The following is a 112,194-nucleotide window of genomic DNA, read 5'->3' on the forward strand; positions in this document are numbered from 1 at the left end:
TGTTACCCTAACCCCCTGACAGACAAGGGCTTAGTCTTGTTTATCTGCCTGTTTTCCCTGATTTGGGACTGCAAAGGTAGCCATTGCCCCACAGCTTGTCAAGACCATATGCCAAAATAATTTTCAGATTGCTTACCAACTTTGGTTAACTACCTGAAAACGGCGCATTTAGCCTCTAAACATTTTTTGAAAAATTTTTACTCTTTATTTATGACAATATACTTTGTCATGCAGTAGACCTCTGGGTTGGCCTTAATATGGAATTTAACGGGCTCTATGAATTATATTGCATCTTTCTTTTAACAAAGATTTTTGCGCTAACCTATACAATGAAAATACTACATACCGCAGACTGGCACTTAGGGAAACGGCTTCAGGATTTCCAGCGGCTTCAGGAGCAACGTGATGTGTTGGCGGAAATTGTGCAGGTTGCCGACCGTGAAGATGTGGATTTAGTACTTATTGCCGGCGATTTATTTGATACGTTCAACCCCGACCCAAAAGCCGAAGACTTATTATATAGTACGCTTAAAGAATTAACGGCGGGTGGTCGCAGGCTGGTAGTGGCCATTGCCGGGAACCATGATAATCCTGACCGGATTGAAGCCCAGGACCATTTTGGACGTGAATGCGGGATTATCTTCGCGGGCTTTCCAAAAACAGAAGTACGGGCCTACGAACTTAGCTGCGAAGCGAAACTGCTTCAGTCGGCACCGGGCTTTATAGAGGTAAAACTACCCCGACAGGATGCGCCTGTACGGCTTATTCTGACCCCTTACGCCAATGAGGTTCGGATGCAGTCTTATTTCGGGATGACCAGCCTTGATGATGAACTGCGGCAAAGTTTGCGGGGGCATTGGGCAACGCAGGCCGATACTTACATGAACAGACAGGGCATCAATCTGCTTATGGCGCATTTGTTCATGATGAAACGGGGTGGTGAACAACCTGAAGAATCGGACGATGAGCGAAGCATTTTGCAGGTTGGTGGCGCATCGGTGATGTATACGGACATGGTTCCGCCACAAGTCCAGTACGCAGCTTTGGGGCACTTGCACCGCTATCAGGAACTGGCTGGAGGCCCTTGCCCAGTCGTGTATAGCAGTAGTCCGCTGGCGTATAGTTTTGCCGAAGCTGACCAGCAGAAGTATGTTATGCTGGTTGAGATTGAACCAGAACAGATAGCGAAGGTTACGCCAATTCCGTTAAAAACGGGTAAGCGGCTGTTACGCCCGCGTTTCAAGCGCGTGGACGAAGCCGTTGACTGGCTCACGCAAAACCCGAACTGTTATGCCGAAATCACCCTGCAAACGACAACCTATCTGACCAGCGACGAACGTCGGCAACTCCAGCAGGCGCATGAGTCGCTGGTGACAATTATCCCTGATGTGCGGGATGTTGATGAACCCGAACACGAGATCGCTCCCGCCATCGACCTTACACAGAGTATGGAGACCCTATTTGTAAATTATTTTAAGAGTGAGAACAAAGGGCAGGCACCTGACGAGCGGCTCCAGCTCTTGTTCAGAGAAATTTTAGCGATTGAACCCGAATGATACCCATTAAATTAGCGATACAAGGGCTTTATTCGTACCAGGACTTACAGGAAATTGATTTCCAGCGGCTAATCGGGTCGAGTGTATTTGGCATTTTTGGCAAGGTAGGTAGTGGCAAAACGTCTTTGCTGGAAGCGATTAGCTTCGCCTTGTATGGCGAAACGGAGCGATTGCACAGCCGCGATAATCGCCTGTACAACATGATGAATTTGAAATCGAAGTATCTGAAAATCGACTTCGAGTTCCGGGCCGGTGCCGACCAGCAACTCTACAAGTTTATTTATGAAGCCAAACGACACCCAAAGAAGCATCACGAGATAGGACCTGGTGAACGACGGACGTTTATTTGGCAGGAGAATGACTGGCATCCGATTGGCAACGAGAAAGAAGATGTTTCGATATTATCAAAGCAGATAATAGGACTGGATTATTCTAATTTTAAACGGACGATTATTATCCCGCAGAACCAGTTTCGGGAATTTCTGGAACTCAGCCCAACCGACCGGACTAAGATGATGAATCAGTTGTTTAAACTGGAACAGTATGACCTGGCGGGATATGTAAAGAAACTGAGCAAGATTAATGACGACCAATTGGCTGAACTTCGCGGACTACTGGCTCCGTTGGAAGCCGTTACGCCTGAAGCGATTGAGCAGGCCGAAACAGAAATTGAAACCCTCAAGGTATACATCCGGGAAAAAGATACACTGATTGAGCAGTTTGAGCCGCAGGAAAGGCGCTTGATTTATAGTCAGAAAAAAGCTGAAACCTTACTCGAAACCCGTCAGGAACTGGCAAAATGGCTTACCAGGGAGGCTCACTATCAACAAATTGAGCAGACTGTCAGGCATTATGAGCAGTGCCAGTTGGTGTTTCAGTCGGACTTTGAAAACCTTGGCAAACGTCAAACAAAACAGGAGGCACTCTCCAGAAATGAGCAGGAAGTTCAGTACCAACTCGATAGCGTAATTCAGCAGTTACCTGCCATACAGGCGGCATACGACGCAGCCAAAACCGCTTATGAGAATCGCGAGCAAATACAGAAGCAGATTGATGAGCTGCGCGATGTCGAAATAATTCGGGGTAGTCAGGATACACTGGCGCGGTTGAATCAACAGCAACGCGCAACAAATACAGCGCTGGATCGACAGAAAGAACACATCAGCAAGCGTAAACTCAACATTAACCAATACCAGCTAACCATTGACAGGCTGGTTGGAGAGGAATCGGATCTGGAACGACTATACAAAGTTCAGAACTGGTTTACCGCCTACACACCTCTCAAAAAACAGGCTGACAGCCTACAGGACCAGATTGCGAAATACGATGCGAAGGTTGAGCAGCTAAAGCATCAGAAAGGTGATGCGTTAACAGACTTTCCGGCGGTGTGGGCTGCGTATACGCTCAAAACGTTGCCTGCCCACATCGACCAGGAACTTGCCCAGTTGAAAGCATCTCAGCAAACGTGCGAAACGACGTATCAGCAAACATTGCTTAAACACGAGTTACAGCGGTATGCCGAATCCCTGACCGAGGGCGTAGCCTGCCCGTTATGTGGCTCCGAACATCATCCAGTCGTGCATAACGATATCGATGCGGCAAAGGCAGCCCTGCAACAGAGTGAGAATGCGGTAAACGCAATCAGGCAGCAAATTGAGGAAACAACAACCCTACGGCTGACCATAAACAGTTTGGAGACTGAACTTCGGGCAGCTCTGGAAAATGGAAAGCGGCTCATCGATGAGCGTGCTGTGGTGGTCAGGCAATTGATTGACCACGAGGATGCGTTTATCTGGCCCGAATTTACGAAGGAGCAGGAAGACGCAGTGGCTGGAGCCATTCAGCGCGAGAATTCCTACAAAAAACAACTTTCGGAGGCTCAGGAAGCCGTTCGGGAGTTACTCAGGCAACTTGAAGCCGATGAAACTGAACTGAGTCGTCTACGCGAACAGGCTGCTAAAGCCGACACTGATGTTGCGGGCATCAGCGGGCAGATTCAGTCGTTGACCGAATCGCTGACGTTTTATACGCTGCCTGAAATTAGCCAGTTGGATTTAAAACAGATTGATAACCTGCGGACTTCCCTGGCCGACCGGCATAGGCAAACCAAAACCAATTTCGACCAGGCCGACAAACGTCGGAACGACCTCGAAAAAGAGCAGGTTGGTTTACAGGAACAGGTGCAGCAGTTGATTAAACAACAAACGGAAGTGGTAGCAGAAATAGTTGATTTAGAAAAGGTTATCACGAAGAACCTCACGAAGAAAGGGCTAATGCGCGGGCAGGTTGAGCAAATTCTGGGAAGTAATCTGGACGTTGACGCCGAAAAACAACGCATCAGTGAATACCACGAAAAGCGGCTTGGCCTGACCAACCAATTGCTTGACTTAGAAAAAGAACTCGCCGAAAATCCTTTTGACCCGGTTGCGCTGGATACCGTACAAAATCAACTCAGGACCCTGCGCGACCAGAAAGATGACCTGAACAAAGCCTTTGGCCAGTGTACCAATATTCTGGCAACCCTGAAACGCCAATGGACCGAAAAGCAGGCCCACCAGCAACGACACGACGACCTCGACCTGCGTCGTCAGGATTTGAAGAAAATGGATGAGTTGTTTCGGGCGCAGGGTTTTGTCAATTACGTCTCGTCTGTCTACCTGAAAAACCTTTGCGAATCGGCCAACGATCGGTTTTTTAAACTGACTAACAATCAGTTGAAACTGGAATTAGATGAGAAAAACAATTTTCAGGTGCGCGATTTCATTAACGGTGGCGAGGTTCGGTCGGTGAAAACGCTGTCGGGTGGGCAAACCTTTCAGGCCGCTTTGTCGCTTGCTCTGGCCTTGTCCGATAATATTCAACACCTGACCAAAGCCAAACAAAACCTGTTTTTCTTAGACGAAGGCTTCGGCACGCTGGATAAAGATTCCCTGCAAACGGTCTTCAAAACCCTGAAAGCCCTCCGTTCCGAAAACCGCGTGGTGGGTGTTATTTCGCACGTTGAGGAATTGCAGCAGGAAGTGGACACCTACATCCGGGCCGAAGCATCGGAAAACGGGAGCCGGATTGTACGAAGCTGGGATGAATAGGTTGCTGATACGTTTATTAACAAATCTTGAAGGGGTAACAGGAACGGTGTCGCTCCGTTACTTTTACCGGCAATTAATCGAATCCTTTCTCATGAAAAACGCTGGTACGTTCATACTTCTCGGAGCCGTAATGCTTGCCGGATGCCGCTCGCCCAAGTCGACTGTTACCGCTTCGCAGCAACAAATACCTTCGGCTCAACAGAATCCTGTTACGAAAATTGCCTTCGGGTCGTGCAGTGACCAGAAACGCCCTAAGCCTCTGTGGGATGACATTGTTGCTCAGAAACCCGATGTCTGGATTTGGTTAGGCGATAATATTTACGGCGACTCTGAAAATATGGACACACTACGTGACAAATATACCCGGCAAAAAGAGGAGCCTGTTTACCAGCAGTTACGGCAATCGACCGCTATCATTGGCGTATGGGACGACCACGATTATGGGGTCAACGATGGCGGAAAAGAATACCCCCGCCGGAAAGAAAGCCAGCAACTGATGCTCGACTTTCTGGACGTTCCCGCCAACAGCCCGTTACGTCAACAGGAAGGCGCCTATTCTGCACGTACCTACGGACCCAAGGGGCAGCGTGTGAAAGTGATTTTACTGGATGGTCGTTATTTCCGCGACCCGTTGAAGAAAGAAGGCAAAGCGAATGTACCCGACCCAACGGGCGATATTCTCGGTGCAGCACAGTGGCAATGGCTGGAACAACAACTGACGAATTCCGACGCCGACGTACACATTATTGGCAGTGGGATTCAGGTGTTACCCGAAGAACATGTGTATGAGAAATGGGCCAATTTTCCGACTGCACGCCAGCGTTTACTGGATTTATTAGGCAAAACGAAGCCCAAAGGCGCATTGCTTCTTAGTGGCGACCGGCACATTGCCGAGGTCTCCAAAGTGAGTGTGCCGGGGCTGGGTTATGATTTGTTCGACATCACCAGTAGCGGCCTCACACACGTTTCGGAACCACACGAGGAGCCCAACCGCCACCGCGTTGGCGAGATGGTGGCGAAACTGAACTATGGCCTGATTACCATTGACTGGAACAGTAAACCGCTAACCGCCACCATCCACATCAACGGTGATAATCGGGCGACGTATCTCACGCAGAAGATTAAGTTTTAAAACCCCCAACCCCCAAAGGGGGCTTTAAAACGGATTGGTTAAGCCCCTTTTGGGGGTTGGGGGGCTATCAGTTCCATTACTTCTTCCGAAATTCCGGTCATGGAAAAACCGCCGTCGTGGAAGAGGTTTTGCATTGTGACCATGCGGGTCAGGTCGGAGAAAAGTGTGACGACATAATCGGCGCACTGGTCGGCGTTGGCATTGCCGAGGGGGGCCGTTTTGTCGGCGAAATCATAAAACTTATCAAAGCCGCCAATGCCTCCGCCAGCTGTAGTGGGCGTCGGCGACTGCGAAACGGTGTTCACACGTACATGCCGGTATTTGCCGTATCGGTAGCCGAAACTCCGGGCAATGGATTCCAGAATGGCTTTGGCATCGGCCATATCCGTGTAGAACGGGAATGTTCGCTGAGCAGCCATATACGTTAAGGCAACGATTGACCCCCATTCGCTGATGGCATCGAGTTTATAGGCTGTTTGCATCATTTTATGGAACGAGAGCGCCGAAATATCAATGCTCTGCCTGAACCACTCGTAGTTCAGGTCGGTATAGGCTTTGCCTTTGCGGATGTTCGGACTCATGCCGATGCTGTGCAGCACGAAGTCAACTTTGCCACCAAGCACCTCCTGCGATTTGGTGAACAGATTTTCGAGGTCTTCAACAGAGGTGGCATCGGCCGGAATAATTTCGGCATTGCACTGCTCGGCAAGTTCTCTGATAGCGCCCATTCGCATAGCAATGGGGGCGTTGGTGAGCGTAAAGATTGCCCCTTCTTCTTTCGCTTTCAGCGCAACTTTCCAGGCGATTGATTTTTCATCTAAGGCACCCGAAATGATGCCGCGTTTTCCGTTTAGTAATCCGTAGGCCATATATTTAATAGATAGTTGGTAATGAACAGTGGATAATGAACGACAAGTAAACCTTTATTTATTAGCCATTATACATTGTTCATTAATTAATCAAAGTTAGGTTATTTTTTGATCGGTTCACCGGTGCGACGGAGGGCAACTCCCGACGTCGGCGCTGGAGCAGGCGGTAATTTCAGTACGTTTGTCAAAAAGGTTTCGGTAGCCTGATATACGCCGTTTAAGTCGTTCGAGGTGAAGTGCGAGGCAATCACATGTTCGCCCGCCTTTGGGAAGGCCCGTTTCTGTTTTTTGTCGGCGGGTGTGCCTAACGCATCAAACATGGCCAGCATGGCTGGCACCGACACCACGTTGTCCTGATGCTCCTCATCTTTATAGTAGTAGCCCATAAAGACCGGTTGCTTCACGTTTTGAAACTGTTCGGGCGTCATAAACTCATCGAGCATGGTTTGCAGCGTAATCAGCCCATTGGTATGGTATTGCGGTAGCCAGTATTTGGCGCGGCCTCCTTTATAATTTGCATTGACAACGTGTTCGCCTTTGAAAACCTGGTCGAGAATTTGTTTGCCCCAGGGTTTTGTAGCCAGTTTTAAGGCCGGGTTCGCCGTCGCAATACAGGGAGAATAAAGCACAAGTCCTTCAATTTCAGGATGATGCTGAGCCAGATACAGCGTCAGCATCCCTCCTGCCGATGTGCCCATGACAATCACCTTGTCGCCCAGTGCTTTGCCAACGGCCAACGCCCGTTCGGCTGACCCGGCATAATTTGATGGGGTCAATTTGTTGAATACATCGGGGGAGTTCAGGCCGTGTTCAGCCGTGCGGGCCAGGTATAGATTACACCCGAAGTGTTTAGCTATCTGCTTATGAATTGGGTCGCCTTCGGCCCAGCTTGCCGAAAAACCGGGAATATAAACGATGCTGAAGGGCGTTTTGACTTTACGCAAACTGTCGGCCCAAACAATTCGGGCCTCATTATCGGGCCGCAAATCAAGTTCCCGTTCCGCGTCGGCAATGCTTTGTTCCAGCCTTACCAGGTCGGGATCGAGCGCGATGGGTTCGTTTTTGATGGCATCCGGGTGAGCCGACGGCCCAAGCAGATAGCCCACCAGCATAACGGCCAGAAACAGGCCGGAGATCGTGAAAATTCGTTTCATACGTATTCTTTAATGTCCATTCTAATTCGCCAGTCTTTCGGCAAATAGTTATTTAGCCGATTGCCAAGGCCTTTTACCCAACCCAGATTGAGCCCTTTATATTGCGCCAACAACCAGCCTTTTGCGGGTTCGTCGAGCACTATATTTTCTTTCTTAAAATACCGCAGCGCATTTTCCTTACTTAGGGCAAGGGCAGGCAGATGTTGATTGACAGCAGTGCTTAGGGCCAGCGCGTGCGACGGAATAAAATCCTGCCCTTTAAACTGGCCAATCTCCACACCAAAGCCTTTGTTCCGCAACGCGCTGTCCAAAAATAAAAACGTTTTCTCTAACTTCTTCGGCAACGCCATCACATCGCCATTCGGTTTCTCCCAGAACGAGAAATCAGCCGGATGCTGCAGCCATGTTGCCGCCGAAGCCGTTTCGCGGGGGCGCAATGCCCGGATGCTGCGGAACGTGCGGGCGTCTAATTTCACAGCCGCGGTAAACGCTGTTTTCTGAAAAACGCTGATGAAGAATCCTTCGCCCCGAACCTGGTGCGGATAGCACTGGTAGCCAACGGCATCGCTCACCTTTTTTTCAACGACCTGCCAGTCAGCTGGCAAATCTAACGAACGATTACGGAAACCGTTTTCGAGTAGGTAACGAACGTTGTCTGTGTTTTCAGCATCATTATAGGTACAGGTGCTGTAAATAAGAATACCTCCTTCATCGAGCAGCGGAGTGGCTGCGGCCAGAATCCGTTTCTGCCGGGCCGAACAAAGCTCTACAGTGGCCTCCGACCACTCCTGGATAGCATCGGGGTCTTTCCGAAAAAGCCCTTCCCCTGAACAGGGCGCATCGACCACTACGACGTCGAAAAAGCCCGCCAGGTTACTCATTTCCTCCGGGTCGTGGTGGCTGACAACAACGTTCGGGTAGCCCCACTTATCCACGTTCTCGCGCAGCACCGAAACCCGGCTTCGAATCACCTCGTTGCAAACCAGCAAACTATCGGGCGACAAAGCCGATGCCAGCAAGGTGGTTTTTCCGCCCGGAGCCGCACATAAATCCAATACCCTGAGTGGGCGTCCCAAATTAACGGTTTGCCTTAGAGCCTCCGCCAGCAGCATCGAGGAAGCTTCCTGAACATAATACGCCCCGGCCTGAAACATTGGGTCGAGGGTGAAGCTGGGGCGCTGGGGCAGGTAAAATCCCTCGGCGCACCAGAGAACCGGCTCTAAACCGGACGTGTCATAACCATTTTTTCGTGGATTTAACCGAATACTCACAGGGGTAGGCTGCGTCAGGGCGGCCTGAAAATAGGGAAACGCTGCACCCAATTGCTGTTGCATCCGGGTCTGAAAGGCTGGTGGCAATTCAGCCGACTGTAATCCAGCCGGAAGTGGGTCATGGGTATTCATCAGGCAAAAATACAGAACTGTCGCACGGTTTTCATTAAACTTGCAGCATGACAGCCACACAAGACCGTTTCAGTCGAATCAGGACCTTTATTTTTGATATTGATGGGGTTTTGACTGATGGCCATGTTCACCTGCTGGCGTCGGGCGAACGCTTCCGAACGGTCCACATTCGTGACACCTACGCCATTGAGCAAGCCCTGAACGCTGGATTTCAGGTAGCTATTTTGTCATCGTCCAATGCCGAGGGGGTTCAGAGCTGGTTGGCCAGTATACCTGTTAAAGACATTTTTATGGGCAGCCCGACCGATCAGAAGGTCAATGCCTTCCTCGGCTACATTGCCCGCGACGCCCTGAATGAATCCGAGATTCTGTACATGGGCGACGATTTACCTGACCTGTCTATTCTAAGCAGACAGTTGGTTTTCAGCACGTGTCCGGCTGATGCCGTTAGCGAAATTCAGGCTGTTTGCGAGTACATCTCCCCGCAACCGGGCGGTTCTGGGGCAGTTCGGGATGTAATTGAGCAAGTCCTGAAAGCGCAGGGCAAGTGGTAACTAATTAATGGCTAATGTAGACTGATTAATGCACAAGGACAAGGAGAGCGTTCGCACCAGTAGTCAGTTTACATTAGCCATTGTATATTTTTCAAAATGAACGAATTAGCCGAACGTGACCAGGCCGTTATCTGGCATCCGTTCACACAGATGCAAACCGCCCCTTTACCCTTGCCTATTGTGCGGGGCGAAGGCTCGGTACTGTATGGAGCCGATGGTCGCGCCTATTTAGATATGATTTCGTCGTGGTGGGTAAACCTCCACGGACACGCTCATCCGCACATTGCCCGGCGCGTTTCGGAGCAATTACAAACCCTCGAACACGTCATTTTTGCGGGATTTACGCACCAGCCCGCTGTTGAACTGGCCGAGCGATTGCTAACCATTCTGCCCGACACGCAGGCAAAAGTTTTTTATTCGGATAATGGCTCCACCGCCGTTGAAGTAGCCCTGAAAATGGCGTTTCAATACTGGCATAACCTCGCCAGGCCACGCCGGAAAGTGGTGGCGTTTGAGAATGCCTATCATGGCGATACCTTCGGAGCGATGGCCGTTAGCGGGCGCAGTGCATTTACGGCCCCGTTCTCTCCCTTTTTGTTCGAGGTGGACTACCTGCCGGTGCCTATAGCCGGTCAGGAAGCCGACGTACTGCAACGGGCTGAAGCCTTGTTTACCGACGAAGTCGCTGCGTTTATTGCCGAACCATTAGTGCAGGGTGCGGGCGGCATGGTCATGTACGAACCCGATGTTCTGGACAAACTATTTCGGCTGGCCCGGCGCAACGATTCGCTCATTATTGCCGACGAAGTGATGACGGGCTTTGGCCGAACCGGGCGGCTGTTTGCCACCGACTATTTAGCCGAAAAACCCGACTTGATGTGTTTGTCGAAAGGCCTGACCGGCGGCACAATGGCATTGGGCGTAACGGCTTGTACGCAGAACATTTATGACGCTTTTCTGGCTGACGATAAATTCAAGACGCTCTTTCACGGGCACTCATTCACGGCAAATCCGCTTGCCTGTTCAGCCGCTCTCGCCAGTATGGACCTGCTGCTGCTGCCCGACACACAGGCTGACATTCAGCGTATTGCCGAACAGCACGCGGCTTTTGCCGTTCAATTATCCGTTCATTCAGCCGTTAAAAACGTTCGGCAGCGTGGCACGTTGCTGGCCTTCGATTTGCAGGGGGGGGAGCAGACCTCTTATTTTAATACCATTCGCGATACGGCATATTCGTTTCTTTTAGAACGCGGTGTGCTAATGCGTCCGCTGGGCAATGTACTGTACCTTATGCCGCCTTACTGCACAACAACTGATCAGTTAGATTTTGCCTATAAACAAGTACTGGCCTTATTAGACACAATATGATGGCCCGCACCTTGACATTTTAATTTTATTAGCCCACTTTTGTTGAGTCAACTAAGCGGGAGTAGCTCAGTTGGTAGAGCGGCAGCTTCCCAAGCTGCAGGCCGTGGGTTCGAGACCCATTTCCCGCTCCTTCTGTATCCGCTGTAAATCAGCCGTTTACCTGAAAAGGTAGGCGGCTTTTTTGTTGATTAGAATTAGGTGGTTTGCACTATGGTTTGCAGTTAATGTTTATCGCTTAACTTATCCTCAATATGCTAATTCAAGTGTAGGTCTTACGCCTGTTTAGCTGGTTTTCACATAGCAGACGCTATTGCTCCTCGTAAAAATTAACTCCAGCCCATGACACCCTATGCACCATTGGACTATGAATTCCTACAGGGGCGGTGTGCTCAACGAAAGGATCAGGACTGTTTCTCAGTCAAGAGCAGGAGTCTAAGCTTAGTTAACCTTATAAAACTTCGTCCCGAATAGAAAAATCACTACGTAGCAGATAATGGGCAGGTAGTAGGCTGCCGCCACATCCTTATTGGCAATTAGCCCCATCAATGGGGGGAATATGGCCCCGCCAACAACGCCCATGACGATGAACGACGATGCCTGCTGCGTATGTGGGCCTAAGCCCTTTAGACCCAGACTGAAAATGGTGGGAAACATTATACTAAAAAAGAAATTGAGCATTAATAAGGCAATGAATGACGGCCAGCCCCAGCTTTGAGCAATAAGCAAACACATGGTGATACTTCCCATCGCAAACCCAGCCAGCAGTTTGTTTGGTGCAATGAACTTCATGAGGTACGTACCGGCAAAGCGGCCAACCATCATCATAACCATACTCAGGGCAAAATAATACGATGCTTTCTCAGCCGCAAACCCCATCTTTTCGATGCCATAGTTGATAAAAAACGCCCATGTACCTCCCTGTGCCGCCACATTGAAAAACTGAGCAACAACCGCCCAGATGAAATGTGTTTGCTGAAAAAGGCTTTTGGGTGCTTTTAACTCTGCCGGTTGGGTGGGCACGGCATAGGCGTTAGCCTCCGTATCGACAGTATGAGCATCCTGAACGGGGGGCACCTTCACGAATGCAAAAGCAATGGCAATGGCCAGAATAACCGAACCAATAATTTGATACAGGAGCTTCACAGACGCTAAATCGTTGGAGTGTTCCTGTCCGGCACGCAGAATGAAATAGCCACCAATGAGTGGCCCAACAACGGCCCCAAGACCATTGAATGATTGCGCGAAGTTGATACGCTGGTCACTGGTGCGCTGGTCGCCCAGGCTGGCCACAAATGGGTGGGCTACGGCTTCGAGTGTGGCCAGCCCGCAGGCCAGAATGAACAGCGCAATCCGGAAAAAGCTAAATGACCCGGCATTGGCAGCGGGCACAAACAGAAAGGCGCCACAGGCATACAGCCCTAACCCCAGCAAGACGCCGTTTTTGTAGCCGAACCGTTTCATAAACAGGCCCGCCGGAATACCCATCACGGCGTAGGCACCGAATATGGAAAATTGCACTAAGCCCGACTCCGCTTTCGAAACGTGCAGCACGTTTTGAAAATGCCGGTTGAGAACGTCGCCCATCGTGATGGCAATGCCCCATAGCATGAACAGCGACGTGACAAACACCAGCGTGACGATGTATTTCTTTTGAGTAAACGGGGTTGATGTAGCGGGGCTGGGGGCGGGAACTGCCTGCATATAAATTCCTGATTAGGGCTAACTTAAGTACTGACTCGTAGGGATTATGAGCGAGAAAGTCTGATTATCCGGCAGCATACCCGGATCGATAAAACTATTTTTTTCGCTGCCCGCCCTGAACGGGTTCTTCCCCGGATAGCGGTTTATCACCTGAAGTTGGGTTCGTATGCCCTGGCGGGTAATTTACCTATTTGCTATAAACTACGCTGAACAATTGACGTGAACGTTCGCTTTTGCTATACGATCAGTACATATTTAACCAAGTTATTAACCAATAGCCAGGATAGATAGTAGTTATACCAGAATAGGTTCCCATTCAATAAGTTAATACAGGGATACTCGTTCCATAGACTGATTTTTGCAATGAGTCTATCACAAAATCGTTTTATTAATTATCCAACTCAATCAATAACTATAATGACACTTACTTTTGCTCAATACCAAACACTTGTTATTACCCATACATGTGCAACGTTTGATCAATTAACGGCTAAAACAGAGTTTGACGCGCTAATGGTCAGCTATGTAATCGCTGTATTACTGGATAATAGCCTGATAACAGCCACTACGAAGGGGGTTGATAAAACAATATGTTATCAATTAACCGAGACCGGGGTAACGTGTGTGGCTGAATACGAACGACAGAACCCCACATTAATTATTTCCCGAACACCTGGTATCAATTAATTGCCGCAAAAAGAATACAGCAGGTAAAATAACTTATTCGCTATAAAACCAGATAGATAGTAACCCCGTATATACCGGCAAATCGTAATAGCAATGCGATACATTGCCCTTTTTACGCTCTTTTCTCTTCCGGTAGCAAAAGGATTTAACTCCGTTGACGAAGCTCAAAATTGCTTACTGGAAGCTCAGCAGGATATGGATTCATCTCCGCTTGGGCTTTATGATACCTTAATGAATAAAGTAGTTTTGTATCAGCCTGAGAGTACTGCCCAACTGGAGGCTGACGAAGAATTGATTATCCGTATAGCCAGAGACCATGCCGAACGTGTAGTTTGACATGGTTTCAATGACGTTGCATCTGACGACTACATAACCCTGCATACCACTTTTTTCAGGGTACCAATCAGCGGGGCACAGTCGCTTCAACCTCTTCCTTTTGTTGCTGACGAACTTGCTGACCAATGGGCACATACTCTACCTCGCAGGGATATCCAAACAGACAGTTCGCCTTAATCTGTTCGGCTACTCGATCAGGCACCATCGTCTCCCACCCATCTTCGCCCTGCTGGATCATTTCCAGGACATGATCAGTGGAAATATGCAGATTCTGCTCGTTGAAGTCCGTGATATCTTCGATTTTATCGTTTCGTACCAGATACTGGAACAACGGCTCTAAGGTGGGGGGCAGTTTAAACTCATTGCAGGTATAAATAGCGCCTTCTTTCAGGGTAGGATACACAAATAGCTTTACCTTCCGGCTGAATAGGGTCGCGAATGACTCCAGAATGCCACCGGGCAAAAATTCATAGTGGCCTTCTTCAAAAATGTATTCCAGATTGGGAATGCCCACAATAAGGCCAATTTTGAGTCTGGTCAGGCGGGCCAGATACGCGACGAGTTTGTAATATTCGAGGTAGTTGGAAATCATCACTGTCTGGCCCATCGAACACAGAATATCCACCCGGTCCAGAAAGTCTTTTTCATCGATTCCCTGTTCGTTGGCTTTCAGGTTATGGAGCGTCAACTCGGCCATCGACACCACCCGATTCTGCTCGACATCGGGTTCTTCCATAAACTGTTTGAGGCCATTCTGAATCATGTCCATCTGGACATTCGTGACGGGACGCAACCGGCCGCGCATCACCAGAATGTGCTTTTTATAAAGAGCTTCCGACGGTTGGAGCACCTGCCCATCAGCCCCGAACAGAGCGGCATCGGTAAACCCATTTTTCACTAAGTGCAGGCTCATCAGGCGGTTATCGACCTCGGCGAAGTCCGGCCCGTTGAACCGAATCATGTCGATCTGAATTCGATCGGGAGACAGGTCGTCCATCAGCGACAGGACCAAGGTTTCGGGCGATTTAGCGTAGTAATAGCCGCCATAGATCAGGTTTACCCCAATGACCCCCAGTGCCTGCTGCTGCAAAATGTTCTCATTATCCAGCATCCGAACATGGATGATTACATCGTTATAACCGGCCTGCGGATTTAGCTGGAACCGGCAGCCGATCCAGCCGTGAGCATCATTATTTTTCTGGTAATTGAGCGCAACAACCGTGTTGGCAAAAGCAAAAAACGTCGTGTCAGGCCCTCTTTTTTCAGATAAACGCTTCTCCAGCAGGCTGTATTCTTTACTCAACATCTTCACTAACCGGGACTCAACCACATATCGCCCGCTTTCTTCAACGCCATAGATCGAGTCGCTGAACGTCATGTCATAGGCCGACATGGTTTTGGCTATTGTTCCCGACGAACCGCCAGCCTTAAAAAACATGGCCGCCGTTTCCTGACCCGCTCCAATTTCGGCAAAGGAGCCATAAATACGGCGGTCAAGATTGATACGTAATGCTTTCTGCTTTGTACCTATATTTTTTTCGTACATAGTGATGGCTGCTTGCTGCTGCTAAAGTTATACCATAAAACGACAAAAGCAGCCTGCTAAGCTGCTTTTGTATTAAAATAATACAAGCTTAATGCACTGATTCGGGCCACTTATCGGTGAAGAACATATTGCTGCCACCGGCCTTACGGGCAATCGATGAACCAACTTCGTAGGTTGGGCTGCCAGGGCGGGCGGCCAGCCGCGCCGAACCGGTAATGCGGGCAATGGCGGCATTAAATAATGATTCATTTACATCGCCTAATTGCCTCCAGACCTCGTTACTATATTCTTTAACCTCAACGGCAGGCTTGAATCCTGTCGAATAGTCAGATTGACTAAGTGAGTTAAGTGACTTGGTAACAATGGGTTGCATACCCCATTTGATGCGCCCCGTATTATCCGAGATGGTGATTGACCCAACGTTTTTACCATACGATGTCGTGCCAATGGTCGTTACCTCCATAAACGGCTTTAATCCGTTGATGACCAGTTCACTGGCCGAGGCCGTGCCATTCGTTGTCAGCACGGTCAGTGTTCGCAGGTTGGCACCAACATTACTGGCCTTCGGCAGGAAATAGCCATTGAAAAAATCCCTGCCATATTTCTGCTCATACTGGGGTGTTAGCACGTTATTGTATTCCTTCCGGTAAAACACCTTCGACGCATCGCCCCCTTTAACAACCAGACTGGCTAAGTTCTGAGCCGCCGTCACGTAGCCGCCCGGATTGTAGCGAAAATCGAGTACCAGATCCGTTACGCCTTTGGCTTTAAATTTGGCAAATACATTATCGACCTGATTGTCATACGTGTGATCGCTGGGGCCGGTTGGGCCGGTTACAAACTGATTGTAAACGAAGTAGCCAACGGTCCGGCCTTTAATGGTATAGACAGAATCCAGAAAAATTGGATTGGCCTGGTACACAACCGCCGTTGTTTGCCTGGTAGTGGTGGTGTTAACAATAGCATTCGTGGCGTCTACTTTCGCCAGTGTATACGTTTTTGTGTCGCCCGAACCATTCACCAACTCCTGATAATTGGTTGTTGTCAACGTCTGGCCATTAACCTGGTAGAATAGATCACCCCGCATCAGGCCTGCTTTGGCGGCTGGTGAATGCTTCTGTACATAAAGTACTTTGCCAATTACGTCGCTACTGCCAGCGGTACGCAGGTACAGCTTAAATTCAAGGCCATCCGTTCTGGTTTCGCCATTCAGTGAGGCTTTCAACTCGTCAGCACTTTCCTGAATCCACGAAAAGCGGTCGCCGTTCGGGTTGGCAGCCGCGTTGTAGGTGTTCAGAATCGATTTGAAGAAATTCCCCGGTGTCAGGGTTATATCAGGATTGGCCGGTAACTTGTCATTCCAGTAATATACCTCCTTCATATTCGCCAGAATCCAGTTGTTTACCTCCGTGTCGGTAACCGGACCGACAGCAGTAACGGGCGACGTTGTCGCGGGTACTATGTCGGTCGTTTTTCGACAGGAAGCGAACAGGAATGTGCCGGAAACAGCTAAAAGCAAGGCTAATGGCCAGCTACTCAATAATCTCATAAATAGTTGTTGATGAATAATTTCTATACTTAATAGAACACAATTAGTAACGTATTAATTTATTAAACGGTGATAATTCGGCTGTTTTTTAGTTTTTCAGCTAAATGCGTCTTCAATGTGCTTCACCCGGAGTTCAGTTCCGGCCAGCGTAATGGCAATAATATCAAACCGAATATCGTGCAACCAGTCGTTTGTGAAAATGTATTGTTCAGCCGCCTTCATCACCAGTTTAGCCTTTGTGTAGGAAACAAATTCTTCAGGATTGCCAAAAGCCAGGTTCGTGCGGGTCTTCACCTCCACAAAGACTAATAACTTCCCTTTTTTGGCAATGAGGTCGATTTCGGCATGTTGATACCGGTAATTTTGGGACATAATTTCGTACCCCTTCTCGCGCAGGTAACGCACGGCTTCGGCTTCGCCCTGTTTGCCGGTTTCGTTGTGTTGGGCCATTCGGTAAGGCGTTTTACAAATTGGGAATCGAACGAAATCTACCTTGCTGCCTGTTATCCGGGTAACGGAAAGCGGCTTTCTTACAGGTTCGTTCGCCCGTAAAGCAATGAATAGTCCTGTTAATAAACAAGTTGAGGTTCGGGAGTTAGGGTTGATTGCGTATCAGGAAGCCTGGGATGAGCAGGAACGCCTGTTTGCCTCAATTGTCAATCAAAAATTAGCAAACCGAACGTGCGATGCCAGCGCACACCAGTTTACCCCCAATTATTTGTTGTTTTGCGAGCACCCGCCGGTCTATACGCTCGGTACCAGTGGTCATCCCGAAAATCTGCTGATTGACGAAGCCCGCTTAGCAACCGAACTTGGCGCAACGTTTTTTAAAATTCGGCGTGGGGGCGACATTACGTTTCACGGCCCCGGTCAATTGGTTGGTTACCCAATTCTTGACCTGGATAATTTCTTTACCGATATTCATCGCTACATGCGGTTACTGGAAGAAAGCATCATCCTGACGCTGGCTGATTATGGGCTGAACGCAGGCCGAATCGAGGGACTGACCGGTGTTTGGCTCGGCACCGACGAAGGGAATGCCCGATCAGGTTCAGACCAGAAGGCTGGCCCCCGCGATGCTGGCCCGGCCCCTCGTGGCCCGGCCCGAAAAATTTGTGCGATGGGCGTGAAAGCGAGTCGCTGGGTAACAATGCACGGTTTTGCCCTGAACGTGAATACAGATTTGCAATATTTTAACCATATTGTCCCCTGCGGAATCACCGACAAAGCCGTTACGTCGCTGGCCGTCGAGTTAGGCCGGCAGGTGCCATTGGCTGAAGTTGCGGGCCATGTTCGTCGGCACATGGCAGCGTTATTTGAGATGGAGTTGATTGAGCAGACTAAAACATAGAGGAACTGAGCTAAACAGCGGTCACCAGGAAAGCCCTATTAGTTCTGTATCGGCTCTGTTTTCGCTGTGTTTAGCGTAAATAGGAATGAAAAAAGACATTAATTTTTTACCCGTCGAGGGTGTACAAATAGTAATAGCCCGGAAAGAAAGCCTTACTGGCGGATACGATTGGCAGGTTTTTTTGATAAACCAGAACGACGTACCCATCAAAACCGTATTTGTTACCTCCAAAGGGTATGGTCAGAAAGCGGAGGAGGAGCAGAAAACATCGACCCTGCGGCACTTCTTCGTGGAAGTGAAGCCGGGCGCCTACGAGGTTGTCGAGTCCATACTGCCCGACGTATTTCACCTCAACAACGAGTATTGGGTAAGTTATTACATTAACGATCAGGTGTTCGACAAGAAATTCATTTTCGTACCGGACAGCATCGTCGAAGAAAACCTTGTCCCCGTACTGGCGCTGGGTTTGGAAGGAATTTTGCATGAGTAACCACCGTGGGTGGTCCCGCTTCGGCGGACCGGCCGTTGCGTGGAGCCCCCCGTGCGGAGGAAACCCGTAAACCGATAAATCGTGGGATTCCACCCGCGTCACTTAAACTATGCCCCAGCCCATATCCTGGAAACGTCGTCTTAAAAACTTTCTGTTCATTGACCTTAAAACGGTGGCAGGTTCGCCGTCGCTCCTGGCTGTTGAGCCGCGATTGCAACGACAGTGGGACGAAAAAAGTCGCTTTTTTAAGAATGATGATGAGCTTTCGGCGGCTGGCTGGTATGACCGGCGGGCCTCATTCTATGCTGAATTTGGTAAGATTATCTGCATTGGCGTAGGGGGCTTGTTTTTCGATGATGATGACAAACCGCATCTGAAAGTCAAGCTGTTGAGTAATGACGATGAACTACCGATTTTGCAGGAATTTCTGACTATTGTTGAGCGTTACCCACCTGGTGAACTTACCTTTTGTGCCCACAATGGTAAAGAGTTTGACTTTCCTTACCTGTGTCGCCGGTTGATGGTCAACGGGTTGCCCCTACCTCCGGCGTTGCAGATCTCGGGCAAAAAACCCTGGGAGATTACTCACCGGGATACGCTCGAACACTGGCAGTTTGGCGACAAACGGCATTTTGTCCCCCTCGATTTGCTGGCCGCCGTGCTGAACGTGCCCGCCCGCCCGCTCGAATGGACTGGCGACCGCACCAGTGAGGTGTATTATCGGGACCACGACTGGCCGCGCATCGAGCAATACGCCCGCGATTCGATGGTGATGCTGGTGCAGGTTTATTTGAAAATGGTGGGCGCCCCGCTCGTGGCCGACGAGCATATTTTACTGAGTGATTGATACAGGTAAAAGCAGCGATGCAGAGTTTGCGCGGAGAATGCGGAGCCTTTGTACTTGCTGCGAGTTCGCTATCCATCCATACAGTGTTTAAACATTTTAGCCTGACGGAAGAGTTAGGCACATAACATGAGAAACGAAAAACCAAAACAAACTAATTATACTCGGTCCAGCCCAGGCAAGGCTGCAACAGGCAGCCCCGGCACCGGACGGACCAATTCAGCCCGCCCGCGTGAGAAGGGCTTAGAAAAAGCAGGAAAAGCCCGGCCTATTCACCAGGCTGACTCTTTTCTGGATGAAATGAAAAACGACCTGATGGCGTTTTTCCAAATCAACGACGACAAATCCTTCACGCAGGAGCAGATTTTAGACCACTTCGGCACCAGCGACCGGCGCATGAAACTCATCATGCACGGTCTCATAGGCGAACTAACCGACGAAGGCACTCTCGTGCGCCAACCCGACGGCAGCTACCGCGCCGATGCCGACGCGAACCTGATTGAGGGCGTTGTCGACCACGTTAATTCGCGGTTCGCGTTCGTTATTCCGGGTGCGGCCAACAGCCCCCGGGGCGATCGGGACGACGACATTTGGGTCTCTACCGACGACCTTGCCGGAGCGGTTGACGGCGATCGGGTGCGCGTTGTTCGCTTTAACGATTCGCGTAATGAGTCGGGGGGGCGCCCCCGGCGACGTATTGAAGGGAAAGTGGCGAGCGTCATCGAACGGGGACGCACCGAATTAGTAGGCCGGATTGAAACCTGGCCAACCTACGGCTTTGTCAGCCCCGACAGTAAAAAGATTTACGACGACATTTTCATCCCGAAAGAAAAACTTGGCGGGGCCAATAATGGTGAGAAGGTGATCGTCCGGCTGACAAAATTTCCTGACCCGGACAGCCACAAACAACGTTTTGAGGGCGAGGTGATTACGGTGCTGGGCATAGCAGGGCAGAACAATACCGAAATGCACGCAATTCTGGCGGAGTTCGGTCTGCCCATTCACTTCCCGGAAGATGTTGAGCAGGAAGCCGACGCCATTCCGACCCGGATTCTGGATAAGGATATAGCAAAACGGCGCGACATGCGCGAGGCTACTACATTTACCATTGACCCGGTTGATGCCAAAGATTTTGATGATGCCTTGTCGGTGCAGATACTCGACAATGGTAACTATGAAATTGGCGTTCACATTGCCGACGTAACGCATTACGTGCTGCCTGGCTCGAAACTGGAAGCCGAAGCCTACAAACGGGCCACGTCGGTTTATCTGGTCGACCGCGTGGTGCCGATGCTGCCCGAAAAATTGTCGAATGGCCTGTGTTCGCTCCGCCCGAACGAAGATAAACTGACATTCTCGGCAGTTTTTGAATTAACGCCTACCTCCCAAATCGTAAAGGAGTGGTTTGGGCGAACGATTATCCACTCGAACCGCCGTTTTGCCTACGAAGAAGCGCAGGACATCCTGACTCATAACAGCGGTGATTATCTGGAAGAATTACGGCTGCTAAACGAACTGGCCTATAAACTCCGCGACGAGCGGTTCAAAAACGGAGCCATCAACTTCGAGACGGTTGAAGTGCGGTTTCGGTTAGATGAGAACGGCGTTCCGCTGGCGGTTTACCCCAAAATCCGGCAGGACACCAACAAACTCATCGAGGAGTTCATGTTGCTGGCCAACAAGCGCGTGGCTGAGTTTGTGCATTCGCTCTCGAAGCGCAATAAGGGTGGTGAAGAGAACCCGATGGTCTACCGAGTTCACGAAGGACCAGACGAGGACAAACTCCGCAGCTTCTCAGACTTTGCCCGTCGGTTAGGCTACAAACTCAATGTTGACGATGAGCAGTTGTCGAACTCAATGAATCGGTTTATGGCCAGTATCGAAGGCAAACCTGAAGCCGGTATGCTGCAGCAGTTGGCCGTGCGAACCATGTCCAAAGCACGCTACAGCACCGAAGATATAGGCCACTTTGGCCTGGCGTTTCGGCGGTACTCGCATTTTACATCGCCCATTCGTCGTTACCCCGACATGATGGCGCATCGGCTGCTGCAACATTATTTAGACAAAGGCAAGCCCGCTGACCGCGAGGAGTATGAGGACAAATGCCGTCACTCATCGGAGCGTGAGCGCATGGCCGCCGAAGCCGAGCGAGCCAGCATCAAATATAAGCAGGTGGAATTTATGAGCCGCATGGCCCCCGACCAGGCATTTGAGGGCGTGATTTCGGGCGTTACCGAGTTTGGTATTTTTGTGGAAATCACCGAAAATAGCTGTGAAGGATTAGTTAGGATGCAGGACCTGTCCGACGATTTTTATGAATTCGATAAAGATAACTACCGCATCGTTGGGCAGCGACACAAGAAAATGTACACCTTTGGCGACCCGGTAGTGGTGCGCGTAAAAGAAACGAATCTCGCCCGCCGAAGCATGGATTTTGCCTTAGTGAGTGACAAAGCGGGGCGGGCCACGGATGTTGCCGGCGAGCGCCGTTCAAGTCAGCGTGAGGGCAGTGGACGTACACGTTCCGGCAATTCCCGCACGGCCTCATCTTCCCGACGGAGCGTTAATGCAGATGGCAAACAAGTTACAACCGCTAAAGGTGAAAATCGGCGCGGGGGCCGCGGACGGCGATAACGGTCAGTAACTGTTTCTTAAATGGGCTTGCATTATACGCCCTCAACTCAGTATATTTGCACCGCGCCGGCGGACCGGCCCCAAACAGGGAAATAGTCTGCTTCCGTAGTTCAATGGATAGAATTTCGGTTTCCGGTACCGACGATAGGGGTTCGAATCCCTTCGGGAGCACAAATCCCGTAGTTTACGGGTAAAGTAAAATCAAAAAAACGCTAATTCTCAACGAGTTAGCGTTTTTTGTTTAGTGCAGTTTATCGAAATAAAGAAGCTAAATTCAAGTAAAACCGTCCCTATTCCGTCCCCTGTATTTCTTTTTTGTACTTGGTATCGACCAAACCAAGAAAGGCCGATGAAAACCATACGGGAGAAGGAAATAAAATTCTTACTCAAAGACTCTCGCTCCAACCGGCCCACCTTAATTTACCTCATTTATGGCTACGGGGGCGGGCGGTTCAAATATTCCATAGAACAAACAACTGACCTCTATCAATGGGACACTGACGCTCAACGCGCCCGAAACAGGACCTATACAGCCGGGTAGCTCACAACGTCAGGAACAAAGACAGTATCCGGCGCAATAACTTACGAAAACGGCCGGAACGGGCAATCTATGGGAGGGGTAGGCAACAACTCCCTTTGTATTCGTTATCGGAGATGGTCCAACTCACTGATTCCGAACAGGCCGTGCTCGACTATTGGAACGGAACGCGGTTTGAAATGCCATCATGAACTCGTTGGGGAGGGGTAGCCTGGTTCTTCAGCCACATCGTTTTTACGACCGTTAGAGGCTGTCTAAAATTAGATTTCTGTTGGCTCGGTTTTATGAAATTTAGACAACCTCTTAGACCAGCTAAAAAGAAACGCGGTCACAAGTAACCCAGGCTGAACAAGGTATCATAGGCTCGTTCTGCACTCTGGCCGTCATCAAACATTGCCGTCATCATTCGGTCACTGTAACCGGTTGGTGGTGTCTGCGCTTGGGTTCCTTCTGAATAATTAGCCTTTGTTCTGTTGTAGTTAACTGTATAAAAAAGCAATCTCCACTAATAAAGAATCAGTAGGTCTAACCTTTCCCACTAAACAATGTTTATTCTTTATACCAAATCCGTACTAAGAAGCTATTGGCAATATGCAGATTTCCTTTCGTGAGGAAAGGCGTTGAATTAAATCCGAAGATAAAATCATTAACACTTATATAGTAGTTACGACGAGCCAAAGCATGTAGAAGTTAACATACTTATACGTACCGTTGGGTAACTCACACAAACAAAAAGGCCTTCGGGGCTTTTACTATTTCCAAAGGATGTTTATCTAACTATTGGCTGCATGGTATTTCTATACGTTTCTTCCAGGAATATACTATTGGAAGTTCTGATAGTGCGTCATGTATGGAATTGCTTCCGGTCTTAGTGGAAGGGGATTGTAGGTAATTAGCGTCACACACCATGAAAAGTTATTATGTTTTATTGTTTGGAGTTGCGTTGCTGATTACCGGTTGTGGGAAAAGTGATAACTCAGTAAGCGTTAAACCAACCCTGTTAGGATCTCTGCGTATTCCATACGGAGACTTGGTGGGGGCGTCCCTACAGGATGTAAACCGTTATCCAGAGAGATGGGGTGCGCCTGTATCAGCCAGCAAAACAGACCCCTATTTCACGGTAGATGCAACGGTTGTAGATTGGCTCAGAAAAAACGCCACTTCGGCAACATGGAAAAACGTGTTTAAAGACGCAAATCAAGATCAAATGTGGTATGTACCAGTTCTGTATGAGAGCACCTACTGGCCACAGTTGACGTTTGGGCTTGAAAAGGATCACGGCGTATGGATTACATTTATTCATAAAGACGAGGCAATTTTCAAATACAGCGATGGAACTATATCAAACTCTCCACTTCCAAATCGCACGGATTTATTCGTTCTATATTATACTCCGAAACTTACTAAAACCTTTCGAATCGTGATTGGGAATTGAATTATTTCCCTGGAAAATTTGGCTTTCATCGCATCGTGCGTTATTGATTCGCTCTGGTGGCTTCTTCAGCGGCTCGTTCGTAGTTTAGCCGGACAAGACGGGTTAGGATTTCGCTGTCGGGTAAGTCGTGCGGCCAGCCGTAGGCATCGGCAACGGCCATGTCTATTTGTTGATAGAGACTGAGCACCACCGACGCCAACCCCTGCTGATTAATGGTTTGTTCTTTCGCGTTAAGGGTTTCGCCCACCGACCCATCGGACTGCCGCAATTTTTCGACCACGTTGTAAAGGTCTGTTAGCGTCAGGGTGGGTGCGCGGCCTGTTGTTGTTTATCTAAATTCTCTATTCATAAAGAGATTTACGACCGTTAGACCAGCCCTAAATACTTGCCTGCAAAATTAGGCAGGAGACAACTGCCTTTTCATATATCAAGATGGTCGTTGGGAGTTTTCACCATGCCGGGGGCAAGTTGCGAAACATCGCTTGAATTAGGAATTAGCCAGCGTGTATTAGCTTTTGCTTATAGAAGGAAGCCGTTACTCAATGGGTTCGTAGGTCGTGCAATGCCCCTTTGATGCGCTGTAATTCAACAATTAACATGGTTTCGTAAGCGTTGCTGAGCGCGTATAACTCTTGGTCGGATTCCGCGTGTTCCATCGCTTCATTGAAGTACTCATTTATTCGGTTGTGGCCAAAGTTTTTCAACTGCTTTGAGAGCTCGTGGCGTAGATCAGCAATTTCCGTTTGAATAGCCTGATAATCATTTTGGGTTATCTCTTGTAATTGGGGGATAAGCTTATTAATCAGATCCGTGTAATAGGTAATCACTTCTCCACTCGTTGTAAAGATTAGCGTGTTATCTATGTGTAGATATGGCATAGGTCAGAAGAGAAAAAAGTGGGTAGTTCTTTACGACCACTGATTAGTAAGTGGGATAGCCGTCTGCCCTTGTAGGGTAACTGCTTCTGAAGCACTAACCAATTTACGAAGGGCAATGTAGAGCAGCTTAACCGCATCTTCAATTCGCTTCCAGTTTATTTCATCGCGTAAACGCCCGAAGCCGCGAACGATACCACACTTTAAAAGAAAGGCTGAAACGACAAGCTCAATAATTGCAAAGAACCGTTACTACCAAACAATTAAACAAAATTGTTTGGCGCTGCACAACGTTTCCAATATTCCATAATGCTCTTAATAGTTTCTTCTAACCCGGTCATCGTTTGCTGTTTTATAAAGAAACCCTGTACTGATAGACTATAGGCATTAATAACCATTTCCTGACTCGCAGCCGTAGAGAAGAATAAATAAGGAATACACCTGACTTGTAATGCCGCATCGGTGTGTAATTTCGCTCTTAATGCAAATCCATCTAACCTGGGCATATTAATATCAGACAATATCAGGAATGGAAGTACTGAAGTTGTCAGTAGATAATCAAGCGCTTCCTGGCCATCTACAAAATAGATAACTTCATTGGTATAGCCCAATTTGGAAAAGACCTGCTGAAATAGGTACTGATCATCAGCGTCATCTTCTATGATAATCACCGGGCCATTTTTATTCATGATGTAGTTTAGGGGAGAAGAAGGATTAAATTACGTGAAAGATAGGCATCAAACATTAAATTTAAAATTTGAGAGTTTTAGTAACACCCGACTACACCATGCGTTGAGTAGGTTCGGTTTTGAGCCAGTTAGCGAGCCATTAACAACTAAAAAAACGGGTCGGGGAACCACCCACCGGCTCTGACCAAACCAAGTAGCCAATAAAGGCCGCTCGATTGAATAGCAAAGATACAAAGGCCGTCAGCAACCCGTCTCACGAACTTATTTTTAGTATGTCCTGAATGCAAAACCGTCCCCCTACTGAAAAAAATCCCATATAACTATCTGACTATCAGCAGCTATTCAAGTCCCTTCGGGGATAGCACAAATCCCGTAGTTTACGGGTAAAGTAAAATCAAAAAAACGCTAATTCTTAACGAGTTAGCGTTTTTTGTTTAGTGCAGTTTATCGAAAAACAATACAGTTCCGTCCACTGTGTTCCGTTTCTACCTTACTGCTTTAAAAAAGTGCCCCTCAAGTATTGAACCGCTCAGTGACGTGGCGTACCGGGTTGATTTCAGGACTCTTCCAATTTTAGTAAAGTAGTCAGGAGCGAGTTCGGCAAATCCCCGTCTCAGTTCCTGGAAAGTCTAAGATGGGCATAAACATAGAGTCAGGAAGTAACCAATTTATAGGCTGATCGGTGATTTTGGTCTGTAGCATGGCTACCCAGCGTTGATATTCGTTGACTTCTTGCTTTGTCAGGTATGCTTGAATAGAGGCAGAATCGATTTGGCTCTGCAGCACAGGCGTTTGAGCCTGTATGCTTGTATAAGGAAGAGCGAGTAGTAGCGAAGAGGCCACTGCAAGTCCGTTCCATGTGTCTACGTTTATGTGCTACACAGAGAAAAGGTATACGCTGCAGCTCATTCAAGTTGGGACATGCCTTTTACTTTTCGGTACGGTGTCTTGAAAAAATCCCCGACCACCTGATTGAACATATCCTTATACACAATGGGCGTCGAATGCCCGGAGTTGGGCAAAATCCACAGATACGATTTTGGAATGGCCTGGGCAATTGCCATCGTGTGCTTGGGCAAAATCACATCATTATCGCCCCCAATCACCAGCGTTGGGCAGCGTACCGCTTTCAAGTCTGCCGTTGAGATATGCGGGTTGAACACCATCAGATTGAGCAGTTTCTTCTGCGCTTTCACCGCCGGTATTTGTGGCACTTTAGCCAGACTATCATTGGCAGACACAACCCATTGGAAAAGGTCTGGCTCAACGGCTGTCGTATCAGGCCATAAGTTTGCTCCGGTGATGGCCAGTTTCTTAACTTTTTCGGGATGCCGCATCGCCAGCAACAACCCATCGATACCCCCGTCGCTCCAGCCAATGACGTTGCACGAGTCCACCCGAAGTTTAGTTAGCAGGGCGTTCAGGTCGTCGGCCATCATTTCATACGTGAGCGAGTCGCTGGTGTCAACTGATTTTCCCTGCGCCCGGCTATCGGCCAGAATCACCTGGTAGTTTTTGGCGAAATAGGGAATCTGGTTTTTGAAGTCCTTGATGGAACCGCCGTTGCCGTGAATGATGAGCAGGGGTTTCCCCGCACCATAGACTTCGTAGTACATTCGGAAGCCCCGGATATTGGCGTATTTCCCAACCTTTGCATTGCTGCCGTACATCGTGGCCCCGGTTGACGTAACGGGCAATGTCGATTGGGCAAAAGCTGGCAGCAGCAACAGGGAGGCAATCAGGGCGAGGAACAGGCTTTTGGCGTTTTTCATGATTTTAGTTTTTGGTGGAAGGTTAGTGAATCAGACGGTTTCGAGTTCAAACATCGCTTCTATTTCTACAGTAATATGACTTGGCAGCGAACCCATGCCCACCGCGCTACGAACTCCGATACCTCGATCCTCTCCCCAGATTTTGGCGAAGAGTTCACTACAGCCATTAATGATCCTGGGGTGCTCATCAAAATCAGCCACGCAGTTCACCATACCGAGGATTTTTACTACTTGCTTCACTCGGTTCAGGCTCCCAAGTGTGGCCCTCAGGGTCGACAGAATAGCAAGCCCTGTTTGTTGAGCAGCCTCTATACCAAAGGCAATGTCCACGTCTGACCCGATGCGGCCGGTCATCAGGCTGTTGTTGGGCAGGTAGGGACCGTGTCCTGATACGTAGATAAAATTGCCCACAATCAGGCAGGGTTTATAGACCCCCTTCGGCGTTGGTGGTGGTGGTAAGTCGAGGTTGAGCGCATCGAAATTTTCGTCTGGTGTTGTCATGGTGCAGAGAAGGGTAAGGGGCAGAGCAGTCGCTGGCACCCGCCCGAAAATGAGTTAATGTTTTGCTTCCAGATAATGTCGTTTCAATAAATCGTCGCCGAAATCCTGACCTTTTTCGCGCAGAATGGCGTGGATATGGTTGCCATCATTCTGAAAACCAACGTTATCGTATTCAATCAGGAAGTCGGGGCCGTTGATGATGTAGTAGTGCGGCTTATTATTCTCAAGGCTTCCAACCCAGGCAAAGTAAACCTTGTCGATACCCGACTTCGTGATTTTGTCGAAAAGCTGATGCGCTTTCTGGTGCTCGAAATTGTGGGTGTATTCCTGAATCAGCATCGTCAGTATAACTTTCTGGTCGGCGGTAAACTGCTTAGCGGCCAGGCCATAATAATCGGTGATGCGCTGCTTGGCCTGGGGCGATGTAATAATGTCTTTCGGTACATTCTGCTTCAGTATCGCCACAGATTTCTGCTGGTCGGTCAGGGCATTGATAAGCATAAAGCCGTAATCTTCTTCTTTGCTCAACACCCGCAGTCCCGCATATTTGGCCGATTTCACTTCCGACGGGTCGGTACCCACAAAATACGGCGACATGGAGATATCTTTCCCGTTGGAGGTCAGGCTTAGGGCCATGTGGTGCCCGCCAAAATTCAGTCCCCAGGGTTCGCCCATCTGGGGTTTTCCCCAGACTGAAATGTAGTAGTTACCGTGTGCCCATTTCAGATTCTGCGTCATGGTAAGCGTTTTCTGATCAATCTCGCCCTTGTCAAACGCCTGCTGGTAGAGCGTATTCAGAATATCGTCTAATTGCATGATGCTGGTCGTTTTCAGATACCCCTGCGAACTGAGCATTGCCGACAGTACCCGATGAAACGCTATGCGGCTCCTGTCGGACAGGGAACCATACTGAATACCGGGCCGGGGCACCATCCCAACGGGCAGGTTCGTCCACTTGTGCCGCAGCGAATCGGTGAAGGCGTACTGCGTTTTGGCCAGTTCGTCGGCACTGAGCGTCGCCAGAAACCGATTGGCCGATTCGGTAATTGGGTTGCCCGGCTGGGCCAATCCGGCAGAAGCCAGCAGGACGTAGAAAAGAGGAAGGATAAGGACTTTTTTCATGGTAGTACCTAAATTCAAAGGTTATTTCTTCACACATAGCTAAGCCACCACTGCTCTTTATGGCTGGTTTTGTATCTATCGTACCATCGACAAAGCGGATACAAAGCCAGAATTACCGCAGCCCAAATTAAATAAACGCCCGACAGTTCAAACCCTTCGCCGGGTACCACAAACAAAAATGGAACCTGATTTTTGGCAGCAATGCTCACTGCTTCCGACATCGAATGGCCACGCACCAGAAATGTCAGCAGACAGAGCGAATGAAGCACGTACCAATGCACGAGGTAGTAGAAAAACGCCGTTCGGCCAAAGGTCCGCATAATGTTGGTGAAGCCGTTTTTAATCCGCTCGATAGCCGCCAGAAACAGGAACGCCGGGCCGATGGTCATGCACATATACAGCAATGACGGCGGGTATTTATGAACCTTGATAAACGACAATACGGTCAATACCTCATTTTTTTGTAAACTCCAGGGGAACGGGTCACCGTAAACGTTACTGAATCGAAGCGCCACAAAAATCAGCATCAGGCTAAGACCGATACCCGTCAGGATTTTCCTCCGTTGGGCAGGCGAAATCGTGGGCGCGAAGAATGTACCGGTGCAATAGCCCAGCAGCATTAGTCCAAGCCAGGGAACAAACGGATAATGGATGAACAGAACATGCCCATTTGCGTATGGATAGAAGCCTTTATGATGAAGCAAATCCCACCAGAAATTAGGTTTAAAATTCGGCGCGGCTTCCACAGAATCCAACAGATTATGGCCCAGCACAAGGAGTAATCCCAGGGCCAGAATAAGCCGGAACGGCAACTGAATCAGTAAACCCAATAGGACCATGCTGACTCCGATGGCCCAAATTATTTGCATGATCTGAAGGCTATAGAACGGATTGAATGTCATCCCCAGATTGACGATGACGAATTCGGCAAAAATCAGCCACAAGCCCCGTTTAATCAGGAAGTTGCTCAATTCTGGTTTGGCTTTTCGAAGGCTTTGCAGGTAGATAGACGTACCCGATAAAAACACAAAAATTGGCGCGCAGAAGTGAGTTGTCCACCGGGTCAAAAACAGGGCGGGTGTGGTTGTAGCCAGATTCAGCGGGTCGTCGGAGAAGGCTGCGGGGTGGAAGAAATCCCGCGTATGGTCTATCGCCATAATAATCATGACCATACCCCGCAGCATGTCAATAGACTCGATGCGGGTTTGGCGCAGGGTTGTAACGGAGGGTGTGGTGAGACTGGCTTCCATATTACCGGATGGTTGTTTTTTGTGGTTGGTCTTTATCAATTGCCAATAGCGTTTGCAGCAGCACATTGGCTCCATTGCCGATGTCAACTCCTTTCGAGAATTCTTTGGGCGAATGACTGATGCCGCCCACGCTGGGGATGAAAATCATGCCCACTGGTGCAATTTGCGCCATTTCCTGCGAATCGTGCCCGGCCCCGCTTTGCATATACCGATACGAAAAACCCAATGCTTTGGCCGCGCTGATGATTTTGTCCTGAATCGGTTTGGCCGTGAGGGCAGGGGTTGTTGGCACACTGGACTGCACAAATGTGATGGTCGTTTCGGAAGCTTTGGCAATTTCCTGGGCTTTTGCTTCTACTTCATGAAACAGCTTCCAGATTTTATCATGCGACAAATCCCTGATTTCAACGCCCAGAACTACTTTGCCCGGAATAACATTGTACGCGCCCGGCTCAACCCCGATTTTGCCGATAGTGCCCACTTGCCGACCTTCATGGCTGGTAATCACCTCATTCAGGGCGACAATCAGTTTAGCCGCTGCCAGCAATGCATCGCGTCGGGCGTTCATGGGCGTGGTACCGGCGTGATTAGCCGCGCCCTCAATCGTTGCATCCCAGTGTTCAATCCCAACAATGCCTTCAACGACGCCGATCTTGAGATTTTCAGTCATCAAAATGCCGCCCTGCTCGATATGCAGTTCGATAAAGGCGGCCAAATCACCTTTTTTACGGACCATTTTACCCAGACTATCGGGGTTTCCGCCAATAGCCCGCATGCCGTCGGCTATCGTCAGGCCGCTTTGGGATACCGATTTCAGGGCGGCTGGGGTGATTTTGCCAATCATGGCCCCGCTGCCGACCGTACCGCCTTCTTCGTTGGTGAAAATGATGAGTTCCAGCGGGTGTTCGGTAATGATGTTGTTTTCGTTGAGGGTTTCAATCAACTCCAGCCCGCTAATCGAACCGAGGGGGCCATCGTAATTACCACCGTTCGGTACGCTATCGATGTGCGAACCAAACGCAATGGGTTTCAGAGCCGGATTTTTTCCCTTCCGTCGGCCAATGAGATTACCCGCGTAGTCGATTGTTACGTCGAGACCAGCTTTTTTCATCAGGCTCATGAAGTAGGCCCGGCCTTCCTGATCGGCTTTGCTATACGCCACCCGCCCTATCCCGCCGTTGGGTAGCTCTCCAAATTTTGACAACTCCAGCAGCCGGTTCTGAATCCGTTGCTGATTGATTTTCAGGGTGTTCAGTTGTACCTGAGCGATAGATACAGAACAAGACAAAAGAAGGCAAACGAGTAGTATGTTTTTCATGATCTGTAAGAACGGGTTGACGCAAAGTTGATGGTGGGCGTGTTGTCAGTTTACCTGATTCGCTTATACTTCCTCAATAAATCAATCACCAGCGTGTGCGGGAGTGCATACGCCTTGTTTCCGTTAATACCTTCCATGGTTTCGGCGGCAACCATGGCGTTGATAATGGATTCCTCCACCGCCTGAACGGTAGCCTCGAACAGGGGATTCATCAGATCATTGGGAAGCTGATTCACTTTCGTACTGGTTCCTCGCTGAAAAGCCGTTGGGTTTGCGGTTGAAAAGGCAATGAAAATGTCACCCGAACCATTGTTTCCTTTACCGCCAACAATGCCCACGCCAAGCGAGACCCTGGTGGCTATTCGTTTTAATTGATGGGGTAACAACGGAGCATCCGTAGCGACCACGACGATGATAGAACCATCGCCCTCCTGTTTGTAGGATGGGGGCGCTTTCATGTCATAATTCAGGGTATCTTTCAACTCCTCTCCAATGGGCACACCGGCAATGGTTAAGTGTCGTTTGGCTCCAAAATTGGATTGCACCAATACACCTACCGTATAAGTTGAATCGTTGATTTTTACAAGTCTCGATGCTGTTCCTGTACCCCCTTTGAAACCCAGACACATCATGCCTGTTCCCCCACCCACATTTCCCTCGTTCAGATAGCCCGATTTAGCCTTATCCAATGCTTCATAGGCATGACTTTCTTTGACATGAAACCCGTAAATATCATTCAGGCCGCCGTCATAGGTTTCGGCTACCACCGGGTACGTGTACCAAAAGTCTTCCTTATACCAACCTGTTTTTACGAACCATTTCAGCACGGCATCGCGTACCACCCCTACGCTGTTGGTATTGGTTATCATAACCGGACCTTCTAAAAAACCCGACTCGGTTATCCAGGTCGTGCCCGTCATTTCACCATTGCCATTGAGCGTGTACCAGTTTGCATACACAGGATTGTTCGTTCTGCCTCTTGGCAAGATGGCGGTGACGCCTGTACGTACCGGGCCTTTTCCCCGAACGTTTTTTCCTTGTCCTGAAATGAGAGTGCTATAGCCAACTTCTACGCCGTTTACATCGGTTATGGCATTGAATTTCCCCGGAGTTCCCATAAAAGGAATGCCAATTTCTCTGGCCCGTGGTTTTTGCCCAAAGACCGAAAATTGAATGGATCCTATTAAAAGCAGTACGGTAAAATAGTTAGTCATGCAAAAAGTTAGTTTGAAGTTGTTTAGGGTTTCTATTTTGCGTTGGGTTCAGAAGGTGGCGACGGGCGCAATGATGACCATCAGTACCAGTCCGTTTTGATTATCAGTCAATAATGCTCAGGAATTTTTTCGCGTTTGTATACAGGATCATTTCTTTTTCTGCTTTCGTCAAAAAAGAAAGAGCGTTCAGGTAATCCAATGAACTGGTAATTGCCTGGGGCCAAACCATCTGGTCAGAACCGAACAGTACGCGGTCAAGAACGCCGTATTCTTTGGCCAACTTCAGAAACTTGGTTCCATAATCTTTGGTCAACGGATGAAGCCAGAGCGAAACCCCTAAATCTGCGTAGAGATTGGGGTAGGCATCCATCATGCGGAGGGTGTTTTCGTAAAAATTCTCCCCGGCATGCATCAGGTACAGTTTCAGTTTTGGATACTTCACAATCACATCTTCAATCAGGAGCGGGTCGCCAAAGGAAACACGGTACTTCGGCCAGCCCATGTATTGCGCGTTGGGAAAACTTCCGCCGGTATGATAGGCAACCGGAATGCCGTATTTTTCACAGAGGACTAAATAAGGCTGGTAGATTGGATCAGCCAGGGTGCGGCCTTTGTAAACGGCCATCACTTCGCCAAAGACCTTGATTTTACCCGCTTGTATCGATTTCTCAAATTGGTCGATTGGCATCAACGTTTCGTCGTAGTCCTGATACCCCGGAATAAACCGCTTATCCGCTTGCGTGTAGCGCTCTATGCTTTCCATCCTACCGCACAAGACGGCATGCTGGATGTTGTGTTTATCCATTGCTGCGCGGGTCTGAGCCAGATGTTCCTGTGCTGTTTTGCTTGATTCAAATCCATTTCGCGCCTTTCCCGTAAAAAAATCCTTTTCGGTATAGCCGTGCAGGTGCATGTCAATTACCTGCGCGGACGCTACCCGCATGACCCCGACTAAACCGGCAACAAACAGGAGCAGAGCAGCAAAACCGGCCAGAACGGGGGTAAATTGGTTGGTTTTCATTGGTTTCACCTGGTTTGATTGATTACTTTCTCTAATTGGTTTTCGGTAGTCCGACGCTTTGGCTTGTCTTGTTTGGGGTTGTATTTTGCTGGTTCGGCATCGTCGGGAGACTGCGCCGAACCAGCAAAATACGGCGCTTAAAACGTGATGGGCGTCGAAATTGTAATTGGCTCCAAAACGGTTTGTTTAGCTTTCATCCCGTTTTTAACTTGTGATTTGCCTACTCTAATCGGTTTTCGACGGTCCCACACGTCGATGGTCCGACACGTCGGCTTCCCTGTTTGGGGTTGTGTTCCCGGTCTGTGTCCTCACAGACCGGGGAAGAAGGAAGAAACCAGAAACTTATTTTTTGCTCAGAATCAGGACCGTAGGCTTACCCGTTACACCCGCTTTCTGCATGGTAGCGGCTAACTCCGGGCGGGCAAAAAAGGTCTGAGCCGCTTCGGGCGAGGCCCATTCGTTGATGACGTATACCGTGCTGGGGTCGTCCTGAAGCGTACCAACTTCGGCACTCAGTTCACCGGCAAACATCCGCTCGCCCTGAAAGGTATCGAAGGTTTTTTTCCACGTCGCATAGTCGGCCACTTTGTGGTACACCATCGTTTTAACGAGGTTGGTCAGTTTCTGCTGGCGGGTTTTCCACTGACCGTTCTCTTTTATAGCCGTATTGGTGAAGGCACCATCGACCATTACCCGGTCGCCTTTGACCGACCGCCCGTTCTGGTGATACGTCCCCGTGACGACTACACTGCCATCAAATTGCGGAGTTACATTCGCCAGCGTAATGAGGTTGTTCACGTCGGCATCGGCAAAACGCTTCGTGTAAACGTCAGCTACCTGGTCAACCCCTTTTGTGGTGGTTCCGTCAGCCGCTGTCCGCACAATATCGGTTGTGAACATGGTCTTCAGGGCTGCTACATCTTCGCGGTTAACGGCATCCTGAAATTTTTTGACAAAGTCGCGGAGTTCGAGCCGGATAACGTTGCTGTTGAAAACAGTCTTTACCTGCCCAATTTTCCACTGACTGCCTTCCTTTGCAATGACCGTTTCCTGCGTTCCCGACGCGGGATTTAGTTTGGCACCCGTTTTTCGGTCGAAATCATAGCCTGTGAACGTACTGGTAACGTTGACTTTTCCATCAGCCAGCGTTTCTGTGTTGTTGACGGTCAGGTCCATGTAGGAGCCAACGGTTTCGCCGAAGTCCCGGACGAAATCGGCTTCAACATCGGCTTTCGGCACCACCGTTACGCTGCCATCCCGGTTGCTCACGAACCCAACTTTATCGCTATACATGGCCATCAAGGCGGGCAGACTTCCTTTGTTGTAGGCATCCTGATAGGTTTTAACGAAGGCAACGGCTTCTTTATTCAGACCCTGTGCGTTTAGGGTGGCCGTAACCGCCGGGAGAATCAGCACTGCCAGCAGCAGCGCAAGGGTGATTGTGGTTTTCATTGGTAATGATGGTTTGATTAAGGTAAAAAAAGAGGAAAGCGCACTTTGTTCGACTCAAGAGGTCATCTGCCTCATGTTCATTTACCTGGTGCCCGATAGTCAAACTGCATCTGGGCGGCCTTGTCGATTTCTTCGGGGTCGAGCAGCATCGTACTGGTAATCGACACCATTCCCGATGCATTGATGGACAGAGTCATAGCTGCTGCCGTTATCGAGTCAGGCAGTTCGACAATCACGTAGGCGTCTAATTCGCCAGCCGAGAAGTAGAATGCCTTCACGGTGCCGCCCATGCCAGCAACCATCGTCTCGATAGCTTGCCTGCGGTTGGTACCACCCACTTTGTGTAGGGCAGCCACACCCGCCGGGGTATAGGATGCCTTGATCAAAAACTTAATCATTGAATTGGTTAGTAAAAGGGTTGCCTACTCGTCTGGCTTTTCGGAACCGCCCGTTTTTTACCGTGATGGCTGCTTCACGCACGTTCTGGAAATAGCAGGGAATCAATTACAGTTGACCAGCGTCTCTTTCGCCGGAATAAAGTTCACTGATAGTACCTGCCGGGCTAAGGCGCTATTCGTGAACTTTATGGGCTTCCAGCTCAATCTCAATCAACTGGCCGGGGAGAGCTAACTCCTTTACCCCGAACCATGAACCGGTCGGAAACTGCTTTTTGTAGATGGTGTTCCGATAGGCCGACTGCTTTTCAAATTCAGGCATATTCGTCGTCAGGATATTTTCGACCACCACATCGTCCCAGGAGTAGCCGTAGTGTTTCAGCACCTTGTCGAGGTCACCGTAGCAGTTTATCATTTGCTGTTTCAAATCGCCTTTAGCCGTCAAATTACCGGCACTGTCCATGCTAACGGCTCCCGATATTTTCAGGTCGTCGCCAATCCGAACGGCGTGGGAATAACCGTAACTTTTTTCAAGCTCGGGCCGTAGCTGGAAATACTCCGGTGTCTCGGATTGAGCCGTTGATTTCTTATCGGCCTGGGTTGGGGCAGTGTTGCAGCTAACGGCAAACACGAGCAGGGCGCTAAACGTAATTAGCAGTTGAGTGAATTGGTTGGGTTTCATTGGGTTTATTTAGCGGATGGAAGGGGCAAATCTGAGTTGAAGAGGTCACGGAAGAGTTTCCACTTGCCGTCTTCCTTTTTCCAGAGAACGATGTACTTTCCTTTGTCCAACTGCGTACCTGCTTTGTCGAAAAGGGTCAGTTCGCCCTCTTCGGCCACTATGTCTCCGCCCCCCCACACGTCGACTACCTTCAAATCGGCTTTTGCAATGCCTGAATTGATGATACCCGCCATGCCGGTCTGAATACTTTTCCGGCCGGTCATTGCCGGTCCGTTAGGCCCCATGAGTTTCGCGTCAAGGGCATACGAGTTGGCTAACCCCACCGAGTCGCCTTTGCTCACCAGGTCCATAAATTCGCTATTGGCGGCTTCAATTTCTGTTTTGACCGTGGCTTTATCGAACGTTTCGCCACGCTCTTTTGAGGCAGTAGTACAACCGGCGGCAAAGACGAGCAGGGCGGCAAACGCGTTGAAGATTTGGGTAAATTGACTGATTTTCATTAGCTTAAGTTTAGTTATGACCTATTGATTAATGGCGATTTAATACCTTTCTTCAGAAAGTAAAGCTGGCCTGTGAAGTAGATTTTCTGGTACTATAGCGTTGCCGATCAACTACCGGCGTACTCATGCAAGGGTACCTGGGCGGGCTGAAACTGCATACCCAACTCCTGCGTGGCCGATGCGTTGCTATACACCGTGCGGGCCGTTCCGGCAGGGGTTTCCTTGTTGAGCATACTGGAAATGTCTGACACTTTCCAGCTTTCGCCCGTAAGCAGGTAGTTTTTGCCATGCAGACCCGGCGTGGTAGCTGCCAGAAAAATAGCCTCCGCCACATCCGAAACGGCCACGACCGCAAACTCAACATCGTTGGCAAAAAGCATTTCGATAAATGCATCGGGCATGAGTTTATTTTTGAACAGATACTGCAAGCCAACGGATGTAGAATCGGCCCGGTCGGACAAGGCAGGCCCCACCACCAGCGTGGGAAATACGCTCACCACCTCAAACGCTGCGTCTGGATTTGCCGCAACGAACGTCCGAACGGCCTGGTCGGCATAATACTTGGCCTGACAGTACGGAATGGCTTCGGCATTAAGATAAGGCGCGTCCGCTTCACTATACAGATGGTTAGCGGGCTGGCCCGAAACAGGCATCGGAAAAAGGGTATTGTACGAGGCTACCGACGCCACAAACACTACTTTTTCGACCGACGTCGTTTGACTCACTACGTTCAGGAAATTTTCGGTACCCCGAATGGTGGGGTCAAACACCTCTTTCTGCGGATTCTCTACACCCAACTGAAACGGTGTACCGCAGTGAATCACGAGGGCGCAATCCGCCATGAACGTTTTCAGACTTGCTTCGTTGGCTACGTCCAACTGACTGACCGTCAGATTTTCGGCGTTGGCCAGCTTGTACAGGTGCTCGTATTTGTCCTGCCGGGAAATGTCGGTAGCCGATACTTTAACGAAATAGCCTTCGGCCAGAAATTTTTTGGTGATGTGGCTGCCAATAAAGCCCGATCCACCGATGATACCTACGGTTTTCATGCTGTTTTTAGAATTTAAATTGCCGTGCCATAAACCGCCCGGCGGTGGTTGTGAGAACTAATAGTTTGTAGCAGTGTAAGACAAATCAGGGCGGACGTGTCCGATTTTTGTTTCCATTGCCCAATAGCATTTGGGCTTCGGCCATGAGTTCACTATGCAGTCTGGAGCGGTATCGGGCCAGAAACCGGCCTTTGTATTCGTCGACCTCAGCAAACTGCGTGGCTCTGCTCCGGTAGCGCACGGTTTCGGCGCAGACCCCGTCAGGAGCCTCACAGTCGTGGTGATTGAGATGGGCATGGCGCGTTTTGGCCAGCCGGATAGTGCCGGTCTGCCCCCGCTCCATATCGGGGCGCTGGCTGAGGCTGCAAGCCCCTAACAGGCTGACCAGCGATGGGTCACAATACAGAACGGGGCTGGGGTGGCGTCGCTGGAAGCGCAGGACGTTTAGCCGACAGGCGTATTTCATAGCAGCCACGTGAGTTTGTTTTGCTGCTACAAGTTTGAGGTTTCCCCATCGGAAAAGCTTCGCCTATTGTGCCAAAAACTTCGTCTATTGTGCCATCACTTCGTTTATTGTTGCACGAGGGGTATTTTTTAATGGTCGCGGTTAATTACCCCCATAATCCGTATGGCGGTCGCGCCAGACCGAATGCGGATGCACCATACCCGGAAAGTCGCGGCTGGGCTGTGCGGAATACTCGATCCAGATACTCGGTCCGTCCAGCCGCACATAATCGTTTGGCTGATTCAGGGTGCCGCTACCCGAGTAAGCCCCGTAGGTATCGGCCAGACAAACTACCCGTGCCAGCCCGGTGGCTGATGAACAGTCCATGGGCACATGCGCTGGTGCAGCATTGGACGAGGGGGTTACCAAAAGCGCATCGGCCTGGGGTTAAACAACCAGCATGGTGGGAAGCAGGCACAGGCCGATACCATAAAAAGCCAGGGATTTCATCGCGTACATGCTGTTTTACAGGGGTGAGATCTCATTTTTTGGGGTCTGGCTACTGCGTCCGCACGCGCTCTTTCTCCTCGTCGGCACTGGTCCTGGCTTTGGCCGAACCACCGTTGATAGCCTGCCCGAATCGGTATACGAACGAGACGTTCGCCACCCGCGTGTCCCGCCTGAAGCTGACCGTCGAAACGACATTCTGAAAGTTCTGAATTTCCCGCGAAATCTGCGTATGGAATACGTCACGAACGTTGAAAACCACACTGGCTTTTTTGTTCCAGAGTTGTTTCGATAGCCCCAGCGACATCTGGCTGACAGAGCGAATAACGGCCTGCCCTTCGTCGCGGTTGCGGCCGTGATAAAACCCCGATACCTCAGCGCCCCAGCCATTACCGAGCGTGAACTGGTTAGTCAGGTTCAGGTTTACACTCAAAGCCGACGCCTGGAACGGAAGGTCGGCGACGGTGCCATTGAAAGCGGTAAAGGCCCCGCTGGCGAACAGATTGGCCGACCAGAATGAGGTAAGGGGTAGCTGCATAGTCACGGTAAGCCCCACATTGTCGCGGATGGCGATGTTGCCTACGCTGCGGATAATCACGTCGTCCTGTTTTTGCAGAGTTTCGGTCATAAACCCGTCCGTGCGGCTGTAGTTGAGTGTCGTGGTCAGGAAATTGTTGTATGTATGGCTCAGCTCGAAGTTATTGGTGAACTGAGGCCGCAAAAACGGGTTACCCGTTGAGTACGTATAGCGGTCGATAATACTCAAAAACGGGTTCAGATCCCGGTAGGCGGGCCGGTCGATACGCCGACCCACCGACAACACGAACTGGTTTTTCACATCGGTTTTGTACCTCACAAACAGCGTCGGAAATAGGGTGCTGTAGTGCCGCACGAACACTGAATCGGGTTTTTCGGGATTACCAAGCTGATGGCCGGTATACTGCGTGTTCTCGTAGCGTAGTCCCAATTGCCCGTACCACTTACCTACCTGCCGGCTCAGGTTGCCGTATACCGCGTTGATGCTTTCGTGGTAGTTGAAGTGGTTGCTCAGGCCATAGTCGGGTTGCTCGGCACCGCTTATGGTCAGGAAGTAATTAGCCTGGTTGTTTGTGCGGCTGATGGCCGTTTTTAGTCCGGTTTCTACTTTATACTGACCCAGCGTCTGGCTATAATCCACTTTGGCCGCGAAGATGTTGATGGTGAGCGGAATATCACCCCGAAGCGGAATCTGACTCAGCAGTGACCCATCTGAGAAGTAGGTGTTGGTCACTAAGTTCTGGGTGTTGCTGGCGTTGTAGTTCAGCCAGTCGGCCGACGCACTGATTTCACGGCCCTTGTCGTCGAAGGCATGGCGGGCGTTCACGTTGACTGCTCCATTACGCCAGAGCGCATTGCCCGACGAGGGGGTAAACAGGGTGGAGTCAATTCGGCCTGCTCCGGTGGTGATGCGGGTCGTGGTCTCAGCGGATGGACGCTGTGGATTAACTAAACCGGCCAGGCTGAACCCCAAAGTGGTGCGCGGGCTGGCAACGTAATCCATGCCGACCTTCAGATTATGGGTCTGGTTGCGGTAGATGCGGTTGGCCGACTGGTTTAACCCGCCTGTTTTCATGCCACTGGCATCTATGAAATTACGCTGGGTTTCGATGTTAAAATACCCATTGTTCTGGATGAAGCCATAGCTGAAAAACGTATTCAGGTTCCCTTTGCGGTAGTTGAGGTTTAGTCCGTCGTTGCTCTTGACATAAGGTGAGGAACCCAGACCCAGCGTCAGCGTACCGTTGAAGCCCTGGATGGTTTGTTTTTTGGTGCGGATGTTGATAATGCCTGCATTACCGGCCGCATCGTATTTAGCCGAGGGATTGGTCATGATCTCGATCTGGTTCAACTGGCTGGCGTTCATCGAGCGCAACAGGTTCACCAGTTCATCGCCCGACAGGTAGGTGAGTTTGTCATCGAGCATAATCATCACTTCTTTTTTACCTTTCAAACTCACGTTCCCATTGGGATCAACCGTCACACCCGGCGATTTTTCGAGGATGTCTAAGGCCGTAGCCCCGGCGCTGGAAGGCAGGGCATCCACGTTCAGCACCATGCGGTCGATTTTCTGTTCGATGAGGACTTTCTGGCCTGTCACCACCACTTCGGCTACTTGTTTAACCTGCGGTTGCAGCCCGATAACGCCCGCGTCGATAGTTGGTTGTCCGGCTGTCAGCGTCAGCACGGGCGAAGCCGCGTTCTGATAACCAACGGAGGTAATTTTGACCCGGTAGCGGCCCGCGCCCAGGGATTCGAAGGCGAACGCGCCCGCAGCATCCGTATACGTGGCCTTAACAACGGCTGAATCGGTCGTCGCGGCTATCAGTACAACCGTAGCAAATTCAACGGGTTTCTGCTGCTCATCGAGCACCCGCCCGCTAATCTGGCCGAGTGCCCGATGAGCCACGGCTGGCACCGACAGGCAGCAAAGTAACAGGAACGTAAGGGACGTTTTCATAGCGAAGGAGCAAATTAGCCGGTGATTATTTGGTTATCCCAAAGTTCTCAACTTCGCTCCAGGCTCGAAAAACAACCGGGGCAGATGCCCCAAAGTCCCGGTTGGATACCCGGTTTAACCCAGCGAATGGTTCTGCGCCCCCAAGCTATCTCCCTGAGCCTTAATTTATAGGTTGCCCATGCGAAGGCCCTGGGTTGAAAACTCCAGCATGAGTTACCCCTATAAACTCAATGAATGGCTCCTCCAGGGTTCAGTTTGCTGGGAACACTGGCCGGAATGCTTTTGTCGAAGCCAGGATCGGTTAGCGCATTCAGAAAGGCAACGATCTGCGCCTGTTCGTTATTTCGCAGGTTGATGCGTCGCACGTTCGCGTCTATCTGTTGTCTGGGCACGTGCGGATTCTGGGAATTTCCATCGCCAATTCGATCATAAAAGGCGACCACCTGATCCAGAGTCCGGAAAACGCCATTGTGCATGTAGGGGGCCGTGAGGCCGATGTTACGCAGGCTGGGCGTTCGGAAACCATAGGTCCCATTGACGCCCGCATCCGAAACGGCCAGTTTCGCATTATCGGGTACCGACAGCACGTGTGGCTGATAATCGGAAAACATGTTCCCCGAATGACAGTTTGCACAGCCTTCATTGGTAAACGTTTGCAGACCCTGAATCTGGAGCGCGGTCATGGCCGTTTTATCCCCTTTCTGGTAACGGTCATAAGGCGCATTCATGGCAATCAGCGTTCGCTCAAAGGCAGCCAGCGCTTTGCCGATGTTCATGGTTGTAATGGGTTGCTGCGTGCCAAAAGCCTGTTGAAATAAGTACTGGTAGTCGGTAATGGCCGTTAGGCGGGCAACCAGACTATCCAACGCTACTCCTTCTGAGTAGGCATGGCCCCGCATTTCTTCGAACGAAACCAGCGGGCCAAGTGCCTGACGTTCCAGACTGGTTGTGCGGGAATCCCAGAACATCGGCGCGGTGGCCGGGTTAAACAGGCCGTTGGCATCCATCCCATTGTAGGCGGTATTCAAAACGGTTGGGGAGTTTCGTTTTGTAAACGACCTGTCATTGGGTAGTATGAATCGGCGGGCGCTGCCATAGCCCACGGCATTTTCTCCTAAGGAAAGGTCCAGCCCATCGGTATACGCATTGTTGGGATGGTGGCAGGTGGCACAGGCCACATCTTTGCCCCCCGACAGAATCGGGTCCCAGAATAAGGCTCTCCCCAGGGCAATCTGAGCCAGACGGGTTGTGTCGGCCGGAGTCGAAGCGGGGGTAGCCACCGGGGCCGATGCGGAGCCAGTGGGGGTAATCCCATCCGTTTGGTTTGTGCAGGCAGTCAGGGCTACGGCCATAAACGCACAAAACGAGGCCAGTACTGCACTGAACTGTCGCTTGTTTTTCACCTTCATGTGGGTTTAGCGGTTTTTATAGTTATCAGCCCATACGCGCTGGATTGCCTGATCGTTGTAACTGGTTCGGATAAGATTCGAACGTAGATGAAACATGGTCGACAGACCCGCATTAGCGTGGACTGCTAAGGCCGGTCAATTTCGCGTCTGCCCATTCATTCTGCCCGCCGTTATGCCCTCATTTGCCCAGCCACTCCTTAAAATCCGTAATCCGGTCGCCACTCACGAACACTTCCAGGCGGGGCTTAGGGTGTAGTTCCACGTTGAGTTTACTGCCCGAATACATATGAATCGTCCGAATGGCGTCGAGGGCCACCAAAAACGCCCGGTTGATGCGAAAAAATCGCTGTGGGTCGAGTAGGGTGGTCAGTTTATCTAAGCTGTATTCGAGACTAACGTGCTGCCCGTCGCGGGTGGTCAGCCAGGTCGATTTGTCCTCATAAAAAAAATAAGCAATCTCGGCGGTCTCGATGCTACGGATTTTGGTGCCAATAGTCACCATAAAGCGTTCTTTGTAGGGCGACGGAGCCGTTTTCAACGCCTGTAGCAGCGCGGTCATGTCGGGCAGCGGGGCTGGTGTAGTTGAGCCGCGCATCCGTTTGAACTTGTCTAACGCCTGCGCCAGTTCGTCGGCGTCGATGGGTTTGAGCAGGTAATCGATACTATTGGTCTTGAACGCCTGTAAGGTATATTGGTCATAAGCGGTCGTAAAAATAATGGGCAGCGTAAGTTTCGCCTGCTCGATGAGTTGAAAGCCCGACCCATCTTCAAGGTGAATGTCGAGCAGGAGCAAATCCGGTTTGTTAGGGGTCGAGTTGGCAAACCAGGCGAGGGTTTTGGCGACCGAAGGCAGTAGAGCCAGCACCCGGATAGTGGGATCATACTGCGTCAACAGATTCTCCAGCCGCTGGGCGGTGCGTTTTTCGTCTTCAATAATGAGTACGTTCATTTTTTAATGAGTGAAATGGTGAACGAGCGAATGAATAAACCAGGCAACCGCTATTCATTCGCTCGTTCACCATTAAGTAAGGGAAGTTTAACAACAAAAGCCCCGTCGTCCTCGCCAACCCAGACGGGCCGGGACGTCAGCAGGCGGTAGCGGTTGATGATGTTTTGCAGCCCAATACCCGTCGAGGCTTCCTGGGCCGGGCGGGGCTGAATCGGGTTGGCTACCCGCAGATAATCGCCCTCCAGCGCAATGCTTACCCGAAGCGGTGCTTCTTCCGACAGGCGGTTGTGTTTAACGGCGTTCTCGACCAGCAACTGCAACGTCAGCGGGGCAATGGCGTAGCGGGCGCGGGCGGCTTCGGGTACCTCAATGGTGACGAAGAGTTTGTCCTCGAAGCGAATGGTGAGCAGAAACGTATAGGCTACAATAAAGTCGAGTTCTGTGTGCAGGCTTACCCGCTCGTTGTCGCGCTGTTCCAGAATGTAGCGGTACGCTTTGGACAGGCGGTTGATAAACTGACCCGCCAGTTTGGCGTCGGTATCCACTAAGGAGGAGAGAATACTAAGGCTGTTGAAGAGAAAATGCGGATTTACCTGATTTTTCAGCGCATCGAACTGAGCCTGCACGGCTTCTTTCTCCAGGCGTTCGGCCTGAAGCTGCAATTGCTGAATGCGCCGGGTTGAACGCCGGTTGGCCGTCAAATAAAAGGCCGACAGCAGGGCCATAATAGTTAGCCCGTTGTTCATGCGCCGGCGCTGCCCCCTATCGTTCGGGCGGGCGTCGAACGGGTTATCCGGCGCCCGCCCCAGCGTAGGAAACTCGCGCTCAAGCCTCCGCTCCGAACGCCGGTGTAGCTGACCGAAGAGGTTATTGAACAACAGCGCTAAACCGACCGCCACAACTATCGTGAACACCTGCGTCGGCCACCGAAGTTCGCCCGTGTCGGTCTGCCCAAACCGTTGCGTCAGCCGCCCCTGCAATTCATCCATCAGAAAAACCCAGCCCAGCAAAAACCCAAAGGTCAGCACTCCTTCGACCAGTAAGAACGGTAGATTGTGCCCCAGCACAGCCCAGTTTAAGGCGTTAATATTGACAGATACCCGAATGGGCCAGTAAATGATCAGTACGCTAAGCGCCAGCCGGATTTTCTGATTAAGCGTGAGGAAGTTAGCCGAAAACGAGTCCATAGATGGTAAAGCTACGGGGTTAAAACGGGAATCCGATGAACCGGACCAACGCCGGTTTGGGCGGGTTTACTGCGTAGTTGGCACCGATAAAACAGCCCACTCGATAGCCTCATCAGGCGTATTTTTTTCATGTTCAGCAAGTTGATGAGACAAAATTGGCTCACCCCAACTACCCCCGGAACTAAATCGGACTGGATGACGAAATTTGCCGGTCAGGTAAGGCATTCAGCGGGTCGAGTGAGCCAGCCCATTCAGGAGACTGGCCTGGCATAACGCACCGGTATGGCCGGGCCGGGTAGCATCAGGCTCTCACCGGCAGACAGCAAGAATTGTCTCCAGTCTGTTACAGTACCAGTTTGCGAAGCCCATAAAAAGCGTGTTCGATCAGCCTCAGGTCAGTCGTTACGATTTGAGCCGTCCCCGCCATTTCTGATTTAAATCTAAATTTCTGATGGTAGGTGCTCGTCAGTCCGTTTGGCAAGCTGACCATCACCCGATAGGTGTGTATGGTCAGCGAAGGTTCTAAGCTAACGACGTTCCCTTCCAGCATCCCGAACTCCTGATAGGGATAATCGTCCAGTTTGATGATCACTTTCTGACCGACGCGGGCTTTGCCCATACCCCGCACGGGAATCTCTACGCTGGCCATAAGTGTTTCGTCAACGGGCATCAGCGCGAATAGCGTGTCGGCGGCTTTGAGGTACTGATTTTCGGTCAGGCTTTTCAGGAACACCAGCCTGCCATCGGCGGGGGCAGTGATGAGGTAATTTTGCTGCCAATGGCGCAGGCTGTTTTCAAGGGTGTAGAGGCTTCGCTCGATGTTATCTAAACAAAGTCGTTTTTTCTCAGTGCAGACGTATCCAATTTCCTGTACCTCCCGCTCTATCTCATTTAGTTTCAAATGATTGCTCAGGATTTCCTTCTGAAAATCCTCGCGTTCGCGTTGTTTTTCCAGGCGTTTATTTTTGCTGGCGAGGTAGTCGAACTTACTAAATACGCCTTCTTTAAACAGTTTCTCATCGCCCTGAAACCGCTCCTCTGTATTCTGGAAAGCCTCTTCGTTGAGTTGTTTCTGGTGTTCGTTTACGGCAATCATCTGCCGAAGTTCGTCGGCCTGGTGTTGCCGGTTCTTTATCCGGTATGCCTGTAAATTATCGGATTGAAGTCGCTTGACATCCAGGTAGTTCTGGCGGATTGCATTAAAGTCATTCTGTAAATCACCCCAACTGAACTGCGTACCCGGAAAAAAAATAGTGCGTTGTGGATTCGCTAAAAAAGCCCTTGTTTGAGCAATCAATTTTCGGATGGCCGGGATATTCTGGAGCTGGGTTGTGTTTTCGGTTTCGGCCAGAACAGCGCCCTTCTTCACCAGCATTTCGTCTTTCGCCAGCAGGCTGGTCATCCGTCCGCCCATTGGCGCCATTACCCGTATGGGCTGAATTCGGGTGGTTATTACGGCGTTGCCCGTCAAGACCTCCGGGTATTTGATCACCCAGGTTCCGAGCAGAAACAGGCCCAAAATACCTGTTATGACGCCCGCCCCGCCCCGCATAATCCAGGTAGGCGGTTCACTAACAATGTCGAGCAGTTCGTCGCTCATGTGGGTGTCGGTGTAGTTTTTCATGGTAGTTTAGGTGTTTAGCTTATTTCTTCTCATACCCTCGGTCTGTGAGGACACAGACCGAGGGTACCAAATAGATTCAATTCGGTGGTTACTTAAATTTAGGGGTATTGAGCGTTAGGCTGCCAGTTCTAACTGGGAAGTGAGCAATTCCAAATAGCGTCCGCCCAGGGCAATAAGCTCGTTGTGCGTCCCTTTTTCCAGAATTTGCCCTTCTTCAATGACCACAATCTGGTCGGCATTGCGGATGGTACTCAGGCGATGGGCCACCACCACCACGGTTCGATTGGCAAAAAACTGCTTTAAATTTTCGAGCACAATCTGCTGATTCTGAAGGTCTAAGGCACTGGTTCCTTCATCAAAGAACAGAAACTCAGGATGCTTATACACAGCACGGGCAATGAGGATGCGTTGTTTCTGGCCCTGGCTCAGGTTGGCATATTCGCCCCCGATGGGTGTATGAAAACCCAGTGGTGTCGATTCGACCCATTTGTGGATATTGGCCACTTTGGCGGCCGCCCGTGCCCGGGCCAGGTCGGGGTCGTTATCGCCCAGGGCGATGTTGCTCAAAATAGTATCCGAAAAAATGACGCCATCCGACAGCACCACGCCACATTTACTCCGCCAGGCGGGGGCCGACATGTTGATAAAATTGACCTTGCCGAGCCGCACCTCGCCGGTGTCGGGCACGTAGTGCTTCATCAGTAACTTGAGCAGGGTGGTTTTGCCACTTCCACTCGACCCCACAATGGCCGTTGTTTTCCCCGTTGGTATGAATAGGTTCAGATGCCGGAGCGTGGCAGCCGTAGCGCCGGGGTACGAAAAGCTAACGTCATTAAGTACAATGGGCTGATTTTCGGGTAATTGAGCTGTTTTTACGCCTGCCTGATTCTCTTCTTCGGGCATCTGATGAACGGCGTTGATACGTTCTGTGCTGATTCGGGCATCCTGAATTTGCTGGAAATACGCGAAGAGCTGTTCGGTGGCGCTGTTGGTCTGTCCCAGCATTTGCTGCACCGCCAGCATGGCGCCCAGCGACAGGTGCCCATCGAGCACAGCTTTGGCCGACAAACACGTAATGAGCAGGTTTTTCGTATCGTTGATGATCAGTCCACCAATTTGCTGCACCTGCGAAATTTTGAGCAACTTCATGTTTTGCTTAAACAGCCGGGTACGAATGTGCTCCCAATCCCAGCGTTTGAGCAGTTCGGCATTGGCTAATTTTATGTCCGACATACCCTGCACCAACTGCACTAATTTGTTTTGCTCCTGCCCGGCCATTTGGGCACGCCCAAAATCATAGTCCCGGCGTTTCTGCATAAAGAGTTTAATCCAGGCCAGATACAGCAACGTAGCCCCGAAGAAAATAGCGAAGATGGTGCGGTCGTAGAGGATAAAAATAAAGGTGTAAACGACCAGATTCACCAGGGAAAAAACGATGCCCGTAAGTTGGGTGGAGAGAAACGTTTCAATGCGTTTCTGGTCTTCCACCCGCTGCATCACTTCGCCCACGACTTTCTCATTAAAATAGCTAACCGGCAGACGCATGACTTTGGCCACCAGATCGGCCAGCAACGAAATACCCACCCGCGAGCTAACGTAGAGCAGCAGCCAGCCCCGAATGGCTTCTAACGAATTTCGACCCAGCATCAGCATGAGCTGAGCGGCCAGAAAAATATAGATAAAATTGAGGTTGTTATTCATAACCCCCACATCAACAATGGATTGAGTCAGGAAAGGCATTGTCAGTTTCAGCGCCGTACCCACTAACATGCCCAGGGTCAATTGCCACATCAGGCGGGGATATTTGCGGAGGTAATCCCACAGTGAGCGCAACCCCTGCGGCTTCTGGTCGGCAATGGAGGTCGTTTCCTGAAAAAATGCCGTAGTGGGTTCGAGGACCAAAACCACACCCTGATTGGCGTGGGACGGTAGCCAGTTCTTGCAGAATTCGCTGGCCGAAACCGTCACCGAATCCTGATCGGTACCAATTGCCAGTTGGTTCTGAACGATGGCCGAGACAACCACAAACCCGTGCCCGTTCCACTTGACAACGCAAGGCAGGGCAATTGTTCTCCCAAGTTCTGCCAGGTTGATGCTAACCGAGTGCGCCCGAAATCCAATTGACTCGGCTATTCTGGCTACGTCATTCAGTGTTATAGCTTCGTTTTGGGCAACTACTTGCATACGCAACGTTACCAGCGAGACAACTTTGCCATGGTGGCGTGCCAGTTTACGCAGGCATTTGAGGGCCGATTCGTTGACGTCTTTCGGGCTGGCGTGTACGTCGGCAAACGGACTCTTTCTGGGTTTCATGAGTGGTCTGAAGAGGAAAAGTGCGGAGAAATCGTAAGCGTCATCCCTGTCAACGTGGGCATTTCACCCCGAAAACGACACACCAAAAATAGGCGTCAGCCAGGACCGTATCTTGGTGTATTCCGCCAAAAACGTGGTCTATTGTTGCATAGACTTAGTTTATTGTTGCATCAAAAAAAACCCTGTCACCAGCAAAGCGAGGCAGCCGGAAGAAACTACATTACCGAATGACCTGGCTAATGAGCGTTTCGTACCGGGCATCGTGCCCCAGGTCTGCCAGCCAGTCTCTAACTATGTAGTTGAAAAATAGCATAGGCGGCTCGTGCTGGTCGATGGCGGTTTGAAAATACCCATATGCCGTATCCACCTCGCCCAAACAGGCGTGCACAATGCCCATGTCATAGTTGTCTACCACCTGCGTTTTGTTGAGCGCGACCAGTTGGGCAAGGCTATCCCGCGCTTTTTCTGTCTCGCCCGATAGCCCGAATAATGCCCCGCAGGCACTGAGCGTAATGCCGTTATACTGGAGGTGCAGGGCTGTTTCCAGAGTATGCCGGGCTTCCGCATAGTTTTTTAGGGTTATTGAATTCAGGCCAACAATCAGGTATCCACCCCAAAAGGCAGGTTCGAGGGACATTAGTCGCCGACCCTGGGCGATGGCTTTTTCGAAGTTTCCCGCTACCCAGTACACATAGCCTGCATAAAAGTTATTAATCAGCGAAAATGGCTCCAGCGACAGGGCCATCGTGGCGTTTGCTTCTGCTTTGGTCTGATTGCCCAGCAACGACCAATACAAGGCATATTGTCCATGCAACTCGGCGGTATTCCAGTTCAGTTCAAGGGCTTTTTTAAAGGCGGTGGCCGCGCTGGCAAAGTCCCACTCATAGAGCAAGTTCATGCGGGCCAGCGCCAGGTAGCTTTCGGCAATACCGTTGTCGGCCTGCAGAGCCTGCTCCGTTGCCTGCTTCATGAGCGGCAGGCTATATGCCGACGGGAGGTGCCGGTAGAACCACATATTCAGGTAGCAGGAGGCAATACCCGCATAGGCAATGGCATAGGTTGGCTCCAGGTCAATGGCCGACTGATAATATTCAATCGCTTTGTTGAATTCATCGACTCCTGCAAACTTATTGTGGTAAAAACGCCCGTGTAAATAAAGCTGGTAGGCGGTGGGGTTATTGGTGTATCGTTTGAGGAGGATACCGGGCTCGCTGCCAAACAAGTGTCCACTTATTTCTTTTAAAATGGCGAGTGCAATCTCGTCCTGAATGTCGAAAATATCGGTTAATTCCCGGTCGTACTTTTCCGACCACAGATGATACCCATCGGCTGCGTTGATAAGCTGCGCCGTGATACGCAGTTTATTACCTGATTTTCGGACGCTCCCTTCCAGAATATGATTTACGTTCAGTTGCTCGCCAATAAGCCGCAGATCCTGATTTTTCCCTTTGAAGGTGAACGAAGACGTCCGGCCAACTACCTGTAAGTTGGGCATGTGGCTCAGTACGTTGATAATCTCCTCGGTTACTCCATCGCTGAAATACGCCTGCTCAGGATCAGTGCTCAGGTTCAGAAACGGCAATACGGCCAGCGATACCTTCTGGACTGACGGAGCCGGAGGGGTGCTTTTTTCGAGTTCGATCTGGCTTCTAAACGCAGTAGGGCTGACGTGGAAGGCTTCGGCGAAGTATTTGCTAAAATTTTGCGGACTTTCGATGCCAACGAGATAGGCGATTTCCGAAATCCGTAAATCCGTTTCCCCGAGTAGGCTTCTGGCCCGATCCAATCGTTTTTGCCGAATGTAGAGCGTAATCGAGAGCTGCGTTTTTTCTTTGATGATGCGGTGCAATCGCGACCGACTTAAGCCGATTTTTTTGCAGATAACATCAGAAGGCAACGCTAAATTATCAAGATTCGCGTCTAAAAAGGTGTCTAATTTCGTCAGAACTCCGTTGTCAGTGTGCATCGTAAACCTCCGAATCAAGAACCGTTTTGTTGTAAGTACGCCGTTATTGGTTATATAATGAAGCTGTTACGCCCGATCTATTGCTACGCCCCTACAGGGGTACGACAGGCTACCAAACCAGACGCGCCTACAGGGCTGAACCAGCACCATTCCGCAGCCCCGTAGGGGCGTCTGGTTTGGTAGCCTGTCGTACCCCATTGGCGTCAGCCCCGTAGGGGCGTCTGGTTTGGTAACTCTTCGTTGGACCCCATTCAGGACCGAACAACAGAATGTAACAGGACTTACGCAAAAACCCCTACATCCTCTGAAGGACGGTCGGCCGCTGCCGGACTTAATTCGAGCACGCAAAGCCCGGCAGCGGCCGAGCGTCCTTCAGGGGGTTGGGGGTAATTTTGCGTAAGTCCTGTGTAAATCAAATTTACTCAACGGCTTAACCAATAATCGCTAATAGGCATGGAGCCGGGTAATGTGGTTTTTCTCGATGGTGTAGATCAAACAGACCGGCAAGGGGGAGTCTGGCGGCTCCCCGGCAGCAATTCCTTCAACAATCACATGGTAGCCCCCGGCACAGTAGAGCTGCCGGATTTCCAGCGAGCCAGGCCTTTGTCTCGTCAGCATCATTCGGTAGTGGGTTAAAAACTGAGCTTTGGGTTCTTCCACTTCAGCGAAGTGTGTTCCCCGACTCCGGTAGCGCACGGTTTCGGCGCAGAGCCGCTCAACGGCTTGCCACTCGTGGTGATTGAGGTGGTCGTGGAGGGTTTTGGTCAGCCGGATATTGGCGGCCTGGTTCCGCTCCAGGTCCGAAGGGGGCGCAGGCCGACAAGCCCAGAGCAAAGCCATCAGGAATCCTGTAATAGCTATGCAGGCAGCCCGCCTGGAGCAGGGTCGCCGGGGGCGTAAGTCGATTGCCTGGTAGGGGTAATCCATGACAGCGAGGCTTGATTTTGCTGTCACAAGGTTGGGGCTTGCTGCCAGAAAAGGCTTCTGCTATTGTGCCAAAAACTTCGTGTATTGTTTCAGACTTCGTCTATTGTTGCACGGAAGTGTATTTTTAGGGTCGACTTGCAGAGTAGACGTTGAGATTCTATATTGCAGGTATGATTTCCCGCACAATTGCTCCGTTGGTTATCTCGGCTGCTGAAAAAATGCCTGTGGTTGCCGTAACCGGTCCCCGGCAAAGTGGTAAGTCAACGCTGATACAACAAATCTTCCCAAAGCATACGTATCGCAATCTGGAAGATATCGAACAGTGTCGGTTTGCCCTGACCGACCCCAAAGGGTTTCTCCGGAACGTCGGCGAAAAAGTTATCATTGACGAAATACAATATGCACCTGATTTACTTTCTTACTGCTGTTACGCCCGGTCTATTGCTACGCCCCTACGGGGCTGAAGCCGATGGGGTACGACGACAGGCTACCAAACCAGATGCCCCTACAGGGCTGCGGAATGGTGCTGGTTCAGCCCTGTAGGGGCGTCTGGTTTGGTAGCCTGTCGTACCCCATCGGCGTCAGCCCCGTAGGGGCGTCTGGTTTGGTAGCAATTGGGCGTAACATCAATTTCTTATATTCAGGTAACGAGCGACCGCGATCCTGTACCGGGCCAATTCGTTCTATCGGGTTCGCAAAACCTGTTGCTCATGCAAAACGTGTCGCAGAGCCTCGCCGGGCGGGTGGCTATTTTCAACTTGTTGCCTTTTTCGTTAGACGAGATCGGGGGCAGCTTGTAAACATCAGCGATTTGAACACCTTTTCGGCAGTTTCTCGAAATCTGCGCCGGGCGCATCGGTCCGTTAGTTAATTTTTCTGAAGTCGGCAGCTTAGTTGGTGTCTCGTACCAAACAATCAATAAGTGGCTGAGTGTGCTGCAAACCAGTTTTATCGTTCACACACTTCGCCCTTACCATCAGAATTTCAACAAGCGAATCGTGAAGACGCCCAAGCTGTATTTTTACGATACGGGTCTGGCTTGTGCTCTGCTTGGTCTGCGGACGGTAGCCGATCTAAACCGCCATTTTGCGAAGGGTGCGCTGTTCGAGAATTTTGTTATTAACGAAATTCTGAAAAATAGCCTTAACCGAAACCAACCGCCCCGGCAGTATTTCTGGAATGCCGCCGGGGCACACGAGATTGACCTGCTGCTCGACCAGGGCGGTCGGTTGTTCCCCATTGAGATCAAATCGGGACGAACCATCAATACGCAGTTTTTCGACGGTTTACGCTACTTTCAGGTCGTATCGGGCGCGTTGCCAGCCGAAAGTTTTCTGGTTTATGGGGGCGATGAGGTTCAAAAGCGTAGCCTGGCTCAAGTATTGAGTTGGCGAAATCTGCACCAGATTCCCTTATAAAACGTCGATACCGCTACTTGTCGGGCAACTGATATTGCCGAAGGATGGCGGTAAATACCGGGTGCGACCTGTAGGGTTTAAAAACCGGCAGTACCTTCAGGTCGCGATAGAGATAGCCTCCATCGGCGGCTTTTTTCAGGTAATGCAGACAACTATCAGCCTGGTCCAGACCGGCATATACGACGGCCCGCTCGTAATTGGCCCGAGGGGTGGTTTCCCTTAAGTCGCGGAGAAAGGTGATGGCGCGTTGCCGATTTCCTCGTTTGGCTTCGCAATAGATGAGCGTATGTGTCGGGCGCTTGTAGTCAGGATTTAACGAAATTCCCTTCTGGAACTCAGCCACGGCCCGCTTATACTCCTTTCGGCACATAGCCTCGTAGCCTTGAGCGGTGTGATAGATGAATGAATCATCGAAAAGGCCCCGCCCGTTTTCGATACTCCCACGAGCCAGGTCGAAGCGGTTTGCATAGGCGCAATTGGTAATGTGACCTGCCAGAACGACCGGATAAAGCGGATCGAGGGCAACGGCCTGCATGCTGTAGTGGACAGCTTCGTCTAAGCGTCCTAACGACCGCAACAGGAGGCTATACCAGTAATTGGCCTGCACATCGTTGGGGTTATGCTGCAGGGCAATCCGAAAGGCGTTCTCAGCGGCCTGCCACTGGTAGGTATCATGGTAAAGATTCCCCAGAACGGCATAGGCCGTGCTGTTGGTTGGGTCGAGCCGGATGGCCGTAAGTGCATTTTGTTCACCCAGCCGAAGGGCTTCTTTCGCATCGGCATACCCTAAATTTGGTAAGATAACGAAGGCTTCAGCTTTACAGGCGTATGCTTCGACAAACGTCGAGTCGATGGCTAACGCCCGGTCGAAGCGGGCAATGCTCTCCAGCACATTGGCTTTGGTACGGGTCACGATCAATTGCCGGCCCTGCAAAAAGATGTTGTACGCTTCGAGGTTTTTGGTTCGGGCGAGCGCTAATTTTTCGGATGGCGATGCGTTGATTGTCAGCTTCAGTTGCCGGGCTACATCCTGAACGATCTGATCGGTCAGTGTGAAAATATCGGCATAAGCTGCACTGTAGGTGTGGCTCCATAGCAGAATATCATCCTGCGTACCAATAATTTCAACCTTAACCTGAATGTGGCTGCTGGCCTTCAACACACTGCCTCTCAGAACGTTGGCTACCTGTAGTTCATCGCCAATCTGCCAGATGCTTTTTGGGGTATCTTTGTAGTGATCCGACGAAGACCGCGAAATAACCCTTAGGCTTTTGATCAGCGAAACCGACCGATGCACATCATCCATGATGCCTTCACAGATCGGGCTGCTATCGGCGGCTCCCAAATTGATGAACGGCAACACGGCCAGCGAGTTGCCAACGGGCTGGGTGGGGCGGCTGGCGGGCTGGGTTTGCTGCCATAGATACAGACCCACGCTGGCAACAAGCGCCAACCCCGTGATCAGGGCATAAATCCGCCCGCCAGGGCGCGAGTGGGCGGGCGGGCTTTCAGTAGGTTTAGCAGGCGCGGGCGCGGCATCTGGTATTGTCTCCGGCAATAGCTGCAGCGAATCGACGCCTGCCGACTGGGCACCCAGTTTTCTGAACTCGCTGGGGCTTGTCTTGAACTCCTCAATAAAATAGGTGCTGAAGTTCTGGGGATTTGTGATGCCTACAGCATCCGCGATTTCCGAAATGCGCCAATCGGTGGTCGTCAGCAAATGCCGGGCCTGGCACAGCCGGCGCTTTCGGATGTACAAGGATAGCGAGAGCTGGGTTTGCTCTTTAAGGGTACGGTACAACTGCGATCGGCTGATAGCTAAAGTCTGGCAGATGGTCTCCACCGAAAAGGCCGGATTGTCGAGGTTTTCGTCAATCAGCCGGTTTAGGTTTTCGACAAATCGTTTGTCCGTAGTTAGCATCCAGATACGCCCCGTTTAGCTGCCAAATATACCTTTTTGCGGACAACAATACAGCCGACTCGCTGGCCTGATAAACCAACTGTAAAGCTGGCCCGCGCCTGGTTACCCTGACTCATAGCAACTCGTGGTGTGCCTCCACTAACCGCAGGCGACCAACTTTTCCGGAAGATTTCCCGATTATACGGATATACATAAATGGTACTCTGACAATTTTTGTGGTTGAGAGCATCCTCGGCCTGTATCCTCACAGGACGCTTTAATGGGCATTACGTATAAGCGTCCTGTGAGGATACAGGCCGAGGATGCACCCGCTTACCCAAATGGACCGATTACCTAACCACAAAAATTGTCAGACAACCAAAAAAATTTTATAATTTTTTTAAGTATATGTATTTATATTTTTATTTACAAGTTAAGTATCTAATTAAGTATTTTTGTTACCATGAGCTAAATTTGATGTAATTAATTTCAAATAAGATGCCAATTGATAAATCCAAGTTTACCAATATCTTTTTTGTTAACATGTTTGTCATTTTAATCAGGAGTTTTGTTGGCTAAATCCTGCTGTTCATGCAGTTAAAAATAATTTCAGTGTTTTTGGCATTCTGTGGTATCTGGTTTGACATAGCCGTTTGCGGCATTTCAATCACCAGTGAGTACGCTAATCTACTAATAGGTACTTTCTGGCCCAAATATCCTCGATATGAATCCAGAATCTATCGAAAACCAGCTTCTTAGAACCCTATTTGCCCATTTTACAGGTTTCCTGTTTAAAAAAGGTGTGCTGTGGTATCGAGTAGTAGAGCCAGGGCCTATGCCTGTGTCTTGCAATGAAGGGATCGGCATCAGAAACAGGGCTGCTAAAATTAACATGAACCGGCTGTTTAGCCGCTCAATTCGAGGTAAAGCAGCCGGTTTAAGTTTCATTGGGCTGTTGGTACTGGTGAGCCAACTGGCACAAGCACAAACGTGCCCTACCAAGGCCCAACTGGCGGTGTCACCAGCCTCGCAAACCATTTGCCAGGCTGGTACCATTGATTCATTCACGGCTACCGTCGTCAGCAATACCGTTACCAGCCAGCAGTGGTATATAACCAACGTAACTGGTACCTCCTTTACAACTATCAGCGGGGCTACCAGCCTGACCTTCAGCCCGGCGGTTGCCCAGCAACCTGCCGTTGGCGCTACCCGTTACTACGCTATTATTGGCCAAAATGGTACCGTTGCCTGTGGCGATACGGCCTACACCAGCCTGAGCATCCGGCCTACGGTCACGCTCACCTTCACGGCGCCAGCCAACAACGCCCAGCTTTGCGGCAACAGCACGACGACCTTCACGGTCACGAGCAACGCCGTTGCTCCCGACAGCATCCGCCTTGTGTACTTCGACGACCCGCTCACAACGCCTGCCGACGCCTACACGGCATCGGGCACGGAACTGGCAACGGTGGCCTCGACATCGGCTACAGGCAACAAAACACTGACGTTCAGCAATGTGCTGCTGCCCGACAACCTTAGCGGAGATAACGACACCATCACGGTCTATGCCCTGTTAGTATCGGCATCGGGAGCCTGCCAGCCCGTTGCCCAGCGCACGATTATTCTCCGGCCCCGGCCCGTCACGTCGATTGCTGTCGACCCACTGGTCTGCCAGGGTACGTCGGCCACGCTGGTAGCGTCGGGAGAAGCTGGCACCACCTACCGCTTTTTGCTCAATGGGACCCCCATCGCGGGAGCCGCCGGAGCCGCCAATCCCTACATCACGGCGGCCATTAACACCACGGCAACGTATGGTGTGCTGGCTACCCTGAATACCTGCGTATCGGACACGGTCGAGGTTACGCTCACGCCCGTTCCCTGCACGCCTTGTGTGAGTACGACGACCAGTCTGGGCGGGGTAGTCTACCGGGATTATAACAACAACGGGGTCAACAACACCGAAACCGGTTTTGCTGGGGTGACGGTCACCGTTTCCCGCTGCGATGCCACCGGTGGCAGTGTGCAGGTGGCGCAGGTGCAGACCGACCTTAAAGGTCAGTACAGCGTGACGGGCTTAGTGGCTACGACCGATTACCGCGTCGAATTCAGCAACCTGCCCGCCGATTTTGAACCCACAGCACGGGGCAGTCAGAACGGCACGACGGTTCAGTTTACCCGCCCTGGTAGCTGCTCCATCAGTCTGGGGTTAAACCAACCCTTCGATTACTGCCAGACGAATCCGCTGATGGCAACCAGTTGTTATGTCAATGGCGCCAGCACCAACACAACGGCTCCACTGGACGTACTGATCAGTTTCAACTACGACAACTCCGGTACAACCCCCAACCCGAACCACTTAGCCAGCAAAAACGAGATTGGTTCAACCTGGGGGCTGGCCTATGACCGCTATACGAAACAACTGTTCTCATCCACATTTCTGAAACGGCACACGGGCATCAAAGACAATGATGGCAATGGGCTGGCCGACTTAGGTGTCATTTACGTCACATCCAACCTGACGGCAACGCCAACCAATGCCGTTTGGGTCGATTTGGCCAAAGCGCCCTATAATCAGGATTTAGGCACCCTGCCCAACGATGCCGGTCGTGGCCTGGGGCTACCCACCGCGCCCAATGCCGATCCGCTTGCCTTTACGGAAGTCGGCAAAATAGCCTTAGGCGACCTCGACATCAGCGAGGATGGCAAAAATCTCTGGACCGTTAATATCAATCAGCACCGACTGCTGAAGATTGCCATCAATCCCGATGGCTCAGCGGGCGCATTGACCAGTTATGACCTGCCGATACCCTGCGCGAGCCTGACTAACAAACTCTACATTAATTCGGGCAATAATACCGGCGGGTTTACGGGTGGTTTTGGGGGCGACGGCTTCTTTATAAACGGCGCGGTCGTTGCCACTGGCCGACCGGGTGTGCCCTATTCAACGGCGCGTCAGGGAACGTCGGTACAATACCGGGTTTCGGTGCCTAATGGCAGCTATTCGGTTGTACTTTACTTTGGTACAAACATAGCCCGCAACCAGACCAATACCGTCGAAGCCACAACGCAGGCTCTGACCTTACCCGCCAATCAGACCGCTACGCAGACCTTTACTGTAGCGGTAAGCGATGGCACACTGGATGTTAGCCTGAGTGCCGTAACGGGGACGGCGTCCATTGCCGGTATCGAGATTACTTCCCTTGCCGGTGCGACATTGGGCCGGGAACACTACGCGTTTGGCACTAAGTACTACAATGGAGCCATGTATGTGGGCATCACCTGCAATGCGGAATTCAGCCAGAACCGGAACAACCTGCAAAGTGTGGTCTATCGCCTGCCCGATGATGGGTCAACCACGTTTACACCGGTCGTTACCGTTCCCTTAACCTACGCGAAAGGGCGAAGTCACAATGGCCCTTGTGGTACGCAATGGCTCCCCTGGTTAGTCAACACAAAACCCGTTAACTGTAATGATAATTTAGCGGCCTATCCCACGCCCATTTTATCCGATATTGAATTTGACGTGAACGGCGACATGATTATGGGCTTCATCGACCGGGCCGCCCACCAGTGGGGGTATCTCAACTACTATCCGAATGGAACCCTGAGCGAAGAATATGCCGACGGAGGGGATGTTTTGCGGGCGCAGTATCAATCGCCAACGAGCTTTATTCTGGAAAACAATGGCCGGGTTGGTGCCCTGACGGGTGCTCCCAATAACAATCAGGGTCCTGGTGGCGGAGAGTTTTATTCCGGTGAGCAGTTGGCTATTGCTCACTTCGAAACGTCGCTCGGTGGGCTGGCCCTGTTGCCTGGTCGCAATGAACTTGCCTTAACCGGCATGGACCCGGTTAATATCAATTCGCAGGGTGTCTATTATTTAAGCAACACGAACGGAACCAGAGCCGATGCCTATCAGATTATAAATGCCACAACAGGAAACCGTGCCTTTTTTGGTAAAGCGGCTGGTTTGGGCGACCTGGAACTGTTCTGCGATATCGCCCCCATCCAGATTGGCAACCGCGTCTTCCGCGACATCAACCGCAACGGCATCCAGGACCCCTGCGAACCACCCATTGCCGGGGCTGTCGTCGTGCTCTATGATGCGGCTAAAACAACTGCACTGGCCAGCGTAACGACCAATGCCGCCGGGGAATATTACTTCGGTTCGCCGGGCAGCACCTCGGCCAACTCGACCTCGTCGGTTTCTACATCGGCCTTATCCTACAGCACAACGTATGGCTTAGTCATTACGAGCCTCGGCAGTGGCACAGCCGCTACCGGCCTGACCCTGACCGACGTATCTCCCGTAACACCGGGCGAAAGCGGCACGACCAATTCGGGTACGACCCAAATCAACAACGATGCGAAAGTCGATGTGGTAGGCGGTATCAGTCGCCCCTGCATCCGGCTCACCACCGGCGGGCCGGGCGAGAACAACCATACGTATGATTTTGGCTTAGCCCCCTGCATACCACCGTCCCTGACGGCATTGGCCAGCAGCGGTACTGTATGTCTGGGCAGCGCGGTCACGCTTACAGCCCAGGTCAGTCCGGCGGGTAGCTACACCTATACCATGAGTGGTCCGGCAGGTGTTACCCTATCGACAACGACCTCGGCAACGGCAGTAGCTACTAATTTAGCCCTGGGGCTGAATACTTTTACCATCACCGTGGGCAGTAGTCCAACCTGCTTCACTACCGCAACCGTCAGCGTATCGGTAGTAGCTCCGCCGAGCGTGAGCCTCACCTCGGGCACGGTATGCGCCGGGCAGCCCGTCAGCCTGACCGCGTCGGGAGCTGGAGCGGGAGCGACCTACGTCTTTTCGACATCGGGTGCCATTGGCAACATCTTAACCATTACCCCGACCGTAACAGCCGCCTTCACCGTGACAGCCACCACCGCTGGGGGTTGCTCGGCGACGGCCACCGCCACCGTCACGGTTAATCCCCTGCCTGTGGCCACCCTGACCCAGAACACCTCGGTGTGCATCGGTCAACCCGTCACCTTAACGGCCACCGGAGGAACGAGTTATACCTTCAGCACGGGCTTAGTCAACACCACCGGGCTGCTCACCTTCACCCCCGCCAGCACCACCGTCATCAGTGTCACGGTGGCTAATGCCAGCGGGTGCCGCAGCACGACTACGGCCACAGTAACGGTCAATCCGCTGCCGGTCGCCACGCTGACCCCGGCCACCATCTGCGCCGGTGAAACGGCAACGCTGACGGCCACGGGTGGAACAAGTTACACCTTCAGCACCGGCCTGACCAATCTGACGGGCTTGCTCACCCTGACGCCCACCAGCACCACCACTATCAGCGTCACGGTCGCCAGTGCCAGCGGGTGCCGGAGTACGACCACCGCTACCGTCACCGTCAATCCGCTGCCTACACTGGTCACCAGCGTATCCTGCGTGGGTATTGCTACCTACACGGTCTCCTTCACCACCACCCCCGGTGCGGTGGTGACCACCTCGACCGGTATCATCGTGGGCAACACCGTCGTGGGCATCACCTCGGGCCAAAGCGTTACCCTGACCACCACCCTCAACGGTTGCAGCGTCTCGACTCAACTGGTTCAGAACTGTGCCTCCAATGCGGCTGGTCTGGGCGACTTTGTCTTTGAAGACACCAACCGGGATGGCACCCAGGATGCGGGCGAACCCCCCATTCCCAATGTCACTGTCACACTCTACCTCAACGGGGTAGCCTCGGCCACCACCGTCACCAACGCCAGCGGCCTGTATAGTTTCACGGGTCTGACGCCGGGCAGCAGCACCTCCTATTCAGTAGGCTTCACCACGCCCGCCAACTACACCGCAACCGGAGCCAATCTGGGGGGCGACGATACCGAAGATTCGGACGCCCTTCCGGCCACAGGCCGCACCCAGAGTGTGACCTTGGCCAACGGCGAGTTCAACCCGACTTTAGATGCGGGCTTCTTCCTGATTCCGGCCCGTTTAGGCGACTTCGTCTTTGCCGACAATAACCGCAACGGTATCCAGGATGCGGGGGATACCCCCATCCCTAACGTGATGGTGACGCTGTTGAGCGGCACTACTGTAGCAGGTATCACCCTGACGGATGTAAACGGTTTATACAGCTTCACGGGCTTAACACCGGGCGTACCTTACTCGGTGAGTTTCACCACCCCAACGGGCTACTCGGCTACGCTTCAGAACATTGGCCCCGACGTTACCGATTCGGATGGCAACCCGGCCACGGGCCTGACGGGCACCTACAGCCTGACACCGGGTGAGAACAACCCGACCGTAGACATGGGCTATTTCCGACCCGCCAGTCTGGGTGACTTCGTCTTCGTCGATACCAACCAGGATGGGGTTCAGAACGGGGGCGACACGCCGATTCCGGGCGTGATAGTGACGCTGCTGGATGGCACCAACACGCCCATCGCCAGCACCACCACCAATGCATCAGGTCTGTACTCGTTTACGGGCCTGACACCGGGTGTACCGTATTCGGTCAGCTTCACAACCCCGGCGGGCTACTCGGCCACAGCACCCAATGTGGGGGCTAACGATGGGCTGGACTCTGACCCGGTGGGGGGCGTAACCGCGCCGGTGACGTTAACCTCCGGGGAGAATAACACCACCCTCGATGCAGGCTTCTACCTCCCCTGTTCGCTAAGTGCGACGGTGACAGCGGGCGTGTGTGCTTCGGCTACCAACACCTATTCGGCCACGGTAACGGCCACGGTGCTCAACCCATCGGGCGGTCAGACACTGACGATTTCCAACGGAGCCATCAGCCAGCCCTTCACCACCACAGGGGGTAGTTCCAATACCTTCACGGCTATTTTCAACGGGCTGACCTCCGACGGAGCCTCGCATAGCATCACGGCTACCTTACCCGGTTGCGGCTCGGCAACGGCCACCTACACCGCGCCGGTTGCCTGCTCGTTGACCCCCGTCTGCACGATTGTGCCGGTGGTGACACCGGGTTTGTGCGCCAGTGCCACCAACACCTACTCAGCTACGGCGGTTGTCCAACTGACCAATCCGCCAGCGGGCGTACTGACCGTGAGCACAGGTGGACAAAGCCTGACGACCACCATTACGGGTGGGTTAAGCAGCTTCACCTATACGGCTCTCTTTTCGGGTTTAATCTCGGATGGGGCTTCGCATACAGTGACGGCTTCGCTGCCCGGCTGTGCCGACCAGAGCGTGACCTATACCGCTCCGGCCAGTTGTTCGGTGGCCCCCGTTTGCTCCATCAGTGCCACAGTCAGTGTGGGCCTGTGTTCGACGGCCACCAACACGTTCTCGACCACGGCGACCGTCACCGTCACCAATCCATCTGCCGGTACGCTGACGGTCCTCGACGGAGCCATCAGCCGCACCTTTACCACCACGGCGGGAGCCTCCAATACGTTCACTGTTATCAACACGGGCATTACCTCCAATGGCAGTGTACACACGGTAACGGCCTCGGTGCCCGGCTGCTCCTCGGCGACGGCGACCTATACAGCGCCAGCCAGTTGTACGATAGCCCCGGTCTGTTCAGTGAGCATTACGGCCACGGCCGGTGTCTGTAACCCGGCCACCAACACCTATTCGGTAACAGCGGTTGTGACGGCACAGAATCCAGTGGGTGGGGCTACCCTGACAATTTCCAATGGCGCCATCAGCCAGCCCTTCACTACTACGGCGGGCACCAGCAATACCTTCACCACTATTTTCGCCGGGTTGCCCTCGGATGGAGCCAACCACATTCTCACAGCCAGCCTGCCAGGGTGCAGCACCGCGACGACCCTGTACACGGCTCCCGTAAGTTGCTCGGTGGCCCCGGTTTGTTCGGTGGGCACGCCGGTGATTACCCCCGGTGTCTGTAATTCGGCCACCAACACCTATTCAGTAACCGCAGTCGTAACGATACAGAACACAACAGCGGGCGTCCTGACGGTGACTAATGGCGGCCAAAGCCTGACCACGACCGTAACGGGTGGCCTGAGCAGTTTCACCTACACGGCCATCTTTATTAATCAGCCTTCGGATGGGCTTACCCAAACCCTGATGGCCCTACTGCCGGGTTGTGGTTCGCAGAGTGCAACGTATACCGCACCCGTGAGCTGTTCCGTAACCCCGCTTTGTGCGGTAGGCACGCCGGTAGTAACCGTTGGCCCGTGCTTAACGGCCACCAACACCTACTCTACCACAGCGGTCGTGACGGTCCAGAACCCCACTAATGGCGGTACGCTAACCATTTCCAACGGCGTAACGAGTCAGCCCTTCACGACCACAGCGGGCACCAGCAACACCTTCACGATGGTCTTTACCGGCTTGACCTCCACGGGTGCCAGCCAGACCATCACGGCCAGCCTGCCCGGTTGCGGCTCGGCGACGGCTACCTACACGGCCCCGGCCAGTTGCTCGGTGGCCCCTGTCTGCACCATCAATCCGGTGGTCACCCCCGGCCTCTGTAACGCAGCCACCAATACCTACTCGGCCACCACGGTGGTTCAACTGAGCAACCCCCCGGCGGGCCTGCTGACGGTGAGCAACGGGGCCAGCAGCCTGACGGCGACCATTGCCAGCGGGCTGACGACGTTCACCTTTACGGCGACCTTTAACGGGCTGACCTCCGACGGCTCGCTGCACACGGTCGTGGCCAGTCTGCCCGGCTGCGCCAGTGCGACTGTGAGCTACACCGCCCCCGTTGCCTGCTCGGTAGGTGTAGCCATTACGGTTACGCCGGGGGTCTGCAACACGGCCACCAACCAGTATGACCTGACGGGCATGCTCTCGCTGACCAACGCCACAGCCGGCACAGCCACCATCACCGACGGGACTTCGGTCACTACGGTGTCGATCCCAGCCGGGGCCACCTCCGTAGGGTACGCTCTGAGCGGCCTCAATAGCGGTACGGGTTCGCATACAGTTACAGTCAGTTATGCGGGAACAGGGGCCAGCGTCACCTACACGGCTCCAGCCTCCTGCACGGTGCTGGATTTAGCCCTGACGAAAACGATACTGGCGGGTCAGTCAAGCACCGTCACGGCAGGCAGCAGCGTGACCTTCACCATTACGGTTGTTAACCAGGGAACGGTCCCCGCAACGACCATCAGCTTAGTCGATTATATTCCGGCAGGGCTAACCCTGAGTGATCCCAACTGGACAACGGCCGTTAGCGGCAGCGGCACCATCGCCACGCTCAACACGCCCATTGCTAGCCTGTCGGCGGGAGCCTCCACAATCCGCACCATCGGTTTCACAGTCAATGCGGGGATAACGGGGCAGTTCGTTAACCGGGCCGAAATCAGCGGCAACAGTGGTGGCAACGACATTGACTCCAATCCTGACAGCGATCCGGCCAATGACGCGGGTGGCGCACCTAACTCGCCCGCTGATGATGTTATCACGGGCAATGGTACCGGTACACCGGGCGACACTAACCCGGCTACAGATGAGGATGATGCCGACCCGGCTCTGATTACGGTCATTCCGGCTCCGGCCTTCGACTTAGCCCTACGGAAAACATTAGCGCCCGGTCAGGCCGCTTCGGTTACACCGGGTAGTAGTGTAACCTTCACCGTCACGGTCGTCAACCAGGGCAATGTATTGGCCAGCACAATTAATCTGGTCGACTACATTCCGGCGGGACTAACCCTGAGTGATCCCAACTGGACAACGGCCGTTAGCGGCAGCGGCACCATCGCCACGCTCAACACGCCCATTGCCAGCCTGTCGGCGGGAGCCTCTACAACCCGCACCATCATCTTTACGGTGAACACGGGCGTGACGGGTGAACTGGTGAACCGGACGGAGATCAGTTCGGCCACGGGTGGCACGGATGTCGACTCTTCGCCGGATACCAACCCGGTTAATGACGCGGGTGGGGCAGCGAATTCGGGGTCAGACGACGCTCTTAACGGCGACGGCACCGGCACACCAGGGGGTAGTACTGCGGCTACGGATGAGGATGATGCCGACCCGGCTATCATTACCGTGACGCCTACGCCGGTCTGCTCCATCAATCCCGTGGTAACTGTCGGTCCGTGCTTAACGGCCACCAGTACCTACTCCACCACGGCAGTGGTCACCTTAGCCAATACCACAGCCGGTATTCTTACAGTGACCAATGGCACCCAAAGCCTGACCACCAGCGTGGCCGGGGGTCTCACCAGTTTTACCTTTACGGCGGTCTTCAATGGCTTGCTCCCGGATGGTAGCAGCCAGACCATTACGGCCAGCCTGCCCGGTTGTGATACCGCCACGGCGACGTACACATCTCCGGAATCCTGCTCGCTGGGTATCGCCCTAACGGCCACGCCGGGTACCTGCGAAACGGCCACCAATGGCTACATCGTAACGGGTACGCTCTCCCTGACCAACGCCCCGGCAGGCACCGCTACCCTCACTGATGGCACGGTTAGTACCACCCTGGCCGTGACTACAGGCACCACCTCGCTGCCTTACAGCCTGAGCGGCCTGAACAGTGGCACGGGTTCGCATACAATTACGGTGAGTTTCGCCAGTCAGGTAGCTTCGGTGACCTATACGGCCCCCGTTTCGTGTTCGGTGAATCCACCCTGTTTGCTGAGTCTGGTTATCACACCCGGCGCGTGCAATACAGCGACGAATCAATATTCGCTAACTGGCTCGGTGTCGGCCACGAATGCGGTGGGGAGTCAGGTTGTGACGGTGACTGATGGCGCTATCAGCACAACGGTAGCGCTAACCGGCAATGGTCCCACCAGCTTCACCCTTATCGGACTGAGTAGCGACGGAGCTTTCCATTCCGTAGCCACTTCGGCAGCCACTTGTGGGCTGGCCAGTCAGACCTATACGGCCCCGGCTTCCTGTACCGTAGCTCCGGCCAGTTTAGGCGACTTTGTCTTCGCCGACAACAATGGCAACGGGGTTCAGGATGGCACAGATACCCCCATTCCGGGCGTGACAGTCACCTTACTGGATGGACTCAATACCCCCATTAACTCCACCACAACGGATGTCAATGGTCTCTACTCCTTCACGGACTTAACGCCAGGTGTCCCCTATTCGGTCAGCTTCACCACCCCGCTTAACTACTCGGCCACTACGCCCAACGTGGGCAATGATGTGACGGACTCCGACCCCGTGGGGGGCCTAACAGCCCCGGTCACGCTGACCTCGGGCGAAAACAACACCACCCTCGATGCAGGCTTCTTCCTGCCGACAGCTCAATTAGGTGACTTCGTCTTCGAGGACAGTAACCGCAACGGACAGCAAAACACCGGTGAGCCCGGCATACCCAATGTGAGCGTGAGTCTGTTAAGCAGTGGCACCGTAGTGGCCAGCACCACCACCGAGGTCAACGGCCTGTACTCCTTCACGGGCTTGACCCCCGGTGTTCCCTACAGCGTCAGCTTCACGGCCCCAACGGGTTACTCGGCCACGCTTCAGAACATCGGCCCGGATGCTACCGACTCGGATGGCAACCCGGCCACCGGCCTGACAGGCGTGTACTCGCTAGCCGCCAATGAGAACAACCCCACCCTCGATATGGGCTACTTCCGACCGGCCAGTCTGGGCGACTTTGTCTTCGCCGACAACAACCAGAACGGCATCCAGGATGGGGGCGACACCCCCATTGCGGGCGTGACCGTCACCCTGCTGGATGGCACCAACACGGCCATCGCCAGCACCACCACCACTGTCAATGGCTTGTATAGTTTCACGGGTCTGACACCGGGTGTTCCCTACAGTGTGAGTTTCACCACCCCGGCGGGCTACTCAGCCACGGTATCTAATGCAGGCAATGATGTGACGGACTCCGACCCGGTGGGGGGCGTAACGGCCCCGCTCACGCTAACCTCGGGCGAAAATAACATAACGCTGGACGCGGGGTATTCTATTCCAAAGGGCAGCATCGGCTCGATTGTCTTTACAGATGTCAATCGAAACGGACAGCGTGATCCCGAAGATGGCGGCATTGATGGGGTAACCGTGCGGTTGCTGCGGGAAACAACACCGGGCAACTATACAGTGGTATCGACCACGATAACCTCGGGCGGTGGGCTGTATCTGTTCCCGAATCTCCCGGCGGGTACCTATGTGGTCGAGTTTGATAACACGACGTTACCTCCAGGCTATTTCATCAGTCCGAACCCCAACCGACCGGGTGTACCAGCGAACGTGAACAGTGATGCCGACCCCCTAACGGGCCGCTCTGCGCCGATTACACTGGTACCGGGTGATCCGAACCAGGCCAATATTCTGGCCATCGATGCCGGCTTGGAAACGAATTGTCCACCAGCGACGTGTGTGCCGCTGGTTATCAAACGGATACGATAATACTTACCTGCTTTTAAACGACAAAATCCACGGAGAAGTCCGTGGATTTTGTCGTTTAAAAGCGATTGTTATCGTGCGTTTTCATCCACATTCGACCCCCATTTGTGCCGTGTCTGGCTAAGCCGGTGTAAACGCGGGTATCGGCTGATTCACCGGCCATTCATTTGGCTTCTACCGGTCTATCGTATGCCATTTCGAAGATCAACCATCTTACTCCAATCATCCTGAGCACCCGCCAGATCATCTAAGCAATACCTAACCAGGCCCCGAATATGGTAAGCTTCGACATTCATAGGGTCTATTGACAACGCGTTATTACAAGCGGACAGGGCGGCCGTAAAATCGCCCGTCAGATGCAGGGTAGCGGCAGCGGAAAGATATTCTTTCAATCGGTCAGCGCTGGAGATAACTTGTCCTTCCGAAGTAGGTCTTCTCTTCCGAAGAAATCGGTCAAAAAATCGGCTAAACATAGAACGATTAAGGTTAACGCGCTTTAACTTCTCTCTAACAGTATTAGAAAAGCAACTCAACAGGGGCGATTGGCTGTAGTTTTTCGCTAAGCATCACCTTTATTTTATCCTTGAGGGTACAGAACCAGCAAAATCACCGACTTTGTTTATACTCCCTTCGTCATAGTAACAATCCTGTTAGTCGACGCAAAAAACCTATTGGTCTACTTTTTTTCACGCTACCACTTGTACTGGTTTATTTCGCCTTTGTTTATCCACATCCGCATTGAGTTAACAGGAGCATGAACAATAGTCAGACTTGAAAACAAACAATGTATAGATGGAGCAATTCATAGCGTGCAGAGACGTAGTAGGTTAACGGCAAGTTCTGAGGAGCCACACAAAAAAAAGACGGTTATTTACCCAAAAAGCCGTTGCAATGGCACGTTTTTTTGTGGTAAGGCTGAATATACAAAATCTGCCAACAAAAAAGATGCGAGTTAATACCCCGGATAGATGAAAATCCGGGCTTTTCGACCTATTTATTTGTCTTTGTGTAAGCTGAACAGATTCGTTTAAGGGTCAAACTGTGCTGTTTGGCCTGTTCTATTCTCAGCGGTTTCACGCGCCTTTTTAGCCTTTTCTGTTTGAGAGGGCTAAAAAGGCTGTTTGTGTTCACTTTAGTGCCGTTGGACCCATCAACGACGCTTTTCGTCATCTCCCCCTCGCCAGGACGAGTCTTGGCCAACATCTTGCCTACTGCTTTCTGCACAGTTTCAGGAAGGCAGCCGCTTACCTGTGTACCGGGTAATGGGCTGCCTTCTTTCCGTTTACAGCTTTTTTAGTTTCAACTGATCCGGCAACCTGGTCAGGACCTGAACAGTGCATCATACAAACGTGCAGTTCGCTGCCTATGAAAACATATGTACTCTGCTTTTTAGGATTTGCTGCCCTGTTGGCCTTTTGTCATCAGGTGCAGCAGAAAACCCTGGCCACCTATGCGCCGACGGGGGGAATATCCGCAGTCGATACGGCTATGGGCATGCCTATCCCGCTATGCCGGGGGGCCATTGCCCGGCTGTCGCCTACCGACTTACCTGCTCCCAGGCTATTGACGGGCATTGGTACAGTACATTTTACCATATCGTCCCGGTTGCAACGGCGCACCGCTGGATGGTCTAAAAATGCAACGTCTCAACGCTGGTTCGACCAGGGACTGAATTTGCTGTATGGCTTCTGGCATATCGAAGCCTACCGTGCATTCAAACAGGCCATTCAACTCGACTCTACCTGCGCCATGAACTACTGGGGTCTGGCCCTGTGCCAGCCCGGTTTTGCCTCCGAAAACAACGCCGAATGGACCCGCGCTATCGACCACGCGATGAGTCTGCGAACCAGCCGTAACATCCGGCCGCTCGAACGCGCCCTCATCGAAGCCACCGCCACGCTCACCCACAAAGGCCCCGATGCGGCTTTTGGGCAATTCCAGGCGCTGGCCCAAACATTCCCCGACGATGCCGACGCGGTGGCGATGGCCGCTATTTTCATGCGCCAGGCCAGCAAAGACATGAACGGACCCGTGGGCGATGCCATCAAGGCCAGTCTCGAACGGGCCATAAAAATCCACCCCGATCACCTCGGGCTGCTCCACCACTACATTCACCTGCTCGAACTCCGCCCCGACTTTGCCCAGGCCATCCCGGTTGCCCGGCACATGGTAACTTTGGCTCCCAACTCCCCGCACATCACCCACATGCCGGGGCATTTGTATTTCTTAGCCGGTCAGTACGACAAGGCCGCTGCCGCCTATCAACTGGCCCGCAATCAGGATGAGCAGTATCACGCCACCACCGTCATTCCGCGCGATGCTAACCAGAATTACCTCCATAACCTGCATTTCCTGGCCGTAGCCGAAGCTGAACTGGGCCACTACGACCAGGCCCTCGACGCGGCCAATGCCTACGCCAACACCACCCTGACCACTACTGCCACCGATGGCGGCTCGCTGATGCTGCTCTACGAAGGGCGCATCCTGCCCGCCCTGGTTCATATCCGTTTCCGGCAATGGCAAAAAGCAAGTGAGTACCTGACCTACTGGCTGGGAGTAGGGACGGTCCGGCGATCCGGCAAGGTGCAGGGAGCGGGGGACCGCACACCCCACGCGCCAGGCTCCCTGCCCCGTGCTCCCCGCTCACCGCTCCCCGACCCCCTGGTTCGCGCTTATCTGCAAGCCATGCTCGCCTACAGCCAGGGAATGCTGGCCACCGAAGGGGGCGATATAGCCACAGCCCAACAACAACTCACGCAACTTTCCAGCCTGATGCAACAATACACCCAGGCGGGGAGCCAGCAACAGGGCCACATGGCCTTCCGCTCCCTCAACGAAACCTACGATATCATGGACATAGCCCGGCTGGAACTAACCGGCTGGTTAGTGAACCGCCAGCCGGGACCCGACGGACGCCCGGCGCCCTTCGACGGACGAGCCTTTACCGAAGCGATGGAACTGGAGAAAGCCATCACCTACGACGAACCACCGAGACTGATGTACCCTGTAACCGAGAGCCTCGGTATGCTCCACTTTAGGAGGGGTGAAATCCAGCAGGCGCGGGATGCTTTCCAACTGGCCCTGGCCCGACGACCCAATAGCCCGTTGATTATGAAGTACTTAACGCAGACGATACAGCCATTTGCCCCCCGTCCCCCTGAAGGGGGTGAGGACCCGGCCAAAACCGCCGGAGGGGGCCAAGTCCTCACCCCCTTCAGGGGGACGGGGGGCTGAGCCGCGACGGGGGGTAAAAGCCAGCCGGAGTAATTCGGGGAGTAAGAGAAGTAAACTGTAAAAGCCGATGGCTACGGATATGTTTTATGGCGCAAGCCCGGAGATTTTTCGGAAAGCCAAAGAACTCAGACAGAATCTGACACCATCGGAACAGCGGATGTGGGAGTGCCTGAAAGAGAATCGACTGGACGGTTACCGTCCGCAACGGCGGCCCGGTCAAATCTCAACACCCGATTCAGTATTTCATCGCCGACTTCTATTGTCACGCAGCGAAACTGGTAATCGAGATAGATGGAGACATACATGATGAAACCGACCAACGGGAATACGACCTGAATCGAAATTACATGATGACCGAATTTGGTATCCGGGTACTTCGATTCACCAATAAACAGATTGCTCACGATATGGAAGCAGTGCTTAACACGATACAGATGGCCTTGCACGAATCGATTTACCCCCCGTCCGGCCCGATTTACCCCCCGTCCCCCTGAAGGGGGTGGGGACCCGGCCAAAACCGCCGGAGGCACTCGGAGTCCCCACCCCCTTCAGGGGGACGGGGGGTAAAACACAACGATAAACACAAACACAAGCCATAAACCAATGAACACCATGAATCCACAAGTACCAACACCCACACAGCGACCCGGCAGCCGGTATGGCCTGCGGTGGCTACTCTGGCTCCTGCTGCTGGGAGGCTTTACGCAACAGGCCCAGGCGCAGTTTGTATATGCCCCCGTTAGTGGACAGGGAAGCGGAACGACATCTCCTAATGTCTACCGCTACGACATCGCCACCAACGCTTGGACCATACTGCCCGCTGCCCCGGCCGACCTGGAAGGCGCGTTGACCTCCGATGGCACCTTTCTCTATGCCGACGCTGAATCTGGAACTACCTTCTATCGCTACAATCCGGCCACCAGCACCTGGACAACCCTGGCTCCTACACCAGGAAACATCGGCGGAGATTTGGCCTATGATGGCAGCGGGCGGATTTATGCCGCCGTTAAGTCACAAGGAAACACCGGCGAACCGGCATCTCCTACCGTGTATCGCTACGACATCGCCACCAACACATGGACAACGCTCCCCGCTGCCCCCGCTGACCTGGAAGGTGGGATAGCCTTTGGGGGCGGCTTTCTCTATGCCGATGGTGACGTTGGGGCTACCTTCTACCGCTACAATCCGGCCACCAACACCTGGACAACCCTGGCTCCCACACCAGCGAACATCGTTGGGGATCTGGTCTACGATGGCAGTGGGCGGATTTATGCCCCCATTAATGGACAAGGGGGCGGAACAATATCTCCCACTGTCTACCGCTACGACGTCGCCACCAATACCTGGACAACGCTGCCCGATGCTCCTGCCGATCTGGAAGGCGGGGTGGCCTTCGGTGGCGGCTTTCTCTATGCCGACGCTGACGTCGGAACTGCCTTTTATCGCTATAGCCCGACTACCAGCACCTGGACGACCCTGGCTCCCTCACCCGTGGATATCGCTGGGAACCTGGTCTTTGCTGCTGGTTGCGCTACCCCCGGCTTTGTGGCGTCAGTAAGTCCGGCGACCTGTAGTGGCAGCACGGCCAACAGCAACGGTACGATTCAGATTAGCAGCGTCAGCAACGGTGCCCGCGTGGGCTTCTCGGCGGGCAGTACCTACACCGGTCCGGCCTTTGCCAGCGCGACGAGTTTTACCGGCACAACGGCCACCGTCACCACTACGCTGGCCAACCCTGCCGTTGCCCAGCCCTACACCATCCGGGTTTTCTGCGATGCGGGTACGTTTTTCGACCAGGTCGTAACGCTCCAGCCAACGCAGTGTCTGACGGCTAACCTCAGCTTGGCGGTGGCCCCGCCCACCCAGACCAAAAACCCCGGCGACGTGGCCACCTATGTCTATACGCTCACCAACGCCGGGCCATCGACCGCCCCCAATGTGCAGGTGAAGGTTTATGTACCGGCCAATGTCACGCTGGTGAGCAATGTGCCGCAGTCAGGCACCTACAACGAGGGCACCAACATCTGGACCATCCCCAGTGTCGCCGTGGGCAGCCAAACCCTCAGCCTGAGCGTTCGCATCAACTAAGCTATCCAATCTGATCAGATATACCGACATGAACACAAACTATACAACAAGCGCAAATACCCTCTCAGGAGCGGCCCCGGCTTGGTCTTTGCCCCCCGTCCCCCTGAAGGGGGTGGGGACTCCGAGACCCTCCGGCGTCAGCTTTGGACCGTCCTCACCCCCTTCAGGGGGACGGGGGGTTATGCCGACACGGGGGGTAAAACACCTCCTCTACCTCCTGGCCTGCCTCAGCTTAGTGAGCCTGAGTTTCTCCGTCCAGGCCCAAACCGCCTGCTCCACCACGCCGGGCACCCTGCTCCAGTGGAACTTCAATAGTGAAAATGTTCAGTGCAACGGGGCAACGCCTAAACTTGGTATTGCTTTTGGCTACAACAAAGCGACCAATACGACTCCACTATTTGAACAGAATAAGTTCTTCTACTGCCCGCAAATAAATTCGGGTTGCGGGCAGGCGTTACTGGGTAGTACGGGGCATCATAATTCGGACTATTTTGCCAATGGCCTCTGTCTTCGTAATTTTTATGATTCCAATGTTGACGGAAATTGTACCTACGACCCCAACAGCACGACCTTTAACCCCGAGCAGTGTGCCAACTTCTATATTACCTACACGGTTCCGGCGGGTAAGGCCTCCTGCGTCACCGGCTTTAAGCTGGATTATATGCAGAAGCAGAATGGCTCATCGCCTGTTTTCCAGAAACAGGGCTTTGCCGTCAAACGAAATGGGGTGCTCATCTACTCCACCACCCAGAATATCTCTTCTGCCAATCAGACCTTCACCTTTCCCACCTCGGGCAGTCAGTTCTGTACCGATGGCAATGCCGCCGTTACCTACACGCTTATCTTCGGGCTGGTGCGTCGGCTTGTCGGTGGTGTCCAGGTAGGCTACGACAACCTGACCGTGCTGGGCACCTGCGGCTCGCCCAACGCAACGGCATCGGCGAAAGCCGCTACCTGCAACGGCGGAAGCCCGGCCAGCAACGGCAGCATCACCCTCACCAATTTTGGGACTGGCAATCGCTTTGCCTTCACCACGGGCAGCACCTATACCGGCTCGGCTACCTTCGGCAGTGCCACAGCTATCCCCGCCAACGGGATTATTGCCAGTAACTTAGCGGGCGTGGCTTCGCCCCAGACCTATACGGTGCGGATTTTCAGTGCCAGTTGTTATATCGACCGCACCCTCACGCTCAATCCAACCATTTGTGCCCCAGTGTGTACGCAGCCTGCTGGTTCGGTAGCGGCTGTTCAGGCCACCTGTTCGGGCGCAACAGCCAACAGTAATGCTCAGGTACGGGTTTCGGGTGTCACCAACGGCGACCGGGTGGGCTTAGTAGCCGGTGGCTCAGGCGCATCACTCACCTACGGAAGCGCCAGTGCGCTGTCGGGTGGGGCCTTCACCTTTACGGGTTTAGCCAATCCGGGCAGTGCCCAGACCTATACCGTCCGGATTTTCAACGGCAGCGGCAGTTGCTTTACCGACCGCACCCTCACGCTCAATCCGGCCAACTGCGTAGCGGCCTGTACGCAGCCTTCGGGTACGGTCACGGATGTATCGGCGACCTGTTCGGGAACGGTTGCCAGCAACAATGCCCAGGTCACCGTAACGGGCGTCAGCAACGGCGACCGGGCCGCCATCGTGGCCGGTGGTTCGGGCGCATCGCTCACCTACGCCGGAGCCAGTAATCTATCGGGTGGGGCCTTCACCTTCACCGGGCTGGCCAATCCGGCTACCAGCCAGTTATACACCGTTCGTATTTTCAACGGCAGCAACACCTGCTTTGTGGACCGCACGGTTACAATCAATGCCGCCGTTTGTCCGGGTCCGCCCGTCTGCACCAACCCATCGGGTACGGCAACGGCGGTAGCGGCAACCTGCTCAGGCAGCACGGCCAATAGCAACGGGCAGATTATTGTGTCGGGCGTAACGGGGGGAGATCGCGTAGCCATTGCTGCCGGTGGTCCGTCGTCGGCCCTGACCTATGCCTCATCGAGTGCGCTGTCGGGCGGAGGGTTCACCCTGTCAGGTCTGGCGAATCCGGCGGTAACGGCTCAGCGGTACACCGTTCGGATTTTCAACGGCAACAATACCTGCTATACCGACTTATCGGTCGACCTGCCTGCGGCTCCCTGCACTACCTGCCAGCCAATGTGCGCCGAGGTCATTGCCTCGGATGCCGCCGACCCCAACTCCGAGCCGGATAATGGGCTGGGCACGGAAGACGACTACGCCTGCGCCGATGTTTGTACCGGTAACCAGCGGATACACTTAGTGCTGAACAAAACGGTCTCACCCGCTACGGTAACGGTGGGCGGCAACATCACCTTCAGCCTGACGCTGCAAAACACGGGCACGCTCAGTGCGTCGGCGATTCAGGTGGCGGATGACCTGCTGAATCCGTACAGCACCAGTTTTACGGTCGTGAGTGGTACGCCCTCATCGGGCACCTACACCAACGCCCAGGGCTGGGAAATCGACAATTTAGCGGCTGGGGCCACGGCCACGCTGTCCATTGTGGCCAAAACCCTGATGCCCGGTTCGTATACCAACTGCGCCGAGATTGTGGGCGTTTATCCCCCCGGCAGCGATACGAATCCGACGCAGTATACGTCCTGTGTGCCCTTCACCGTGACGGGGCCACCCCCACCACGGATTGAGAAGGACTTCAGCCCCCAGATCGTGCGGCCTAACGTTCCTTTCCGGCTCACGCTCAAGCTCTATAACGACAACGCCACCCCCATTACGCTGACGGCGCCCTTTACCGACAACCTGCCCGCGCAGATGACCGTGGCCGCCACGCCCAACATTAGCACCAACCCCAGCTTTGCCGGGGTGGTGGCAACGGCCGGGGGTAGTACCATTACCATTCCGTCGGGTACGACGCTGCTGCCGGGACTGACCCAGATTTACGTCGACGTGACTGTACCCGCGTCGGGCACCTACTGCAACACCATTGCGGTGGGCAGCCTGCAAACCTCGGTGGGACCCAACCTGCTGCCTGCTCAGGAGTGTGTCGAGGCCGGTCCCTTTGTGCTGGCACCCATGCTGAGCAAGACCTTCGGTCCCAACGGGCTGGCTACGGGTCAGGTGGGTTCGCTGACGATTACGGTCGAGAACCGCAACGCCTTTGCCCTGACTACGATCCAAGATTTCTACGATTACCTGCCGAGGGGTTTAGTGCTGGCGGCTGGCAGCAATACCGGCACCTGCCCCAACATAGCAGGCTTTGCCGCCGGGGACACGATTGTGACCATGAACACGGGCGCAGTGCTGGCCGCTAATGCCACCTGCACCATCATCGTGCCCGTCACCAGCAGCGTAGCGGGTCTGTACTGCAACCTGATTCCCCAGAACGCCCTGCTGACCACGGGCGGGGGTGTCGCTATGCTGGGGAATGAGGACATCGCCCAAGCTTGCCTTACCGTGACCAACACGCCCTGCGTGGCCGTTACGGGGGCTACCCTGACGCGCACCCCATCGGGAGCCGTTACCCCCGGCAGTATCTATACGCTCACCACTACCGCCACCGGAACGAGTCCGCTGACGACCTTCGCCTATTCGGCTAATGGGGGCATTCTGTTTGCCAACGCGGGAGCTAACCCCACCTCGTTCACCGCGCCGGTAACGGCGGGTGTCTATACGGTTACGGTGGTGGTCAACAACAACGCCACCGGCTCCGGCTCCTGTACCGCTACGGCCACCACCAGCTTCACCATTGCGGGCCCTACCGCCGGGCTGGGTGATTATGTGTTCTTAGATGCTAATAAAGACGGTATTCAAAACACGGGCGATACGCCGATTCCGGGTGTTACCGTGACGCTGTTTATCAACGGGGTAGCCTCGGCCACCACCGTCACCAATGCCGGTGGCCTCTACTCCTTCACAGGTCTGACGCCGGGCAGCAGCAACTCATATAGCGTGGGCTTCACCCAGCCCACGGGCCTGACTGCCACCCTCCAGCAGGCGGGCGGCAACGATGCGCTGGATTCGGATGCCGATGTGATTACGGGCCGCACCCGCTCGGTGACGCTGGCCAATGGCGAGTTCAACCCTAACCTCGATGCGGGTTTCTACCCAATTCCAGCCAGTCTGGGCGATTACGTCTTCCGTGATAATAACCTCAACGGCATTCAGGATGCGGGCGACGTGCCTATTCCGGGCGTAACGGCGACACTCTACATCAACGGAGTAGTTTCAGCCACCACCGTCACCAATGGGTCGGGTCTGTACTCCTTCACGGGCCTTACCCCTGGCAACAGCCTAAGCTACTCGGTGGGCTTCAGTACACCCACCGGTCTGACGGCTACGCTGGCGAATCAGGGTGGCAATGATGCGCTGGATTCGGATGCTGACCTCATCACGGGCCGCACCCAGAGTGTGACGCTCGCACCGGGCGAGAACAACCCGACCTTAGACGCGGGCTTCTATGCCCCCGTCTTTGACCTGGCCCTGCGGAAAACGCTGGCCGGTGGGCAGGCCGCCAACGTGGTGCCCGGCAGCAACGTCACCTTCACCATTACGGTCTTCAACCAGGGTAACGTCACGGCTACCAACATTCAGGTAAGTGACTACATCCCGGCGGGCCTGACCCTGAACGATGCCAACTGGACGGCTTCGGGCGGCATCGCTACGCTGGTAGCGCCCATTGCCTCGCTCTCGGCGGGGAGCAGTACAACGCGCGACATCGTCTTCACGGTGAGTAATGCCATTAGTGTGAGTACGGCCATTGTCAACGTAGCCGAGATTAGTTCGGCGACGGGCGGCACGGATGTGGACTCCAGCCCGGACAACAATCCGGGCAACGATTCGGGCGGTACGCCTAACTCACCCGCCGATGACACCATTACGGGTAGCGGCACGGGCACCGTGGGCGGCACCAGTGCAGCCGGTGACGAGGACGATGCCGACCCAGCCGTTATTACGGTAACGCCCCTGCCGGTATGCTCAATCAATCCGGTGGTGACGGTTGGGCCTTGCCTGACGGCGACCAACACCTATTCCACCACAGCGGTGGTGACCTTAGCCAACACCGGAGCGGGCGGTACCTTAACGGTCAGCACCCAGGGCCAGAGCCTGACCACAGCGGTGGGCGCGGGCCTGAGCAGCTTTACCTATACGGCGACCTTCAACGGGCTACTCTCCAACGGAATCAGCCAGAGCGTAACGGCTTCGCTGCCGGGTTGCGGTTCAGCCACGGCGACCTACACCGCTCCGGCGAGTTGCTCGGTGGCCCCGGCCTGTGCCGTGCTGACACCAGTGGTTACGGCGGGCGTGTGTAATTAGGCGACCAACACCTTCTCCTCGTCGGTGACGGTGACGGTCAATAACCCCGTAGCGGGTCAAACCCTGACGGTGAATGATGGAACCAGCACGCTGACCTTCTCCACCTCGGCGGGCACCAGCAATACCTTCACGGCGACCTTCAATAACCTGCCTTCAGACAATACGACCCGCACCATCACGGTTTCGTTGCCGGGCTGTGGTTCGGCCACAACGACCTACACCGCGCCGGTTTCGTGTTTAGTGACGCCGGTTTGCAGCATCTCAGCCACCGCCAGCGCGGGCCTGTGTCAGACGGCGACCAACACCTACTCTTCGGCGGTGACCATCACGGTCTTCAACCCGGTGGGTGGCCAGACGCTGAGTGTGACTGATGGCGGCATCACGCAAACCTTCTCGACCACAACGGGTAGTTCCAATACGTTTACGGCGGTCTTTAATAGTCTGCTCTCGGATGGCAGCGCTCACTTAGTGAACATCAGCCTGCCGGGTTGTGGAGCGACCACGGCCACCTATATGGCTCCGACTTCGTGTTCGATAGCCCCGGTTTGCTCAGTGGGCACACCGGTGGTTACGGCGGGCGTGTGTAACTCGGTGACTAACAGCTTCTCCAGTACGGTAGTCGTAACGGTCAACAACCCCACAGGTGGCAGTACGCTGACCATTTCCGATGGAGCCAGCAGCCAGCCCTTCACAACTACAGCGGGCAGTTCCAATACCTTCACGGCGGTCTTCGCCGGGCTGGTTTCCAACGGTGCTACCCGTACCGTAACAGTTTCGCTGCCCGGTTGCGGTAGTGCGACAGCCAGCTACACGGCTCCAGTCTCCTGTACGCCTACCCTGGTCTGTCAGGTACAAACCCCGACTATCACCGTTGGGCCTTGCCTGACAGCGACCAACACCTACTCCACTACGGCGGTGGTGACGGTGCAGAACCCGGCCGGTGGGGCCACGCTGACGATTTCCAACGGAATCACCAGCCAGCCCTTCACCACCACGGCAGGCGCCAGCAACACCTTCACGATGGTCTTTACGGGCTTAGTCTCCAACGGAGCCAGCCAGACCATCACGGCGAGTTTGCCCGGATGTGGTTCAGCCACGGCCACCTACACCGCTCCGGCCAGTTGTTCAGTAGCTGCGGTCTGTTCGGTGGGTACGCCGGTGGTGACGGTAGGGCCTTGCCTGACAGCGACCAACACCTATTCCACCACAGCGGTGGTCACCCTGACCAACCCCACAGCGGGTGTGCTGACGGTGAGCATCTCGAACGGAGTCAGTAGTCTAACGACAGCGGTTCCTGGTGGCTTGAGCATTTTCACCTACACGGCGGTCTTCAACGGACTTCTCTCCGACGCGCTAACCCGCACGGTAACGGCAACCTTACCCGGTTGCGGTTCGGCTACGGCACAGTACACTGCCCCGGCCAGTTGTTCAGTAGCCCCGGTTTGCTCCGTGGCAACACCCGTCGTCACGGTGGGCGTCTGTAACTCAGCGACCAACGCCTACTCCACCACCGCCGTGGTCACCCTGACCAACACAACGGCGGGTGTCTTGACCGTCAGCAATGGCGGCCAAAGCCTGACCACCACCGTGGCCGGTGGGCTGAGCAGCTTCACCTACACGGCGACCTTCAACGGTTTAGTCTCGGATGGCAGCAGCCAGAGCATTAAGGCCAGTTTGCCGGGTTGCGGGTCGGCGACAGCCAGCTACACGGCTCCAGTCTCCTGTACACCCACCCTGGTCTGTCAGGTCCAAACCCCGACTATCACCGTTGGGCCTTGCCTGACAGCGACCAACACCTACTCCACTACGGCGGTGGTGACGGTGCAGAACCCGGCCGGTGGGGCCACGCTGACGATTTCCAACGGAATCACCAGCCAGCCTTTCACCACCACGGCAGGTAGCTCCAACACCTTCACGATGGTCTTCAATGGGGTACTTTCCGATGGCTTGACGCGCCCCATCACGGCGACTTTACCCGGATGTGGCTCGGCCACGGCGCAGTACACCGCGCCGGTGAGTTGCTCGGCCCCCGCGCCGGTGTTTGACCTGGCCCTGATTAAAACCCTGGCCGCTGGGCAGGCCGCGTCGGTAACACCAGGCAGCAGCGTGACCTTCACCGTCACGGTCTTCAACCAGGGCAATGTGACCGCCACTAACATCAATCTGGTGGATAACATTCCCGCCGGGCTGACCCTGAATGATGCTAACTGGTTGCTATCTGGCAGCACGGCCATCCTCAATACGCCCATTGCCAGTTTGTCGGCGGGCGCGAGTACCACCCGCACCATCATCTTTACAGTCAACGCTGGAGTGAGTGGCGCTATCGTCAACCGAGCCGAGATTAGCTCGGCTCAGGGTGGCACTGATACTGACTCCACGCCGGACAACAACGGCACTAACGATGCGGGCGGTACGCCCAACTCGGGTTCGGACGATTCGACGGGCGGTAACGGCACGGGCACGCCGGGCGATACCAGCGGAGCTACCGATGAAGATGATGCCGATCCGGCGGTCATCACGGTAACGCCCACACCGGTCTGCTCGATTAACCCCGTTGTCACGGTAGGTCCCTGTCTGACAGCCACCAGTACGTATTCAGTTACAGCGGTGGTAACCTTAGCCAACACCACAGCGGGTGTATTGACGGTGAGCAATGGGGCAAACAGCCTGACCACCACAGTAACGGGTGGCCTGAGTAGCTTCACCTACACGGCGACCTTCAACGGGCTAATCTCCAACGGAGCCAGCCAGAGCATTACGGCCAGTCTGCCGGGTTGCGGCTCGGCGGTAGCGACGTACAGCGCCCCAGTTTCCTGTTCGGTGGCTCCCCCCGTCTGCTCGATTAGTGCCACGATAACGGCGGGTCTCTGCTCGACGGTGAACAACACCTTCAGCACAACGGCGACGGTGACGGTACTGAATCCATCAGCCGGTACGCTTACTGTAGTTGACGGGACTATTACCCGCACTTTCACTACCACCGCCGGAGCGAGTAACACCTTCACGATCATCAACGCGGGCATCAACTCGGATGGCAGCGTACATACGGTAACGGCCTCGGTGCCCGGTTGCAGCAGTGCGACGGTGACCTACACCGCGCCGGTGAGTTGTACGGCCGCTCCGGTTTGTTCGGTGAGCGCGACGGTGACAGCGGGGCTGTGTGCTTCGGCCACCAACACCTATTCGGCCACGGTAACGGCCACGGTGCTCAACCCAACGGGTGGTGGTACGCTGACGATTTCCAATGGAGCCATCAGTCAGCCGTTTACTACCACGGCGGGCAGCAGCAACATGTTCACGGCTATTTTCAACGGGCTGACCTCGGACGGGGCTTCGCATACGGTTACGGTAAGCCTGCCTGCTTGCGGCACAGCTACCCCGACATACACCGCCCCGGCGAGTTGCTCGGTAACGCCAGCCTGCTCGGTGGGAACGCCGGTCGTCACGGTGGGGGCCTGTAACTCGGCCACCAATGCCTACTCGGCCACGGCGGTCGTGACCCTGACCAATACTACGGCGGGTGTGCTCACGGTGAGCAATGGCGGCCAAAGCCTGACCACAACGGTAGCTGGTGGACTATCCAGTTTCACCTACACGGCAACCTTCAATGGCCTGGTTTCCGATGGCCTGACCCACACGATTACGGCAACGTTGCCCGGTTGCGGTTCGGCCACAGCCACCTATACGGCTCCGGTTTCCTGTACGCCCACGCTGGTCTGTCAGGTGCAAACCCCGACCATCACGGCGGGTGTATGTAACTCAGCCACGAATACCTATTCCGTGACGGCGGTGGTGGTGGTGCAGAACCCAACCAATGGTGGTACGCTGACGATTTCCAACGGAGTCACCAGCCAGCCCTTCACCACCACGGCGGGCAGTTCCAACACCTTCACGATGGTCTTCACCGGATTGACCTCGAACGGCTTGACCCGGACTATTACGGCCACACTGGCCGGTTGCGGTTCGACCTCGGCCACCTATACGGCCCCGGTTAGCTGCTCGGTGACCCCGGTTTGTTCGATTGCCGCACCGGTCATCACGGTTGGCCCCTGCCTAACGGCGACCAACGCCTACTCCACAACGGCGACCATCACCCTGACCAACCCCGCAGCCGGGGTGCTCACCGTCAGCAACGGTGCCAGCAGCCTGACGACGACCATCGGGGGCGGCCTGACGACGTTCACCTTCACGGCTACCTTCAACGGCCTGACCTCGAATGGGGCTACCCGTACCATCACGGCTTCGTTGCCCGGTTGCGGTTCGGCCACGGCCAGCTATACCGCTCCGGCGAGTTGCTCGGCAACGCCGGTCTGTGCGGTGGGTACGCCCGTGGTGACGGTGGGCGTCTGTAACTCAGCCACCAACGCCTACTCCACGACGGCGACCATCACCCTGACCAACCCAACGGGTGGTGTGCTGACGGTGGCGAATGGACCCGCCAGTCTGACCTTTAGCGTACCGGCTTTAGTGGGTACAGCCACGGTGTCGGCCATCTTCAACGGGCTACTTTCGGACGGGTTGACCCACACCATCACGGCCAGTCTGCCCGGTTGTGGTTCGGCTACGGCCAGCTACACCGCGCCGGTGAGTTGTACGCCCACGCTGGTCTGTCAGGTACAAACCCCGACCATCACGGCGGGTGTATGTAACTCAGCCACGAATACCTATTCCGTGACGGCGGTGGTGGTGGTGCAGAACCCAACCAATGGTGGTACGCTGACGATTTCCAACGGAGTCACCAGCCAGCCCTTCACCACCACGGCGGGCAGTTCCAACACCTTCACGATGGTCTTCACCGGATTGACCTCGAACGGCTCGACCAACACCGTCACGGCCACACTGGCCGGTTGTGGTTCGACCTCGGCCACCTACACGGCCCCGGTTAGCTGCACCCCAGTGGTGACGCCGGTCTTTGACCTGGCCCTTCGCAAAACGCTGGCGGCTGGTCAGTCTACGGCAGTCACGCCGGGTAGCAGCGTGACCTTTACCATCACCGTATTCAATCAGGGTAACGTGACAGCCACCGCCATTAACCTGGTAGACCTGATCCCGGCGGGACTGACGCTGAACGACGCCAACTGGACGGCAGCCGGTAACATCGCCACCCTCAACACGCCCATTGCCAGTTTGTCGGCAGGAGCCTCCACGACCCGCAACATCATCTTTACGCTCAATGCGGGTACGAGTGGTGCTATCGTCAACCGGGCTGAGATTAGTTCAGCTCAGGGCGGCACCGATGTCGACTCCTCACCCGACAGCACTCCCGGCAATGATGCGGGTGGGGCCCCCGACTCAGGTTCAGATGATACTGTCATTGGTAACGGAACGGGCACCCCAGGGAGCACCGACCCCGCCACCGATGAGGATGACTCTGATCCAGCTATACTGATCGTGGATGACATCTCGACGGGTCTGGTACTGGAGAAACTGGTCAGCAATTCGACCGCTCAGGTGGGCAACATTCTGACCTATAGCTTAGTGCTGACCAACACAGGTTCGGTTTCGGCGACTACTACTGTTCGGGATTCGCTTAGCAGCGGTTCAACTTACGTGGCGAATTCAGCCGTGGCTCCGGCAGGTACGAGTTTCACACCCGGTGCGCCGAGCTTGTGGACGGTTCCAACCATCGCGGCTGGTCAAAGTCTGACGCTAACCTTCCAGGTGCGGGTCGACAGCATGGGCGTGCTGTATAACACAGCTACGATTCCGGGTGACACGGCTAAAGTCTGCACTTCAGTACCGATTCAGGTCTGTACGGGAAGCAACTATGCCTTTGTTCTATCGGCTCCGGCAGGGTATGCCAACTACCAGTTCTACAACGGTTCAACGCTGGTGTATCAGGGAACCCTCAACAGCTATACGGCTACCACACCCGGTAGCTATAGTATATCGGTTACGGGTGTGGCCGGATGTCCCGATGGCACCTGCTGTCCGGTCATTATCCAGGAGGTCGCACCGCCTTCCTTCACGGTGGTGGCGACTGACCCGACCTGCGTAGGTGGTCAACTCCAGACGAATGGGCAACTGACGATAAGTGGGCTGGCGGGCAATCCGGCAAGTTACACCTATCAGTACTCGGTGGGTGGGTCGTTCAACGCGGCCACGGCCACAGCGGTGGCACCTGTACCAGGCAATGGAGTATTGATCAACAACCTGAGCGCCACCCAAACCTACACGGTGCGGGTGTACAACGGGGCGGGTTGCTTCACTGACCAAACCGTAACGATTACGGCTCCGGTTTGTGTCTGTCCGCCAGCTAAGTGTGCGCCCATTGTGATAACCCGCACGCGGACACAGCGACGGTAAGGTAGCTGAGTGATAAATCGTCCCCTCCGGTTTGACGAGGGTATAGTAAACGTTATCAATGCCAGAAACACCGGTTTGTCAGCCGGTGTTTCTGCTTTTTTACCTAAGGACCACGCATCCGGGGGTATACAGTCTGTAAACTAAAAATATAATTTATTTGTGTTCATGTATCCATAATCGCCATTCTGAAAACGACCGTTTAGTATATTTTTGTGACGCCCGTCTGCTATTTCGTCAAAGGTTTATCAATCAATGGGTTGCCGTTTGAAAAAAAACTACCCATTAACTAACTAATCTGACGAAATGTGTATCAATTTTAATCGCGCCCTGGCGCGATGTGGCTACGCTATTGCCTTTATTATTCTGGGCTGGCTTGCTCAGCCCTCTCTTTCCGCCCAAAGCCTGCCAACGGGTTTCCTGAATGCCAAAGTGCAGGAGGGGTATACGACCCCAATGGGAACCGTTTTTACGCCCGATGGGCAGAAGCTTTTTGTGTGGGACAAAGCCGGACAGGTGTGGGTATCGACCTGGAACGGCACTCAGTATGTAAAACAAACGACGCCCGTTCTCAACATCAGCGACGAAGTAGGTAACTGGCGCGATTTTGGTCTGCTCAGCTTTTGCTTAGACCCGAACTACGCCCAAAATGGCCTGGTGTATCTGTTCTACGTTGTGGACCGGCATCACCTGATGAACGCCGGAACATCTGCCTATGACCCGGCTAAGAATGAGTACAATCAGGCAACCATCAGCCGGGCGACACGCTATAAGTTTCAGACTGCCGGTAGCAATTTAACGGCTGACCTTGCCAGCCGAAAGGTGTTGCTGGGCGAAACTAAATCAACTGGCGTACCCCTCACCCACGAGTCGCACGCGGGTGGTACCATCCTGTTCGGGCGCGACGGTTCGCTGTTGATTTCGACCGGTGATAACGCCAGCTACATCGGTACGGATATTGGAAGTAACTCTGGTACGTATTTTCAGCAGGCCATAGCCGATGGCATCATGCGGGCCAATGAGAACGTGGGTGCGTTTCGGTCGCAGATGCTGAATTCGCACTGTGGCAAGGTGCTGCGGCTGGACCCGGCCACCGGTGACGGACTGGCCAGCAATCCGTTCTACGACGGAACGGCTCCGCGTTCGGCGAAGTCGCGGGTCTGGACATTGGGGCTGCGGAATCCCTACCGCATGACCATCCAACCCAATACGGGCAGCACGTCCATTACCGATGGCAACCCCGGCACGCTGTTCATTGGCGACGTGGGCATGGGTACCTGGGAGGATATGCAGGTTGTGCGGCAGGGGGGTGAAAACGCCGGTTGGCCCATTTTTGAAGGGCTGGAAGAACACAGCAGCTACGGACCGGCCAGCAAAACCCTCGAAAACAAAGACGAGCCGAACCCGACCAACACCTGCGGACGACCGTTTCTGTTCTTCGGCGATTTGCTCAAGCAGGCCGCTAATCCTGCTTCCGGCACAACGCAGGTCATCAATCCGTGTAGTCAGCAGCCCTTACCTGGTTTGCAACGCCGGTATTTCCATTCCCGCCCCGCCCTCGACTGGCAACACAAGAACGACATAGCCCGGACGCCCACGTTCAGCGGCAACACCGCTACGGCCACTATCCTAAGCCCGGCGGGGCCTGTTCCGGGTACGCCGTTTCGGGGCAATGCGTCCACCGCGGGGGCTTACTATGCCGGAACAGCCTATCCAACTGCCTACCACAATACGTATTTTTTTGCCGACTACGGGGCCAACTGGATTAAAGCGGCAACGTTCAACACCGATGGCTCGGTAAAAGACGTGCGTGAGTTTCTGCCTGCCGGTGGGGGAAAAGGAATTGTCGATGTTGAATACAGCCCCATTGATGGAGCCTTATATTACGTAAACATCAACACGGGTGAGATTATGAAAATCAGCTTCGGGGGCAATCAGCCGCCGGTTGCTGTGATTTCGTCAGATAAACAGAGTGGCACCTCCCCGCTCACGGTTAAATTCACGGGCAGCAATTCCAGCGACCCCGATGGCGACCCGCTCAGCTATCTCTGGGAGTTTGGCGATGGAACAACCTCGACCCAGGCTAACCCGACGAAGGTCTTCTCGTCGGGCAGCGCACAGGGCTTTACCGTTCGGCTTACTGTAAGCGACGGGCGGGGCCTGTCGGACAGCAAAACACTGACCATCTCGCTCAACAATGCAGTACCCACCGCCCGCATCACGGCCCCGGTCAATAATGCACTCTATCCCCTCGACCGGGAAAGTCAGTACAAACTCACGGCCAGTGTGACCGACGAAGACCCCGCCAGCCTGACCTACGCCTGGCAGGTAGCGTTGCGCCACAACAACCACGAACACCGCGAACCCGTGCAGACCGGCGCATCGCCAACCGTTGCTATCTCGCCGGTAGGCTGCGACGGCAATACATATTATTACCTGATCACCCTAAAGGTTACCGATAAGGGGGGATTGTCGGCCCAGGATTCGGTGAAAATTTACCCGGACTGTAATTCGGCCAAGCTGTTCGTCACGAATGCGAAAGCCACTCCGCAAACCAACGCCGTGGTGGTATCCTGGACCAATGCCAGCGTACCGTTTGATGATGTATTGGTTGTGGCGAAAGCAGGGTCGGGCTTCTCCGATAAACCGAATCAGACTACCTACACGGCCGACGCCAATTTTACCGGCAATGGGGCCGTGCTGGAAGGCGGCAAGGTGGTCTTTCAGGGAAGGGCAACCACCGTAACGGTCACTAATCTAACCGCCGGGCAAACTTATTTCTTCCGCATCTACACCCGCAGCGGCAACGTCTGGACAGGCGGGGTCGAGGTGAGTGCCATTCCTACTGCCCCTGCAACGCCAGCCCCTGTATCGTTCGATGCCGCGAAGTGCTACCGCCTGACATCGCGCACGAGTGGCAAAGTGCTGGGGGTAGCCAATGGGGGAACCAATAATGGGGATGCTGTTAACCAGTATGCGGATGCGAATAAAGCCTGGCAACAGTGGAAGTTGGCCGATGTGGGCAGTGGCTATTACCGAGTAATGGCTGCTCATAGCGATAAGGCACTCGATGTGCTTGGGTGGGCGCAGCAGAACCTGGCCGGAGTTGGTCAGTGGACGTATTCGGGTAATGCCAATCAGCAATGGGCCATTCAGCGGGATGGCGAGGGCTACTATCAACTGACGGCCCGGCATTCGGGCAAACGGCTCGATGTAGAAAATAACAATCAGAATGAGGGCGGGAACGTGGTTCAGTACAGCGCCAACGGCACCAAAGCGCAGCAGTGGAGCATTGAGGAGCGCACCTGCGTGAGTACAGCACCGACACCTGTCTCGTTCGACGCCACCAAGTGTTACCGCATCACGGCACGGGTGAGTGGCAAAGTGCTGGGAGTAGAGAACGGAGCGACTTACGACGGAGCAACTGTGCGCCAGCGCACGGATGCCAACCGGGCCTGGCAACAATGGAAGTTGGTTGATGCGGGCAGTGGCTACTACCGCGTTACGGCCAGCCATAGTGGTAAAGTACTCGACGTATCGGGGGTATCCCAGCAGAATTCTGCGCCCGTTCAGCAATGGGGTTATGGGGGGGGCACCAACCAACAGTGGGCTATTCAGCAGGATGCCGAGGGCTATTATAGCTTCAAGGCCCGGCATTCGGGCAAGGTGATGGACGTTAACGGGGGCAGTACGGCCGACGGCGCACAAATTATTCAGTACACGCCCAACGGCGGCACGAATCAGCAATGGCGGGTGGAGCAGGCTACCTGTTCAACCAACAACTCGGCTCGCCTGGGAACTGAATCGGACGCCGGAATCGGGCAGGAGGCTGTTACCGCTTTTCGGCTATGGCCTAACCCCGCCCACGACGATGTGCAGATTGACCTAAGCCCCGCCGGGGGTCAGTTGGTCGATATTTCTTTAGTGGATATTTCTGGCAACATCGTACATCAGACCCGCGTTGAATCGGAAACTCAGCCCATCTACCGGATGAAGACGGCCCACTTTACGGAGGGGACCTACCTCGTCAGGATTAAAGCGGCTGGGCAGCCGCCCGCTACACTGCGTTTACTCCTGGTCCGGTAATTAAGTTATCCGAAACAAAAAAGCTACTCTGTAATCAGGTAGCTTTTTTTGTTTCCCAAATGCTTCACTGGTAATCTTACTGTTTGATGAAGTCCTATAGGTAGAAATCAACTATTCCTCGTAATAAAATTCCGATTAGTCGATTCTGAAGCCCTGTTCGTCTATTTTTATTGCCTTGCCAGCAACAAACAACTAATTTATCGGAATTGATGGATAGCCGGAAACACGCCTTTTCTAGTAAGGGCTACCCTCCCCTCTACTTTTAGTGCGCTTTCGTACAGAGTAAACAAACCGTACCTATCTGATAAACAAGGCGCCGGAAATGAAAGGGGAAGCCACAAACCAGGAACAATTCTTTTTACGGATACTGATTAGCCCCGAATTTCCGTACCGACTGGTTCGCTATAGCCTGCTTTGGGTGACTGCCTTACTCCTCATTTACCGGGGATTTCACTTTTTAGCCACCACCATTCCAGCGCCGTCGGAACAGGTCATCCTCCGGTATTCGCTCCTGTCAACCGGTCTGTTTGGCGGGCTTACCATCGGCGCTTATGCCCTGATTGTCGGCCTTACGCACCGCTATATTCTCGACCGATTTCAGCTCGGCTGGTTTTTACTGAGTATTTTCGGGGTTCACTTAGTTGCCTCCGAGTTAGTATTTGCCCATTTCAACCTGTTCTATACCCTTTTCTCCCTAAACCACCTGCCTCGCTTTTATACTACGAACCGGGAGCATATCCTGAACCTGACGGTATGGCAGCCTCCGTTTGATAGTACGGTGGTATGGCTCTTTTCGTTTTCCCTGTTCTACAATTATCTCCTGTATGCCGTTAGTCTGAAGGTTTTTAAAGATTTGTTTGGGCTTCGGCTACAGAAAACAGAACTGGAGAAAGAAAACCTGCGGTTAGAGTTCGACTTCCTGAAAGCGCAGATAAATCCTCATTTTCTGTTCAACACGCTGAATAATCTGTATTCGTTTTCGATTCGGTCGCCCGAAAAAGTGGCAGACCCCCTGCTGAAACTGGCAGATTTGATGCGGTATACGCTCTATGAAACGGGTACCGAGAAAGTATTACTAACGAATGAACTGGCCTTTTTGACCAGCTACATCGAGTTAGAGCGTATCCGTCATGACAAGGGTGTAGGGATTCGGTTTACCGTTACCGGCCAGCCCACCGGTCAACTGATTCCCCCCCTTTTGTTGATCGTCTTTGTTGAAAATGCGTTTAAGCATGGCATTCAGGCCACTGCCCGGACCTCCTGGGTCGATATTGAGTTGCTGATTCATCCGGCCTCCCTCATCTTACAGGTTGCCAATAGCGTACCGGCACGTTCATCGACCACCCCGGCGGGCATTGGCTTAAACAATGTACAGAAACGGTTAGCCTATTTATACCCCCATCACCACACCCTGACGATTCACCCCACACCGCAGCAATTCAATATTATCCTTACCCTTGATTTAGATGAAAAAATCCTATCGGGTCGTCGTCCTGGACGATGAACCACCCGCTCGTGAGTTGACCGAGTTATTTGTGAACCGGATGCCGGACCTGACCTGCGTGGCTACCTGCTCCAACGCCATGCAGGGGCTGGAGGCCATCCAGCAACTGAAACCAGACCTGTTGTTCCTGGACATCGAAATGCCGGAAATGACCGGCCTGGAGTTGATTAGCTTACCCATAACCCCCAGGCCTGAGATTATTTTAACAACAGCCTACCCCCAGTATGCCCTTTCCAGCTACGAATTTTCGGTGCTGGATTACTTAGTAAAGCCGATTTCCTTCGAGCGATTTGTCAAAGCGATTGTCAAATTTCGGGAGAAACGTCAGGGGAATGCGCCGGTGTCGACAGCCGGCGACTCCACTGACCCGATGCTGGCAGTTTCCCCACCCGACGACTTACCTGCCCCGCCCGTAACGGATACGGCATCGGTCTGGCTGCGCGAAGAAAAACATCTGCTACAGATTCCCTACGACGATATTCTGTATGTTGAGGGGTTGAAAGATTATGTGAAGGTCTTTCTTCGGGATCAGATGATTATGTCGCACATGAGCATTGGCAAAGCCGAAAAGCTGTTTACCCCTCCTCAGTTTGTTCGGGTTCACCGGTCGTATATCGTTCCTCTATCGGCCATTCGACGTATCAACGGCAATACGATTACCCTCACCAATGGCACCCAATTACTGATAGGCCCGAATTACCGGCAACAACTCAGTAAATATATAGCCGCGCTGGGGTAAGATCCATTATCTTAAAGGCATGCTTTTATTAGTTAAGTATTCATGACGAGAAATATAATGAATTTATTGGTTACTTTAAATGCCCTTGTCCGTCTATAAGGCACTAACCCATAAATGTTCTTTTTTTCTACCGTCATGACACGCAAAACCAAATCCCTGTCTTACCAGAAAGTGCGTTTAAGCACCTATCTGTCCGCCAACTCCACGGTCAACAATGGCAAAATCAACCAGAATCTGACCACCGACCTCTGCACGAGTACCATGCTCGGCAAACCCTGGTAACGTTCGATCACCTGTTTTTCCTGTCGAACAGGAACCACTTTTTGGTACTGGAACCGGGATGGAGGGGACTGATTTTTACTACCTGCGAACCCCGCTGATTGGCCTGCCCCAGCTTCTGACCTGGCTGGAGCAGGCCAATCTGTCGGCCTGTATTCAGCAATCCAGGGTAGCCGAAGCCATCTTTTTAGCGTCGCCCGCCCTATCTGAACAACTGCGCCACGACCCGGCGTTAGCGAATCCAAAAGTACGGCAGACCGCCTTGAAATACCTTCTCCGCATGGGGAGTCGGTCCACGCCGTTCGGACTGTTTGCGGGATGCAGTCTGGGGCAACTGGCCCCTACCTCTGACCTCGATCTGTTGGAGCGGCAGGTAATCTGCCATCACTGGCTCGACACGGCGGTTCTGGAGACGTTAGTCAACTACCTGAATCAACACCCGGCCATTCGCCCGTTTCTCCATTACCGGCCCAACACAAGCCTGTACCCGGCAGGCAACCAGTTGCGCTACGTAGAAGCCAGTCAGGACCCTTCCCAACCCCGATTTTTTACCAGCCAGATTCCCGCTCAGCCTGCTCTTCGTCGGGTACTTCGCCAGGCGAGTTCCGGCGCAACCACCAACGAATTAAGCCAATACTTAACCCGGCAAGGGTATCCTGGCCACGAAGCCCGTTCGCTAATCGAACAGTTAATCGCCGATCAGGTGCTGGTTAGTGAACTGGCCATCAATGTCACCGGAGAGGATTGCCTCACCCGATTAGCCGATTGGCTTCATCGCATCCCCGCTGCCGGGCGCATCGGCTTAGCCATAAACCGGCTTCGCTCCCTGCTGGCGGCAACCGACTCGACGCAGGTTAAGCATCGGGAAATCCAAACGCTTTTCGACCAGCAGTTCGGGCTGACGTTGCCTGACTCGCCCATTCTACAGGGAGATACGCTTTTTTCGGGTCATCGGAACCAGTTGAGCGCTACAAGACTGGCCGAACTACAGCGCACGCTGGAAAAACTGATGCTATCGGGGGCGTTACAGTCCGGTTCACCAGCGCTGATTCGCTTTAAACAACAGTTTTATGCCCGGTATGAGGAGCGTGAAATACCGCTTGCACTGGCCTTAGATGCCGATGTCGGCATTGGGTATGGTGGTCAGCCCTTACCGGGCGATGGCGCGTTTATTCATGACCTGATTTCCTCGACTCGCTCTACCGACCCGGCCGAAGAGACCGCGCCGGAAAACGCCCGGACAGAGAAATGGATTAACCGGTTATACACGGCCTGGCTGGATAATCCGACACTGACGTTGTCGCTCACGGATGCGGACCTGGCCGCTTTCGGTCAGCCTGCCCATCGGCTGCCTGCCAGTTATTATGCCTTCGGTTATTTTCTGGCCACTTCCGCCCAGGCGATTGACGCAGGTGACTATCGGTTTCGGTGTAAGGTCATCGCCGGCCCGTCGGCGTTTCCGTTGCTGGGGCGTTTTGGCCGGTCAGACCCGAAACTGGCTCAGAAATTACGGACTGCTTTCCAGCAGCTTCAGTTGGCCGACCCTGACCGGATTCATGCCGAAATCGTTCATTTGGCGCAGGCACCGATGGGCAATGTCGTGCAGCGCCCGCACCTGAGTGAGTATGAAATTCCGTATCTGGGCCACTCGTCCCTTCCCCAAAAGCAGCAGATACCCATAGATGACTTGTGGATTTCGGTACTAAAGGGCGAACGAATCGTGCTCCGTTCCCGTCGGCTGGGGAAAGAAGTCGTACCCCGCTCAACCACGGCTCATAATTACCAAACCGGGCTTCCAGTCTATCGGTTTTTGTGTGAGCTACAGCAACAGGAGGGTTGTGCCGTGCATTGGCACTGGGGTCGGCTCAGCACGTACCGGTACTTGCCCCGTGTGCAGTACCGGCATGTTATTCTTCAGGAAGCCCGCTGGCGATTAGACTGGACCGATTACGTACCCACTTTACCGGATGAGGAGAATGTGACCCGGTGGCGGCACCGCTGGCAGTGGCCTCGGCTGATTGCCTTAGTACAGGCTGACCAGGAACTGTTTCTGGACCTGGACAATGGCCCGTGCCAGCAATTAGTAGTGAGTACGCTGCGCCGGTTGGAAACGATTTTCCTGATTGAATGGCTCCAAACGCCCGACCAATGCTGCGTGGAGGGACCAGATGGCAAACTAACCCATGAAGTCGTCCTGCCGTTTGGTCAGCCGGAGCAAAAAAGCAGGTCGGTACTGGCACCCCGTGTCCATGATTTGGTCAGACGAACCTTTGCTCCCGGCTCGGAATGGTTGTATGTGAAGGTGTATAGCGGAGCACAAACGGCTTCGCAGGTGTTAACCCGGCTGGGAAAACTGGCCCGGTCGCTTATCCGGTCCCGGCGGGTAACCCACTGGTTTTTTATCCGCTATGCCGACCCTGACCCGCATTTGCGTATCCGGTTTCACCTCAGTCCGCAGGCCAGCAGCACCGATGTACTGGCGGCCTGCCAGCAACAGCTTCAACCCCTGATTGATTCGGGCGAGGTGTACCGGGTTCAGGCCGATACGTATGAGCGCGAACTGGAACGCTACGGCGAAACTCGGATGGTGGCTACCGAGTGGCTTTTCTGGGCAGACAGCGATGCGGTCCTGGCCTTATGCCAGCAGCACCCCGACGAGCGAACCCGACTGGCGATGGCCCTGCTGGGGATGGATGACTACCTGACGACGCTGGGTTTTACCCTGACTGATAAAGAAGCGCTCTGCCAGCAACGCTTCACGGCTCTGTTTGCCGGGCATGGCGCTACAGCCAGCACCCGTAAACTCCTGGCTAAGGAATACCGCCAAAACCAGGCCTTGCTGGATGAACTCCTCAACCAACCGGCATTACCGGCTCACTGGCAGACTTACCAGGCGATTTTTCGAAAACGGAACCGACGCATGGCTCCTTTCCTGAAATCGGCGCTTGCCCCTACCGAACGGCCACCCGACTACGTGGCCAGTCTGCTGCATGTCTTTCTGAACCGATTGTTCAGCCAGCACCCCCGCACCTATGAGCTACTGGTGTATCATCACCTGGCCCGCGCCTACCAAAGCCAGCGGGCCCTTGCCCGAAAAGCCTGCTGAATTCTGTTACACATTTTGGCGAAGTACTGACGGCAAACCTACTTTTTTTCAATAGCTTAGCTGTCAGATTAACACGCTATTGACCGGTTCATCTACCCATGAAGCAATTGCTACCTTTACGTTTGTACGTTCTCGCGGGCCTTTTGTTTATGCAGAGCAGTCTGGCCTTTAGTCAGACTATAGGGCAACTTAAGCAGCAGTTGCAAACCGCCCGGCACGATACAACCCGATTGCGGCTCTATTCAGAACTGATTAAACTTCATGCCGACCAGGACCAGAACGATTCTGCCTACGTGTATGTGCAAAAAATGCTTCCCCTGGCGACCCGGCTTAACCACACGTACTACCTGGGGCGGTATCACCATAGCCTGGGCCTGTATTACCGAAAAAAGGGGCTGTTGACTCAAAGTCTTGGGGAACTGCAACAGGCACTTAGCCTCTATCAGCGAGTGAACGATACAGTCCGCTATGGACGTGCCCTGTATGATTTAAGCAAGGTCTATACCGATAAAGGGGATACCCGCCAGGCCATCGCCCAGTCATTTAGCAACCTTCGCTATTATGAACATCACCGGGACTCAATGAATATACTCAATACGTATAGTTTATTGCAGGCTATCTATACCCGATCAAAAAATACAAAATTAAGGCAGTACTACACCAATCAGTTTATTCAACTGGCAGACAAACTCCCGGAGAGAAAGCTGTATAATAAATGCAGTGGATACGATATGCTGGCCGTACTCTACGAGGACCAGCAGCAGTATGACCGGGCCTGGCCCTATCGGAAGCAGATCGTGCGGATGGCACGCCAGCTAAACAACAGCAATCTTCTTGTTGAAATGTTAAGCTACGCAGCCGCTAATCTAAGGCAGCGAAACCAGGCTAAGGCGGCACTCCCGTATTTATACGAAGCCCTGAGCCTGAGTAATCGGTTCAGCGAAGATGCCATCATGAACCTGACCTGGAAGGAACTCTCCCAGGCGGAGCTGCAACTGGGGCATCCACAGCAGGCTTTGGCAGCCGCTCAACGCAGCCTGCAGTCCGTCCGCTCCAGTGGTGGCCGTGCCGTTGATGTTCCCAGCATCCTGCTGAATTTGTCGTTGGTTCAGGAAGGAACGGGGCACTACAGGGAAGCGCTGCTTAACTATAAAGAGTATCAACGGCTACGGGATAGTTTATACAATGCCGAGATTAGTTTGAAGGGAGCTCAGATTCAGGCGCAGTACAATCTGGAAAAAAAGGAAAGTACCATTCAATTGCTCCACAAAAATGCCCTGCTGCAGCAGCAACAATTTGTGGTCGTTAACCAGCAGCGACTGCTTTACGGACTGGGAGCAGGATTTTTATTACTGGTTGTAGCGGGTACGGCTTATTTCCTGCGACAGGCCCGCGTAACGCAGCAAAAACTGGTTCGCCAAAATCAGGAAATCGAGACGCAGTCGACCCGGTTAAAAGAAGCAAACGCCCTGAAAGACCGCCTTTTTTCCATTATTGGACACGACCTGCGCGGTCCGGTAGCGAGCCTGCAAACCAGTGTTAACCAGTTAAGGTCGAACGATAGCCAACCCATGAATCTGGACTTGCTCGACCAGGAGGTGAGCCGGTTAGCCTATACATTGGATAATCTGCTGTACTGGTCGCTTACGCAGCGGCAGGGCTTGCGGGTACATCGGCATCTGGTGGATTTGACCGACCTGGTTAAGGAAACGCTGGAAGGGTTTCAGGGGCTGATTCGGTTTAAAAACATAGCGGTCAGCGTTGAGGAGGGCCGGGCTTCGATACACCTGGATGAGAACCTGACAATGCTGGTGCTGCGAAATATGCTGCATAATGCCATCAAGTTTACCCCGGCGGGTGGCGCCATCCGGCTGTCCATCCGGCAGGAACCGACCCTGACCCATCTGCTCATCGCCGATACGGGTGTGGGCATGAACGTAGCCAGTCCGGCCCAGCCCAACCAACGGAACGGGCAGGGAACGGGCCTGGGCCTGGTACTTTCGCAGGAATTAATGAAACAGGTTGGGGGCGAATTGAGGCTCGACAGCCAGCCGGGTCAGGGAACGACCGTTAGGCTCAGTTGGCCGAGTGGTCAGCACCAGCCCGGATCCTCGCCCGATGAGCCGGTACCAATCAGCGAAACCAACGCGACTACAGACGTATAGCCTTTCTCATTAAGCCCGGAGGCACTACGGGCTATTCACTTTCGCCGGGCCTGGTCAGCAGGGCCAGAAACCCCTGAAACCGATCCCGGTAAATAGCCCCTATGGGTATCTGCATACCACTAATCATCACAAAACGGTGGCTATAACTCGTTAGTTTATCAACATTGATAATGTATGATTTATGGACACGGATAAACCACTGCCTGGGTAAACTGGCCTGTAAATTAGAGATTGTTTCATTCACCACTTCCACCTTGCCGTTCGTATGTATTTTACAATAACTGCCTAAGGCTTCTACATAATGAATGCTATTATAGGAAAACCGCTGGACGTTTCGACCCGTTTTGAGGAAAATGCCTTCCTGCTCGGCAAAGTGGCTGAGCGAGAACTGAACATTCAGCGCCCGGTTAATGGATCGCATGAAGCGCTGAATGGAGAAGGGCTTGAGTAAATAATCGGCGATATTCAGGTCATAACACTCAACGGCAAACTCATCATAGGCTGTGGTAACAACAACAGGCATCGGGCTGGGAAACGAACGGAGTAGTTCAAGCCCCGACTGGTCAGGTAGTTTCATGTCCAGCAGGATTAGGTCATACGACCGCTGGTTAAGTTGCAGAATAGCCTCGCCTACGGTTGAGCATACCTGGGGAGGCATAAAGAAAGGTAAGCGGGTCAAATAATTTTTTAGTGTATCAATGGCCTGTGGAGAATCCTCGACAATTAAACAGTAATAATTTTTCATAAAATCTATTTGGTCAAGAGGTATAGCGCACATTGCCAGTGGGTTAGGATGACAGTATGCGAGTTGCTATAGTTTGTTTATACGGGTAAACTAAAACAAATCCACCAAAAATTGTGCAAATCATTTGGCTTACAAGCAGGTAAGCATTGCTACTTATACCAGTAACAGGCAGTTTGATTACTCAGATAGGTTAGTTGGACCTACCAAACAGTTCGTTCGTCAAATAATAAGAAAAATAAGATTTACTGGAATTTAGCTGTTTGGCAGGCCGCTCGTGAAGCTGTTCAAACTTCCTGGTTGAGACAGGGCTTTCTTATAAAATTGAAGCGGTTTGAGAGGCTGTCTGAAATTAGATTTCTGTTGGGGCGGTCTTATCCCCAACCGACTTGTCGGTGGTAAGACCGCCCCTGAAGGGCAGGGCTGTTACGTGCTGGTCTGACCACCCCTAAACCCCCTTCAGGGGCGGTCCGATTTGTCAACGTTGAACTTAATTCTGCTTAGTTACTTGGTTACTGATGTTACGCCCGGTCTATTGCTACGCCCCTACGGGGCTGAGGCCGATGGGGTACGACAGGCTACCAAACCAGACGCCCCTACAGGGCTGAACCAGCACTATTCCTCAGCCCCGTAGGGGCGTCTGGTTTGGTAGCCTGTCGTACCCCATCGGCCTCAGCCCCGTAGGGGCGTTAGCTTTGGTAGCCTGTCAACTCTATTCTGCAAGGATGTCATGCGGCATCGGCCCGCAACGGCGGACCGTGCCCGACTACGGCATTTTTATAAAAAAGCCCTGCCAGTTGAGATGATGTCAGGAGGTGGCGCGTCATGCCGACCCGACGGAGCTAAGCGAGGCCCGTCTATTATTTATATACTTTACCTTTGTCTTTGTAACTATCTGGTTAATCTACTTGAGCCCCGGCTTAGTCTATTTTATTTGTTCTCACCAAACGCAGGGTTTTAGTTTGTAATTGTTTATTCTCAGCGACAGCAAGTTCGTTTATAAAACCATAACCTGACAAACGTATCCTCTGTGTAAAAAAAATCAGGCAGTAATCTGATTTTATCCCCTGGGCGGACTAAACCGAAACCCACTAACAAAATGTGTGCGAGTTGATACACCTCACAGGCAAAAGGCCCGTGTGTTCGACCTGCCCATTCGTCTTTGTGTGACCTAAATGCTTCGGTTCGACCCCAGGAGGGCGCGGTTCGTCCAGTTTTTTTTCAGGCAGTTTCATGCCCGTTTATGGCCTTTTCTGTCGAAGAGGGCCATTAGGGGCGTTTGTGGGTACTTTAGCTTTGTTGAGCCTGTCAACGATAGGTTTCGTCAGTTATCCGCTGGCCCCTGCTCCAATTGGCCAACATCTTGCCTACTGCTTTCTGCACAGTTTCAGGGAAGGCAGCCTATTTCCTGTGTATCGGGTGATGGGCTGCCTTCTTTCTATTTAAAATACTCCACGTGACCATTACCCCTTGTTGCAACAGCGGTCAACCACCCCGGTATTACCCCCGGTGGCGGTATTACCCCCCGTCCCCCTGAAGGGGGTGAGGACTCCGAGTACCTCCGGCGGTTTTGGCCGGGTCCTCACCCCCTTCAGGGGGACGGGGGGTAATACCACGGAGCAAAGCCCGGAACGCCGGATAAAGGCAAAACACAACATAACGAACCAACACAGTACACAGGCTATAAACCAATGCATACCATGAATCCACTTGTACCTATTCACGTCAGTAATGGCCTGTTGGCGCAGCGGAGACTGACTGACCAGTCTCCGGTCCCGTCGGTAGTAACCCCCGGTGCGGCTTTGCCCCCGGTTGCGGCTCTACCCCCCGGCGCGGAGTTACCTCCGGTTGCGGTAATACCCCCGGTTGCGGTAGTACCCCCCGTCCCCCTAAAGGGGGTGAGGACTCCGAGTACCTCCGGCGGTTTTGGCCGGGTCCTCACCCCCTTTAGGGGGACGGGGGGTAACTCCGGCTGGGCAAAGCCCCTGCTGGCCTTTCTGCTGCTCACCGGCCTCGCCCTGCTCAGCCAGCAAGCCTACGCGCAGTGCACCCTGACAGGCGTCGGCACCGCTCCCATCTGTTCGGGGGCGGCCGGGCAATATGCGCTGACCGGAAGCGTCTTTCTGTCCAACGTAACCGCAGCCCAGACCCTGACCATTACCGTTGGTGCTGTTTCGACCACCACCAGCGTTGGTATAGGAACTACGTCCCGAGCCTATACCGTGCCGGGTCTCTCGGGCACGGGCAGCCAAACCGTCACCGTCACCTCGCCCACCTGTGGGGTTGTCTCGGCCACCTTCACGGCCCCGGCTTCCTGTCCCGCCTGCTCGATAGCCCTCAGCCCCTTCTCAGTCAACACAAACTGTAATCCGGCCAATAACACCTACACCGTTACCGGCGCTATAAACCTGGTTAGTTCACCGGCCCAGAGCCTGACCATTACCGATAGCGGGGGAACCTCAACAACCGTAGGGGCTGGTGTGGGGACAACGTCCGTCAATTTTACCCTGAATGGACTAAGCCCGGCATCGGGCACCCATACCATTACTGTCACCTCGCCCACCTGCGGCTCGTTTACCACCACCTACACCGCCCCAACGGGACCCTGTACCTGCTCGATGACGCTCAACAAGGTAACCGTTTCGGGCTGCTACTCGGTGAGCGGGGTAAGTCTCGCCACCGTCAGCGTGGAAGTGGGCTATACCAATCCCCCCCGCAACACCATCGACTCCTTAGTGGTGACCTTAGGGGGGCAGACCCGCCGGGTCCGCATCAACACCTACAGTATTCAATATCCCCAGCCTGGTGGCGGTTTCAACAGCGGCAACCAGGTGATTGTCTCGCCCCAGGTGGTGGCCTTTGAGGTACCGGCCAACAGCGCGTCGGGACCCATTACGGCCCGGTTCAACAACCTGACCGCCTGCCAGGCCACCGGCACCTACACCGCCCCAGGACCCTGCCCCCCCTTAGTCTGCTCCGGCACGGCCCTCGGCGGCATCATTTACAATGACTACAACAACGACGGTACCCGGCAGGCGGGCGAAACCAACGGCGTGGCGGCCATTACGGTCAGGGCCATTGCCACCAACGGCACGGCCTATACCACCACCACCGATGCCAATGGCCTCTACGCGCTGACCATTCCGGCGGCTAACTACCCCGTGCGGGTCGAGTTTGGCAACATTCCCTCCGCCTTCAACGAGGGCTTTGCCGGACCCAATTCGGGCACCCGCGTGCAGTTCATCGGCGCGCCCTCCTGCACCGTCGATTTGGGTCTGAGCAACCCCGCCAGTTTCTGCCAGAGTGCCCCACCCCTGTTTATTCCCTGCTACGTGTCGGGCGACCCATTAGTGGCGGGCGATGCCAGCACGGCGGATGCCTTCGTCAGTTTCCCTTACGGTGTTTCGGGTACGCAGGTGGGTGAACAGGCGTTAGCCACGACCGCGCAGATTGGCACGGCCTGGGGCGTGGCCTGGAACAAAAACACCAAACGGGTGTTCACCTCGGCCACCCTCAAGCGCCATGCCGGGCTGGGACCCGCCGGGCTGGGCGGTATTTACGTGGTTAATTACACAAACCCGGCCTCGCCCGTGACCTCCACCTTCTTGAGCGTCACGAGCTTAGGCATCAACGTAGGCTCGGTACCGACCAACACGGCCAGGGGCTTAACGGGGGACAAAAACACCCCAAGTGCCGATTCATTGGCCTTTGCCCTGACTGGCAAGGTGGGCATCGGCGATTTGGACATCTCGGAGGACAACAGCACGCTCTACTTCACCAACCTCTTCGACCAGAAGCTCTACGCCATCGACATTACCCAGTATAACCTGACCGGCGCCCTGCCCACGGCGGCCAACGTCACCTCGTTTGCTATTCCGGCCAGTTGCACCGGGGGCAACTACCGGCCCTGGGCCATCAAGCCCTACAACGGCAAGGTGTATGTGGGGGGCGTGTGCGACGCGCTGTCCTCGCAGAACAAATCGAACCTGAGGGCCTCGGTCTTTGAACTGAACGGAGCCACTTTTACCAATATCTTCGACTTCCCACTGACTTACCCCAAAGGGTATGGAGGTAACGCTAACCGGAGTGCCACGGGCTGGTATCCGTGGACGGACAACTTCGACCAGCTCAGGACGATCACGGGGGCATCGAGTCAGGACATTATCTATCCGCAGCCGATTTTTGCCGACATCGAATTCGACATCGACGGCTCAATGGTGCTGGGCTTTGGCGACCGCACCGGCTTTCAGGGGGGAGAAGCCAATCTGCGTCCCGACCCAACCAACGATACCCGACGCTTCACAGTCAACCCCCAGGCGGGCGACATTCTGCGGGCCTATGCCGCCAACGGGGCCTTTGTGCTGGAAAACAACGCCAAGGCCGGACCGGCCGTTGGCGCGGGTGTCAACAACAACCAGGGACCCGGCTTCGGCGAGTTTTATGCCGATAACAACGGCACGAGTTCTTATGCCCATACTGAACTCGCCTTAGGTGGACTGGCTCTGCGGCCCGGCTCTGGCGAAGTTGTTGCCGCTGTCATCGACCCCATCGACAACCAATCGTTTGCCGGGGGTGTTCGCAACTTTAACAACACCACGGGCCTGTCGACGGTCCAGTACACTGTGTATATAGGCGTTTTGAATAACACTGGCCAGTTTTCAAAGGCAACGGGCCTGGGTGATATTGAATTAGGCTGTGATGCCATTACCCGAATCGAGATTGGCAACCGCGTCTGGCTCGATACCGACCAGGACGGCACCCAGGACCCCAACGAAAGTCCTTTAGCCGGGGTCAATGTTTCGCTCTACAAAGCGGGCGTCCTCATTGCCACCACCACCACCAATGCCCAGGGCAACTACTACTTCTCGGCCAAGAGTCTGTTAGCCAGCGGCACCTGGAGCGGCACGGGGGCCGATACCACCCTGCTGCCCAACACCGCCTATCAGGTCGCTTTCGGCACCGGCGGGCAGTTTGCGGCCAGCCAGCTTACGGTAGGCGGGGCGAAGTACCAGCTTACCACGGCCAACAACACCACCGCTGTAAACGCTAATGACCAGAACGATTCCGACCCCTCGGTGGGTACGGTAGCGGGCGTTACGGCCCCCATCGTCAGCTTAACAACGGGCAACTTCGGCGCATCGGACCACAGTTTCGATGCGGGCTTCTTCTGTCTGCCCTTCGCCAGCACCCTGACCTCGGCCAGCATTTGCATTGGCCAGTCGCTCACGCTCACAGCCACGGGCGGAACGAGCTACACCTTCTCCAACGGCACCACCAACACAACGGGTTTGCTGGTAGTCAGCCCAACCAGCACGACGGCCTACCAGGTCACGGTGGCGGTCGGCAACTGTACCAGCACCACCACCGCCACCGTCACGGTTAATCCGTTGCCTACTCCTGTGCTGCCCTCGGTCAGCATCTGCGTGGGCCAGACGGCAACCCTAACGGCCACGGGTGGCACGAGTTATACGTTCAGCACGGGCTTAGTCAACACGACCGGCCAGCTAACGGTTAGCCCCACAACGACCACGCCCTACTCCGTGACGGTAGCCAACGCCAGCGGCTGTATCAGCACCACCAGCGGGACAGTAACGGTCAATCCGCTCCCCACCGCAACGCTGACCCCGGCCAGTATCTGCGCGGGCCAAACGGCGACCTTAACCGCCACAGGCGGCACGAGCTACACCTTCAGCACGGGCCTTGTCAACACAAGCGGTTTGCTCACGGTTAGCCCCACATTGACCACGACCTATTCGGTCACGGTGGCCAGTTCCACCGGTTGCCTCAGCACGACCACCGCTGCCGTAACGGTCAATCCCGCCCCCACCGCCCTGCTCACATCGGCCAGCATTTGCGCCGGTCAGTCGGTAACCTTAACGGCTACGGGTGGCACGAGTTATACCTTCTCGACGGGTGCCACCAACCTGACGGGCATCCTGATCGTCAATCCAGCCACGACCACGCCCTATTCGGTCACGGTGGCTAACGCCAGCGGTTGTGTCAGCACCACAACGGCCACGGTGACGGTCAACCCACTGCCCACGGCGGGCCTGACCTCGGTCAGTATCTGCGCGGGCCAAACCGCAAGCCTGACCGCGACGGGCGGCACGAGTTATACCTTCAGCACGGGCCTTGTCAACACGACGGGTATTCTGACGGTTAGCCCGGCCAGCACCACGCCCTATTCGGTGACGGTGGCCAACGCCAGCGGCTGTATCAGCACCACCAGCGGGACAGTAACGGTCAATCCGGCCCCCACGGCCGGGCTATCCTCGGTCAGCATCTGCGCGGGTCAAACGGCGACCTTAACGGCGACGGGTGGAACGAGCTATACCTTCTCGACGGGCCTCATCAACACAACCGGCATCCTGACGGTGAGTCCGGCCAGCACCACGCCCTATTCGGTGACGGTAGGGAATGCTACCGGCTGTATCAGCACGACCACCGCCACCGTTACGGTCAATCCGCTGCCTACTGCCATGCTCACGCCGGCCAGCATTTGTCCCGGTCAAATGGCGACGCTGACCGCCACGGGGGGCACGAGCTACACCTTTAGCACGGGCTTAGTCAACACGAGCGGCCTGCTGACGGTCAGCCCGACGACGACCACGCCCTACTCGGTAACAGTGGCTAACGCCAGTGGCTGTGTCAGTACGACAACGGCGACGGTAACGGTTAACCCCCTGCCCATCCCTGCGCTAACCTCAGCCAGCATCTGCGTAGGCCAGACGGCCACCTTAACGGCCACGGGCGGCACCAGCTACACCTTCTCGACGGGCCTCATCAACACGACGGGCATCCTGACGGTTAGCCCCACCATGACCACGCCCTACTCCGTGACGGTAGCCAACGCCAGCGGCTGTATCAGCACCACCAGCGGGACAGTAACGGTCAATCCGCTCCCCACCGCAACGCTGACCCCGGCCAGTATCTGCGCGGGCCAAACGGCGACCTTAACCGCCACAGGCGGCACGAGCTACACCTTCAGCACGGGCCTTGTCAACACAAGCGGTTTGCTCACGGTTAGCCCCACATTGACCACGACCTATTCGGTCACGGTGGCCAGTTCCACCGGTTGCCTCAGCACGACCACCGCTGCCGTAACGGTCAATCCCGCTCCCACCGCCGGGCTGACATCGGCCAGCATCTGCGTAGGCCAGACGGTGAGCCTGACCGCGTCGGGGGGCACGAGCTACACCTTTAGCACGGGCTTAGTCAACACGAGCGGCCTGCTGACGGTTAGCCCAACCACGACCACCCCCTATTCGGTGACGGTGGGCAACGCCAGCGGCTGTGTCAGTACGACCACCGCCACGGTGACCATCAATCCCAGCCCGGTGGCGTCGGTAACGGCAACGAGCCTAACTCTTTGCGCGGGTCAGAGCACCACCCTGACCGCGTCGGGCGGTACGGCCTACCTGTGGAGCACGGGGGCCAGCACGCCGTCCATCACGGTCAACCCCACCACCACGACAACGTACTCGGTGACGGTGACCAATGCCAGCGGCTGCGCCAGCACGACCTCCGTCACGGTGACGGTCAATGGCCAGCCCCAGATTGTCAGTATCAGTCAGAGTGCCCTCTGCGTAGGCAACATCGCCAGCCTGACCATCAACGCGACCAATGGCGGCAGTGGCACCTTAGAATACAGTATCAATGGCGGTGCCTTCACCACCGGCAGCAGCTTCACGGTCAATGCGCCCGTCAGCACGACGGTCACGGTTGTGGCCCGCACGCAGGGCAGCATCTGCACCGATTCGGATGTGGTGGTCGTCAACTGTGCCTGTCAGACACCGGCCAGCCTGACGCTGTTGCCAGCCACGCTCCAGACCTGCGGCAGAACGCCGGTGAGCCTGACGGTCAACGTATCCGGGGCCGCTTCGGCCAGCCTGACCACCAGCGGCACGGGCACCTTCAGCCCGGCGGTCATTAGTGGCAGCCAGACGGTCACCTATCAGCCCTCAGCCGCCGATACCCAGGCGGGCAGTGTTACCCTGACACTGACCAGCGCCGACCCCGATGGGCCGGGTAGCTGCGTAGCGGTTCAGACGAGTCGCGAACTGATTCTTAGCCCCGTGCCGAGTGTGAGCATTTCCGCGCCGTCCACGACAATTTGCGCCGGGCAGTCGGTGGTCCTCACGGCCACAGGCGCCAGTACCTATGTATGGAGCACGGGCGAAACGACCCAGAGCATTTCGGTGTCGGTAGCCGGTACGTATTCGGTAACGGGCACCTCCCTCCAGAGCTGCACGGCCACCGCATCGGCTACGGTCACGGTGAACCCTGCCCCCACGGCGGGCTTAACCTCGGTCAGCATCTGCGCGGGGCAGCTCGCTACCCTGACCGCTACGGGTGGCACGAGTTATAGCTTCTCGACGGGCGACGTGAACACGACGGGCATTCTGACAATTAGCCCCACGACGACCACGCCCTACTCAGTCACGGTAGGCAACGCCAGCGGTTGCCGCAGCACCACCACCGCAACCGTGACGGTCAACCCCGTTCCCACCGCAACCCTGACCTCAGTCAGTATCTGCGCGGGCCAAACGGCAACGCTGACAGCGACCGGTGGCACCAGCTACACCTTCTCAACGGGCGACGTGAACACGACGGGTATCCTGACGGTTAGCCCGGCCAGCACCACGCCTTACTCGGTAACGGTGGGTAATGCCAGCGGTTGCCGCAGTACGACCACGGCGACCGTGACAGTCAACCCGCTGCCCACCGCAACCCTGACCCCGGCCAGTATCTGCGCGGGTCAGATGGCCACGCTGACCGCCACGGGGGGCACGAGTTATACGTTCTCAACGGGCGACGTCAACCTGACGGGCCTGCTCACGGTCAGCCCGACCACGACGACACCCTATTCGGTGACGGTGGGCAATGCCAGCGGCTGCCGCAGCACCACAACGGCGACGGTCACGGTCACTCCTGTGCCCACCCTGGGCGTAACAGGCGTAGCCTGTGCGGGCCTCACGACCTTCAACGTCACCTTTACGGCCACCGTCGGCGCGACTATCGGCGTCAACCTGGGCAGCTTAACAGGCAATACCGTCACGGGCGTTCCGTCGGGCCAGCCCCTGTTCATTACTGCGACGCTAAACAGTTGCTCGGCGGTCGTTGGCCCCATCAGTCAGAACTGCCAAAGCAATGCGGCCAGTCTGGGCGACTTTGTCTTTGTCGACCAGAACCGGGATGGCATTCAGCAACCCGGCGAGACCCCCATTCCGGGCGTCGTGGTGGTGTTGCTCGATGGCACCAACACGCCGATACGCTCCACGACCACCAACGCTTCGGGATTGTACTCCTTCACGGGTCTGACCCCCGGTGTGCCGTATTCGGTGAGTTTTGTGGCCCCAACGGGCTACACCAGCACCTCGGCTCAACAGGGTGGCGATGACACCAAAGATTCGGACGCCAACCCCGTGACGGGACAGACCCGCAGCGTCACGCTGGCACCGGGCGAGAACAACCCCAACTTAGATGCGGGCTTCTACATACCCACGGCCGGTCTGGGTGACTTTGTCTTCGTGGATACCAACAAGAACGGCGTCCAGGACGGGGGCGACACACCCATCGCCGGAGTGACTGTTACGCTCTACATCAACGGCACGGCCACCACAACGACGACCACCGATGCAACGGGTTTCTACAGTTTCACGGGTCTTACCCCTGGCAACAGCACGAGTTACTCGGTGGGCTTCACGGCTCCGGCAGGCTTCACGGCTACACTACAGAATGCGGGCGGGGATGATACCAAAGACTCGGATGCGGACGTGATTACGGGTCGTACCCAGTCGGTCACCCTGGCGCCGGGCGAGTTCAATCCCACCTTAGATGCGGGCTACTATTTAATTCCGGCCTCATTGGGCGACTACGTCTTCCGCGACAATAACCAGGATGGCATTCAGAACGGGGGCGACACACCCATCGCCGGAGTGACTGTTACGCTCTACATCAACGGTGTGGCTTCGCTGACGACGCTCACCAACGCATCGGGCCTGTACTCCTTCACGGGTCTGACGCCGGGCAACAGTCTGAGCTACTCGGTAGGCTTCGGCACACCGGCAGGTCTGACTCCGACGCTGGCGAACCAGGGCGGTAACGACGGGCTGGATTCGGATGCCGACCTCATCACAGGCCGCACCCAGAGTGTGACCTTAGCGCCGGGCGAGAACAACCCGACGCTGGACGCAGGCTTCTATCTGCCTGCTGTGCCCACGGCGGGCTTAGGCGACTACGTCTTCCGGGATACCAACCAGAACGGGATTCAGGACGGGGGCGACACACCCATTCCGGGCGTACTCGTCACGCTCTATACCAACGGGGTGGCTTCCCTAACGACGCTCACCGATGGTTCAGGGGCCTACAGCTTCACGGGCTTAACCCCCGGCAACAGTCTGAGCTACTCGGTAGGCTTCGGCACGCCTTCGGGCTTGAGTCCAACGACGGCCAATGTGGGGGCTAACGATGCCGCCGACAGTGACGCCGACGTGGTGACGGGCCGCACCCAGAGTGTGACCTTAGCCAACGGTGAATTCAACTCCACGCTGGATGCGGGCTTCTTTGCCCCCTGCTCGGTGCTGACCCCGGTGGTAACGGCCGGGCTTTGCCTGACGGCGACCAACACCTTCTCCTCAACGGTGGTGGTGACGGTCAACAACCCCGCCGGTGGGCAGACGCTGACCATTTCGGATGGAGCCAGTTCGCAGCCCTTCACCACCACAGCAGGCAGTAGCAACACCTTCACGATGGTCTTCAATGGCTTAGCCTCGGATGGGTCTACCCGCACCGTGACGGTGTCGCTACCGGGTTGCGGGTCGGCTACGGCTCAATACACCGCTCCGGCCAGTTGCTCGATTGCACCACCGGCCTGCTCGATTGCCAACCCCTCCGTCACGGTGGGACCGTGCTTAACCGCCACCAACACCTACTCGACTACGGCAGTGGTAACGCTGCTCAACACCTCGGCGGGCGTCCTGACGGTGAGCAACGGAGCCAGCAGCCTGACCACCACGGTGGCGGGTGGCCTGAGCAGCTTCACCTTCACAGCAGTCTTCAACGGACTGGTCTCAGATGGTCTGACCCGGACCGTAACGGCGAGTCTGCCGGGTTGCGGCACGGCTACGGCCATCTATACCGCGCCGGTTTCCTGCTCGATAGCGCCCACGGCAGGCCTGGGGGATTACGTCTTCCGGGATACCAACCAGAACGGTATTCAGGACGGGGGCGACACGCCGATTCCGGGCGTACTCGTCACGCTCTACACCAATGGCGTGGCCAGCCTGACGACGCTCACCAACGCATCGGGCCTGTACTCCTTCACGGGTCTGACGCCGGGCAACAGTCTGAGCTACTCGGTAGGCTTCGGCACACCGGCAGGTCTGACTCCGACGCTGGCGAACCAGGGCGGTAACGACGGGCTGGATTCGGATGCCGACCTCATCACAGGCCGCACCCAGAGTGTGACCTTAGCGCCGGGCGAGAACAACCCGACGCTGGACGCAGGCTTCATTGCCCCCGTTGCTCCGGTGTTTGACTTAGCCCTTCGCAAAACGCTGGCGGCTGGTCAGTCGACGACGCTCACAGCGGGGTCGAGTGTGACCTTCACCATCACCGTTTTCAACCAGGGCAACGTGACCGCTACGGCCATCAACCTGGTGGACCTGATTCCGGTAGGCCTGACGCTCAACGATCCCAACTGGACCGCCGTCACCAGCACGACAGCAACCCTTAACACGCCCATCGCCAGCCTGTCGGCGGGAGCCAGCACGACCCGCAACATCGTCTTTACGATCAATGCGGGCACGAGTGGCCCCATCGTCAACCGGGCGGAGATAGCCTCAGCTCAGGGGGGCACCGATATTGACTCCTCGCCCGACGCCAACCCAGGCAACGATGCGGGAGGCACACCCAATTCGGGCTCGGATGATACGGTCAATGGCAACGGCACGGGTAGCCCCGGCGGCATTGATCCCACTACCGATGAAGATGATTCGGACCCGGCCTTCGTGATGGTCCTGGCTGCGACGCCACCAACACTGACACTGGAGAAATTAGTGAATCTGTCGGTGGCTCAGGTGGGCAACGTGCTGACCTACAGCTTAGTGCTGACCAACACTGGTTCGGTTTCGGCTACGACCACCGTGCGTGACTCGCTGAGTGGCGGCTCGACCTACGTGCCTGCCTCAGCTTCGGCTCCGGCGGGAACTACCTTCACCCCCGGCACGCCGGAGAGTTTATGGACTGTACCCAGCATTGCAGCCGGACAGAGTCTGACGCTGACCTTCCAGGTGCGGGTCGACAGTACGGGCATTCTCTACAACACGGCCAGCATTCCCGGCGATACGGCCAAGGTTTGCACCTCAGTACCCATCAAACTCTGCCCCGGCGATGAGTACACCCTGACGGCCCCCGCCGGTCGGGCCAGTTATACCTGGTATCGGAATGGAGTGTTGATTGTGGGCGCCACAACCAACTCGCTGACGGTGACCCAGGGTGGCAGCTACAGCTTAAGCGTGAGTGGAGCAGGCAGTTCCTGTCCCGACTTCTCGTGCTGTCCGGTAATTGTGGAAGTGGATTCGCTACCGGTCTTTACGGCAGTGGCTATCCCGGCGACATGTTTGGGCAACGTGCCCCAGGCCAACGGACGGTTAGTGATCAGCGGCTTCAACGCGGCTTACACCTACCAGTATTCGGCGGGAGCAACCTTCAACCCAGCCGCATCGCTGTCGGGTCCTCCGCAGGTGATTCCGGCGGGCGGGGTTTTAGTGAGCAATCTGGTTAGTCCGGCCAGTGCGACGGCCTATACGGTACGGGTCTACAATTCGTCGGGTTGCTATACGGATATGACGGTGATGTTGATACCGACCGTATGCGGCTGCCCGGCTGACGTGTGCGTGCCGTATGTGATTCAGCAGACCAAACGACCCAGACGGATTGGAGACCCCATCCGCTAAAGTTGGTGGCTGACTCGTCGGTTTAGTAGCAAAATGACCAGAAATAAGTTCCCCCGACGCTGCTCAGGCAATCAGCGTCGGGGGTAAACCGGCCAGCGGGCGTATTGGGCTATCCGGACAGTGACCCCTGATCCTCACACCCCTAATCAAGCTCACGCCAACAGAACTATGGAAGAAATTATACAACTGTTAGATGCCTACTACTGCTTTCGGGATGCCGTTTTACGGTCGACACCGCCTAAACTGCCCAAATCAGTTTTCACTAAAATCACCGGCCTGGATGTCAATGCCAAATACCGTCGGCAGGCGAATCCAGGTTTATGGAAACCCGCTGAAATTCGTCTGTTAGCGGTTGAATTAGGCCTTAGTGATGCTACTTCCAATCGATTACAGGGGCTGGCTCCGTTGATTACCCTGCTGACGGAGTCGGAGAAGAAGTCCGTTTATAAAGCCTGTTCGCTGACCGACGAAAAATTGAGCGCACGCCTGGCCAATCCCGATAGTTGGCAACCTTATGAACTGGACAAGCTGAAGCGGTTGGTAGTCAATCGAGTCTATCGGGGTATTTATAAACACGTTAAACCGGCACACTGACAATGAAACTCTATGAAACAGGACCGGCTCGGGCTAATCATTGGGTAAAAGGAACGCCTTCTGCCCATGAGTTGAATACGTTAGTTTCGCTAACGGTACGGCTTGGCAAGGGTAGATACACACGAGCAATCCTAAAGAATGCGTTACGGGCCCAATCCGATCCGACATCAATTGATGATACCCGGCAGGCCGTATTTTATCACCAGCGGATGGAGGGCGTAAGCTATGCTGAGGTGAGTAAGGAATTTTGCCAGGCAGTAAGTTGTCCGGGCAAATCGATCGTGCGCTTACAGATAACGGTTTCGCCTGCCCTGCTGATACGGGAAGAGCATTGGTATCCCCTCATTCGCTACTGCCTGTTGTGCTGGGGCCAATCGGATTCGCCCGCAGTGGTGTTTGGCTCACCGGTATCGACTCACTATATGGATTTATTTATGGTTCGGGACAGCCCGCTGCCGTGGCAGGAACCAACCGAAGGGCAGCAATGGCTCATCAATCGAATGATGAGTATCTGCATTGGCCTGTGGCTCAATAAGCCTGACTACCTCACTCCTCCACTCATCTCCTGGCCTTCCCATACCAATTCGGGTTTACAGGATGAGCCGTACATCGCACGGGCTATCTACGAGTCCCTGTCCGTTCAGCGACTGGAGACCATCCATCAATTGACGGATTGGCTGCGAAAGCGGTACGGTTTGGAAACCCACTACCGGCACGTTGAAAATTACTTTTATGACCTGCGCTTTCGGTATGAATTATTACCCTGGATAGCGGCTGATGGCCTTAGTTTTGGGCCAGATGATACGCGAATCTGGCTGGATTTCAACAGATTGCTAAAAAACGCCCCCATAAGCCGTCGCATCTTAGGTGGTTTTTATGAGCGATCGGGCAACAACGACGAAAGCAAACCAGATTTGAGACGAATGGGCATAGGAACGGCATATTCACAGGCATAGTGGCGAATGGGGTTAGTCGGGCAGACGATGGTGTCCGGATGACAGTACCGTTGCCCGGCGCACGCTGACCAGGTACTGGAAAGAAACGTGGGCATTTTCCGGACGGACTTGTGCCGTCTGAACCGTTGTGAAGCCGCCCGTGCAGTATGAGTATGTATGGCTTCTTTCCGTTTTTACACCGTGAACCTGTCGCTCACCCGTGACAGGTTTTTTTATGGGGAGTAACATCCAGCTCACTAAATTCCTGTTACATACGGCTGGCTAAAAAAGATTAAGTATCTTGCACAAAAGGTGCATAAAACTGAAAAACGCCGGACTCATAGCTGGCCCGGCGTTTCTGCACTCGTTTCTTAACCTAAACAAAAACATCCCGGATCAAAAGTCTGGGTTGTTTTTTTACAACTTTTTGAGTGCCTCAGGCACTCAATGGATAAAGAGGTGAAATTGGACTGGATGTTGCACATGGGAATCAAATCTGGTATAAACGGGATAATAGGTAGGTAAATGGCCGGACGGTTCGGGCGTAGGTAGTGGTAAGATAGCCGCTGATGACTTATCTTAGCCCGATGATAAGCGAAGTTAAACAATACACCTGCTCCCGCTGTGGTAGTGTCAATTTACGCAAAAACGGGCACTCGGCCGAAG

The 112,194-nt window shown here is 54.0% G+C and carries 64 protein-coding genes, 2 tRNA genes and 1 pseudogene; 33 read left to right on the forward strand and 34 right to left on the reverse strand.

The features are described from left to right. The first annotated feature begins 329 nt into the window (after positions 1 to 329). The 3 genes from ACYVI1_RS02395 (at position 330) to ACYVI1_RS02405 (ending at position 5,777) form a co-directional block, all read left to right on the forward strand. The gene (locus tag ACYVI1_RS02395) at positions 330 to 1,556 is read left to right on the forward strand and encodes a metallophosphoesterase family protein (RefSeq protein WP_460906312.1); all 1,227 of its coding nucleotides are present in this window, start codon (positions 330 to 332) and stop codon (positions 1,554 to 1,556) included. Further along, a complete protein-coding gene (locus ACYVI1_RS02400; protein ID WP_460906314.1) occupies positions 1,553 to 4,645 on the forward strand; it encodes an AAA family ATPase in 3,093 nt (1,030 codons plus the stop codon). Before ACYVI1_RS02395 ends, ACYVI1_RS02400 begins: the two co-directional genes overlap by 4 nt. Before the next feature lie 91 nt (positions 4,646 to 4,736). After that, positions 4,737 to 5,777, forward strand: coding sequence for an alkaline phosphatase D family protein (locus ACYVI1_RS02405; protein ID WP_460906316.1), 1,041 nt, complete (start codon positions 4,737 to 4,739; stop codon positions 5,775 to 5,777). Between the two features lie 38 nt (positions 5,778 to 5,815). On the opposite strand, the gene ACYVI1_RS02410 is transcribed toward ACYVI1_RS02405, so the two are convergent. The 3 genes from ACYVI1_RS02410 to ACYVI1_RS02420 form a co-directional block, all read right to left on the reverse strand. Further along, complete coding sequence (locus tag ACYVI1_RS02410; protein ID WP_460906318.1) at positions 5,816 to 6,646, reverse strand: enoyl-ACP reductase FabI; 831 nt, start codon at positions 6,644 to 6,646, stop codon at positions 5,816 to 5,818. Between the two features lie 101 nt (positions 6,647 to 6,747). Then, positions 6,748 to 7,800 (reverse strand): alpha/beta hydrolase, encoded by a 1,053-nt coding sequence (locus ACYVI1_RS02415; RefSeq protein ID WP_460906320.1) that lies wholly within the window; start codon positions 7,798 to 7,800, stop codon positions 6,748 to 6,750. Further along, positions 7,797 to 9,203 carry a methyltransferase RsmF C-terminal domain-like protein gene (locus ACYVI1_RS02420; RefSeq protein WP_460906322.1) on the reverse strand — a complete coding sequence of 469 codons (1,407 nt, stop codon included), beginning with the start codon at positions 9,201 to 9,203 and terminating at the stop codon, positions 7,797 to 7,799. Before ACYVI1_RS02420 ends, ACYVI1_RS02415 begins: the two co-directional genes overlap by 4 nt. A gap of 47 nt (positions 9,204 to 9,250) precedes the next feature. On the opposite strand from ACYVI1_RS02420, the gene ACYVI1_RS02425 reads away from it, so the two are divergent. From ACYVI1_RS02425 to ACYVI1_RS02435, 3 genes are all read left to right on the forward strand, one after another. Further along, the gene (locus tag ACYVI1_RS02425; protein ID WP_460906324.1) at positions 9,251 to 9,757 is read left to right on the forward strand and encodes a KdsC family phosphatase; all 507 of its coding nucleotides are present in this window, start codon (positions 9,251 to 9,253) and stop codon (positions 9,755 to 9,757) included. A gap of 96 nt (positions 9,758 to 9,853) precedes the next feature. After that, a complete protein-coding gene (gene bioA / locus ACYVI1_RS02430; protein ID WP_460906326.1) occupies positions 9,854 to 11,125 on the forward strand; it encodes an adenosylmethionine--8-amino-7-oxononanoate transaminase in 1,272 nt (423 codons plus the stop codon). A gap of 55 nt (positions 11,126 to 11,180) precedes the next feature. Beyond that, positions 11,181 to 11,253, forward strand: a tRNA-Gly gene (locus ACYVI1_RS02435). Between the two features lie 310 nt (positions 11,254 to 11,563). Here ACYVI1_RS02435 and fucP read toward each other — a convergent pair. Further along, complete coding sequence (gene fucP, locus ACYVI1_RS02440) at positions 11,564 to 12,826, reverse strand: L-fucose:H+ symporter permease (RefSeq protein ID WP_460906328.1); 1,263 nt, start codon at positions 12,824 to 12,826, stop codon at positions 11,564 to 11,566. A 780-nt stretch (positions 12,827 to 13,606) separates the two neighbouring features. Here fucP and ACYVI1_RS02445 point away from each other — a divergent pair. Continuing rightward, the gene (locus tag ACYVI1_RS02445) at positions 13,607 to 13,849 is read left to right on the forward strand and encodes a hypothetical protein (protein ID WP_460906330.1); all 243 of its coding nucleotides are present in this window, start codon (positions 13,607 to 13,609) and stop codon (positions 13,847 to 13,849) included. A gap of 67 nt (positions 13,850 to 13,916) precedes the next feature. On the opposite strand, the gene ACYVI1_RS02450 is transcribed toward ACYVI1_RS02445, so the two are convergent. The 3 genes from ACYVI1_RS02450 to ACYVI1_RS02460 form a co-directional block, all read right to left on the reverse strand. Next, positions 13,917 to 15,395, reverse strand: coding sequence for a TonB-dependent receptor (locus tag ACYVI1_RS02450; protein WP_460906332.1), 1,479 nt, complete (start codon positions 15,393 to 15,395; stop codon positions 13,917 to 13,919). 88 nt (positions 15,396 to 15,483) lie between these two features. After that, positions 15,484 to 16,944 (reverse strand): S41 family peptidase, encoded by a 1,461-nt coding sequence (locus ACYVI1_RS02455; protein WP_460906334.1) that lies wholly within the window; start codon positions 16,942 to 16,944, stop codon positions 15,484 to 15,486. Positions 16,945 to 17,040: 96 nt separating this feature from the next. Beyond that, positions 17,041 to 17,394, reverse strand: a complete 354-nt coding sequence (locus ACYVI1_RS02460) for a YraN family protein (RefSeq protein WP_460906336.1) — start codon at positions 17,392 to 17,394, stop codon at positions 17,041 to 17,043. Between the two features lie 106 nt (positions 17,395 to 17,500). Here ACYVI1_RS02460 and lipB point away from each other — a divergent pair, with 106 nt between their 5' ends. The 7 genes from lipB to ACYVI1_RS02495 all read left to right on the forward strand — a co-directional run bounded on the left by lipB (position 17,501) and on the right by ACYVI1_RS02495 (position 24,236). Further along, positions 17,501 to 18,295 carry a lipoyl(octanoyl) transferase LipB gene (lipB, locus tag ACYVI1_RS02465; protein WP_460906338.1) on the forward strand — a complete coding sequence of 265 codons (795 nt, stop codon included), beginning with the start codon at positions 17,501 to 17,503 and terminating at the stop codon, positions 18,293 to 18,295. Between the two features lie 85 nt (positions 18,296 to 18,380). Beyond that, the gene (locus ACYVI1_RS02470; protein WP_460906340.1) at positions 18,381 to 18,785 is read left to right on the forward strand and encodes a hypothetical protein; all 405 of its coding nucleotides are present in this window, start codon (positions 18,381 to 18,383) and stop codon (positions 18,783 to 18,785) included. A gap of 109 nt (positions 18,786 to 18,894) precedes the next feature. Beyond that, entirely contained in the window at positions 18,895 to 19,632 is a 738-nt protein-coding gene (locus ACYVI1_RS02475; protein WP_460906342.1) for a 3'-5' exonuclease, read from the forward strand. Between the two features lie 126 nt (positions 19,633 to 19,758). Next, a complete protein-coding gene (gene rnr / locus ACYVI1_RS02480; protein ID WP_460906344.1) occupies positions 19,759 to 22,263 on the forward strand; it encodes a ribonuclease R in 2,505 nt (834 codons plus the stop codon). Between the two features lie 99 nt (positions 22,264 to 22,362). Further along, positions 22,363 to 22,434: transfer RNA gene (locus tag ACYVI1_RS02485), tRNA-Arg, on the forward strand. Positions 22,435 to 22,612: 178 nt separating this feature from the next. After that, positions 22,613 to 22,804 carry a hypothetical protein gene (locus ACYVI1_RS02490; RefSeq protein ID WP_460906346.1) on the forward strand — a complete coding sequence of 64 codons (192 nt, stop codon included), beginning with the start codon at positions 22,613 to 22,615 and terminating at the stop codon, positions 22,802 to 22,804. A gap of 904 nt (positions 22,805 to 23,708) precedes the next feature. Then, positions 23,709 to 24,236, forward strand: a complete 528-nt coding sequence (locus tag ACYVI1_RS02495; RefSeq protein ID WP_460906348.1) for a hypothetical protein — start codon at positions 23,709 to 23,711, stop codon at positions 24,234 to 24,236. A 40-nt stretch (positions 24,237 to 24,276) separates the two neighbouring features. Here the strand turns inward: ACYVI1_RS02495 and ACYVI1_RS02500 are convergent, their stop codons facing one another. From ACYVI1_RS02500 to ACYVI1_RS02620, 25 genes are all read right to left on the reverse strand, one after another. Continuing rightward, the gene (locus tag ACYVI1_RS02500; RefSeq protein ID WP_460906350.1) at positions 24,277 to 24,516 is read right to left on the reverse strand and encodes a hypothetical protein; all 240 of its coding nucleotides are present in this window, start codon (positions 24,514 to 24,516) and stop codon (positions 24,277 to 24,279) included. A gap of 259 nt (positions 24,517 to 24,775) precedes the next feature. After that, entirely contained in the window at positions 24,776 to 25,063 is a 288-nt protein-coding gene (locus tag ACYVI1_RS02505; RefSeq protein WP_460906352.1) for a hypothetical protein, read from the reverse strand. Positions 25,064 to 25,374: 311 nt separating this feature from the next. After that, complete coding sequence (locus ACYVI1_RS02510) at positions 25,375 to 25,800, reverse strand: response regulator (protein WP_460906354.1); 426 nt, start codon at positions 25,798 to 25,800, stop codon at positions 25,375 to 25,377. 905 nt (positions 25,801 to 26,705) lie between these two features. Beyond that, complete coding sequence (locus ACYVI1_RS02515) at positions 26,706 to 27,572, reverse strand: alpha/beta fold hydrolase (protein ID WP_460906356.1); 867 nt, start codon at positions 27,570 to 27,572, stop codon at positions 26,706 to 26,708. Positions 27,573 to 27,602: 30 nt separating this feature from the next. Continuing rightward, entirely contained in the window at positions 27,603 to 28,073 is a 471-nt protein-coding gene (locus tag ACYVI1_RS02520; protein ID WP_460906358.1) for a RidA family protein, read from the reverse strand. Between the two features lie 54 nt (positions 28,074 to 28,127). Beyond that, the gene (locus ACYVI1_RS02525; RefSeq protein WP_460906360.1) at positions 28,128 to 29,195 is read right to left on the reverse strand and encodes a DUF3500 domain-containing protein; all 1,068 of its coding nucleotides are present in this window, start codon (positions 29,193 to 29,195) and stop codon (positions 28,128 to 28,130) included. A gap of 29 nt (positions 29,196 to 29,224) precedes the next feature. After that, positions 29,225 to 30,445, reverse strand: coding sequence for a DUF1624 domain-containing protein (locus ACYVI1_RS02530; protein WP_460906362.1), 1,221 nt, complete (start codon positions 30,443 to 30,445; stop codon positions 29,225 to 29,227). Between the two features lies 1 nt (position 30,446). After that, positions 30,447 to 31,763: an allantoate amidohydrolase gene (locus tag ACYVI1_RS02535; RefSeq protein WP_460906364.1), complete on the reverse strand. Its 1,317-nt coding sequence runs from the start codon at positions 31,761 to 31,763 to the stop codon at positions 30,447 to 30,449. 50 nt (positions 31,764 to 31,813) lie between these two features. Beyond that, positions 31,814 to 32,977 carry a DmpA family aminopeptidase gene (locus tag ACYVI1_RS02540; RefSeq protein WP_460906366.1) on the reverse strand — a complete coding sequence of 388 codons (1,164 nt, stop codon included), beginning with the start codon at positions 32,975 to 32,977 and terminating at the stop codon, positions 31,814 to 31,816. 103 nt (positions 32,978 to 33,080) lie between these two features. Next, the gene (locus tag ACYVI1_RS02545; protein ID WP_460906368.1) at positions 33,081 to 33,998 is read right to left on the reverse strand and encodes an amidohydrolase family protein; all 918 of its coding nucleotides are present in this window, start codon (positions 33,996 to 33,998) and stop codon (positions 33,081 to 33,083) included. Positions 33,999 to 34,340: 342 nt separating this feature from the next. Next, a complete protein-coding gene (locus ACYVI1_RS02550; protein WP_460906370.1) occupies positions 34,341 to 35,450 on the reverse strand; it encodes a DUF4440 domain-containing protein in 1,110 nt (369 codons plus the stop codon). 77 nt (positions 35,451 to 35,527) lie between these two features. Beyond that, positions 35,528 to 35,848 (reverse strand): GYD domain-containing protein, encoded by a 321-nt coding sequence (locus ACYVI1_RS02555; protein ID WP_460906372.1) that lies wholly within the window; start codon positions 35,846 to 35,848, stop codon positions 35,528 to 35,530. Between the two features lie 172 nt (positions 35,849 to 36,020). Next, positions 36,021 to 36,527: a RidA family protein gene (locus ACYVI1_RS02560; RefSeq protein WP_460906374.1), complete on the reverse strand. Its 507-nt coding sequence runs from the start codon at positions 36,525 to 36,527 to the stop codon at positions 36,021 to 36,023. Positions 36,528 to 36,532: 5 nt separating this feature from the next. Beyond that, positions 36,533 to 37,027: a YybH family protein gene (locus tag ACYVI1_RS02565; RefSeq protein WP_460906376.1), complete on the reverse strand. Its 495-nt coding sequence runs from the start codon at positions 37,025 to 37,027 to the stop codon at positions 36,533 to 36,535. Between the two features lie 107 nt (positions 37,028 to 37,134). Then, on the reverse strand, positions 37,135 to 38,076 hold the full coding sequence (locus tag ACYVI1_RS02570) for an NAD-dependent epimerase/dehydratase family protein (protein ID WP_460906378.1): 942 nt from the start codon (positions 38,074 to 38,076) through the stop codon (positions 37,135 to 37,137). Positions 38,077 to 38,161: 85 nt separating this feature from the next. Beyond that, positions 38,162 to 38,542 carry a hypothetical protein gene (locus tag ACYVI1_RS02575; protein WP_460906380.1) on the reverse strand — a complete coding sequence of 127 codons (381 nt, stop codon included), beginning with the start codon at positions 38,540 to 38,542 and terminating at the stop codon, positions 38,162 to 38,164. Positions 38,543 to 38,683: 141 nt separating this feature from the next. Beyond that, positions 38,684 to 38,908: a DUF3500 domain-containing protein gene (locus ACYVI1_RS02580; RefSeq protein WP_460906382.1), complete on the reverse strand. Its 225-nt coding sequence runs from the start codon at positions 38,906 to 38,908 to the stop codon at positions 38,684 to 38,686. 172 nt (positions 38,909 to 39,080) lie between these two features. Next, complete coding sequence (locus ACYVI1_RS02585) at positions 39,081 to 41,525, reverse strand: outer membrane beta-barrel protein (protein ID WP_460906384.1); 2,445 nt, start codon at positions 41,523 to 41,525, stop codon at positions 39,081 to 39,083. Positions 41,526 to 41,752: 227 nt separating this feature from the next. Continuing rightward, entirely contained in the window at positions 41,753 to 42,934 is a 1,182-nt protein-coding gene (locus ACYVI1_RS02590) for a cytochrome-c peroxidase (protein WP_460906386.1), read from the reverse strand. Positions 42,935 to 43,112: 178 nt separating this feature from the next. Then, the gene (locus ACYVI1_RS02595) at positions 43,113 to 43,883 is read right to left on the reverse strand and encodes a LytR/AlgR family response regulator transcription factor (RefSeq protein ID WP_460906388.1); all 771 of its coding nucleotides are present in this window, start codon (positions 43,881 to 43,883) and stop codon (positions 43,113 to 43,115) included. Between the two features lie 50 nt (positions 43,884 to 43,933). After that, positions 43,934 to 45,070, reverse strand: a complete 1,137-nt coding sequence (locus tag ACYVI1_RS02600) for a sensor histidine kinase (RefSeq protein ID WP_460906390.1) — start codon at positions 45,068 to 45,070, stop codon at positions 43,934 to 43,936. Positions 45,071 to 45,413: 343 nt separating this feature from the next. Then, positions 45,414 to 46,694, reverse strand: a complete 1,281-nt coding sequence (locus ACYVI1_RS02605) for an HlyD family efflux transporter periplasmic adaptor subunit (RefSeq protein ID WP_460906392.1) — start codon at positions 46,692 to 46,694, stop codon at positions 45,414 to 45,416. Positions 46,695 to 46,808: 114 nt separating this feature from the next. Continuing rightward, the gene (locus tag ACYVI1_RS02610) at positions 46,809 to 49,007 is read right to left on the reverse strand and encodes a peptidase domain-containing ABC transporter (RefSeq protein WP_460906394.1); all 2,199 of its coding nucleotides are present in this window, start codon (positions 49,005 to 49,007) and stop codon (positions 46,809 to 46,811) included. A gap of 220 nt (positions 49,008 to 49,227) precedes the next feature. Next, positions 49,228 to 50,973: a helix-turn-helix domain-containing protein gene (locus tag ACYVI1_RS02615; protein WP_460906396.1), complete on the reverse strand. Its 1,746-nt coding sequence runs from the start codon at positions 50,971 to 50,973 to the stop codon at positions 49,228 to 49,230. Positions 50,974 to 51,417: 444 nt separating this feature from the next. Next, positions 51,418 to 51,900 (reverse strand): nuclear transport factor 2 family protein, encoded by a 483-nt coding sequence (locus ACYVI1_RS02620; RefSeq protein WP_460906398.1) that lies wholly within the window; start codon positions 51,898 to 51,900, stop codon positions 51,418 to 51,420. A 170-nt stretch (positions 51,901 to 52,070) separates the two neighbouring features. Between ACYVI1_RS02620 and ACYVI1_RS02625 the strand changes: the two genes are divergently transcribed. From ACYVI1_RS02625 to ACYVI1_RS02635, 3 genes and pseudogenes are all read left to right on the forward strand, one after another. Beyond that, positions 52,071 to 52,364: an AAA family ATPase gene (locus ACYVI1_RS02625; RefSeq protein ID WP_460906400.1), complete on the forward strand. Its 294-nt coding sequence runs from the start codon at positions 52,071 to 52,073 to the stop codon at positions 52,362 to 52,364. 150 nt (positions 52,365 to 52,514) lie between these two features. Then, entirely contained in the window at positions 52,515 to 52,700 is a 186-nt protein-coding gene (locus tag ACYVI1_RS02630; protein ID WP_460906402.1) for an AAA family ATPase, read from the forward strand. Between the two features lie 33 nt (positions 52,701 to 52,733). Continuing rightward, positions 52,734 to 53,318, forward strand: a pseudogene (locus tag ACYVI1_RS02635) (ATP-binding protein); the annotation flags it as partial. Between the two features lie 13 nt (positions 53,319 to 53,331). Here the strand turns inward: ACYVI1_RS02635 and ACYVI1_RS02640 are convergent. After that, positions 53,332 to 55,239, reverse strand: a complete 1,908-nt coding sequence (locus tag ACYVI1_RS02640; protein WP_460906404.1) for a helix-turn-helix domain-containing protein — start codon at positions 55,237 to 55,239, stop codon at positions 53,332 to 53,334. Positions 55,240 to 56,110: 871 nt separating this feature from the next. Here ACYVI1_RS02640 and ACYVI1_RS02645 point away from each other — a divergent pair. The 13 genes from ACYVI1_RS02645 to ACYVI1_RS02705 all read left to right on the forward strand — a co-directional run bounded on the left by ACYVI1_RS02645 (position 56,111) and on the right by ACYVI1_RS02705 (position 96,298). Continuing rightward, complete coding sequence (locus tag ACYVI1_RS02645) at positions 56,111 to 67,513, forward strand: SdrD B-like domain-containing protein (protein ID WP_460906406.1); 11,403 nt, start codon at positions 56,111 to 56,113, stop codon at positions 67,511 to 67,513. Between the two features lie 1,362 nt (positions 67,514 to 68,875). After that, positions 68,876 to 70,744: a tetratricopeptide repeat protein gene (locus ACYVI1_RS02650; RefSeq protein ID WP_460906408.1), complete on the forward strand. Its 1,869-nt coding sequence runs from the start codon at positions 68,876 to 68,878 to the stop codon at positions 70,742 to 70,744. Positions 70,745 to 70,823: 79 nt separating this feature from the next. Then, on the forward strand, positions 70,824 to 71,051 hold the full coding sequence (locus tag ACYVI1_RS02655) for a DUF559 domain-containing protein (RefSeq protein ID WP_460906436.1): 228 nt from the start codon (positions 70,824 to 70,826) through the stop codon (positions 71,049 to 71,051). After that, on the forward strand, positions 71,020 to 71,238 hold the full coding sequence (locus ACYVI1_RS02660) for an endonuclease domain-containing protein (protein ID WP_460906438.1): 219 nt from the start codon (positions 71,020 to 71,022) through the stop codon (positions 71,236 to 71,238). Before ACYVI1_RS02655 ends, ACYVI1_RS02660 begins: the two co-directional genes overlap by 32 nt. A 118-nt stretch (positions 71,239 to 71,356) precedes the next feature. Next, positions 71,357 to 72,832, forward strand: a complete 1,476-nt coding sequence (locus ACYVI1_RS02665) for a DUF6923 family protein (RefSeq protein WP_460906410.1) — start codon at positions 71,357 to 71,359, stop codon at positions 72,830 to 72,832. A 181-nt stretch (positions 72,833 to 73,013) separates the two neighbouring features. Next, the gene (locus tag ACYVI1_RS02670; protein WP_460906412.1) at positions 73,014 to 78,116 is read left to right on the forward strand and encodes an SdrD B-like domain-containing protein; all 5,103 of its coding nucleotides are present in this window, start codon (positions 73,014 to 73,016) and stop codon (positions 78,114 to 78,116) included. A 30-nt stretch (positions 78,117 to 78,146) separates the two neighbouring features. Continuing rightward, the gene (locus ACYVI1_RS02675; protein ID WP_460906414.1) at positions 78,147 to 84,422 is read left to right on the forward strand and encodes a beta strand repeat-containing protein; all 6,276 of its coding nucleotides are present in this window, start codon (positions 78,147 to 78,149) and stop codon (positions 84,420 to 84,422) included. Positions 84,423 to 84,725: 303 nt separating this feature from the next. Continuing rightward, on the forward strand, positions 84,726 to 88,505 hold the full coding sequence (locus tag ACYVI1_RS02680) for an RICIN domain-containing protein (protein WP_460906416.1): 3,780 nt from the start codon (positions 84,726 to 84,728) through the stop codon (positions 88,503 to 88,505). Positions 88,506 to 88,827: 322 nt separating this feature from the next. Beyond that, positions 88,828 to 90,009: a sensor histidine kinase gene (locus ACYVI1_RS02685; protein ID WP_460906418.1), complete on the forward strand. Its 1,182-nt coding sequence runs from the start codon at positions 88,828 to 88,830 to the stop codon at positions 90,007 to 90,009. Continuing rightward, positions 89,972 to 90,748, forward strand: a complete 777-nt coding sequence (locus ACYVI1_RS02690; protein WP_460906420.1) for a LytR/AlgR family response regulator transcription factor — start codon at positions 89,972 to 89,974, stop codon at positions 90,746 to 90,748. Before ACYVI1_RS02685 ends, ACYVI1_RS02690 begins: the two co-directional genes overlap by 38 nt. A 135-nt stretch (positions 90,749 to 90,883) precedes the next feature. Continuing rightward, the gene (locus ACYVI1_RS02695) at positions 90,884 to 91,030 is read left to right on the forward strand and encodes a hypothetical protein (protein WP_460906422.1); all 147 of its coding nucleotides are present in this window, start codon (positions 90,884 to 90,886) and stop codon (positions 91,028 to 91,030) included. Positions 91,031 to 91,088: 58 nt separating this feature from the next. Further along, the gene (locus ACYVI1_RS02700; RefSeq protein WP_460906424.1) at positions 91,089 to 94,133 is read left to right on the forward strand and encodes a lantibiotic dehydratase; all 3,045 of its coding nucleotides are present in this window, start codon (positions 91,089 to 91,091) and stop codon (positions 94,131 to 94,133) included. Between the two features lie 98 nt (positions 94,134 to 94,231). Continuing rightward, positions 94,232 to 96,298: an ATP-binding protein gene (locus ACYVI1_RS02705; RefSeq protein ID WP_460906426.1), complete on the forward strand. Its 2,067-nt coding sequence runs from the start codon at positions 94,232 to 94,234 to the stop codon at positions 96,296 to 96,298. Positions 96,299 to 96,329: 31 nt separating this feature from the next. On the opposite strand, the gene ACYVI1_RS02710 is transcribed toward ACYVI1_RS02705, so the two are convergent. Further along, positions 96,330 to 97,043 carry a LytR/AlgR family response regulator transcription factor gene (locus tag ACYVI1_RS02710; protein ID WP_460906428.1) on the reverse strand — a complete coding sequence of 238 codons (714 nt, stop codon included), beginning with the start codon at positions 97,041 to 97,043 and terminating at the stop codon, positions 96,330 to 96,332. Between the two features lie 1,697 nt (positions 97,044 to 98,740). Here ACYVI1_RS02710 and ACYVI1_RS02715 point away from each other — a divergent pair. The 3 genes from ACYVI1_RS02715 to ACYVI1_RS02725 all read left to right on the forward strand — a co-directional run bounded on the left by ACYVI1_RS02715 (position 98,741) and on the right by ACYVI1_RS02725 (position 111,549). Next, on the forward strand, positions 98,741 to 109,999 hold the full coding sequence (locus tag ACYVI1_RS02715; protein ID WP_460906430.1) for an SdrD B-like domain-containing protein: 11,259 nt from the start codon (positions 98,741 to 98,743) through the stop codon (positions 109,997 to 109,999). Positions 110,000 to 110,167: 168 nt separating this feature from the next. Next, positions 110,168 to 110,593, forward strand: coding sequence for a hypothetical protein (locus tag ACYVI1_RS02720; protein WP_460906432.1), 426 nt, complete (start codon positions 110,168 to 110,170; stop codon positions 110,591 to 110,593). A 2-nt stretch (positions 110,594 to 110,595) separates the two neighbouring features. Next, on the forward strand, positions 110,596 to 111,549 hold the full coding sequence (locus ACYVI1_RS02725) for a hypothetical protein (protein ID WP_460906434.1): 954 nt from the start codon (positions 110,596 to 110,598) through the stop codon (positions 111,547 to 111,549). Positions 111,550 to 112,194: the final 645 nt, after the last annotated feature.

This window comes from Spirosoma areae (assembly GCF_054781775.1).

Excerpts from the sequence above, each read along its gene's own strand:
- ACYVI1_RS02395 (WP_460906312.1), top strand. The coding sequence starts at position 330 with ATGAAAATACTACATACCGCAGACTGGCACTTAGGGAAACGGCTTCAG.
- ACYVI1_RS02400 (WP_460906314.1), top strand. The coding sequence starts at position 1,553 with ATGATACCCATTAAATTAGCGATACAAGGGCTTTATTCGTACCAGGAC.
- ACYVI1_RS02405 (WP_460906316.1), top strand. The coding sequence starts at position 4,737 with ATGAAAAACGCTGGTACGTTCATACTTCTCGGAGCCGTAATGCTTGCC.
- ACYVI1_RS02410 (WP_460906318.1), bottom strand. The coding sequence starts at position 6,646 with ATGGCCTACGGATTACTAAACGGAAAACGCGGCATCATTTCGGGTGCC.
- ACYVI1_RS02415 (WP_460906320.1), bottom strand. The coding sequence starts at position 7,800 with ATGAAACGAATTTTCACGATCTCCGGCCTGTTTCTGGCCGTTATGCTG.
- ACYVI1_RS02420 (WP_460906322.1), bottom strand. The coding sequence starts at position 9,203 with ATGAATACCCATGACCCACTTCCGGCTGGATTACAGTCGGCTGAATTG.
- ACYVI1_RS02425 (WP_460906324.1), top strand. The coding sequence starts at position 9,251 with ATGACAGCCACACAAGACCGTTTCAGTCGAATCAGGACCTTTATTTTT.
- bioA (WP_460906326.1), top strand. The coding sequence starts at position 9,854 with ATGAACGAATTAGCCGAACGTGACCAGGCCGTTATCTGGCATCCGTTC.
- fucP (WP_460906328.1), bottom strand. The coding sequence starts at position 12,826 with ATGCAGGCAGTTCCCGCCCCCAGCCCCGCTACATCAACCCCGTTTACT.
- ACYVI1_RS02445 (WP_460906330.1), top strand. The coding sequence starts at position 13,607 with ATGCGATACATTGCCCTTTTTACGCTCTTTTCTCTTCCGGTAGCAAAA.
- ACYVI1_RS02450 (WP_460906332.1), bottom strand. The coding sequence starts at position 15,395 with ATGTACGAAAAAAATATAGGTACAAAGCAGAAAGCATTACGTATCAAT.
- ACYVI1_RS02455 (WP_460906334.1), bottom strand. The coding sequence starts at position 16,944 with ATGAGATTATTGAGTAGCTGGCCATTAGCCTTGCTTTTAGCTGTTTCC.
- ACYVI1_RS02460 (WP_460906336.1), bottom strand. The coding sequence starts at position 17,394 with ATGGCCCAACACAACGAAACCGGCAAACAGGGCGAAGCCGAAGCCGTG.
- lipB (WP_460906338.1), top strand. The coding sequence starts at position 17,501 with ATGAATAGTCCTGTTAATAAACAAGTTGAGGTTCGGGAGTTAGGGTTG.
- ACYVI1_RS02470 (WP_460906340.1), top strand. The coding sequence starts at position 18,381 with ATGAAAAAAGACATTAATTTTTTACCCGTCGAGGGTGTACAAATAGTA.
- ACYVI1_RS02475 (WP_460906342.1), top strand. The coding sequence starts at position 18,895 with ATGCCCCAGCCCATATCCTGGAAACGTCGTCTTAAAAACTTTCTGTTC.
- rnr (WP_460906344.1), top strand. The coding sequence starts at position 19,759 with ATGAGAAACGAAAAACCAAAACAAACTAATTATACTCGGTCCAGCCCA.
- ACYVI1_RS02490 (WP_460906346.1), top strand. The coding sequence starts at position 22,613 with ATGAAAACCATACGGGAGAAGGAAATAAAATTCTTACTCAAAGACTCT.
- ACYVI1_RS02495 (WP_460906348.1), top strand. The coding sequence starts at position 23,709 with ATGAAAAGTTATTATGTTTTATTGTTTGGAGTTGCGTTGCTGATTACC.
- ACYVI1_RS02510 (WP_460906354.1), bottom strand. The coding sequence starts at position 25,800 with ATGAATAAAAATGGCCCGGTGATTATCATAGAAGATGACGCTGATGAT.
- ACYVI1_RS02515 (WP_460906356.1), bottom strand. The coding sequence starts at position 27,572 with ATGAAAAACGCCAAAAGCCTGTTCCTCGCCCTGATTGCCTCCCTGTTG.
- ACYVI1_RS02520 (WP_460906358.1), bottom strand. The coding sequence starts at position 28,073 with ATGACAACACCAGACGAAAATTTCGATGCGCTCAACCTCGACTTACCA.
- ACYVI1_RS02525 (WP_460906360.1), bottom strand. The coding sequence starts at position 29,195 with ATGAAAAAAGTCCTTATCCTTCCTCTTTTCTACGTCCTGCTGGCTTCT.
- ACYVI1_RS02530 (WP_460906362.1), bottom strand. The coding sequence starts at position 30,445 with ATGGAAGCCAGTCTCACCACACCCTCCGTTACAACCCTGCGCCAAACC.
- ACYVI1_RS02535 (WP_460906364.1), bottom strand. The coding sequence starts at position 31,763 with ATGAAAAACATACTACTCGTTTGCCTTCTTTTGTCTTGTTCTGTATCT.
- ACYVI1_RS02540 (WP_460906366.1), bottom strand. The coding sequence starts at position 32,977 with ATGACTAACTATTTTACCGTACTGCTTTTAATAGGATCCATTCAATTT.
- ACYVI1_RS02545 (WP_460906368.1), bottom strand. The coding sequence starts at position 33,998 with ATGAAAACCAACCAATTTACCCCCGTTCTGGCCGGTTTTGCTGCTCTG.
- ACYVI1_RS02550 (WP_460906370.1), bottom strand. The coding sequence starts at position 35,450 with ATGAAAACCACAATCACCCTTGCGCTGCTGCTGGCAGTGCTGATTCTC.
- ACYVI1_RS02555 (WP_460906372.1), bottom strand. The coding sequence starts at position 35,848 with ATGATTAAGTTTTTGATCAAGGCATCCTATACCCCGGCGGGTGTGGCT.
- ACYVI1_RS02560 (WP_460906374.1), bottom strand. The coding sequence starts at position 36,527 with ATGAAACCCAACCAATTCACTCAACTGCTAATTACGTTTAGCGCCCTG.
- ACYVI1_RS02565 (WP_460906376.1), bottom strand. The coding sequence starts at position 37,027 with ATGAAAATCAGTCAATTTACCCAAATCTTCAACGCGTTTGCCGCCCTG.
- ACYVI1_RS02570 (WP_460906378.1), bottom strand. The coding sequence starts at position 38,076 with ATGAAAACCGTAGGTATCATCGGTGGATCGGGCTTTATTGGCAGCCAC.
- ACYVI1_RS02575 (WP_460906380.1), bottom strand. The coding sequence starts at position 38,542 with ATGAAATACGCCTGTCGGCTAAACGTCCTGCGCTTCCAGCGACGCCAC.
- ACYVI1_RS02580 (WP_460906382.1), bottom strand. The coding sequence starts at position 38,908 with ATGGACTGTTCATCAGCCACCGGGCTGGCACGGGTAGTTTGTCTGGCC.
- ACYVI1_RS02585 (WP_460906384.1), bottom strand. The coding sequence starts at position 41,525 with ATGAAAACGTCCCTTACGTTCCTGTTACTTTGCTGCCTGTCGGTGCCA.
- ACYVI1_RS02590 (WP_460906386.1), bottom strand. The coding sequence starts at position 42,934 with ATGAAGGTGAAAAACAAGCGACAGTTCAGTGCAGTACTGGCCTCGTTT.
- ACYVI1_RS02595 (WP_460906388.1), bottom strand. The coding sequence starts at position 43,883 with ATGAACGTACTCATTATTGAAGACGAAAAACGCACCGCCCAGCGGCTG.
- ACYVI1_RS02600 (WP_460906390.1), bottom strand. The coding sequence starts at position 45,070 with ATGGACTCGTTTTCGGCTAACTTCCTCACGCTTAATCAGAAAATCCGG.
- ACYVI1_RS02605 (WP_460906392.1), bottom strand. The coding sequence starts at position 46,694 with ATGAAAAACTACACCGACACCCACATGAGCGACGAACTGCTCGACATT.
- ACYVI1_RS02610 (WP_460906394.1), bottom strand. The coding sequence starts at position 49,007 with ATGAAACCCAGAAAGAGTCCGTTTGCCGACGTACACGCCAGCCCGAAA.
- ACYVI1_RS02615 (WP_460906396.1), bottom strand. The coding sequence starts at position 50,973 with ATGCACACTGACAACGGAGTTCTGACGAAATTAGACACCTTTTTAGAC.
- ACYVI1_RS02620 (WP_460906398.1), bottom strand. The coding sequence starts at position 51,900 with ATGGATTACCCCTACCAGGCAATCGACTTACGCCCCCGGCGACCCTGC.
- ACYVI1_RS02625 (WP_460906400.1), top strand. The coding sequence starts at position 52,071 with ATGATTTCCCGCACAATTGCTCCGTTGGTTATCTCGGCTGCTGAAAAA.
- ACYVI1_RS02640 (WP_460906404.1), bottom strand. The coding sequence starts at position 55,239 with ATGCTAACTACGGACAAACGATTTGTCGAAAACCTAAACCGGCTGATT.
- ACYVI1_RS02645 (WP_460906406.1), top strand. The coding sequence starts at position 56,111 with ATGAACCGGCTGTTTAGCCGCTCAATTCGAGGTAAAGCAGCCGGTTTA.
- ACYVI1_RS02650 (WP_460906408.1), top strand. The coding sequence starts at position 68,876 with ATGAAAACATATGTACTCTGCTTTTTAGGATTTGCTGCCCTGTTGGCC.
- ACYVI1_RS02655 (WP_460906436.1), top strand. The coding sequence starts at position 70,824 with ATGTTTTATGGCGCAAGCCCGGAGATTTTTCGGAAAGCCAAAGAACTC.
- ACYVI1_RS02665 (WP_460906410.1), top strand. The coding sequence starts at position 71,357 with ATGAATCCACAAGTACCAACACCCACACAGCGACCCGGCAGCCGGTAT.
- ACYVI1_RS02670 (WP_460906412.1), top strand. The coding sequence starts at position 73,014 with ATGCCGACACGGGGGGTAAAACACCTCCTCTACCTCCTGGCCTGCCTC.
- ACYVI1_RS02680 (WP_460906416.1), top strand. The coding sequence starts at position 84,726 with ATGTGTATCAATTTTAATCGCGCCCTGGCGCGATGTGGCTACGCTATT.
- ACYVI1_RS02685 (WP_460906418.1), top strand. The coding sequence starts at position 88,828 with ATGAAAGGGGAAGCCACAAACCAGGAACAATTCTTTTTACGGATACTG.
- ACYVI1_RS02690 (WP_460906420.1), top strand. The coding sequence starts at position 89,972 with ATGAAAAAATCCTATCGGGTCGTCGTCCTGGACGATGAACCACCCGCT.
- ACYVI1_RS02695 (WP_460906422.1), top strand. The coding sequence starts at position 90,884 with ATGACACGCAAAACCAAATCCCTGTCTTACCAGAAAGTGCGTTTAAGC.
- ACYVI1_RS02700 (WP_460906424.1), top strand. The coding sequence starts at position 91,089 with ATGGAGGGGACTGATTTTTACTACCTGCGAACCCCGCTGATTGGCCTG.
- ACYVI1_RS02705 (WP_460906426.1), top strand. The coding sequence starts at position 94,232 with ATGAAGCAATTGCTACCTTTACGTTTGTACGTTCTCGCGGGCCTTTTG.
- ACYVI1_RS02710 (WP_460906428.1), bottom strand. The coding sequence starts at position 97,043 with ATGAAAAATTATTACTGTTTAATTGTCGAGGATTCTCCACAGGCCATT.
- ACYVI1_RS02715 (WP_460906430.1), top strand. The coding sequence starts at position 98,741 with ATGAATCCACTTGTACCTATTCACGTCAGTAATGGCCTGTTGGCGCAG.
- ACYVI1_RS02720 (WP_460906432.1), top strand. The coding sequence starts at position 110,168 with ATGGAAGAAATTATACAACTGTTAGATGCCTACTACTGCTTTCGGGAT.
- ACYVI1_RS02725 (WP_460906434.1), top strand. The coding sequence starts at position 110,596 with ATGAAACTCTATGAAACAGGACCGGCTCGGGCTAATCATTGGGTAAAA.